Source organism: Mesorhizobium sp. B1-1-5, from assembly GCF_006443065.1.
Taxonomy (GTDB): domain Bacteria; phylum Pseudomonadota; class Alphaproteobacteria; order Rhizobiales; family Rhizobiaceae; genus Mesorhizobium.
This window is the reverse complement of the sequence record NZ_VFWS01000009.1, coordinates 1-101,792: the sequence shown is the minus strand read 5'-3', so window position 1 is coordinate 101,792 and position 101,792 is coordinate 1. Positions and strand designations below refer to the sequence as shown.

Sequence of the window (101,792 nt, the reverse complement as noted above, 5' to 3'; positions counted from 1 at the left end):
CAATGAAGCCTGGGGCAAGAAGCCGCTGGTGACGGTGTTCGTCACGCGGTGACGAACAAGGGAGTAAGGCAGTAGGGGAGTAGGGGAGTAGGGAAGAACGAGCAGTTCTTGTTTTTTTGTTTTTTCCCTACTCCCTTACTGCCCTACTGCCTTACTCCCCTAAAAGCGGAGCGCTTTATGCTTGGACGCCTGAACCATGTCGCGCTTGCCGTGCCGGATCTGGCCGCGGCAATGGCCGCCTATCGCGATACGCTGGGCGCGCGGCTGAGCGAGCCGCAGGCGCTTCCGGAGCATGGTGTGAGCGTGGCGTTCGTCGATGTCGGCAACACCAAGATCGAGTTGCTGGAGCCGCTGGGCGAGGCATCGCCCATCGCCGCGTTCCTCGAGAAGAACCCTTCGGGCGGCATGCATCACGTCTGCTACGAGGTCGACGATATCCTGGCCGCTCGTGATCATTTGAAGCAAAGCGGCGCGCGCGTGCTTGGCGACGGCAATCCGAAGATCGGCGCGCATGGCAAGCCGGTGCTGTTCTTGCATCCCAAGGATTTCTTCGGCACGCTGGTCGAACTGGAGCAGGCATGAACTGGATCCTGTTCGCCGCGCTGTTCTTCGTCACCTGGTGGCTGGTGCTGTTCGTTGTTCTTCCGTTCAGCCTGCGCACCCAGGACGACGACCAGGATGTCACGCTTGGCACCGTTTCCAGCGCACCGCGCGGCCCGCACATGCTGCGCGCCTTCGCCCGCGCGACGATCGTGACGGTGGTCGTGATGGGCATTCTCTACGGCCTGACGATGGGCCTGGGATTCAGCTTCGACGATATCATGCGGATCATGCCGGACTTTAGTCCGAATGCCCATCACTGACGCTGAAGATACAGTTTCCCCAAGTATTAAGCAGCATACGCGCGCCAAGGTTGAATTCGGAAGCCGGCTTCCGAATTCGGCGGCTAACCATGGCTGACGCCGTTTGGCAGATGATCGCGCTAAGCAGATGATTGCACAAAAAAAATGCAAGGCACAAGGCCTTGCAATTTAAACGCGTCCGATCCGTTTCCGGTGTCCGGCGGCAGCGAGTTACCGCGCCTAGATCGCATCCTCCCAAGACTTTGACCGCGTAGGAGAGCAGATTTTTCTCCGCCCTCTCGGTTATCGGCGCACACTAGACCAAGGCAGGTGAAAATGTCACGAAGAATTTTGCCTCGAAACAGGCAATATCGTGCTGCACTGCACAATAGTGCGGCAGGGCTTGCTTGTGAATCGATCAAAAAGCCATTTGCGGCACTTTGCAGCCAAAATCGCCTTTTTGGTAAGGTGCAGAAGGCCCGATACTTTGGGGCACTCGGGTTTCCATTCGGCCATGAAATGGCTATGAAGCCGGGGCAAGCAGCCTCGGTTGCGCCGATTCCCGCGCCGCCATTTTCACTCACGGACAAGTCCATGCGTTTGTCGCGCTATTTCCTGCCCATTCTCAAAGAAAATCCCCGCGAGGCCGAGATCGTCTCGCATCGGCTGATGCTGCGCGCCGGCATGATCCGCCAGCAGGGGCAGGGCAGCTTTTCGTGGCTGCCATTGGGCAAGCGCGTGCTGGACAAGGTCTGCCAGATCATCCGCGAGGAACAGAACCGCGCCGGCGCGCTGGAAATCCTGATGCCGACCATCCAGTCGGCGGATCTGTGGCGCGAAAGTGGCCGTTACAACGACTACGGCAAGGAGATGCTGCGCATCAAGGACCGCCAGGACCGTGACATGCTCTACGGGCCGACCAACGAAGAGATGGTCACCGAGATTTTTCGCGCCTACGTGAAGTCCTACAAGGACCTGCCGCTAAACCTCTACCATATCCAGTGGAAGTTCCGCGACGAGGTGCGCCCGCGCTTCGGCGTCATGCGCAGCAGAGAATTCCTGATGAAGGACGCCTATTCGTTCGACCTCGATTTCGAGGGCGCCAAGGCCGCCTACAACCGTATGTTCGTCTCCTATCTCAGGACCTTCACACGCATGGGCCTGCAGGCCATTCCAATGCGCGCCGACACCGGTCCGATCGGCGGCGATCTCAGCCATGAGTTCATCATCCTGGCCGAAACCGGCGAGAGCCAGGTGTTCTGCGACCGCGCCTATCTGACGCTCGACGTGCCGGGCGCCGGCACGAACTTCTCCAACGACGCCGAGATCGGCGATATCGTGAAGAGGTGGACGACGCCATATGCCGCCACCGACGAGATGCATGACGAGGCGGCCTGGGCGAACGTTCCGCCCAACGAGCAGGTCTCGGCGCGCGGCATCGAGGTCGGCCACATCTTCCACTTCGGCGAGAAATACTCCAAGCCCATGGGCGCCAAGGTGACCGGACCCGACGGCAAGGACCATTACGCCTCGGGCGGCTCCTACGGCATCGGTCCGTCGCGACTGGTCGCGGCGATCATCGAGGCCAGCCATGACGAGAACGGCATCATCTGGCCGGAAGCGGTGGCGCCCTTCGACATCGGCTTGATCAACATGAAGGTCGGCGACGCCGAATGCGACCGCGTCTGCGACGAGCTCTATACGGCTCTGACTTCGGCGGGCAAGGACGTGCTTTATGACGACACCGACCAGCGTCCCGGCGGCAAATTCGCCACCGCCGACCTGATCGGCCTGCCGTGGCAGGTGATCGTCGGCCCGCGCGGCGTGGCCGCCGGCGAGGTCGAGATCAAGAACCGCAAATCGGGCGAGCGCGAGACGCTGCCGATCGCCGAGGCCAAGAAACGCCTGGGTATCGCCGCATGAACGAGGCGGCGGCAGCGGCCAGATCAGCGGCGGGCGCTTTCTCCGGCTTCGAGCGCATGGTGGCGTGGCGCTATCTGCGCTCGCGCCGCAAGGAGACGGTGATCTCGGTCATCGCCTCGATCTCCTTTCTCGGCATCATGCTCGGCGTCGCGACGTTGATCGTCGTCATGGCCGTGATGAACGGTTTCCGCGCCGAATTGCTGACCCGCATCCTCGGCGTCAACGGCCATCTCATCGTGCAGCCGCTCGATTCGCCGCTGGAGGACTACGCCCAGGTGGCGAGCCGCATCAACGGTGTTTCGGGCGTCAAATACGCGATCCCGCTGATCGACGGCCAGGTGCTGGCGCAAGGCAATGTCGGCGGCGGCACGGGCGCCCTGGTGCGCGGCATCCGCGGTGAGGACCTCGGCAAGATTTCGATCGTCGCCAGCAACATCAAGCAGGGCACGCTCGACGGTTTCGACACCGGCGACGGCGTGGCGATCGGCAAGCGCATGGCCGAAAGCCTCGGACTGGTGCTCGGCGACACCATCACGCTGATCTCGCCGGACGGCGACGTGACGCCGCTCGGCACCACACCGCGCATGAAGGGCTACAAGGTGGCGGCGATCTTCGAGGTCGGCATGTCGGAATATGACAACTCGATCGTCTATATGCCGTTCTCGGAAGCGCAGCTCTATTTCAACATGGACGGGCGCGCGCAGACCATCGAGATCTATGTCGACAACCCCGACAATGTCGACGCGTTGAAGCCGCTGGTCGAGCAGGCGGCGCAGCGGCCGGTCGACCTCGTCGACTGGCGCCAGCGCAACGAGACCTTCTTCTCGGCGCTGCAGGTCGAGCGCAACGTCATGTTCATGATCCTGACGCTGATCGTGCTGGTGGCGGCGCTCAACATCATTTCCGGCCTCATCATGCTGGTGAAGGACAAGGGACACGACATCGCCATCCTGCGCACGATGGGCGCCTCGCGCGGCGCGATCCTGCGCATCTTCCTGATGACCGGCGCGGCGATCGGCGTCACCGGCACCGTCGCCGGCGTGCTGCTCGGCGTCATCATCTGCATCAATATCGAATCGATCCGCCAGTTCTTCTCCTGGATGACCGGCCGGATCCTGTTCAACCCCGAGCTCTATTTCCTCAGCCAGCTGCCGGCAAAGATGGATCCGCGCGAGACGACCTATGTCGTCATTATGGCGCTGGCCCTGTCGTTCCTCGCGACGGTGTTCCCGGCTTGGCGGGCCGCCCGGCTCGATCCCGTCGAAGCCTTGAGGTACGAATGATGGCCGAGGCCATTATCGAGTTGAAGGGCGTCGAGCGGCACTATGTCCAGGGGCCGCGCAAGCTCACCATTTTGAACGGCGCCGACTTTTCGCTCAGGCGCGGAGAGATGGTGGCGCTGGTGGCGCCGTCGGGCACCGGCAAGTCGACCCTTTTGCACACGGCCGGTCTGCTGGAGCGGCCCGACGCCGGCGACGTGATCCTCGCCGGCCGTGCGTGCGGCCGGCTGTCGGACGAGGAGCGCACCGCGATCCGCCGCAACGATGTCGGCTTCGTCTATCAATTCCATCATTTGCTGCCGGAGTTCTCCGCGCTCGAGAACATCATGATGCCGCAACTGATCAAGGGGCTCGGCCGCAAGGAAGCATCCGAGCGCGCGGCGCAGCTCCTCGACTATATGCAGATCGGCAAGCGCGCGCAGCACAGGCCGGCCGAGCTTTCCGGCGGCGAGCAGCAGCGCGTCGCCATTGCCCGCGCCGTCGCCAACGCGCCGCTGGTGCTCCTGGCCGACGAGCCGACCGGCAATCTCGATCCGGTCACCGCCTCCTATGTCTTCGATGCGCTGGAGGCGCTGGTCAGGCAGTCGGGCCTCGCGGCGCTGATCGCCACCCACAACCACGAGCTCGCCGGACGCATGGACCGGCGGGTGACGTTGGCCGAGGGCAAGGTCGTGCCGCTGTAGGCGAAACCGACATTCGGATGAGGCTGGCCTGCGGACGGCAGGTTCCTGCGCTTCCGGTACTCACGTACTTTAAGTACGCTCCGTTCCGGCCTTCGCCGGCCGAAGCCCTCATAAGTGTCTTTGCTTTATGAAGGCTACGGCCGGCGTAGGCCGGTTCTCGGAACCTACCGTCCTCGACTCAGCCTGATCCGAATCTCGGCTTGCCCTGGCTCTGCGCAACGAGCCCAATCCGCCGTCAACCCTTCCTTAACCCTGCCCAAACGGACCGCGCGGATTCGCTCCAGCGCGCCCGAGACGACCGTTGACATTCGAACAAAATTAGAACAAATTACGAACATTCCAACAACGGAGAGAGTTATGTCTGATCTGATTCAGGATGTCGTCTCGCTGGTTTGCATGAGCACCTTTCTCGTTTCCATGGCGATCTGGATCGGCGCCATGTGATCGGGCGGCTTCGCCGCTACCGGGACGGGCAATGGCCCGTCCGTTGTTCGGGCGGGCAACAAGGCCCGCCTGTGGGATAAGCAAAGCCCGCCTGGGACGGGCAAGAGCCCACCCATTGCTGTTAAGTCTTTCTTGGCCGCGTCGCCGCTAGGCTGCTCCTTCAAGACAGGGAGCCAAGGCAAGTGTCGGTCATCGTCACGGTCACGCTTGTGGCCGGCAATCTCGGTCTGATCTTTCTTTTGATGACCGTGCCGCTTGGACTGCGCACGGTGACGGTCAGCCGTGTGATCGAGGCCGACCGCAATCGCCTTTGGCAGGCACTGTGGCCGTTCGGCAGCGATGCCGGCTGGTCGGGCGAAATCCTTACCGCCGAGCCCCTGGATAGCGAAGGGGCGGCGCTGATCCGGCTCTCCTGGGAAGGACGGGACGGCCTGCCGATCGACCGCAAGGCGCGGTTGGAGGATGTGAGGGAGGGAAGCTGCTTCTCGATGACGGTCCTCGAGGATACGGCGCTCGATCCCTCGTTCTGGGCGAATTATCGCGAGACCGCCGAACTCGCACCGGAAGGTGATGCCACGCGGGTGACGCTCAGCCAGACAGATCGCTATCGCGGTGTCGCGTTCCTGATCTTCCGCTTCTTCGCCATGCGCCGTGAGCTCCGCAAGCTGGACGTGTGGGCGGCTACCGGCACGTATCGCAGGGGCGGCTGGTTCGAGCATCCGCTGAGCCAAATCGGCTTCGCCGTGCTTTCGGCCCTGATCCTGTGGCCGTTCTTCGGGCTCAATCTTGGCGGCCTGGCGCTGGCGGCGATCCTCACCTCGGTGGTCGCCCTGCACGAGCTTGGCCATATGGCCGCCTTCCGCCTGACGGGGCATCGCCGGGCGCGGATGATCTTCATTCCGCTGCTTGGCGGCATCGCCATCGGCGGCAGACCCTATGACAGCCGCTTCGAGGTCGCCTTCGTGGCGCTTATGGGCGCCGGCTTCTCCGCCTTCCTGGTGCCGGTGCTGATCGCCGCCAGCGGCTTCGCCAATGGCGAAGGACATCGGCTGGCCGCAATGCTTTTGGCCACGCTTGCCGGCTGCGCGTCGCTGTTCAACATCGCCAATCTGGTGCCGGTGTGGAAATTCGACGGCGGCCAGGTGCTGCGCCAGATCTGCCCGGGCCCGGCCGCACTTGCGCTGGCGTCCTTCCTGCTGCTCTTGGCGCTTCTGTCGCTCGGCTGGCGGGCTGGTTTCTCGCCGAGCTTCCTGCTGATCGCCGGCGCGGTATTCGCGATCCTCAGCTTGATCACCGTGGGCAGCGGCGTGAAGCCCCGGCACGAGCTGAAGCCGATCCGGCCGTTCGACCGGCTGGCCATGGCCGGCGCGCTGCTCGCCGTCTTTGCCATCCATGGCTACGGTATGCTGTGGGCGTCCGCGCAGCTCATGTAGGCGGAGCGGCTTAGCTAGCCTTGCGAGCGGGCTCGGCGGCAGAAACTGCGGCAGGTCCGAACACATCCTCGAACGCAGCTTTCAGCGCGAGGTCGAGGTCGGCCATGGTGACCGGCAGCCCAAGATCGACGAGGCTGGTCACGCCATGATCCGAGACGCCGCAGGGCACGATGCCGCTGAAATGGCCGAGGTCCGGTTCGACATTGATGGCGATGCCGTGGAAGCTCACCCAGCGCCGCAGCCGGATGCCGATGGCCGCGATCTTGTCTTCGGCGGGCGTGCCGTCCGGCAGGGCGGGCCGGTTCGGTCGTACCACCCAGACGCCGACGCGGTCCTCGCGCCGCTCGCCGCGCACGTTGAAGGCGGCGAGCGTGGCGATGATCCATTGCTCGAGCGCCGCGACGAAGGCGCGCACATCCTCGCGCCGGCGCTTCAGGTCGAGCATCACATAGGCCACGCGCTGGCCGGGACCGTGATAGGTATATTCGCCGCCGCGCCCGGCGGCAAAGACCGGAAAGCGGTCAGCATCGATCAGGTCTTCAATTCGCGCGCTGGTTCCGGCGGTGTAGAGCGGCGGATGCTCGACCAGCCAGACCATCTCGCCGGCAGCACCGCTGCGGATCGCCTCGGCGCGCGCTTCCATGAAGGCCAGCGCGTCCGGATAAGAGGTGAAGCCAGGTTCGATCACCCATTCCACCGGCGACGAACCAGGCAGGGGAAGGAACGACGTGGCGATCTGGCTGCGTTCGGTCATGGAACTTTCTCGATGCTCCTCTCATATGGCGGCAATCGGCCAAAACGTCCAGTTTCGCCAGTGTGAAGCCGAGCCGCGGCGGCTTGTGCCAGCCGCTTTGCCTGATGCACACCGTCCTCCCAAAACCTCTGCGCAGTTGTGGGCGATACGCATTCGCGAATATTCCGCTCGGCGCACTTGTTTCGCCGGAAACGATTTGCTACAGGCCCCGGGCCGGTCGGTTCCGGCTCCTACCACGTGCGGTCGTGGCGGAATTGGTAGACGCGCAGCGTTGAGGTCGCTGTGGGGCAACCCGTGGAAGTTCGAGTCTTCTCGACCGCACCATTCTCCCCAAAAGCCTGTTGAATTTGGCTTCGGCGAGCGATCGTCGCTGCCGGCGGTTTCCTAGACCAAAGTGAAGCGGCGGCGGGCCATGAGACCACACCGCCGCTGATGCTTGACGCGAGGCGATTCCGGCAACCGGCAAACCGAGCCTATCCCGTCCACCCCAGACCGGCCGAGATGCAGTTGATCGAGACGAGCAGGGCGTCGGTCGCCCGCCTTTGATCTGTGCTTGTGCCTGCCCGAGCTTCGCGCAGCAGATTGACCTGCAGCCGGTGGATGTCGTCCATCTGCCGGCGCAGATTGTCGAAACGCCTTTTGAACATCGGGAAGCGCGCGGAAAGGTCGCCTCCCGTAAGGTCGCCGATCAGGCGCCGCGTCAGCTCGTATTCGGCCGCGATGCGGGCGTGGATTCTTGCCGCCGCATCGCTGTCGGACACCAGGTCGGCATAGAGCCGTGCGATCTCCATGTCGGACTGGTAGAGCGTCTTTTCGGCCTCGTCGACGATCAGGCGGAAGAAGCGCGAATGCTCGAACATGCGGGTCAGAAGCTCGCGCCCGGCCTCGCCGCGCACCGTGACGAACGCGCTCAGCGCGCTGCCGATGCCGTACCAGCCGGTCAACAGATGTCGGTTCTGGCTCCACGCGAACACCCACGGAATGGCGCGCAAGTCGGCAATGCCGCTGGCGCCGAAACGGCGATCCGGCCGTGATCCCATTTTCAAGAGCGCCAGTTCGGCAACCGGGCTCGCCTGGTTGAAATAATCGAGGAAGCCCGGCTCGGCCATCAATCCGGCGTAGGATGCTTGCGACATGCCCGCCAGCGCTTCCAGCGCTTCGTCGAACTCCGGCGATTCCTTCGGCCCGGCATCGCCGGGCGATCCGATCCCGTGCGCCAGCACGGCAGCGGCGAGAACCTCGAGCTGGTTGAGGCCGGTGCCGCGATTGGCGAATTTCGACGACACGACCTCGCCCTGCTCCGTCACCCGCATGGATCCGGCGACGGTGCCTTGCGGCTGCGCCGCGATGGCGCGGCCGGTCGGCGCGCCGCCGCGGCTGACGGAGCCGCCGCGGCCGTGAAAGAAACCGATCCTGACCTTGTGCTTGCGCCCGATGGCGGCGAGGCGCTTCTGCGCCTTTGCCAGTTCCCAATTGGAAGCGAGGAATCCGCCATCCTTGTTGGAGTCCGAATAGCCAAGCATGATTTCCTGGCGCGCGCCGAAATCCCGCACCGTGCGCCGCACAAGGGAAACGTCGAGCAATGCGTTCAGGACGCCGGGTGCAGCCTGCAAGTCGGCGATGGTCTCGAACAAGGGCACGATCCGCAGCCTGATCGTGGCGTCGCCGCCGGGCGCGGTGGAGAGCCCGCAATATTGCGCCAGCAGATAGACCGCGAGCAGGTCGTCGGCCGAGCGGGTCATGCTGAGCACGAAAGAGCCGGTGGCGTCGGCATCCGCGCTGGATAATTGTTCGCGGATGACAGCGAATGTCGACAGCAGTTCACCTGCCTCCGGCGAGAGTTGGCTTGCGTCGATCTGCAGCCGCTCGCCCTGGCTGAGCGCCGCGCGGATGCGCAACGACCATTGCGGCGTGCCGGCGGCGATCGGATCGGTGGCGTCTATCAGCGCAAACAGCTCGGCCAGCACCCGATTGACGACTGTGGAGTTCTGCCGGATGTCGAGCGAGACCGTGCGGAAGCCAAAGCTTCCGACCTGCCAAACGAGCGGCTGGATGAAACGCCTGGCGATCGCGCGGCCGCCGATCGCTTCGAGGACTGACGAGAGGGCGTTGAGATCGGCGCGAAAAGCCTCTGCCGAGCGGTAGGCCGCCTTGCCGCCGTCACGCGTGGCGACCAGCCGGGCCAGCAGGGCCGAAGCGAACTGGCGCAGCGGCTCGTCAGGATTGCGGGCGGCTATCTCTTGCGCCTCTCCACTCTTATCCAGCGCTGTTTGCAGCACCGGCCTGAAGCCGGCCGGCAGGTCGATGACGTTCGAACTGGCGCTGAGCACCGTCACCAGCCGCTGCGCCTGCGCCAGATACCAGCCTATGGCGGTGTTGCGGTATTCGGCCATGGCATGGGCCGTGACCGCAGCCGTCACGTTCGGATTGCCGTCGCGGTCGCCACCGATCCAGGAGGCATAGCGCATGAAGGAAGGAATTTTGATTGGCTCGCCCGGATAGTGACGCTCGAAGGCGTCCTGAAGCTTGCCATAGAGCTGCGGCGTTGCCTCGAAGATAACTTCGCGGAAGAAATGCAGTCCCCAGGCGATCTCACGCTCGACCGTCGGTCGCTCCAGCCGCAGCTCGCCCGTCATCCACAGAAGCTCTATCTCGCTTTCCAGATCGGCGACCAACAGGTCGCGCTCGCGCGGCGCCCAGCGCGGCTGGTCGAGCTCGGTCAGCTTGCGATAAATGCGGCGGTGGATCTCCAGCACCGTGACGCGTTTGGCCTCCGTCGGATGCGCGGTCATGGTCGGGCCGACGCAAAGTTCGTCGAGCATCGCCTGGACGTCGTCCGCCGAGTGGCCGCTCGCCGCCATCTCGGCAATCACGCTGGCGAAGGAGCCGGGCACTTCGTCGGCGCCCGCGCCTTGCTCGAGCTCGCGCCGCGCCCGCATCGCCAGCAACTCGTCGGCAATCGCCAGCAACTGGAACCACACGCCGCTCGCCTGAAGCGCCGGGATGCGCTGCTCCGGGGCCAGCGAGACAAGTGACCTGCGGCCGCTCAGGACCGCGGCGATCTCGGGCTCGCGCGCGCTTGCGACCTGAAGCAGCAGACGTAACAGCAGGCTGCGCTCGTCCTCACGAAACTTGATGGGTTTGCTCTGTTCCAAAGCCGCTTTCCCGATCGTCAGCCGATTTGCCGCTGCGCTGCTAAGCAGTTGTCTTCAGGCAATCCCGGACGGCCGCAGCGCACGTTTCCCGGAATTGCTCTTCATACGGGCAGCGCCGAGCGCACGGGCCGACGACCATCGAGGAGGCCGGCCCGGAACAGGCTTCACATCCTGTCGCGATTCTCGCCTGGTCGGCCGTCAAGCCGCCTTCTTCGTCCGCGCCAGCGTATCGGCCACGACCTCGCCGAAGGAGGCGGGGGTCGGCACGATAACGACGCCGGCTTCCTTGAGGATTTCGACCTTTTCCTGCGCCGACTCGCCGAAGGCGGAGATGATCGCGCCGGCATGGCCCATGCGGCGGCCTTTCGGCGCGGAAAGGCCGGCGATATAGGCGATCAGCGGCTTCCTCATATTGTCGCGCGCCCAGATCGCGGCTTCGGCCTCCTGCGGGCCGCCGATCTCGCCGATCATCACCACGGCGTCGGTGTCGTCGTCGCGTTCGAAGAGCTGCAGGATGTCCTTGAAGGACGAGCCGTTGATCGGATCGCCGCCGATGCCGACGCTGGTCGAGACGCCGATGCCCAGCGCTTTCATCTGCGATGCGGCCTCGTAACCCAGCGTGCCGGAACGGCCGACGATGCCGACGCGTCCGGGCAGATAGATGCTGCCCGGCATGATGCCCATCAGCGCCTGTCCGGGGGTGATGACGCCGGCGCAATTCGGTCCGACCAGCCGCATGCGATCCTCGAAGCGGTAGCGGCGCATGTAGCGCTTGACCTGCATCATGTCCTGCGAGGGGATGCCGTCCGTGATGCAGACGCAAATCTTGATGCCGGCGTCGGCCGCTTCCATGATCGAATCGGCGGCGAAGGGCGGCGGCACGAAGACGATGCTGGCCTCGGCGCGGGTCTCGCGCACGGCGCCTTTGACGGTGTTGAAGATGGGCAGGCCGAGATGCGTCTGGCCGCCCTTGCCGGGGGTGACGCCGCCGACCAGCTTGGTGCCGTAGCGTTTCATGTCGTCGGCGTGGAAGCTGCCGATCTTGCCGGTGAAACCTTGCACGATGACGCGCGTGCTGCGGTTGAGCAGGATTGCCATTTCTCGACCTCCCTCAGGCTGCTTTTTTGTTCTTGGCGGCTGCGCGCCAGGCGGCGACGGCTTTTTCGGCGGCTTCGGCCAGCGTGTCGGCGACGATCACCTTCTCGCCGGAATCGGCCAGGATCTTGCGTCCTTCCTCGACCTTGGTGCCGGACAGGCGCACCACCAGGGGGACGTCGACGCCGACCTCGCGGATCGCCTTGATGACGCCTTCAGCCACCCAGTCGCAGCGGTTGATACCGGCGAAGATGTTGACCAGGATTGCCTCGACATTCTTGTCGCCGAGCACGGCGCGGAAGGACTTTGCTACCCGCTCCGGCGAGGCGCCGCCGCCGATGTCGAGGAAATTGGCCGGCTCGCCGCCGGCGATCTTGATCATGTCCATCGTTGCCATGGCGAGGCCTGCGCCGTTGATGATGCAGCCGATATTGCCGTCGAGCCCGACATAGGAGAGGCCGCGGTCGCTGGCGAAGGTTTCGCGCGGATCTTCCTGGCTCTTGTCGCGCAACTCGGAGATTTCCGGCCGGCGGAACAACGCGTTCTCGTCGAACGACATTTTTGCGTCGAGCGCGACGAGGCTGCCGTCACGCGTCACCACCAGCGGATTGATCTCCAGCATCGAGGCGTCGTAGTCGCGGAACACCTGGTAGCAGCCGAGGATGGTTTCGGTCGCCTTGCCGATCAGGTTGCTCTCAAGCCCGAGGCCGAAGGCGATTTCGCGCGCCTGGAAGCCTTGCATCCCGACGCCCGGATCGACGGTGGCGCGGATGATGGAGTCCGGCTTCTTTTCGGAGATGTCCTCGATCTCCATGCCGCCGGCGGCCGATGCCACGATCATGACGCGCTCTTCCTTGCGGTCGAGCACGAAGCCGAGATAGAGCTCCTGCGCTATATCGACGGCTTCCTCGAGATAGAGGCGCGAGATCAGCTTGCCGCGCGGGCCGGTCTGCTGCGTCACCAGCTTGCGCCCGAGCATGGCTTCTGCCGCGTTGGAAATCTCCTCGTCGTTCGAGCAGAGTTTTATCCCGCCGGCCTTGCCGCGCGCGCCGGAATGGACCTGCGCCTTCAGCACCCATTTGGCGCCGCCGATCTCCCGGGCACGATAGGTCGCCTGCTCGGGGCTGTAGGCGAGGCCGCCGCGCGGCACGTGCACGCCGTGGCGAGCAAGCAGTTCCTTGGCCTGGTATTCGTGGATGTCCATCATGTCCTCCGGGTATGTCTATTGCGCGGCTTGCGGCTTTTGTTCGCTGGCAAGATGGCCTGCGCGTTCGATCGCCTCGTTCACCACCAGCACGTTGCGCGCCATGCGCTCCGACGCCGCGTCGATCATCTTGCCGTCGAGCGCCGCCGCGCCCTTGCCGAGCGCCTCGGCTTCCTTCAGCACTTCGAGGATACGCCTGGCCCGCGTGACTTCTTTCTCCGGCGGCGAGAACACATCGTTGGCCAAGGCGATCTGCGAAGGGTGGATCGCCCATTTGCCTTCGATACCGAGCGCGGCGGCACGCCTCGCGGCCGCCTTGTAGCCTTCGGGATCGGAGAAATCGCCGAACGGCCCGTCGATCGCACGCAGGCCGTAGGCACGGCAGGCGACCGTCATGCGCGACAGCGCGAAGTGCCACTGGTCGCCGGGATAGTCGGGGTTGAGGCCGCCGATGTTGACGGTGCGCGCCTTGTTGCTGGCGGCATAGTCGGCGACGCCGAAATGCATGGCTTCCAGCCGGCCCGGCGTGGCGGCGATCGCCTCGACATTGGCCATGCCCAGCGCCGTCTCGATCAACGCCTCGAGGCCGACACGGGTCTTGAAACCCTTGGCCATCTCGATCTGGTTGACCATGGCCTCGACCATATAGAGGTCGGCCGGCACGCCGACCTTCGGCACCAGGATCGTGTCGAGCCGGTCGCCGGCCTGTTCCATGACGTCGACGACGTCGCGGTACATGTAATGCGTGTCGAGACCGTTGATGCGCACCGAGACGGTCTTGCCCTTGGCGCGCCAGTCGATGTCGTTCAGCGCCTGGATGATGTTCTTGCGGGCGCGCTCCTTGTCGGGCGGCGCCACCGCGTCCTCGATGTCGAGGAAGACGAAGTCGGCGGCGCTGTTGGCCGCCTTGTCGATCATCTCCGGGCTGGAGCCCGGCACGGCGAGCTCGCTGCGCTGCAGCCTCAGCTTCTTCAGGTGGTTGATGGTGTGGCTCATGGTGCGCTCCTCACGCCGCTCTGGCGACCGGCACGTCGGCCGTGCGGCGGAAATGCTCGATCGCCGCCGCCACGCCCGAGCCGGGGGCCAGGCGCACGCCGCAGTCGAGCAGCGCCATTTCGGCGGCCGACAGCGAGGCCAGCACCATCACCTCGTTCAGCCAGCCGAGATGGCCGATGCGGAAGACCTTGCCGGCCACCTTGTTGAGGCCGCCGCCGAGAGAGGTATTGTATTGCTGGTAGGCGCGCTTGACGACATTCGCGCTGTCGATGCCTTCCGGCACCAGGATGGCGCTGACCGTGTCGGAGTGCCACTGCGCTGTCTTGGCGCACAGCTTCAGGCCCCAGGCGTCGACGGCCTTGCGCACGCCCTCGGCCAGGCGATGGTGGCGGACGAAGATGTTCTCCAATCCTTCCTCGGCAATCAGATCGAGCGAGGCGCGCAGGCCGCGCAGCAATTGGGTCGCCGGCGTGTAAGGGAAGTAGCCGGCGTCATTGGCGCGGATCATGTCCTCGAAGGAAAAGTAGCAGTGCCGGTGTGTCGCCACCCGCGAAGCGGCAAGCGCCTTCTTGCTGACCGACAGGAAGCCGAGGCCGGCCGGCAGCATGAAGCCTTTCTGTGAGCCGCTGACGGCGCAGTCGACGCCCCATTCCTCCTGACGGAAGTCGATCGAGCCGATCGAGGAAACGCCGTCGACGAAGAGAAGGGCAGGATGGTGCGCCGCGTCGAGCGCCGCGCGGCAGCCGGCGACGTCGCTGGTGACACCGGTCGCGGTCTCGTTCTGGGTGCAGAAGACAGCCTTGATGCGGTGCGCCTTGTCGGCCCGAAGCTTCTCGGCATAGAGCTCGAGCGGAACGCCGGTGCCCCACTCGCAGTCGATGACGTCGACCTCGAAGCCGAGCCGCTCGGCCATGTCGACCCACAGATGCGAGAACTGGCCGAAGCGCGACATCAGCACCTTGTCGCCGGGGCTGAGCACATTGGTCATCGCCGCTTCCCAGGCGCCGGTGCCGGAAGACGGGTAGATGAAGACGCGGCCGGTCTCGTTCTTGAAGACCCTTTTGATGTCCTCGAACAGCGGCAGCGTCAGGTTGGGGAAGGAGGAGGCGCGCATATCCTCCATCGGCAGGTTCATGGCTTGCCGGACCTGCTCGGGAATGTTGGTGGGCCCCGGGATGAAAAGATGCGTGAACCCAGCCATGCGCGAAACTCCTCCGATCGTTGGATTGTGGAGGCAGTTTCGTTTCGATGACGCCTTGCAACAACACCTTGCCGGGTAAGTTGTTGGCCCTTGCGGGTGGGATGGTCCTACCCGGTTGGCCTACCCGGTGGGCCTAACCTGTAGGTGATTTGGAGGTGCGGCGTTTCTCGCTCGAATAGAGCGCGACGGCCATGGCGCGGTTGCGGACGTCCAGCTTGTCGTAGAGATTCTTCAGGTGATACTTCACCGTGTTCTCGGAAATCCCGGTCCGCGTTGCGATCTGCAAATTGGTCCAGCCGTCGGAAAGCACCGCCAGCAACTCGCGCTCGCGCACGGTGAGCCTGGACAACGGCGTGTCGTTGACCTTGTTGATGTCGATATAGGGAATGCAGATACGCCCGTGGGCGACCGCCAGGATCGTCTCGAAGATCACCGGCGGATCGTCGAACTGGAAGCAGTAGCCTTGCGCGCCGAGGCGCACGCATTGCTTCAGGATGCCGATGTCGTGGTCGTTGGAGAAGATCGCGATGCGCACGCCAAGCTCGCGGCTCTGGACTTCCGCAAGCACATCGGCGCCGTCCATGTCGGCCAGCTTCCAGCCGACGACGGCGACATCGAATTGCGTGGCGGCGGCCAGTTCCAGGAATTGCGCGCCGCTGTGCACGACACCGAGCAAATCGAAGCGGCCGTCGCATTCCAGCATCTCGCGTAAAGCCGAAACGACGAACGGATTGCGTTCGGCGACGACCACGCGAACGCGCCGCTCGGCATTTCCTTCGCTCGTCTTTCCGGACTTGATGTTCAAGGGCAGCGTTTGTCCTCGGAGCATTTGGCGATGCGCTGATCTCTGGATCATGCATCATGACAATTCTGCCTCAATAGGGAAGGGGTGCTCTTTCCCCAGCGACATGCGCTGTCGCGCCCGCTGAAGCGTTATCACACCTGCGACGCGGTAGTCGCACGCTGCTTCCGAGAAGTGCGGGGCGAAGGCGGCCGTCACATTTCCTTGGCTATTCCGCGCGCTAGAGCGACATCTTTCCAAGACGAATCCTATTGCCGCGCTATCTGCCGAACAGGGTTTGGATTTCCCGAAAAGCGGTTTCCCCTTTTCGGGATCATGCACTAGACCTCGTTTGGGGATTCCTCGTTGCGGGAGGCGCTGGTGGAAGGCCAGGACAGACAGACGACCGGCGCCGCGCCCGCCGAGGAGCGCCACGCCGACATCTATGGCGAGGACGGCGCCGTGCGCGCCTCCTTCCTTGCCCAGATCGGCGCGGCGATCGCCGACCGCGACACGATCACCCTCAAGCGCGAGGTCGACGACCTGCACCAGTCGGAGCTCGGCGACGTGCTGGAAGCGCTTCATCCCGAACAGCGCCGGGCTTTGGTCGAACTGCTCGGCTCCGATTTCGACTTCTCCGCGCTGACCGAAGTCGACGAGGCGATCCGCCTCGACATCGTCGACAATCTGCCCAACGCACAGATCGCGCAGGCGGTGCAGGAGCTCGATTCCGACGACGCCGTCTACATCCTCGAGGACCTCGAGAAGGAAGACCAGGACGAGATCCTGTCGCAACTGCCTTTCACCGAGCGCATCAGGCTCAGGCGCGCGCTCGACTATCCGGAAGAGACCGCCGGCCGGCGCATGCAGACGGAGTTTGTCGCCGTGCCGCCGTTCTGGACCATCGGTCAGACCATCGACTACATGCGCGAGGACAGAAACCTGCCCGAGCGCTTCAGCCAGATCTTCGTCATCGACCCTAGCTTCAAGCTGCTCGGCGCCATCGATCTCGACCAGATCCTGCGCAACAAGCGCGCGGTCAAGGTCGAGGACGTCATGCATGAGACCCTGCATGCGATCTCGGCCACGATGGACCAGGAAGAGGCGGCGCGCGAGTTCGAGCAGTACAATTTGCTCTCCGCCGCCGTGGTCGACGAGAACGGGCGGCTGGTCGGCGTGCTGACCATCGACGACGTGGTCGACGTCATCCAGGAAGAGGCGGAAGAGGACCTTTTGCGCATGGGCGGCGTCGGCGACGAAGAACTGTCCGACACGGTGCTCGCCACCTCGCGCTCGCGCGTGCCCTGGCTGCTGGTCAACCTTGTGACCGCCTTCCTTGCTGCCTCGGTCATCGGCCTGTTCGACCGCACGATCGAGCATATCGTGGCGTTGGCGGTGCTGATGCCGATCGTCGCCGGCATGGGCGGCAACGCCGGCTCGCAGACCATGACCGTCACCGTGCGCGCACTGGCGACCAGGGACCTCGATATCTACAACGCCGCCCGCATCATCCGTCGCGAGGTCGGTGTGGGCTTCATCAACGGCATCGTCTTCGCTACGCTGATAGGCATCGTGGCCGCAGTCTGGTTCCGCGATCCCAATCTGGGCGGCATCATCGCGGCGGCGATGATCATCAACATGTTCGCGGCTGCCTTGGCCGGGATTCTCATCCCGCTGCTCCTTGACCGTTTCAAGATCGATCCGGCCGTGGCCTCCGCCGTCTTCGTCACCACCGTCACCGACGTCGTCGGCTTCTTTGCTTTCCTTGGCTTGGCTACCTGGTGGTTCAGCATTCGCTAAAGCAATAAGGCGCCGTTAATTGACTTTTACGTAAATGCCGTGCGAGGTTGCCGCGGGGTCACGTGCCGATTCCGGCGCTGGATGGTATCACCGGAGGGAAGGGCGACGCTTCAAGCGGCGATGCCCTGGCTTGGGAGCGGGAATGCGGGAATATTACACGATCACCGAGCTGACGCGCGAATTCGACGTGTCGACGCGGACATTGCGTTTTTACGAGGACGAGGGGCTGGTGCAGCCGGTAAGGCGCGGCCGCACGCGGCTGTTTCGGCCGTCGGACCGGCATCTCATCCGCCAGATCATGCGGGGAAAAAGGCTCGGCTTCTCGATCAACGAGATCCGCGAGATCATCCAGATGTACAAGGAGCCGCCCGGCGAGGTCGGCCAGCTCAAGCTGATGATCAAGCGCATCGAGGAAAAGCGCGAGGACCTGCGCCAGAAGCGGCGCGACCTGGAAGAGACGCTGGCTGAATTGGACCAGGCGGAAGAGTCCTGCGTGGAGCGGCTGGCCGAGCTGGGTGTGAATACGTAGCCCGCTGACAGGCGAAGACCAACTACCGCAAACGTTCGAGATTAGCCGGTCCCTCTCAGCTTCGTCATCCACGGGCGAAGCGGACGCGGAGACCCGAGGATCCATTCCGTGACCTCGATCGAAGGGCGCGGCGGAGCAGAAGTCTGCACCGTTGCAACGCCTTGATGTCACGGAATGGATTCTATGGTCTGCGCGCGTCGCTTCGCTCCTTGCTTCGCCATAGAATGACGACGGGAGAGGCGCTGCGGCTAGCTAAAGGCGAAACACGCTAGCCCACCCGCTAAGGACGCCTGGCCCGCGACCGATCCAAGCGAAGCAACTTCAAATCCAGCGCCGCACCCTTTTTGCGTAATCGCGGTATTTCTTGCCGAATTTCGCCGCCAGGATCTTTTCTTCCTTCTCGATCGCCAGTTTCTGCGTTGCGAAGCCGGCGAGGAAGGCAAAGAGCAGGAACCAGGCGATGCCGGTGATGAAGGCGACGCCGATCAGAAGCAGCGTGTTGGCGAGATACATCGGGTTGCGCGTGATGCCGAAGGGGCCTGACGTCACCAGATGATCGGGCTCGGCGTTGGGGTCGAATGTCGTCTTGGCCCGCATCATCACGCGGATGGCAGTGACCCAGAGCATGGCGACGCCGAACAGCGCCACCCAACCGACGCCGAACAGGAGATCGCCGAAGATGTCGCCGATCCAGGGCAGCGGGTAGAGCATGCCGAGGACGACGCTCGCCGCAATCGCCGCGACATAGATCACCGGCGGCCAGGGAATGATCCCGTGTCTTGGCTTTGCGATGCCCGTCATTGCTGCCCTCCCTCCATCTGGTCCTGCGTCGCGGCGGTGCAGGTTTCCGCCAGGTCGGCCAGATGCGATTTCCAGACGCTGGACTGATCGTTGGCGTAGAGCTTGTCGAGCGACCCTTCGCCCTTCAGCGTGTCCAGCATGCAGCCACAATAGCTCGTACAGAACTTGCTGTCGCGCTGCTGTTCGCACTGTGCCTGGCAAGCCGGCAGGAAGCCGGCTTCCCTGTCCTGAGGAGCTGCCGGCATGACCTGCGAGAACAGCCACACCGAGCCGAACAGAAGCGGCTGGTGGATGAGGTAGAAGGCGAGGCTGTGCCGGCCGATGAAGGTCAGCGGCTTAGACCAGCGGCCGGGCCGCCATGTTCCCAGCCGGGCGAGAAAGCCAGTGGCGGAAGCGAGCTTCGCCGTGGCGATGCCCGCAAGCACCGCGCCGAACCACGGGAAAAGCGGCACGTAATCGTTGGAACGCGGATTGGTGGCGGAAAGGCCAACCCACCACAGCGCCGGATGGTCGAAGAACTCCGACCGCAGATAGTAAGGGGCGGCAATGACCGCCGCGGCGATGATCGCTGTCACCAGCCAGGGCAGCCTTAGAAAGGCGAGGCCGAGCAGGCTCGCCAGCGCGATCTCATGCAGGATGCCGAAGAAGATGAACCCGTCCGGGGTGACGATGTAGGTGACTGCCGAGATGGCGGCCGCTGCGATGGCCACCATGGCAAAGCGCTTCCAGAAGCCTGGCCAGCGGATCTGACGGCCATGGGCGAGGAAAAGGCTGACGCCAACCAAGAACAGGAAAGTCGAGGCAATGCAGCGCGCGTAGAATTTCCACCAGCCGAAGGCGGTGAGGGCGGGCGCGGTGTAGCCGAAGTTTTCGAGGTCCCAGGTGAAGTGGTAGCTCGCCATCGCGATCAGCGCGATGCCGCGCAGGATGTCGATGGCCTGGATGCGGCCGTGCTTTGGCGCGTCCTGAACAGGGCCGCTCGTCGTTTGAAGGCTCATCATCTCGATCCGATTCAGTCGTGCCAAACGACTATCACGGTTCAAGTGGACGACAGAAGCAGGCGGCCATCAATGCCGTTCATGGCAGCCATGAAATTTCGCTTTAGGCCAGAGCTGGAAAGCCTTTGGCAGGCTTCGCTTTTCGGCCTCTCGGAGTCGGTTTCCTGCTACTGGCCGGCAGCCGGTCCGGCCAGATTCGGGCGCGGGATTCACGTTTCGGAGGGCCGATGTCCACCCATGTGCGCCATCCGATCTGGCTTCCGGCCCTGCGGCCGGCGGACGCGCGCACCTTCGCCTCGCTCTATGCGGTTGAATCCTTCGCCCGCGCCACGATCTCAAGCGTGATCCCGATCCAGGCCTACGAGATCCTGCACAATGAGCGGATCGTCTCGATCCTCTACACGATCGTGTCCCTGATGGGCCTTTCGGTCACGCTGTTCATGCCGGTGCTCATCCGCCGCTTCGCGCGGCGCTGGGTCTACACGGCCGGCTGCGTGCTGCTGGCGCTCGGCTCCGCCTTCTTCGTCACCCACTCGCTGCCCGGCCAGATTGCCGGCATGCTGTGCCGCGTCATGGGGGCGAGCGCGCTGTCGATCACGCTCAACCTCTACATCATGGATCACATCCGCAAGACCGACTTCATGCAGGCAGAATCGCTGCGCATGGCGTGGTCGATGTTCGCCTGGACCGGCGGGCCGACGCTCGGCATCTTCCTCTACACCCATTTCGGCATCTATGCCGCGCATGGCGCGGTCGTCGTGTTTGCGTTCGCCCTGCTTTGCCTGTTCTGGTTCTATCGGCTGAGCGACAACCAGTCGATCCGGCCCGGCAAGTCGCGGCCCGCCAATCCACTTGCCAATATCGGCCGCTTCGTGAAACAGCCAAGGCTCAGGCTTGCCTGGCTGATCGCCTTCGGCCGCTCCTGCTTCTGGACGACGTTCTTCGTCTACGGCCCGCTGTTCATGGTGATCACCGGCCAGGGCGAGCTCGCCGGCGGCTTGCTGGTTTCGGCCGGCAACGCGCTCCTGTTCGCGGCGATCTTCTGGGGCAGGGCCGGCAAGCGCTTCGGCGGGCGCAAGGTCATGACTTTCGCCTATTTCGCCATGTCGGCCATGTTGTTTGCCGCGGGCGGAATCGGCGAGGCGGCGCCGTTGCTTACCGGCGCGCTGCTGCTTTGCGGCGCCTTGTTCACCATCGCGCTCGATGCGCTCGGCTCGACCGTCTTCATGCGCTCGGTGCGCGCTTACGAGAAGGCGCAGATGGCAGCGGTCTACCGCACCTATCTCGATTTCTCCGAGCTGACGCCGCCGCTCGTCTATTCGGTGGTGCTGGCCTTCTTCGGCCTCGGATCGGTGTTCATCACGCTCGGCATCCTGGCCGCCTTCTGCGGCTTCATCACCTGGCGGTATCTGCCGAAGGCGTTCTGAACGCTGCGTGATGGCCGCGCACCCAATCGTGGAAGCGGTGCAGATCGTATTCCTCCGGCATCAGCACGCCGGCTTTGTGGCGCAGCGAGCGAAGCCCCTTCTGGTTGATCTCGCAGATCGCGGCGTCTTCTTCGAGCACCTGGGTGCCGAAGGCGACGATGTTTTCGACATCGGTCTCAGCCAACGCTTCCGGAGCGAACAGCCATTCGGCGGTCAGCTCGGTCTGCTCCGGGCCGAGCGGGGCGAGCCGCACGGTGCGCATATAGTCGACATGGCCGACGATGAACATCGAGGGCAGCGAGGTGGTGTAGGTCTGGCCGGCAGCGCGCTCGGCCGGCGTCAAGCCGGAAAAGACAGGGCCATGGACATGGCCGTCCCTGGACCAGGTTTCGGCGCCGGGGCGCAGCCGGCCGGAGAATTCCGGGGCGTCATTGTCGGCGTGGCGCGCCCATTCGGGATCGTCATGCTTGGCCATCAGGCCGCGGCCATAGATCGGCACCAGTCGCGACAAATCCTTATGCACGCCGGGGCAGTGCAGGCATTCGTTGAAGTTCTCCCAGAAAATCTTCCAATTGCAGTTCATCACTTTGGTGAGCCGGTGGCCGGTGACTAGGCTTTCCAGAGGCCAGCTGGAAAGATCTCCGGAGGCGCGATCGAAGGAGCTTTCCGCCGAGCCGTCGGGATGCTCGGCGAGGTTGACGAAGACGAAACCGCGCCACACCGATAGCGCCACGCGGTAGAGCGGATAGTCGGCCTTGTCGAAGCTCTCGGGCAGCGATTTCGACGGCACGCGCACGAGATCGCCGCGCAGCGAATAGGACCAGGCGTGATAGGGGCAGGTCAGCAGCCTGGCTTTCAGCCGCCCGGCGCTCTCCTGGCAAAGCTGCGAGCCGCGATGCCTGCAGGTGTTGTGGAAGGCGCGCAAGGCGCCGGTCTCGTCGCGCAGCACGACGATCTCCTGGCTGCCGATGCGGAACGCTCGGAAGGCGAGGGGCTCGTCGATATCGGTCTCGCGGCAGACCATCAGCCAGCTTCGGTACCAGATGGCGTCCAGATCGCGACGATACTCGTCGGCGCCCCAATAGGCGGCGGACGGCAAGGTTGGCTGGAGGCTGGTCAGGCCGTTGTAAGGATCGCGTTCGCTCTGATCGGACCGCATCGGATACTCCGTGGCTGCCGACAGCCGACACCCGGGCCAAGGAGTTGTCAATCGCGAGGCGGCCGCATTGTCTCGGTCGCGCGGGAACCTTAAGGTCGCGCGCATGCTGCCAAGAGCCATGTCGCTTACCGAGGAACTGGTCGCCCGCTGCTTCCGCACGGTCGAGGATGTGGGCCCGGATCCCGATGCGGCGCATCTGGATGACAGCGACTATGCGGCGATGCTGGATGCTTTCGAGGCCGAGCTTCCGGCGACGGAACCGCTCTGGCTGTTCGGCTATGGATCGCTCATCTGGAAGCCTGAGATCGAGCACACCGAGGAATGCGTGGCGCTTGCGCGCGGCTGGCACCGCTCGTTCTGCATGAAGATGACGCGCTGGCGCGGCACCAAGGAGCAACCCGGCCTTATGATGGCGCTCGATCGCGGAGGCCAGTGCAAAGGGGTTGCTTTCCGGCTGGTCGAGAACAACCGAAGGCAGGGCCTGGACAAGCTTTTCCGGCGTGAGATGACATTGAAGCCGACAAGCTACTGGCCGCGCCTTCTGCAGCTATCAACCGACAAGGGACCATTGCGTGCGCTGGCTTTCGTCATCAATCGCAACGGTACAACTTTTGCAGGCCCGCTCAGCGAGGACGAGGTGGTCGAGCGGCTGGCGACCTCCTGCGGCCATTGGGGCTCGGGCGCCGACTATCTCTACAACACGGTGAAGAATCTCGAGCAGCGCGGCATCCACGATACGCATTTGTGGCGGTTGCAGCAGCTGGTCGCGGCGCGGATTGCCGGCTCGTAGCACCGCAAGTCGTGCCGCAATCGCGCCGGGCGGTGGCGGAATTGGGTTTGCCGGTGGTCGCGCTTCTGCCTAAGGTTCGCGCACCGTCGGCCTCTGGGCCGCGACACGATTCCAACCTGGAAGGTAAGAATGACCGGCGCGACAGCCGCGAGCGGCAATAGAGCTTCCGATGGGAAGCTGACCTTCATCCTGGGCGGTGCCCGTTCGGGCAAGAGCACGCATGCCGAGGCGCTGACAACCGCCCATCCATCGCCCTGGACCTACATTGCCACGGCGCAGGCCTATGACGACGAGATGCGCGAGCGCATCGCGCTGCATCGGTCGCGGCGCGGCGAAGGCTGGGTCACCGTCGATGCGCCGCTCGATCTGGTGGGCGCAATCGAGGCTTTGCCGACCCACCAACCTGTGCTGATCGATTGCCTGACATTGTGGCTCACCAACCACCTGCTGGCCGAACATGATGTCGAGGCCGAATGCCGGCGGCTCAAGGATGCGCTGTCGCGGCCGCGCGGGCCATGGTTCGTGGTTTCAAACGAAGTCGGCCTGGGCATCGTGCCCGACAATGCGCTGGCGCGCCGGTTCCGCGACGCCGCCGGCCGGCTCAACCAGCAGGTGGCGACCGCTGCCGACAGCGTTCTCATGATGGTGGCGGGATTGCCACTCAAGGTGAAGTGACATGGCCGAAATCGAAGACAAGACCATTGATGACAAGGACGCCGAGCGCCACCGCGCCAAGATGGCCAAGCGCAAGGCGGTGCAGGATGCCGAAGTGGCCGGCAAGACGGTTGAAAAGGGGCTGCTGATCGTCAACACCGGGCCGGGCAAGGGCAAGACCACGGCTGCCTTCGGCCTGGCGCTGAGAATGCTGGGCTATGGCAAGCGCGTCGGCGTCGTGCAGTTCATCAAAGGCAAATGGCATACCGGCGAGAAGGATGCTTTCGCGGCCTTCGGCGACCGTGTCGTCTGGCATGCGATGGGCGAGGGTTTTACCTGGGAGACGCAGGACCTGAAGCGCGACATCGCCGCCGCCGAAGCCGCCTGGGCCAAGGCGTTGGAGCTGATCGCCGATCCGTCGATGAGCCTCGTGGTGCTCGACGAACTCAACATCGCGCTGCGCTACGACTATCTCGATCTGGAAAAGGTGGTCGCGGCGCTGAAGGCGCGCCGGGACGACCTGCATGTGATCGTCACCGGCCGCAACGCCAAGCCGCTCCTTGTCGAGGCGGCCGATCTCGTCACCGAGATGGGGCTGACCAAGCACCATTTCGCCGCGGGCGTGAAGGCGCAGCAGGGAATTGAGTTTTAGCCGCCGATCAAGATGGTCAGGTAGATCACGATCGCGGAGACGACCGCGAACAGGCCGAGCAGCAGCCAGTCGGCTATGCGATAGAGCTTGAGCGCCTGGCGGATGTCGGTGCTTTCGGCCTCGCGGCGGCCGCCTTCGCCCATGAAGGCGTCCTCGACGACTTCGCCGCCATAGCTGCGCGGTCCGGCTAGCGAAAGCCCCAGCGCGCCGGCCATCGCCGCCTCCGGCCAGCCGGCATTGGGCGAACGGTGCTTCCTCGCGTCGCGACGCATGACATGCCAGGCGGAGTGCGGATCGGCGCCCGGGACGAGAAAGGCCGCCAGCACGATGAGCAGCCCGGTAAGCCGCGATGCGGGTAGGTTGACCAGATCGTCGAAACGGGCGGCCGCACGGCCAAAGGCTTCGTATTTCGGCGTGCGGTGGCCGATCATCGAATCGGCGGTGTTGGCGGCCTTGTAGGCAGCACCTCCGCCAAGGCCGCCGATGCCGGTCCAGAAGGCGGGCGCGACAATGCCGTCCGAAAAATTCTCGGCCAGGCTTTCGATCGCGGCACGCGCGACACCGGGCTTGTCGAGCTTTTCCGGATCGCGGCCGACAATGCGCGATACGGCGATGCGGCCGAGCGTCAGGCCGCCGGTCTCCAGCGCGTCGGCGACCTCCTCGACATGCTCTGCGAGGCTTTTCTGCGACAGCAGCGAGGAACCGAGGATGGCGGCGATGACGAGGCCCGTAGGGAACATCATCCAGAGCAGGACATGCAGCGCCAGGCCGATCAGGCCGGGCACCAGCAGAATGACGAGCAAGGCCTGGACGCCGCGTCGGCGACGCAATTCGTCGGAATCCGTAGCGTGGTTGAGCCGGCGATCGAGAAAGGATATCAGCCTGCCGATCCAGGTGACCGGATGGCCGATGGCGCCGAACAGCCAGTCCGGGTAGCCGAGGGCCCGTTCGACGGCGAGTGACAGGAAAGCGATCAGGACGGACATGAAACTTCTAAGCGGAGCGATTGCAGCGGTTGATCATGGCGGCAGCCTTGGCCGGGCAAACGCGCTTTTTCCTCATGCACCAAAACCTTTCGTGGACCTCTCGACAGGTATCAATCCGCACTCCTATCCGCTTTTCGATCTGCCCGCCACAGCGCTGTCCCGATTGCCGGAGGCAGGACAACTGCGCGAATTGGCCGAAATTGCGGCCAGGGCCTATGGCGCGCCGTCGGCGGCGCATGTGGCGGCGGCGCCCGGCACGCAGATTCTCCTGCCGCGCGTCGCTTCGCTGCTACGGCCAGGCAAGGCGCTGGTGCTTGGCCCGACCTATGCCGAACATGCCCGGGCCGCCGCTATCGCGGGGCATGTCGTTGCGGAAGTCAGCGATTTCGGCGCGCTGGCCGAGGCGGACCTTGCGGTGCTGGTCAATCCCAACAATCCGGATGGGCGGCTGGTCGAAAAGGCCCGTCTGCTCGACCTTGCGGCGCGGCTTCGCGCCAAGGGCGGGCTGCTGGTCGTCGACGAGGCCTTCATGGATGTCGGCCCAATCGAGCAAAGCCTCGCCGGCGATGTCGGGCAGGGTGCCATCGTCGTGCTGCGCTCCTTCGGCAAGTTCTTCGGCCTTGCGGGTGTGAGACTCGGCTTCGCGCTGGCGGATCCGCTGACGGGCGAGCGGCTGGATGCGCAGCTCGGGCCTTGGGCGGTCGCCGGCCCGGCGCTCGAATATGGCATCCGCGCCTTGTCGGATGCGGCGTGGCAGGCCGATATGCGGCAACGCCTGGCGCAGGATGCCGGGCGGCTCGACGCGCTGCTTGGCCGATTCGATGTTCCGGTCGCCGGCGGCACCAGCCTGTTCCGCTATCTGTCGTTTCCCGAGGCCGCAGGCGTTTTTTCGGCACTTGGCTCGAGCGGCGTGCTGGTCCGCCATTTTGCCGAGCGGCCTCAAGTGCTGCGTGTCGGTTTGCCGGGCAATGAAGCGGAATGGCAACGCCTCGAAGGCGCCCTTGCCACGTGGGCCGCGCGGCGCAAGGATGCGCCAAAGGAGTTCGGGCAATGATCCACGTCTGTTCGCTGTCGAAGGTCGACGAGGCCGTGGCAAGGACCGGTGCGCAACGGTTGTTGTCGCTGCTCGCCGCAGGCACCGAAGTGGTCCGCCCGGCCTCGATCCTGGCGGAAAACCACCTGCATCTCGTCATGCACGACATCGCTGTCGCGCAGGAAGGCATGACGATGCCCGGCGAGGAGCATGTGCGGGCCTTGCTCGATTTCGCCTATCGCTGGGATCGGGCGAAGCCTCTGGTGGTGCATTGCTATGCCGGCGTCAGCCGCTCGACGGCATCGGCCTACATCATCGCGGCGGCGCTGGCGCCAAAGCGCGACGAGATGGAACTCGCCCGGACGCTGCGCTTCCTCTCGCCGACGGCCACGCCCAATCCGCGGCTGATCGCCGTCGCCGACATGCTGCTTGAGCGTGACGGCCGCATGATCGCGGCGATTGACGCCATCGGACGCGGCGCCGACGCGTTTGAGGGGATCCCCTTCGAATTGGCGATCGAAGCTTAAGTCAAAGCAGACCCGCCGCTACGACAGCCACTCGGCAAGCTTCGCCTTGCGCACATCCCGGACCAGGTTGATAAAACCGTCGGCCTGCATTTCCGCCGTCAGCCGGCCCTTATCGGCCGTGGCGATGGAGGCATCGCCGACCACGCCGTTCGGATTGAGGTCGCTGGCGATCCAGGCGAAGGCATGCGTGCCAGTGTGGCGCAGCAGGGCGAATTCCTTTTCGGCGCGCCCGACATTGGAGACGAAATTCTCCGCCTTGCTCATGTCGACGAGGTCGGGCCGGAAGTGCAGCATCAGCGAGGTCTCGACATCGCCGCCATGGATGCCGTGACGGTCCTCGAACTCGGTGTACATTCCGGCCGGGCGGCCGAAACGCTGCCAGCTCGTCTTCACCGACAGCATTTTGGCGCGCACGCGCAATTCGCGCGAAATGATGCCCATGATCTCTTCATTGCCGCCATGCGAATTGACGACGATCAGCTTTCTCACCCCGGCGCGGGCGACCGACAGGCCAAGCTCGGTCCAGGCGTCGACCAAGGTGGTCGCGGGCAAAGTGAGCGTTCCCGGCGCATGCAGGTGCTCGTTCGACTTGCCGACCGCCTGCACCGGCAGGATGCGGATGTCGAGATCGTCGGGCAGACGCGCGATCACCGTCTCCAGCATGCCCGCCATGATCGAGGTGTCGGTCGAGACCGGAAGGTGCGGGCCGTGCTGCTCGATCGCCGCCACCGGCAGCACGGCGATGGTCGCTTCGGCGTCGATCGAGGCGTATTCGGTCGTCCGGTAATCGCCCCACCACACGCGTCTTGTCGTCACTTTTCGTCTCCCGATTGGTCTGCTGTCCGGCCTGAGGTCTAGAGACTATCCCCGGAAACAGCTAGCCCGCTGCCAGAACTTCGACCTCGACCTTGAATTCCGGGCGGGCGAAGCCGGAGACGATCATCAGCGTGGAGGCCGGCGCCGGATCGGAAAAGAGCCGGTTGCGGACATCCATATAGGCTTGCAGGTGCTCGCGGCCGATGACGAAGGCGTTGATGCGCACGATGTCGTTCAAGGTCAGCCCGGCCTCGCTCAGAATCGCGGCGATGTTCTTGAAGCAGAGCTCGGCCTGCGCGCCGGCATCCTCCGGCACGGCATCGTCGGGGCCGATGCCCAATTGACCCGAGCACAGCACCAGGCGCTTTCCGGCCGGTATTTCGACGCCGTGGCTGTAGCGGGCGAAAGGCGGCTTGATCGACTTGGGGGCGAGGTATTTGAGCATGGCATTCTCCTGTCGGCCGACAGCCTAGTGGCGGATTCATGAAACATTCAAGATGCCGTGGACGCCGCCGGGAGCGATTATGGACAGGCGTCCAAAAAATAGGCACGATGCCTCGCGTACGGCATGACCCGTCCGGTCTCGGCAATGACTGCCGCACGAGCAGGCGGCGCTGGCGGTGGCATGTGTCTTGCTTCTTGAATCAATGGTGTCGAGCCCAGCGCGTTGCGCGCCGGAGCTAAGAGAGGGTGAGTTTATGATCGGACAAGGAAAGATGCTGGCGGGCGCCGTCGTCCTGCTGGCTGCGGGCACGCTGACTGCTGCCGCGAACGAGAAGGTGACGTTCGGCACCAATTGGCTGGCCGAGCCGGAGCATGGCGGCTACTACCAGGCGATCGCCGACGGCACCTATGCCGCCTGCGGCCTCGATGTGACCGTCATGCAGGGTGGCCCGCAGGTCAGCGGCCGGCCGATGCTGCTTGCCGGCAAGATCGATTTCTACATGGGCGGCAATCTGCTGTCGGCCTTCGATGCCGTGCAGCAGGGCATTCCGATGCGTGTCGTCGCGTCCGACTTCCAGAAGGATCCGCAGGTCATCATGTCCCATCCGGGAGAGGGGCTGGACAAGTGGGAGGACCTCAAGAACGCCGACCAGTACATCATGGGCGACGAAGGCGCGCAGACCTTCTTCCAATGGATGGTCACCGATCTTGGCTTCGACGCCGCCAAGCGCGTGCCCTACACGTTCAATCCGGCGCCCTTCATCGCCAACAAGAAGTCGATCCAGCAGGGCTATGTGACGTCCGAGCCGTTTGCCGTGCAGAAGCAGGGCGGCTTCACGCCGAACCAGTTCCTGCTAGCCGACTATGGCTGGGATACCTATGCGACCACCATCGAGGTGATGCAGGACACGATCGACAAGCGCCCGGAGGTGGTGCAATGCTTCGTCGATGGCTCGGCCAAGGGCTGGTACAAATACCTCTATGGCGACAACAAGGCCGCCAACGAGATGATCAAGAAGGACAATCCGGACATGACGGATGAGCAGATCGCCTTCTCGATCGAGCAGATGAAGAAGTTCGGCGTGGTCGATTCGGGCGATTCGGAAAAGCTCGGCATCGGCGCGATGACCGAAGCCCGCATCCGAAGTTTTTACGACAAGATGGTCAAGGCCAAGGTCGCGCAGCCGGGCCTCGACATCAAGAAAGCCTATACGCTGGCCTTCATCAACAAGGGTGTCGGGCTGGAGCTGAAGAAGTAGGGCGGCCGGCCTGAGATGATCCAGGAGAAAGTGGCTGAGACGCCGGCGGCATCGGGGGAGGCCCCGATGCTGCTGGCGTTGCGCAGTGTCGGCAAGGTCTTTTCCAACGGCGTGACGGCGCTGAGCAAGGTCGACCTGGCGATCCGCGAGGGCGATTTCGTGAGCCTGCTCGGCCCCTCGGGCTGCGGCAAGTCGACGGCGCTTCGGCTGATCGCCGGCCTGTCGACGCCGACGTCCGGCCACCTCGACTGGCGCGGCTCAATCGACCGCTCGAATATCGGCTTCGTCTTCCAGGAGCCGACGCTGCTGCCTTGGGCCAGCGTCTTCGACAATGTCTGGCTTCCGCTGAGGCTGAAAGGGGTGTCGCGCGCCAAGGCGGAGCCGGCGGTGATGGAGATGCTGTCGCGCGTCCACCTCAGCGGCTTCGAGAACGCCGTGCCGCGCGAGCTTTCCGGCGGCATGAAGATGCGCGTCTCGATCGCGCGGGCCATGGTGACCAAGCCGCGCATCCTTCTGATGGACGAGCCTTTCGCGGCGCTCGACGAGATCACCCGCTTCAAGCTCAACAACGACCTTCTGGAACTTTGGCAGGACGAGCGCTTCACCGTCATCTTCGTCACCCACAGCGTCTTCGAGAGCGTGTTCCTGTCCAGCCGCGTCGTCGTCATGGCCGCGCGCCCGGGTCGCGTTTTCGGCGAACTCCCCATCCATGCGCCCTATCCCCGCGACGAAGCGTTCCGCACCTCACCGGGCTATGCTGCGCTTTGCCGGCAGGCCTCGGGCGTGCTGGTCGACGCCATCAACTCAACCGCCGGATCACAAAATGACGGCCATTGAAGACAATGTCCTGACGCTCGATCCGGAAGAGGCACGCCGCGCCCGCCAGGAGCGGCTGGAGCGGATCGGCAAATGGGTGCTGCCGCTGGCGATCATGGTGCTGGCGATCGTGCTGTGGGACCGCATCTGCGTCTGGAACGAGATCCCGCAATATATCCTGCCGCGGCCGGGCGTGGTGCTGCAGACGCTGCACAACGATGCGGGGCTGTTGTTCTCGTCACTGCTGGTGACGCTCAGGATCACCTTTTTCAGCCTGTTGCTCGCCGTGATCGGCGGCGTCGGACTGGCGGTGCTGTTCGCGCAGTCGAAATGGGTGGAGATGTCGTTCTTCCCCTTCGCCATCGTGCTGCAGGTGACGCCGATCGTCGCCATCTTCCCCTTGATCAACATCTATGTGGACAACCAGACCGTCAAACTGCTGCTCTGCGCCTGGATCGTCGCCTTCTTTCCGATCCTGTCCAACACCACGCTCGGCCTGAACTCGGTCGACCGCAATCTGCGGGACCTGTTCAAGCTCAACGGCGCGACGCGCTGGCAGCAATTGCGCTATCTGCGCCTGCCGGCAGCGATGCCTTATTTCCTCGGCGGGCTGAAGATCGCCGGCGGCCTGTCGCTGATCGGCGCGGTGGTGGCGGAATTCGTCGCCGGCGCGCAGGGGCAGTCGTCGGGGCTCGCGTCGCGTATCATCGAGGCCGGTTACCGGCTCAATGCTCCGCGCTTGTTCGCGGCGCTGATCCTGATCTCGCTCACCGGCATATTGATCTTCCTGGTGCTGTCGCTGGTGTCGCATCTCATCTTGCGCCGCTGGCACGAGAGCGCGCTGAAACAGGAGCGGTAAGGTGCGCGACGCGATTGAGAATAGTGAGGCGTCCATTTGGGGACCAGTTCTGCATAAGACAGCGGGGGCCAGGCCTTGATACCACCCTCTGGTTCTTATCGCCTGGCTAACATTCGGCTTCATCGATCGCTCACGCCGGGTCTTGCCGCCGCTTTCGACCCGGATGGGTTTGCGCTTGCCGACATATCTGTCGCCGACGGTAAGATCGCGAGCATTGTCGCCCGTGCCAAGTCGAAAGCAGAAGCCGACGCGATCGACCTTGCCGGCCGCATCGTGCTGCCGTGCTTCGTCGATTGCCACACCCATATCGACAAGGGCCATATCTGGCCGCGAAAGCCCAATCCGGACGGCACTTTCATGGGCGCGCTCAATGCCACCGGCGCCGACCGTACCACGCGCTGGAACGCCGAGGATGTCGCGCGCCGCATGGATTTCTCGCTGCGCTCAGCCTATGCGCACGGCACCAAGGCTATGCGCACGCATCTCGACAGCGTGCCGCCGCAGGAGGAGATCTCCTGGCCGGTGTTCGAGGCGATGCGGGAAAAATGGCGTGGGCGCATCGACCTGCAGGCAGCCTGCCTGCTCGGCATCGAAGGCGTGCGCGACAAGGCCTGGTTCGAACGGTTGGCGAAACGCGTCGCCGCGGCCAAGGGTGTGCTCGGCGTCGTCACCTATATGGTGCCCGACCTCGAGGAACTGCTCGACCAGGTGTTCGCCCAGGCGATCAAGCATGGGCTCGATCTCGATTTCCATGCCGACGAGACCGACGATGTCGCGGCCATGTCGCTGAAGAAGATCGCCGAGGCTTCGCTGTGGAATGGCTTCGAGGGCAACATCCTGGTCGGCCATTGCTGCTCGCTGGCACGCCAGCCGGACCTCGAGGTGCTCGATACGCTGGACAAGGTGGCGAAGGCGCGGCTTGCCGTGGTGTCGCTGCCGATGTGCAATCTCTATCTGCAGGACCGCCGCAACAACCACACCACCCCGCGCTGGCGCGGCGTGACGCTGCTGCATGAGATGAAGGCGCGCGGCATCAAAGTGGCGGTGGCCTCCGACAACACGCGCGATCCGTTCTACGCCTATGGCGATCTCGACATGCTTGAGGTCTACCGGATGGCGACGCGCATCCTGCATTTCGACCACCCGGTCGGCGACTGGCCTAAGGCGGTTGCGGCAACGCCGGCCGAGGTGATGCGGCTCGACGGCGCCGGCATCCTTGCCGCTGGAAGCAGCGCAGACTTCATCATCTTCAAGGGACGCAGCTGGACGGAATTGCTGTCGCGGCCCGAATCGGATCGCATCGTGGTGCGCGAGGGCAGGGCGATCGAATGCCAATTGCCCGACTATGCCGAACTCGACGAACTGATGGTGTGATAATGGATATCGCAGCGCTGAAGCGCGATCTCGACGGGATCAAGCTCGACGACCATCCGGCCATCGTCCAGCAGAAGAGCCGCGACTTCTACTGGTACAGCCCGGTGCTGAAGGCGCAGCTCGACCACATCAAGGGCGACCTGATCGTCACGCCGAAGAACGAGGACGAGGTGATCCGTGTGCTTGCCGCGTGCCACAAGCACGGCGTCCCGGTGACGCCGCGCGGCAGCGGCACCGGCAATTATGGGCAGGCGATGCCGCTGTCGGGCGGCGTGGTGCTGAACCTCACCGAGATGAACCAGATCAAGACGATCGCGCCGGGGCGGGTGGTGACCGGGCCCGGCGCGGTGCTGGCAGAGATCGACAAGGCGACGCGGGCGCATTCCGGACAGGAGCTGAGGCTCTCGCCCTCGACCTACAACACCGCCTCGATCGGCGGCTTCATCGCCGGCGGCTCCGGCGGCGTCGGCTCGATCAATTTCGGCGGCTTGCGCGATTTCGGCAATGTGCTGCGGCTGCGCGTCGTCACCATGGAGGCCGAGCCCAAGGCGCTCGAGCTTACCGGCGAGGACCTGCACAAGGTGACCCATGCGTACGGCACCAACGGCATCATCACCGAGGTCGAGATGCCGCTGACCGCCGCCTATGACTGGATCGACGTCATCGTCGGCTTCGACAATTTCATGGGCGCTGCCCGCTACGGCAACGCGCTTGCTTGCCAGGACGGCATCCTGACCAAGCTGATCACGCCGATCGCCGCACCCGTGCCGCAGCTCTATTTCAAGCGGCACCAGAAATTCCTGAGCGAGGGGCAAAGCATCTGCGTCGTCATGGTCGCGAAGCATGGGCTCGACGCCTTCCTGGCCTTCACCCGGCGCGCCGGCGGCGAGGTCATCTTCAATGCGGCGACCGCGACGGACGAGGACAAGAAGGGCCTGCCGCCGGCCTATGAGCTTGCCTGGAACCACACGACCCTGCGCGCACTGCGCGTCGACCCGTCGATCACCTATCTGCAGTCGCTCTATCCGTTCCCTAACCAGCTGGCTCTGGTCGAGAAGATGGACGCGATGTTCCCGGGCGAGGTGTTCTCGCATCTCGAATTCGTGCGGCTCGACGGCAACATCACCTGCTTCGGCCTGCCGCTGGTCAAGTTCACCAGCGAGGCACGGCTCAACGAGATCATCCGCCTGCATGAGGAGAATGGCTGCCCGATCTTCAACCCGCACCGCTACACGCTGGAAGAAGGCGGCATGAAGCAGACCGACGAGATCCAGCTCGCCTTCAAGCGCGAGACCGATCCGCAAGGGCTGCTCAACCCCGGCAAGATGATCGCCTGGGAAAACCCGGACTATGATTATCGCTCCGGCCGCACGTTCCTGTTCAAGGGATTGCAGAAGGCGGGTTGATGAAAATCCTCGTGCTTTACGCTCATCCGGTGGAGACCAGCTTCAACGCCGGCCTGCACGAGACGATCGTCGAACGGCTCGCCGCGGCCGGGCATGCGGTCGACGATTGCGATCTCTACGCCGAGGATTTCGATCCGCGGATGACGCGCGCCGAGCGGCTCGGCTACCACGATCCGCGCGGGCCGGACGATGCGGTCGCCGGCTATGTCGAAAGGCTGCAAAATGCCGAAGCGCTGGTGCTGTCGTTTCCGGTCTGGAACTATGGCTATCCGGCGATCCTGAAAGGTTTCTTCGACCGCGTCTTTCTGCCCGGCGTGTCGTTCAAGCTGGTCGACGGCAAGGTGCGGCCGACGCTGCACAACATCCGCAAGCTCGCAGCCATCACCACCTATGGCGGCAGCCGCCTTCGCGCCATGCTGATGGGCGATCCGCCGCGCAAGATCGTCAAGCGCATGCTGCGGGCGACCATCAAGCCAGGCGCTCCCGTCTCCTATCTCGCGCATTATTCAATGAACCTCTCCACCGACGAGACGCGCAAAGTCTTCATGGCGAAGGTCGCGGCGACGATGGACGCCTTCTGATGCGCGTGCTGGTGGTCTATTGCCATCCGGTGCCGGAAAGCTATTGCGCGGCGATCCGCGACATGGCGGTGGAGGTGCTGAAAGGGCGAGGCTGGGACGTGCGGCTGCTCGACCTCTATGCCGAGAATTTCGACCCTGTGATGAGTTGCGAGGAGCGGCGCCTCTACAACGACCGGGCGCCGCAAGACCCTGCGCTGACGCCGCATTTCGAACATCTGCAATGGGCGCAGGCGATCCTCTTCATCTATCCGACCTGGTGGTACGGGTTGCCGGCGATGCTGAAGGGCTGGTTCGACCGCGTGTGGGCGACCGACATCGCCTTCAAGCTGCCATCCGGCAAGGGGCGGATCACGTCGCTGATGCGGCATGTAACCAAGGTCGGCGTCATCACCACCTGCGGCGCGCCGACCTGGTGGAGCGTCGTCGTCGGCCAGCCGGGACGCAAGACGATTTTACGCGGCATGCGGGCGCTATGCGCCACGCGCTGCAAGACTTTTTTCCTGGCGCACTATTTGATGGATTCGTCGACACCGAAGAGCAGGGCGGGGTTTCTGGTCAAAGTCCGCAGGATGCTCGAGCGGTTTTAGGGGACTTCAGCTATCCTGCGGGATTGTGGCGAACGCCTTTTTTTATGCGGAAATGAAGTGCATAATAGAGGCATGACCAAGCTTTTCGAGCATGCAGTCCAACGTGTTCGCACCTTGCCTCCTGAATTGCAGGACGAGTACGCACGTGTCCTCTTGCGCCTCGCGGGTGATGTGGGGGACGAACCTGTTCACCAACTGAGCCGAGAGGAAAAAGCCTCGCTCGCAATGTCCCGAGCGCAGGCTGCGCGTGGTGAATTTGCAACCGACGAAGAAGTCCGTGCTGTTTGGGCGAAGCACGGCCTGTGAAGCTTCGTTACACGCCGGCGGCGTTAGCCGAGTTGGACGAGGTTCTTCGGCAGTATCGCGTTGCAGTCACCCAAAGGGACGAAGCGGATCCAAGCCAGACTCCACGCAGTCATCAATCTATTGCTCGAACATCCCCTGGCCGGCGTTGCTACAGACGAAAGGCCGATGCGCCGGATCGTCGTGCGGTCTTATCCCTACCTGATCTACTATGAGCCTTCCGCCGCCGAAATTGTGATTGTCGGTGTTCGACACGGTGCTCGCGATCCGTCAACCATGCCGGACAAGTAATAGCGACTCCTGGTCACGCCTGCGGGCAATCCTGCCCGAAGCCGCGAGAGGAAAGGTTACATCCTCACCCGTTCCGCCTTCGGATCATACATCGGCTTCAGCGATGCCTCCGCGGCGAAGCGCTCGCCGGCGATTTCCACCTCGTAGGATGAGCCCAGCACATCCGTCTCGCTCTCGCCCTGGCAAGGCACATAGCCAAGCCCGATCGCGCCGCCGAGATGGTGGCCGTAATTGCCTGATGTGATCGGACCGACGATCTTGCCGTCGCGCAGGATGGCCTCGTTGTGGAAGAGCAGCGGCTGCGGGTCCTTCAGGCGGAACTGCACCAGCCGGCGTGACAGGCCGGCTTCCTTCTTCCTGAGCACAGCGTCGCGGCCGATGAAGCCGGCTTTGCTCGTCTTGACGGCAAAGCCGAGGCCCGCCTCCAGCACATTGTCCTCGTCGGTGATGTCGTGGCCGAAATGGCGGAAGGCCTTTTCGATGCGGCAGGAATCAAGCGTATGCAGGCCGCAGAGTTTCAGGTCGACATCTGCGCCGGCTTCGGTGATCGCCTCGAAGACATGGGCCGCCTGTTCGGTCGAGACGTAGAGTTCCCAGCCGAGCTCGCCGACATAGGTGACGCGGTGGGCGCGGGCGAGACCCATGCCGATCTCGATCTCCTGGAAAGTGCCGAACGGATGGGCCTCATTGGAGAAATCGTTCGGGCTGACCTTCCGGATCAGTTTTCGCGCCTCCGGACCCATGACGCAGATCACGGCTTCGGCGGCGGTCACGTCGGTGATGACGACGAACTCGTCGGCGACGTGCTTTCTCAGCCAGGCGAGGTCGCGCTGCAGCGTGGCGCCAGGCACGACCAGGAAATAGGCCGTCTCCGACAGCCGCGTCACGGTGAGGTCGCTCTCGATGCCGCCGCGCTGGTTGAGCATCTGCGTGTAGACGATCTTGCTCGGCGCGACGTCCATGTCATTGGCGCAGAGCCGCTGCAGGAAGGCGCAGGCATCGCGACCCTCGACGCGGATCTTGCCGAACGAGGTCATGTCGAACAGGCCGACGCCGTTGCGCACCGCGAGATGTTCCTCGCGCTGGTTGTCGAACCAGTTCTGCCGCTTCCAGGAATAGCGGTATTCGCGCTCCTGGCCTTCGCGCGCGAACCAGTTGGCGCGCTCCCAGCCCGCCACCTCGCCGAAGACCGCGCCGCGCGCCTTCAAATGCTCGTGCAAAGGCGAGCGGCGCACGCCGCGCGAGGTCGCCATCTGGCGGTAGGGGAAATGGTCGGCATAGAGTAGGCCGAGCGTTTCGGAGACGCGCTCCTTGAGGTAGCGGCGGTTCTTCTGGAAGGGCTGGGCGCGGCGGATATCGACCTCCCACAAGTCGAAGGGCGCCTCACCGTCATTGATCCACTGCGCCAGCGCCATGCCGGCGCCGCCGGAGGAGACGATGCCGATCGAGTTATAGCCGGTCGCCATCCAGTAGCCGGAAAGCTCCGGCGCCTCGCCGAGATAGTAGCGGTCGTCGGGCGTGAAACTCTCGGGACCGTTGAAGAAGGTGTGGATGCCGGCGGTGCCCAGCATCGGCATGCGGTTGACTCCCATTTCCAGGATCGGCTCGAAATGGTCCATGTCCTCGGGCAACTGGTCGAAGCAGAAATCCTCACGGATGCCGTCCATGCCCCAGGGCTTCGCCACCGGCTCGAAGGCGCCAAGCATCATCTTGCCGGCGTCCTCCTTGTAGTAGGCGCACTCGTCCGGCACGCGCAGCACCGGCAGGCGGGAGAGGCCGGGGATCGGCTCGGTGACCAGATAGAAATGCTCGCAGGCATGCAGCGGGATGGTGACGCCGTTCTGCCGGCCAAGCTCGCGCGCCCACATGCCGGCGCAGTTGACGACGATGTCGGTCTCGATCGTGCCTTGCTCTTCGCCCTGCGCCCAGGAGACGCCGCAGACTCGACCGTTCTTGGTATGGATCTTGGTGACCTTGACGTTCTCGATAATCGCACCACCCCGCTGGCGCGCGCCCTTGGCCAGCGCCATGGCGATATTGGCGGGATCGCACTGGCCGTCGAGCGGCAGATGTACCGCGCCGACCACATCCGAGACGTTGAGATGCGGGTACATCTCCTTGACCTCGCGCGGCGAAATCTCGCGCACATCGACATCGAAGGCGCGGGCCAGCGAAGCCTGCCGGTAGATCTCGTGCTTGCGCTCCTCGGTCAGCGCGACGGTGATCGAACCGACCTGGCGCATGCCGGTGCCGACGTCGGTCTCGGCCTCGAGCTTGACGTAAAGGTCGGCCGAATATTTCGCCAGCCGCGTCATGTTCTGCGAGCCGCGCAACTGGCCGATCAGCCCGGCCGCATGCCAGGTGGTGCCTGAGGTGAGCTGCTTGCGTTCGAGCAGCACGATGTCGGTCCAGCCGAGCTTGGCCAGGTGATAGGCGACCGAGCAGCCGGAGACGCCGCCGCCGATGATCACGGCCCTCGCCTTGTTGGGAATCGTCTTGGCCGGGATGGTCTTGGTCATGCGGCCTCGCGGCGATAGTTGGAAGCGAAGCGGCGAACGCGAAGCGCTGCTTCCTTGAGGACGGGTTCGGGCTGGCAGAGGCTGATGCGGATGTGGCCGGCGGCAGCCTCGCCGAAGCTCGATCCGGGCATCACGCCGACCTTTTCCTTGTCGAGCAGCGCCCAGGCGAATTTCTCGTCGTCGGGTTCGACCGCGGAGACATCGAGCATGATGTACATGCCGCCGTCGGAACCGCGCACGGTGACTTCGTTGGCTCCGCGTATGGCATCGAGGAAGATCGTGCGCCGTGCGGCGTAACGCTCGGCGATATCCTTCACGCCATAATGATTTTCGAGCGCCTCGGCGCAGGCGATGGAGATGAAGGCCGGCAGGCCGTAGGTCGTGACCAGATTGAGGTCGGTCATCAGCGCGATCATCGCTTTCGGCCCGGTCAGCCAGCCCATGCGCCAGCCGGTCATGCCGTGGCTCTTCGACATGGAGTTGATGACCAGCGTGCGCTCGGCCATGCCGGGCAACGAGCGCGGCGAGATATGCTCGCCGCCGCCGAGCGTCCAGTAAACCTCGTCCGACAGCAGCCAGAGATCGTGTTCCTTGCAGATTTCGGCCAGCTGTTCGAGCCGTTCGCGCGAATAGACGGCGCCGGTCGGGTTGTTCGGCGTGTTGATCAGTATGGCGCGGGTGTTGGGCTTGAGCGCAGCGCGGATCATCTCCGCGCGAGGTTGAAACCCATCTTCGGCCGGCGTCTCGACCACGGTGAAGCTGGCGCCCGCGGCGCTGAATGTGTTGGGATAGGTGGCGTAATAGGGCGCGACGACGATGGCGTGGTCGCCAGGGTCGAGCACGCCCTGCACGGCGGCGTAAAGCGCTGCCTGGCCGCCAGGCGTGGCGATGACCTCGTCGGGTTCGGTGAGGATGCCGGCGCAAGCGGTCGCGGCGGCGGCCATTGCCTTACGCAGGCGCGGCAGGCCGGGCAGCGGCGTGTAATGATGGTTGCTGCCGCGCACGGCGGCCACGCAAGCCTCAATCGTTTCAGACGGCGTGTCGAAATCATGGTCGCCGACCGAGAGCACGATGATGTCTTCGCCGGCCTGCTTGCGGGTCCAGGCGGCGAAGTGGACTTCCCAGCCATCCTTGCCTGAAGGCACGATACTGGTAATGCGCTTTGACGGTTTTGGCATCAGGAGACTCCCGAAATCTGGTGACCGGCCCGCGTGAGCTTGTCGCGCAGGGCGGCGATATGAGCAGGGCCGACTTCGCAACAGCCGCCGACGATGCCGGCGCCGGCATCGACCCAGCCGATGGCCTGGTCCGCATAGGCTTGCGGATCGAGATCATGGCGGGCGTGCAGCACGTCCACCGTCCCGCCATGCTTCAATGCCTCGACCGAACTGAAGCCGTTGGCATAGGCACCCACCGGTCCACCCAGGGTAACGAGTTCGGGCAAGGCGGCGGCGATGGCTTCGGGCCGGCAGCAGTTGAGCAGCCGGGCCGCGACCGGCAGGCCGTCGAGCGCGTTGGCGGCGGCAGCAATGGTTTCGCCGCTGCGCAGGCGCGGCGTGCCATGATCGGCGAGCGTCCAGGACACCCATACGGGCTTGCCGCTTTCCGAGGCCGCGGTGACCGCCGCGCGCGCCTCCTCGGCGGAGGCCATCGTCTCGCACAGGAACAAATCGACGCCGTCGGTCTGCTCGGCGACGATACGGCGATAGATATCGAGCGTGTCCTCAAAGGAGATGGTCAGCGCCGGCGCGTAGCTGCCGAAGAGAGGCGACAGGCAACCGGCAATAGCAGCGTCGCCTGCCTCGTCGCGAGCCTGGCGCGCCAGCTCGATGCCGCGCTTCTGCAACGGCTTGAACAAATCTTCGGCGCCCTCGCGCGCCAGGCGCTCCGGCGTTGCCGAATAGGTGTTTACGGTGATGACGCGGGCGCCGGCACGGATGAATTCCGCGTGCAGGTCGCGCACAAGGTCCGGCTCCTCGATCAGCACCCTGGCCGACCACAGCGGCGTCGGCTCGGATTTGCTGCGCCGGACCAGTTCCTGTCCCATGCCGCCGTCGGTGAGGATGACGGAGGTCATGCCCGCAACCTCTCATTCTTCGGATCCCACAGCGGCTCGTCGTTCTGGACGATGGCCTTGAAGCGGTCGCCGAAAATCTCGACCTCGATCGCGGTGCCCGGTTGCGTGAGATCGGCGCGCAGCATGCCGAGCGCAATCGACTTGCCGACGCGGTGGCCCCACCCCCCCGACGTCGTCTCGCCGACGATCGTGCCGTCATGCCAGAGCGTCGACATATAGGGCGCGTCGCAGTCGCCGGGGTTCTCGACGACCAGCGTGACGAAGCGCTTCTTCACGCCCTGCTGCTTCTCATTGAGCAAAGCCGCCTTGCCGCGAAATTCCGGCTTGTCCCATTTGACGAAGCGCTCCAGTCCGCCCTGCAGGATCGAATAGTCGGTCGACAGATCGCCCTTCCAGGCGCGGTAGCCTTTTTCGAGACGCAGCGAATCCAGCGCATACATGCCGAAGGGTTTCAAACCGTGCTTCCGGCCGGCGGCCCAGACGGCGTCGAAGACGGTCGCCGTGTCCGCGACCTTGGTGTGGATTTCCCAGCCGAGCTCGCCGGCGAAGGAGACGCGCACCAGCTTCGCCCGGCGCCCGGCAATGGTTGTTTCCTGATGCGTCAGCCAGGGCAGCGTCAGGTCGGCGTCGCAGACTTCGGCCAGGATTTTTCGCGAGTTCGGGCCGGCGAGGATCTGCGTCGAAAATTCCTCCGTCCGGTCGGTGAGCGTGAAGGCCGCATCGGCGGGCATGCGCGACTTCAGCCATTCGAAATCGTGCCACTGCGCGACAGCCGCTGTGATCAGCGTCATCTGGTCCTCGCCATGGCGCACTACCGACATTTCGGTGACGATGCGGCCCTTGTCGTCGGCGAAATAGACGAGGCCGATGCGGCCGGGCTTCGGCACAAGGCCGGTGACCTGCAAGGCCAGCCAATCGGCCGCGCCCGGACCTTCGAGGTTGAAGCGCGAGAAGCCGGGCAGGTCGAGGATGCCGGCGGCGTCGCGCACGGCAAGGCATTCCTCGCGCACGCGCTGCTGCCAGGGGCCGTCGCGTCGGAAGGTGAGGGTGGACTCCTCGGAGGTATCGTCGCCGGGCTCCGCATACCAGGTGGCGCGCTCCCAGCCATTATAGGCGTCGAACTGGCCGCCCAGCACCTTGATGCGCTCATGTAGCGGTGACAGTTTGCGGTTGCGTCCCTCGGGCCAGGCATGGCGCGGGAACTGTATGGCGTATTCGTTGCCGTAGATCTCCATGCCCTTGGCGACGCAGTAATCGGGCGCCGAGGCGAAGCTGGTGAAACGGCGCGGATCGCAGGACCACATGTCCCATTCCGTCTGGCCCTCCGTCACCCATTCGGCCAGCACCTTGCCGGCGCCGCCGCCCTGGGCAATGCCGAAAGTGAAGACGCAGGCCTCGAAGGCGTTCGGCACGCCGGGCATCGGCCCGATCAGTGGATTGCCGTCCGGCGCGTAAGGGATCGGGCCGTTGATCACCTTGGAGAGGCCGGCGGTGCCGAGGATCGGCACGCGGGCAACGGCGTCGGCCAGGTAATGCTCGAGGCGGTCGAGATCGTCGGGGAAAAGCTGGAAGGAGAAATCCTCCGGCATCGGATCGTTGTGGGTCGCCCAATGCGCGCGGCAATTGCGCTCATAGGGGCCGAGATTCATGCCGCTCTTTTCCTGGCGCAAGTAGTAAGACGTGTCGACGTCGCGCAGCAGCGGCAGCTTATGACCTTGCTCCTTCGTCCAGGCGGCAAGCTCGGGGATCTCCTCGAACAATATGTACTGATGACTCATCACCATCATCGGCACGTCGCGCCCGAACATCTTGCCGACTTCGGCGGCGCGGTAGCCCGCCGCATTGATGACGATCTCGCAGCGGATCTCGCCTTGCGGGGTGGCGATCACCCATTCGCCGTTCTCGCGGCGCACGCCGGTGACCGGGCAGAAGCGGATGATCTTGGCGCCCATGTCACGCGCGCCTTTGGCCAGCGCCTGGGTCAGCTGAGCCGGGTCGATGTCGCCGTCGCTCGGGTCATAGAGCGCGCCTTTCAACTCATGCGTCTCGATGAAAGGATAGCGGCGCTTGATCTCGTCGAGGCCGACGACGTCGATGTCCATGCCCTGGTAGCGGCCCATGCCCTTGGCGCGCTGGAATTCCTGCATGCGCTCCTTGGTATGGGCGAGCCGGAGTGAGCCTGTGACATGGTAGTTCATCGGATAGTCGACAGCTTCGGCCAGACCCCGATAGAGCTCGGTCGAGTAGCGCTGCATGTTCATCAGCGACCAGGACGAGGAGAAGGTCGGCACGTTGCCGGCGGCATGCCAGGTCGAGCCGGAAGTCAGCTCGTTCTTTTCCAGAAGCACGCAGTCGGTCCAGCCCGCCTTGCAGAGGTGATAGAGCGAGGAGCAGCCGACGACACCGCCTCCGATGATCACCACGCGTGCCGTGGTCGGCAAACCGGCCATTTCTTCCTCCAGAGTCTCAGCGCTTCGCGCTTCGATTTTTGTTCTTGATGCATGTCGTTATCCCAAAACCGCTGCGCAATTTTGGGTGACATGCATTGTCAGTATACCGGTGGCGAAACCACCCAGATGACCACCGCCGGCTCGGCGCCGGGATTGCGCCAGCGGAACGGCTTGCCCTCGAAGCGGAACGAATCGCCTTCGCCGAGACGATGCCAGACGCCGCCGATCTCGATCTCGAAAGTGCCCGACGCGACATAGCCTGCTTCTTCCGTCGGGCGGCGCGTTTCTGTTTCCAGTTCCGAGCCCGGCGCGAACACCGAGCGCAGCATCTCGAAGCTACCGCCGAGATCGGGCGACAGAAGCTCCTCCACCAGGCCGGATTCACTTGTGCCAAGCGAACGGCGGCTGCCGGCGCGCACGACCACGCCGCGTTCCTGCTCGACAGGCACGTCATGGCTGAAGAACAGGCTGATCGGAACATCGAAGAGGCTGGCGAATGCCCGCAAGTCACCCAACGAGGGAACCGAGAGGCCGCGCTCGACCTGGCTAACCCAGCCGACCGACCGGCCGAGCTTGAGGGCGATCTCGGCCAGCGTGAGGCCGCGCGCCTTGCGAAGCGCACGGATGTCGCCGGCCAGCAGCCGATCGCCATTATCCTGCTCCGATCTGGCTGTAGTCGAGCTCAAGCGTATCTCGTGAAAAAATCTGAATAAATTTCATGAGAAGGCAAAGTCATGAAAAAATCAAGGGGATTTTCATAACCCGCAAGATTTACTTGCGCGATTTTTGAGGTTGAGGCAAAGCCACGATCACGAACGGCGAGTGGGGACGTCCGGTCGGGGACCAATACAGTTTTAGTGTCTGCGGATGGTCGCCATGGAACCGGTTGCAGTTCCGGCCATGCGCGAAGGGACGGCCCATGCTGGAGAAGAATAGCCGAATCGCCATGGACGCGGCGATCGTCGACGATGCGATCCTGTCGCGCCGGTCGGTGCGCGCGTTTCTGCCCGATATGGTCGATGACGACACGATCCGCGCGATCCTGGCGGTCGCCGCGCGCGCGCCGTCGGGCACCAACATGCAGCCCTGGCGCGTCTATGTGACCAAGGGCGAGGTCAAGCAGCGCATAAGCGACGCCATCCTCAATTCCGGCATCCGTGCCGAAAAGGCCGAGTGGGACGAATACCGCTACTATCCCGACCAGTTCTTCGAACCATATCTCACCCGCCGCCGCGCCAACGGCTTCGGACTCTACGGCGTGCTGGGCATCGGACGCCGCGAGGTCGACAGGATGCGCGCCCAGCACGACCGCAATTTCATTTTCTTCGACGCTCCGGTCGGCATGATCTTCACGATCGACCGGAGGCTGAACCAAGGGTCGTGGATCGACTACGGCATGTTCCTGCAGAACATCATGGTCGCGGCGCGGGGCAGGGGGCTGCATACCTGTCCCCAGGCGGCCTTCGCGCCCTACCATCGCCAGATCAGGCCGGTGCTCGATATTCCCGACGAAGAGATCGTCGTCTGCGGCATGGCGCTCGGCTACGAGGACACGTCCAAGCCGGAGAACGAGTTCCGCACCGACCGCGCGCCGCTCGAGGACTGGGTGACGTTCGCGAAGTAGCGTCGGCGGAGGCGTCAGTCGGTGCTCATATGCGCGCCATGGCCGCTGACATGGGCGCCATCCTGCGGCGTCAGCCTCAGATAGGCAGTCAGCGCGCAAAGCGTGATCAATCCTTCGATGACGAATAGGATGCGGTAGTCGTTGATGCTGGCCTTGCCGCCGCCGGCAACCAGCGACAGCAATGCTGCCGCGAGGCCGACGCTGATCGCCACCGCCAGCTGCCACAGGATGTAATAGAGCGCGCTGAAGCGCGCGAGCTGCTCCGGCGCGATGTCCGAATAGGAGAGGTTGCCGGTCGAAGCCCATTGCACCGAGCGGAAGACGCCGAAGGCGAAAATATAGACAAGCACGATCCAGGCCGGCAGGCTCTCCTGCATCAGGGCGAAGCCCGCGACCAGCAAAGCGACGATCGGCGTGTTGGTGACCAGCACGCGCTTGAAGCCGAAACGGTTCAAAAGACGCGGCATGAAGAAGCGCATGATCAACGACCCGATCGCGGCGACGAAGGTCAGCGATCCTGCCTGCACGGCGCTCATGCCGAAGCCAAGCTGGAACATCAGCGGCAAGAGGAAGACCACCGAGCTCAGGCCGATCGTGTCGAGGCCGCCGCCCGTCAGGAAGGAGATGCGGAAGGTGCGGATGCGCAAGAGATTGAGGTCGAGCAGCGGATTGCGCGCGCGCAGGCAGTAGAAGGCGGCAACCGTCAGGATGACGATCGCCAAGCCAAGTTCCAGCGCCATGCCGCTGGCGGCCGCATCTTTCGCAGCGACCGAATCCATGCCGAAGACCAGCAGCGTCATGCCGCAGCCGACGAGCAGGAAACCAGGCAAATCGAATGGCGTGCGCACCGGCTTGGTCGTCGTCGGAAACAGGGAGGCGGCCAGCAGCGCCGCGGTCAGCGCGATCGGGATGTTGATATAGAAGATCCAGCGCCAGGAGACGTAGGTGGTGAGGGCGCCGCCGACGAGCGGCCCGACCAGCGGCCCGGATTGGCCGGCGAGCGAAATATACATGTTGATCTTTAGCGTCCGGTCGCGCGGGAAGCTCGACAGGATCACGATCTGACCAAGCGTGCCCATCAGCGCGCCGCCGCAGCCTTGCAGGGCGCGCGAGCCGACCAGCATCCAGATGTTTTCCGAAAGGCCGCACAAGGCCGAGGCGCCGGCGAAGACGAGCAGCGCGAAGCAATAGACGTTGCGCAGGCCGAAGCGGTCGGCCAGCCAGCCGCCGAGCGGCATGGTGACGATGAGGCTGGCGACATAGACGGTGATCAAAAGGCCGAGCTGGCTTGGCGGGCGGTCGAGGCTCTCGCCGATGCCGGGCAGCGCGGTCACCACGACATTCTGGTCGAGGCTGGTCATGAACACGCCGCAAGCGACGGTCGCAGGCAACAGCATCGACGGACCCTCCGCCGGAGCAAAGCGGGTCGTGGCCGTCGCCGAAGTCTCAACAGTCATGGAAGGATATAGTCGAACTGGTTGCCTGAGCGGACGTTTGCCCTGGCAAACGCCCGTGATTCCTTACCTATCGCGCCTGCTGGCCCAGCGCTCAAGCAGCAGTTGTAGCCGTCGATAATGCCAGATGCCGTCTGGACCAATGTTAAGCCAACAACGCCGAGCGGGCTATTGCACCTCGTAACCGACCTCCTCCGAGGCGTGGCACAAGGCCTTCCAGAAGGAGCGCGCGAAGGAGCGGAAGACGTAGATGTCGAACTGGTCTGGGCCGCTGCGCTGGATCTGGGCGAAGATGTCGTGATGGTTGGTCGAACGTCCAGCGCCGAGCGGGAAGGCCGGCAAGGCGAAGTCGATAGCGAAGAACTTCGCCATCACCCATTCAGCCTTCGGACCAGCGATGCGGATCGCGGTGCGGCCATGCGAAAGGTCCGTCAGCGTGCCGATGGCCGGCGTGACGGCGCCGGCGAAGGCCGCGGCCAGGCCTTCGGCCTCATCCACCACGGTGAATTTTCCCGGCGCGAAGCCGAAGGCGGCGCGGGCGCCGCTGCTCACGCCGCCGCCGGCGCCGTCGGGCAGAGCGAGACCGGTGACCTTGCCGATAATTTCGATCAGCTGCTTCTCTTCACCCGGCCAGGCGGCGAGCTGCAAGATCGAGCCCGGCCGCGTCTCGGACAAGATGACGTCGACGCCATGTTCGAAATTGCCGTGCGAACCCGGATGGTACTCCGGCTCGAGCGGCGATTGGCGTTCGGGCAACTCGTGTTCAGCCATGCATGCGGCTCCCGTCCGGATCGTAGAAATGGTTTGAGACGATCTCGATCGGTCCGAACCGGTTGCGCAGCGGGTCGGAGACGAAGGCGCGGGTCCCATGCCTTGCTTTGCCGCCCTTGACCAAGGCCAGCGCGATATATTTGCCGAGCGCCGGCGAATAGCAGCAGGCGGTGATGTGACCGAGCGAGTCGTGCGGATTGTCCTCGTCCAGTTCCTCGACGATATGGCCGCCGCCGTTGAGCGGCCGGTTGTCGAGGGCGATCAGCCCGACCAGCTCGAGCCGGTCAGGCGCGATCAGGCCTTCGCGGTCCATCATGGCCGAGCCGATGAACGGCTTCTTCTTCGACAGCATCCAGTCGAGATGCAGATCGCGCGCCGTGGTGCGGCCGTCGATCTCGGCGCCGGTGACATGGCCTTTCTCGATCCGCATCGTGCCCAGCGCCTCGAGCCCGTAGGTGACAAGGCCGAGAGGCTTGCCGGCCTCGATCAGGGCTTCCCAGACACGGGTGCCGTAGCCGGCGCCGGAATAGACTTCGAACGCCATTTCGCCGGAGAAGGACAGGCGGCAGATCATCACCGGCACGCCAGCGATGCGGCCATGAACGATGCCCATGAAGGGCAGGGTGGCGTTGTCGACTGCGGTGCCGGTGACGCAGGAAGCGAGGATGGCCCGCGCGTTCGGTCCGCCGATCGCCGCACCCGCCCATTCGTCGGTGACGGAGGTCACGGTGACCTTCAGCTCCGGCCAGATGACGTCGAGGAAATATTCCAGATGCTGCATCACCTTGCCGGCATTGGCGGTGGTGGTGGTCATCAGGAATTCCTGCTCGCCAAGCCTCCAGGTGGTGCCGTCGTCGAAGGCAAGCCCATCCTCACGCAGCATCAAGCCGTAACGGGCCTTGCCGACCGCGAGGGTAGAAAACATGTTGGTGTAGACGCGGTCGAGGAAGTCGGCCGCGTCCGGTCCCTGCACCGCGATCTTGCCCAGCGTCGAGACATCGACGATGCCGGCGCTTTCGCGCGTCGCCCTGGCCTCGCGGACATAGGCCTGCTCGACCGTCTCGCCGGGAAGGCCGTAGATCATCGGCCGGTACCAAAGGCCGGCCGAATACATCGTCGCGCCATTGGCAAGGTGCCAGTCATGCATTGGCGTCAGCCGCTCGGGCTTGAGGTCGCCGAAGCGCTCGGCAGCAAGGGAACCGATCGAGACCGCCGTGTAAGGCGGGCGAAAGCGCGTCGTACCGACTTCGGGGATCGGCTTGCCGAGCGCCTCGGCCATGATCGCAAGGCCAGGCACATTGGAGTTCTTGCCCTGGTCGGTCGCCATGCCGAGCGTGGTGTAGCGCTTCAGGTGCTCGACCGATACGAAACCCTCGCGGTGCGCAAGCCGCACGTCCTCGGCAGTCACATCGTGCTGGAAGTCGACAAAGCTCTTGCCCTTGGCCTTGATCTCGAAGACGGGCGCCGGATCTGGATCGCCGGGGGCGGCTTCGACGATCGGCAGGGCTGCGGGAGCCGCCGTTCCGCCGGCAGCCGAAACGCCGGCCGCGCGGCCCTCGGCGATGGCTTCGGCGGTGGAGAAGCTGCCGGTGAAGGCGCCGGCGCCGATCCAGCGCTGCGTTGGCCTGGGCGGCAGGAAGGCCTGCCTGGCCGGGTCCCATTCAGCCTTGGCGCCCGCCTGGCTGGCCAGATGAATGGTCGGCGACCAGCCGCCCGACATCAGAAGGCTGTCGGCATGGATGCTGCGCTCGTCGCCACTCAGCGTGCCGCCCGTGGCATCGAAGCGCTGCACCTTGAGACCGGTGAGGGCCTTGCCGCCTTCGGTCGCAACCACGGCATGGCCGTCCAGAAGCTCGGCCTCGGCCTCGCCGGCGAGCCGGCGCATGTCGTTCGAGACGTCGGCGCGGACATCGACGATGGCAACGATGGCCGCGCCGGCCTTCTTCAAGGCAACGGCCGAGCGGTAGGCGCTGTCGTTATTGGTGAAGAGCGCGACGCGCTGTCCCGGCAGCACGCCATATTCATTGACGTAACGTTCCGCCGCATGCGCCAGCATGACGCCGGGACGGTCGTTGCCCGGAAACACCAGCGGCCGCTCGAAGGAACCGGTGGCGAGGACCACCGTGCTGGCGCGGATCGCCCAGTAGCGCTGGCGCGGCTCGCCCTTGGCTGGCGTTTCCTTATGATCGGTCACCCGTTCGAGGGCGGCCAGCGTGTTGCCGTCGTAATAGCCCCACACCGTCGTGCGCGGCAAAAGCCGCACATTGTCGTTGCCTCCGAGCTGCGCGACCGTGCGCTGGGCCCATTCTGCGGCAGGCATGCCGTCGATGATTTCGCCCGACCAGTTGGCGGAGCCGCCAAAATGGGCTTCGAGATCGGCGAGGATGACGCGGGCGCCCTGGTCGGTGGCGGCTTTCGCCGCCATCAGGCCGGCGGGGCCGGAGCCGACGACCAGCACGTCGCAAAAGGCGTTCATGCGCTCGTAGCGAGACGGATCGGGAGCGGCGCCAGCCTTGCCAAGGCCGGCGGCGCGACGGATGAAATGCTCGCAGAACATCCAGAAGCGCGTGCCCTTCAGCGGGCCGATCACCGGCCCCATGAAGGTCTTGTAGTAGAAGCCGGCCGACAGGAGCTTGCCGCCGAGCTGGTTGAGGGCGCCGATATCCCAGGCGAGCGAGGGGGTACGGTTCTGGCTGACGGCGACGAGCCCGTCGTAGATTTCGACCATGGTGGCCGCGATGTTGGGCTCGCGCACCTCGCCGCGCAGCACCGTCACCAGCGCGTTTGGCTCCTCGACGCCGGCGGCGAGCAGGCCGCGCGGGCGATGGTATTTGAACGAGCGGCCGAACAGCGTCACGCCGTTGGCGAGCAGCGCCGAAGCCAGCGTGTCGCCGGCGTGACCGGTATAAGGCGCGCCGTCGAAGGTGAAGCGGATGGTGCGCAGCCGGTCGATCCGGCCGCCGGTCTCTGTGCGGCGGGGGCTCACGAACGCCCCTCCGCCTTGTGGCCGCCGCGAGCGAAGGCGGTGCTCAGTATCTCATGCGTGAGCGTGTTGCGCACGACCCTGAGATGCGCGCGGCAACCGCCGGAATGCTGCCAGATCTCGTTGTGGTCGCCGGCCGGATTCAGCCGGTCGTAGACATAGGCGTTCCAGGCGTCGAGGTCCTGCGAGGCGGGCTGCGGCCGCTCGCGATTGCCGTCGCCCTGGTAGGTGAATTCGATGACGTCGCGCGGGCCGCAATAGGGACAGGTGATCAGCATTTTTCAATCCAAACCCTAGTGCAATCTGGGCGTCGCGCCCTGGCCTTTGTCGTCGATGACGAGGCCGCGGTAGAAACGGTCGAGCGTGAAGGGCGCGTTGAACTCGTGCGGCTCGTCCTTGGCAATGGTGTAGGCAAAGCACCAGCCGGAGGCTGGCGTCGCCTTGAAGCCGCCATAGCACCAGCCGCAATTGAGATACATGCCCGGCAGCGGACCGGCGGCGATGATCGGCGAGCCGTCCATCGTCATATCGCACAGCCCGCCCCAGGAGCGCAGCATGCGCACGCGCCCCAAGCCGGGAAACAGCGCCACCATTTCGCTCATCACCTCATCGACGATCGGCAGGCTGCCGCGCTGGGCGTAGCTGTTGTAGCCGTCGAGGTCGCCGCCATAGACCAAGCCGCCCTTGTCGGATTGCGAGATGTAGAAATGGCCCATGCCGAAGGTGAGAACGGTGTCGACGACAGGCTTCAGCGATTCCGAGACGAAGGCCTGCAGCACGTGGCTTTCGATCGGCATGTGCGAGATGCCGGCAAGCTGCATGACGCGGCCGGTGCTGCCGGCGACCGCAAGCGCGACCTTCTTGGCGCGGATCTCGCCGCGCGTCGTCGAGACGCCGGTGATGCGGTCGCCCTCGCGCAGAAAGCCGGTGACCTCGCAATTCTCGATAATATCGACGCCGCGCCGGTCGGCGCCGCGCGCATAGCCCCAGGCGACCGCGTCGTGCCGGGCCGTGCCGGCGCGCGGCTGCATCAGCCCGCCAAGGACGGGAAAGCGTGCTGACCCTGAGACATCCAGCGCCGGGACAAGCCGCTTGATCCGGTCGACGCTCATCAGCTCGGCGTCGACGCCGAGATGGCGCATGGCGTTGCCGCGCCTGGCATAGTCGTCGAGCTGGGCTGGCGTGTGCGCGAGGTTCAGGCAACCGCGCTGCGAGAACATGACGTTGTAATTGAGGTCGTGCGAGAGATTCTCCCACAGCTTCATCGAATGTTCGTAGAAGCGGGTGTTCTGCGGCAAGAGATAGTTGGAGCGCACCGCCGTGGTGTTGCGGCCGACATTGCCGGAGCCGAGCCAGCCCTTTTCCAGCACCGCGACATTGGTGATGCCGTGTTCCTTGGCGAGATAATAGGCGGTCGAAAGACCGTGGCCGCCGCCGCCGATGACGATCACGTCATAGGAAGCCTTGGGGTCCGGCTTACGCCAGGCGGGCTTCCAATCCTTGTTGCCGGTCAGCGCGTTCTTGAGCAGCGAGAAGGCTGAATATTCCGCCATTCTTCCTATCGTCCTTATGATGCGAGGCGGCAGACTATAGAGCAGGCGGGAAGCGCAAAGCCAAGATTGCGCCATCGCTTTTCGACAGGCCGACTATCGCCGACACGATCGGGACGGCTTGCCGCCCGATATGCCGGTCTTTATCAAGGGCGGAAATTTCGAGAATTTTTCGGCCGCGAGTCGCCAACAACGCCATGTTCCTCCGCTTGCTACGCCTGGTTCTGGTCGTCATCGTCGCTGTCTTCGCGCAGCCGGCGCTGGACGCGTCGGCGCAGGCGATCGGCCATGGCTCGTCACAACTCATCGCCGACCAGACCAAGGTCATCCAGGACCTGACGGCCCGGACCGACGGCCTGGAAAAGAAACTGAGCGACCCCGACCAGGACGATCCGGGGCTCGTCGACATCCGGTTGCAGCTCGAGGATATTTCGCGCGCGGCGCTGAACAGCGCCCTGGCATTCCGGCAGCGCCTCACCGACATCAACAATCGCGCGGAGGTTCTCGGCCCGCCGCCGGCGCAGGGGCAACCTGCCGAGCCGGTGATCGTCAGCAGCGAGCGCGGTGCGCTCGCCACGGAAAAAGCTCAGATCAACGCGGTCGTCGCCAGCGCGCAAAACCTGTCGATCCGCGTCAACGGGCTGGTCGACAAGATCGCCGTCATGCGCAGCGAGCTTTTCCGCAGCGTCATCACCAAGCACTATGACCTGACCGACGCGTTGAGCCCGCAGGCCTTTTCCGACGCGCATGACCAGTTCACGGGCCTCTACAAGGCGGTGTCGTCCTGGGCGAGCTTCGCCGTCAGGTTCAAGTTCCAGGCGATCCTTGCGGCGACGCTGATGGCGCTGGCTTTGGCGGCCGTGCTGTTGATCGGCGGCAGACGCCTTTTCGGCCGCATCTTCGAGGCCGACCCGACCGTCGAGGATCCGTCCTATCTCAGCAGGCTGTCGGTGGCCTTCTGGTCGACGCTGCTGCCGACCCTCGCGCTCGGCGTCTTCTTCGCCTCGGCCGTATTCTTCTTCAATTATTACAATGTGCTGCGTGGCGATATCGGCACATTCCTCAATGCCTTGCTGACGGTGATCGCCATGGTGTTCTGCGTCAACCGGCTGACCAACGCGGCGCTCGAACCGCGCCTGCCCAACTGGCGCCTGATCCCGGTCGCGACCGGCCGGGCGCGTTGGCTGGTTGGCCTGACGACCGCCATGGCGCTGGTGCTCGGATTCAACTACTTCCTGTCGGTCGTCAACGAGAAGATGGGATCGCCGCTTTCGCTGACGATCGCCAGGGGCTTTGTCGCCGCTATCATCGTCGGCGTCATCCTGATCCTGATGGGACTGTTGCGGCCTTTCAGGACGGCTGACGGCTCATGGCGGCCCTGGCCGGCATGGCTTCGCTTCATGGCCATCGCTCTCGGCCTGTTCACCATTGCGGCGGCGCTGCTCGGCTATATCGGCCTGGCGCTTTTCGTCTCGTTCCAGGTCGTGGTGACCGGCACGGTGCTGGTGACGGCCTATATCGGCTTCTTGTCGGCACGCGCGATCGGGGAGGAGGGCGGCTTCGCCGACACGTCGGTCGGGCGATGGCTTTCGGAAAACTCCAGCTACGAGGATACCGCCCTCGACCAGCTCGGCCTGGTCGTCAGCATCGCTATCAACCTGATGATCGTGGCGGTGTTCCTGCCGCTGATCCTTTTGATGTGGGGCTTCCAGCCCGGCGATATCGAGGCCTGGGCCTACAAGCTGGCGACCGGCGTCACGATCGGTTCGGTGACCATCTCCTTCCTAGGCATCCTCAGCGGCATCGTCGTCTTCGCTATCGGCTATTTCCTGACGCGCTGGTTCCAGGGCTGGCTGGACGGCTCGGTGATGGCGCGCGGCAAAGTCGATGCCGGCGTGCGCAACTCGATCCGGCTCGGCGTCGGCTATGCCGGCGTGGCGGTCGCCGGCCTGGTCGGCATCTCGGCGGCGGGCATCGATCTTTCTAATCTGGCGCTGGTTGCCGGCGCGCTTTCGCTGGGTATCGGCTTCGGCCTGCAGAACGTCGTCTCGAATTTCGTTTCGGGCCTGATCCTGCTTGCCGAGCGGCCGTTCAAGGTCGGCGACTGGATCGTGGCGGGCGACGTCAGCGGCACGGTGCGGAAGATCAGCGTGCGCGCCACGGAGATAGAGACCTTCCAGCGGCAGGCGGTGATCCTGCCCAACTCGAACCTCATCAACAATGCGGTCGGCAACTGGACGCATCGCAACAAGCTCGGGCGCATCGACATCAAGATCGGCGTCGCCTATGGCAGCGACGTCAAACGCGTCCATGCCGTCCTGATGGATATTGCGCGCGCCCATCCGATGGTGCTGAAGAATCCCGAGCCATTCGTTCTCTTCGCCAATTTCGGGGCGGCCGCGCTCGAATTCGAGATCCGCGTGTTCGTCGCCGACATCATGAACGGCAGCGTCGTGCAGAACGACATCCGCTTCGCCATCTTCGATATCTTCGAGGGGGAGCGGATCGAGATACCCTCGACGCCGCGCGCCGTGGTCGAAACGAAGAAGCACGAGGCTTGGCCGATCGACGACGACAAGATCGAAGCCGAATTCGCGGAGCGCGAGAGGCTGGAGGCGGAAGCCGCGGCCGAGCGGGAACGCCTGGCCAAGATGAAGCGCAGGGGCCGCAAGCCGGACCCCGGCTGAGGTGCAATCGATATTCAGGTGAGGCCGGCCTGCAAATGGCCACACGCTACGTTCATCCGACACCGAAACCGATTGTGGCATGAATGCGGCATTCAGTTGCGGTTCAGGTAATATCTCATATAAGCTTCGATGCAAAGGGCGAGAATGCCTTGCAAATTTGAACAGAGGCGGTGTGCGAAACACCGGAATTGCAATGTGGAAGTCTGTCGTTGCCGCCATCGCTTTGCTGGCCCTGGGCGGTTCGGCTTTCGCCGCCAGCGCGATCAACAGGGACGCTCAGACGCGGACCCTGGTCGTGACCGAAGGCGGCGCCAAGAGCGAGCTGACGCTTGCCGCCGGCGAGACGGTGGAGTTCTGCTCGAACGGCTGCTTCGTCACCTTGCCCAATGGTGACCTCGAAGCCCTGACCGGCTCGGAAACGGTCGAAATCTCGGGTGGCGCGGCCCGCATCAAGTAACCGCTCCCGCAAGATTGGCGGGGCAAGATTTGGCAAAGGCCGGACCGATGTCCGGCCTTTTATCGTTTCCGGTATCCGACGCTTAACGATGACGGCGAAAAACCGGTAGGACAATGCTCTGCAACCGGACGTTTTAACGTTCGCTGCGTCATGACCCGCTATATCCGACCCGAGGACGCCGGCATACGGCGTGGGTTGAGTTGGCGCGTGATCTTTCCGTGATCGGAGTTTCGGGATCCTGCGCTCTATCGGGGCAGGACCATGGACGCGAGGTCGGACAGGAACGCAATTCCGCTTGCGGTCGATCTCGACGGTACGCTGATCGCAACGGACCTTCTGTGGGAAGGCCTGTTCATCCTGCTCAAGAAAAACCCGCTCTATTTCTTTCTCCTGCCACTCTGGCTGATCGGCGGGCCGGCCCGGCTGAAGCAGGAAATCGCCGGCCGCGTCGACATTGACCCAGCCTCGCTGCCTTACCGCCAGGATCTGCTTGACCGGCTGCGCGCCGAGCACCGGGAGGGTCGCAAGATCGTGCTGGCGACGGGAACGCCGCGCAAATTCGCGGAGGCGATCGCGGCGCATCTCGGCATTTTCGATCATGTGCTGGCGACCGACGGTCCGCACAACATGACCTCCGACAGGAAATGCGCAGCACTTGTCGCCGCCTATGGCGATGCAGGCTTCGACTATGCCGGCAACAGCCGGCACGACCTCAAAGTGTTCGATGCAGCGCGCAACGCGCTCGTGGTGGCGCCCGACCGCAGCGCCCGGCGCTGGCAGGCGGCGCATCAAGCCGATGCCATGCCCGCACCGAGGCCGGCGCTGAGGACCTACGTCAAGATGCTGCGCATGCATCAGTGGCTGAAGAACGCGCTGATCGCCGTGCCGATGGTGCTGTCGCACGAATATTTCAACCCAAACATGATCTGGGAATGCCTGCTGGCGTTCGTCTCCTTCAGCGCCGCGGCGTCCGCCATCTATATCCTCAACGATTTCTTCGACCTCGCGCTCGACCGCAAGCATCCGACCAAGCGCAACCGGCCTTTCGCCAGCGGCGCATTGTCCATTCCGTTCGGCCTCGGCGCGATCGTCGCGCTGCTTGCGATCGGCATCGCCGCCGGCCTGTTCCTTCCGATCGAATTCCTTGGCGTTCTTGCCGGCTATTTGGTCGTCACCACCGCCTATTCGCTGTCGTTCAAGCGCATGCTTCTGATCGATGTGCTGACGCTTGCGGGCCTCTACACGATCCGCGTGCTGGCGGGCGCGGCCGCCACTGGCGTCGACGTCTCCTTCTGGCTGCTTGCCTTCTCGATCTTCTTCTTCCTGTCGCTGGCGCTGGTGAAGCGCTTCGTCGAGTTGCGCACCACGGCCATCCCGCCCGGCGAGCGCATCGCCGGCCGCGGCTATCGCACCGAGGACCAGGAGATCGTCGCCCAGGCCGGCATGGCGTCAGCTTTCTCCTCGGCGCTGGTCCTGGCGCTCTATATGGACAGCCCGGCGGTGCGCGAGCTCTACCCGCATCCCTGGCTGATATGGCCGCTGGCGCCGATCGTGCTTTATCTCACGATGCGCGTCTGGATCCTTGCCCGCCGCGACGAGATGCATGACGACCCGGTCGTCTTCATCATCCGAGACTGGCGCAGCCAGATCGTCGTCGCCATCGGCGCGGTCTTCCTCGTCGCCGGAGGCTGGTGATGCGGCAGGAGCGCTTCGGCAGCTTCGGACTGGCGACGCCGCCGGCGCGCAAGGCCATCCCGGCGGACGAGGCGATCGCCTTGCTTAAGCGCGGCGAGGCGAAGACCGGATCGCTGCTCGGATACGGCAATGGCCGCTCCTATGGCGACAGTTGCCAGAACGATGCCGGCATGGTGGTCGACATGCGACCGCTCAACCGCATCCGTTCCTTCAACGCCGAGACCGGCGTGCTCGAGGCCGATGCCGGCACGCTGCTTTGCGATATCATCGCTCATGCCGCGCCCTACGGCTTCTTTCCGGCCGTGGTTCCAGGCACGCAATTCGTGACGCTGGGCGGCGCGATCGCCAATGATGTCCATGGCAAGAACCATCATCGGCGCGGCACCTTCGGCTGCCATGCCGAGGCTTTGACGCTGCTTCGGTCCGACGGCCGGACCTATCGCTGCTCGCAGACCGACAATGTCCGACTGTTCGGGGCGACGATCGGCGGCATGGGGCTGACCGGGCTTATCCTTTCGGCATCGGTCAAGCTGATGCGGGTGCCGTCGCTCGACATCACGGAAAAGGCGACGCGGTTTCGCGATCTCGGCGAATTCTTCGATCTTGCCGAGGCTGCCGACCAAGCCAACGAATATGCCGTCGCCTGGATCGATCAGCTTGCCAGCGGCCACGGACGCGGACGCGGCCTGTTGTTCACCGGCAACCATGCCGAACACGGCTCGCACGCGGCGGCGCGCGCCGGCAGCCGGTTCTCCGTGCCGGTGCAGCCACCGTTCAACGTCCTCAATCGGCCCTTCCTCACCGTCTTCAACGCGGCCTACCGCTGGAAAAAGGGCAAGTCCCAGGCTCCGCACCAGGTAGGCCATCAGGGATTTTTCTTTCCGCTCGACGGGGTCCGCGACTGGAACCGGCTCTACGGGCCGCGCGGACTTTTCCAACACCAGAGCGTGGTGCCGGAGGCGAATGCGCGCCGCATCGTGGCTGTGCTGCTCGACGCCGCACGGCGGGCAGGGCAGGGATCGTTCCTGACCGTGCTCAAGCGCTTCGGCGACGTCCGCTCGCCGGCGCTGCTGTCGTTCCCGCGGCCCGGCTATACGCTGACGCTCGATTTCCCCAACCGTGGCGAAGGGACGTTGCGGCTGCTCGCCGAGCTCGACCGCGTCGCCGTCGAGGCGGGCGGCGCGGTGAACCCCTACAAGGACGCCCGGATGGGGCCTGAGACATTCGCCGCATCGTTCCCGCAATGGCAGCGGCTGGAGGCGCTTCGCGATCCGGCTTTTATATCGAGCTTCTGGGCGCGCACCGCCAAGAGATTGGAAATCACAGAAGGGAGAACTGAAGCTGCGGAATAGATAAAACTCGAATAAATCATGGTAAATAAAGAATTACTCCACGGTTTACTCAGAACAATATCGCGGCTTCACGAAATATTTGTGGGTTTGTAATAAGACTGCCAAGGGGCGGGGTGGCAACAATGAAATACATAACCTTCATTCTCTTCACGGTCATGACCAATGCCGCGGCGCAGCTGATGCTGAAGCAAGGCATGATGTCGATGGGGCCGCTCTCCTTCGAAGGCGTCAATCCGCTCGTCAAGCTGTTGCAGATCTTGTTCAGCCCCTGGGTGTTCCTTGGCCTGTGCACCTTCGTCATCTCGATGGCATCGCATCTTTATGTGCTGTCCAAGGTCGAGCTCAGCTTCGCCTATCCGTTCCTCAGCCTCGCCTATGTCGCCGTGGCGATCTTTGCCTATTTCGTCTTCCGCGAGGACCTCAATGGCTGGCGCATCGCCGGCATCGCCTGCATCTGCGTCGGCACGGTGCTGATCGCGCAAAGTGGCCGGGAAATGGGTGGGCGCGGGCATGAGGGCCAAACCGCCTCCATCAATCCCGGCAAAATCGGGACAAGCGAGATCGTTCGATGAGACATGTGATTTTCGGCGGCGACGGTTTCGTCGGCCGTCACCTTGCCCCTAAGCTCGTCGCCGACGGCGAGACCGTCGTCGTCGCCGACATCGTCAAGAGCGACCTGCCGCATTACCGCTCGGTGCGCTTCATCACCTGTGATGTCACCGATCCGGCCTCGGTCGCGGCGGTCGGGCTCAGGGCCGACGACATGGTCTATAATCTGTCGGCGAAGATGCTGTCGCCGATTCAGGTGCGCGCCAAGCGGCACGACTTCTTCTTCCCGGTGAATTTACACGGCACCGAGCACATCATCCAGGCGATGGACAAGGCCGGCGCCTCGAAGCTGGTCCACTATACGACCGACATGATCTACGGCCACACGGTCGTGCTGCCGATGACAGAGGACCATCCGGTCGCGCCGCTCGGCGAGTACGGGCTGTCGAAGCTGAAGACCGAGGAGCTTGCCGCCGAATGGCGCAAGCGCGGCATGTCGATCTCGCTGTTTAGGCCGCGCCTGATCATCGGTCCCGGCCGCCTCGGCATCCTGGAAAAGCTGTTCAAGCTGATCGACTGGAATCTTCCGGTGCCGATGATCGGTTCGGGCAGGAACCCTTACCAGTTCATCTCGGTGTTCGACTGCGCCGAAGCCGCCCGCGCGGCCTGGAAAGCCGGCGTGCCGGACGAGGCCTACAATCTGGGCTCCCTCAATCCGCCGCCGGTCAAAAAACTGCTCGGCGACCTGATCAAGCATGCCGGCTCCAAGTCGATCCTAGTGCCGACGCCCGGCTGGGCGGTCAAGCGCACGCTCGACCTGCTCGACTGGTTGAACATGCCGATCATGGATCCGGAGCAGTATCTGATCGCCGACGAGGAATGCGTGCTCGACGTGTCCAAAGCCGAGCGCCAGCTCGGCTGGGTGCCGCAATATCGCGACGAGGACATGCTTATCGCCGCCTACAACGAATATCGCGCCAAGATGGACGGCCACGCCGTCGCCACCAGACAGGTTCCCGCCGAATAGAGCGCGAAGGGGAGATTTTTCAGATGACCGTCATGGCCAAGCCGGAACATACCGGAACGCGCACGCTGGTCGACGCGCCGGCGCTCTCGCCCGCGGCAATCGCCAAGCCCGACCTGATCAGCGTCGAGCAGGCCAAGGCGCTGGACGTCGCCCGCATCACCGACCTGTTCAAGGCGCATCTCAACCCTGGACAGCTGCATTTCATGAAGCTGCTCGGCTTTCACAAGGTCAAGATCGAGCGCGCCGAGGGCATGTTCTATATCGACCAGAACGGCCGCAAGATCCTCGACTTCTTCGGCGGCTTCGGCTCGCTGGCTTTCGGCCACAATCATCCCCGCATTTTGGAAGCCCGGAAGAAATTCCAGGAGGAGAAGCGCCAGGAGATCGCCATCGCCTTCATGTCGCAATATGCGGCAGCTCTCGCGCACAACATCGCCAAATGCTCGCCCGGCGATCTCGACATGGTGTTCCTGGGCTCGTCGGGTTCTGAGGCCATGGAAGCGGCGGTGAAGCTCGCCGAGCGCGCCGCGGGCGCGAAGCGGCCGAAAATCGTCTATGCCGAGAATTCCTTCCACGGCAAGACCAAGGGCGTGCTGGCGATCACCGACGGCCAGCTCTACCGCGCCGATTTCAAGATCGCAGACAATGTCGTGCGCGTTCCCTTCGCCGACATCGACGCCGTCGAGCGCCTGTTCAAGAGCGATCCGGAGATCGGCGTCATCGTGCTGGAAACCATCCAGGGCGGCGGCGGCATCATCCAGGCGCCCACGGAATACTGGCAGAAGCTGCGCGCGCTTTGCGACCGCTATGCCGTGCTGTGGGTCGCCGACGAGGTGCAGTGCGGCTATGGCCGCTCGGGCCGTTTCTATGCCTTCGAGCATTATGGCGTGGTGCCGGATGTGACGGCGCTGGCGAAATCGCTCGGCGCCGGCAAGGCGGCGGTCGGCGCGATGATCGCCAGGCGCGACGTCTACATGAAGGCCTATGGCACGCCGAAGACGGCGATGATCCATGCCATGGCCACTTTCGGCGGCATGGGCGAGGCCTGCGTCACCGCGATCGAGGGCATCAACGTGCTCTATGATGAGGGGCTGATCGACAACGCCGCCTCGACGGGCGACTACCTTCTGCAGCGGCTGCAGGCGCTGAAGGAAAAATATCCGAAAATCATCAAGGACGTGCGGGGCAAGGGTCTCATGATCGGGCTCGAGTTCCACGATTTCTCGCAGACCCTGCCGATGGTGCTCAGACCGGTGGTGAGCGTGCTCGACGACAAGCTTAAGGGCTCGCTGTCGGGCTTCGTCGGCGCGCTGCTGCTGCGCGACTACGACGTGCTCGTCGCCTTCACCGAATACAACCGCAACGTCATCCGACTCGAGCCGCCGCTGATCTGCCGGCCCGAGCATGTCGATCGTTTCGTCGACGCCTTCGACAGCCTGTTGTCGCGCGGCATCGTGGCGATCGTGAAGGATTTCGTGAAAAGCCAGGTCGGTAAATAGAGGCCGCTGAGTATGCTGACCAGGCCGTCCGCCCCAACCAATCCGCTGGAACGCTTGACCGGCGCCGGCCTGGCGTGGGGCGAGGGAACTTATGCGAAATGGGCCGCGTCGATCGGGGCGGTCGCCTTCGCGCTCTATATCCTGCTGACCGCCGCGACCGCCTGGTTCATGCCCGACGCCAACTGGGACATGCTGCCCTATCTGGCGATCGCAGAGGAAAGCGCCTATCCCGATCCGCAAGCGTTGCACGACTATGCCTACGGCACGGTCAAGGCGGGCGTGGCGGCCGGCGATTACAAGGCGCTGAGCGACGACGGCGGCGGGTTCCGGAGCCACATGGCGGAGAATGCCGCCGACTTCCATTCGCTGCTTGGCATGTACCGGATCAAGTTCCTCTATGCCGAGATCCTGGCCGGCCTCAGCCATGTCGTCTCGCCGGTCGAGGCGATGCGGCTGGTGCAGGTGTTTTCCGTGCTTCTGTTCGGCGCCATAACGCTCGCCTGGCTGCGCGCGGAAGGCGTGCTGGCGCTGGCGCCTGTCGTCGGCGCGGTGCTGATCATGGCCGATCTCGGCGATGCCGCGCGCGCCTCGACACCGGACCTTCTATGCTCGGCGCTGTTCCTAGGCGGCACCTTTGCCTATGTGCGCAAGCGCGAGGCGGCGACGGCGGTCCTGCTGTTCCTTGCTTTCATGGCTCGACCCGACAACATCGTCTTCCTCGCCATTTTTGCGGTGCTGCTCGCCACTTTCCGCGAGAGGGCGTGGGGTGCTTTGGCAGGCTTCGCGGCCTCCTTCATCGCCTATTTCGTCATCTCGCACTGGGCGCAGCATCCCGGCTGGTGGCCGCATCTTTGGTTCTCCAGCATCGAGCAGCACTACAATATGGACGGGTTCGACCCGCCGTTTTCGGTGACGGCCTATCTCAAGGCCTTCGCCGCCTCGGTGGTGCGCGCCATCAACGTCAATAGCTGGGTCGGCGTATCGGTCCTGGCACTGGCCGGATGGTACAGCTTGAGCCGCGCCGGCTTCCGACTCGACCGCCGCGCCGGCATCCTGCTTGCGGCGCTTGTGCTCGGCGTGCTGGCGAAGTTCACCGTCTTCCCAATCCACGACACCCGCATCTATTTCCCCAATCTTCTGCCGCCCTTCCTGCTGCTGGCCGCGCCGCTGATGGCACTGTGGGCATCGGCAAGCCAAGGCAGGCACCGCGCCGCGCTGCAGGTCATTCCCGGAGACAAGTCATGAGCTCGCTTTCTAGTCTCGCGCGCACTCTGTTGTCGCTCGGCCTTCCGGCCGGCCTGCTCGATCGCGGCCCCTCCCTGCACGGCACGAAATTCCTCGCCAAGGCGGCGCTCAAGGCACGTTTCGGCGGCAATGGCCGGCCATTCCAGATGGTCAATGTCGGCGCCTGCGACGGTGCGCTGTTCGACGACGTGACGCCTTGGCTGCATAGCATTCGGGGCGCACGCGCGATGCTAGTCGAGCCGATCCCTTACAATCAAAAGCGGCTTCGCGCCAATTACCCGGATACCAGCCGCTTTGTCATAGAGCCGGTGGCGGTGACCAGGACCAAGGGCACGATCACGGTTCATACATTCGATGCCGCGGCGCTTGAAGCCGGCACGCTGCCGATCGAGTTCATCGGCTGCTCGTCGGTCACCGACACCAATCTGATGTCGGGCAAGAACGCCTGGGGCGAGGCCGACGCCAATTTCAACAAGTTCGCGCCGCACCTGAAGGACATCGAAGTGCCGTCGGAGACCTTGCAGACGCTGCTCGACCGCAACGGCATCCGCCATATCGACGCGTTCCTGGTCGACTGCGAAGGCGCCGACTGGATGGTGTTCGAGCAACTCGACTTTGAGCGCTATCGTCCGAGCATGATCAAGATCGAGGTCGGCGCGCTGCCTGCGGCCGAGATTGGCCAGGTCGTGGTCAAGCTCAAGACCGCCGGCTACCTGGTCGGCTTCCAGGCAGAGGACGTCTGGGCATTCGCCTGAGCTTAACCGCATCCAGTGCCACGCTTGCGCGCGGGGTCGCGCCGTACCTGCGGCGTGTCGCAAACAGGCGGTAGCTCAATCCGCGAGCTCTGCATATTGTGCGCCATTCGAAGGGCGCAAATGCGCCGGTCCATCATTCCGGAGTCGCGGGCAATGGCAGAGTTTCCGAAAAAGGCGAAGGTTGTCATCGTCGGCCTGGGCGGTATCGTCGGCGCTTCGGTCGCGCATCACCTTATCGAGCGCGGCTGGGACGACATCGTCGGCATCGACAAGTCGGGCATCCCGACCGATATCGGCTCGACGGCGCACGCCTCGGACTTCTGCTACACGACCAGCCACGACTTCCTGTCTTGTTGGACGACGCTCTACTCGATCGATTTCTACGAGAAGATGGGCCACTACGCCCGCGTTGGCGGCCTCGAAGTGGCGCGTGTCGGCGACGACGCCCGCATGGACGAGATCAAGCGCAAGATCGCCTCGGCAAAATCCTTCGGCACCCGCGCGCGGCTGATCGAACCGGCGGAGATCAAGGAAAAATTCCCGCTGATCGAGGAGCATCTGGTGCAAGGCGGCCTGTGGGATCCGGATGCCGGCCTCGTCATCCCACGCTCGCAGACGGTTGCCGGCAAGCTTGTCGATCAAGGTGTCGCCGCCGGCAAGCTCCAGGCTTTCGCGAACACCTCGGCCAAGGAGCTGATCGTCGAGAACGGCCGCATCAAGGGTGTGGTGACCGAGCGCGGCACGATCGAGGCCGACTATGTCGTGGTCTGCACCGGCATCTGGGGCCGGCTCACCGCCGCGCTGGTCGGCGAGGACCTGCCGGTCATGCCGATCGACCATCCGCTGACATTCTTCGGCCCCTACAACGAGTTCGCCGGAACCGGCAAGGAGATCGGCTGGCCGCTGCTGCGCGACCAGGGAAACTCGGCCTATATGCGCGACACAGGCGACCCGAAGACCGCCGAGGGCGGGCAGATCGAATGGGGTTATTACGAGGAGACCAATCCGCGTCTGTGCCACCCGCGCGATCTTCTCGAAAAAGACCAGGCGCGGCTTTCGCCGTCGCAGCGCGACCTCGATATGGAGCAGATCATGGCGCCGCTGGAGCGCGCCATGGAGCTCACGCCGATCCTCGGTGAGCTCGGATATAACGAAGGCCATTCCTTCAACGGCCTGCTGCAGGTGACCACCGATGGCGGTCCGTCGATGGGCGAAAGCCAGAAGGTGAGGGGGCTGTGGTATGCCGTCGCCATCTGGGTCAAGGACGGCCCGGGCATGGGCAAGCTGATCGCCGACTGGATGACCGACGGCCGCACCTCGATCGACCATCACGCGATCGACTATTCGCGCTTCTACCCGCACCAGACCAAGGAACAGTTCATCTGGGATCGCTGCACCGAAACGGCGATGAAGGTCTACAATCCGGCGGTGCATCCGCGCGAGCCCTTCTCCAAGGGCCGCAACATCCGCCGCTCGCCGTTCTATGAGCGGGAGAAGGAACTCGGCGGCTATTTCATGGAGCTGGGCGGCTGGGAGCGCGCCCACGGCTACGCGGCCAACGAGCATCTCCTGGAGAAGTACGGCAACCGCGTGCCGGTGCGTGAGAACGAATGGGACAATCGCCACTTCTGGCGCGTCTCGAACGCCGAGCACCTGGCGATGAGCGAGGATTGCGGCATCGTCAACCTGTCGCATTTCTCGATGTATGACATCGAAGGGCCCGACCATGTCGCGCTGCTGGAATGGCTGTGCGCGGCCAAGATCGGCGGCGACAACAATATCGGCAAGGGCATCTACACCCACTTCCTCGACGAGGAAGGCATGGTGCGCGCCGACTTCACCGTCATCCGCATGGCCGATCGGTGCCGGCTGATCGACGGCGCCGACGCCGGCCCGCGCGACTTCCGCTACATGCAGCGCACCGCGCAGGACAAAGGCTTCGACGTCACCGTCACCGACGTGACCGAGAAATACGTCACCATCGGCATCTGGGGGCCGAATGCGCGCACGACCCTGCAGAAGGTGGTCGAGGATCCGAACGGGCTGACGCCGGAGAATTTCGCATTCGCGGCGATCAAGCCGATCCGCATCGGCGGCAAGGACGTCACCGCCTTCCGCATCTCCTATGTCGGCGAACAGGGCTGGGAACTGCATATGCGCTACGAGGATGGGCTCGCCGTCTGGGACGCGCTGCGCTCCACCGGCGTCATGCCGTTCGGCGTCGAGACCTATGCCAACACGCGCCGCATGGAAAAGAGCCTCAGGCTGCAAAACGCCGATCTCTTGACCGAATACAATCTGCTCGAGGCCGACCTTGCGCGCCCGAAGGTCAAGGAGAACGACTTCTGCGGCAAGGCCAAGCATCTGGAGTATCGCGCCCGCGAGCATCAGCCGGCGATCCTGTGCACGTTGGTAATGACCGACAACAAGGATGCCAAGGGCGTCGCGCGGTATCCGGTCGGCACCATGCCGGTGCTGGATCCCGCGACGGGCGAGACGCTGGTCGACGAGCTCGGCCGCCGCTCCTTCACCACTTCGGTCGCCTACGGTCCGACCATCGGCAAGAACATCGCGCTTGCCTATCTGCCCTGGGCCTATTGCCAGGAAGGGCGCAAGCTGCAGGTCGAGTATTTTAGCGAGACCTATCCGGTCGAGGTGGCCGGCGTCGGCTACAAGCCGCTCTACGACCCGGAGAACCTCAAGCCGCGGAGCTGACAACCGGCGCAGTAGCGGCAACGGGTCGGAAAGGCCCTGGCCATCCTCGGAAAGCCTTCAGGCTTGGCTTGATGTGCTGGGGGCCAACGGCTTATGTGGCTCATCAGCAGCCCGCGAAAGCAACACGCACCATGCGCATCCTGTCCGAAGCCTTCATTCCCGAACTGCCCAACCGCTACAACGGCAAGGTGCGCGAGAACTATGATCTGCCGGACGGGCGCCGCATCATCATCGCCACCGATCGTCTAAGCGCGTTCGACACGATCCTGGCCTCGATCCCATTCAAGGGGCAGGTCCTCACCCAGACGGCGCGCTACTGGTTCGAGGAAACCGCCGACATCTGTCCCAATCACGTGCTGGAGTATCCCGATCCCAATGTCGTGGTCGGCACGCGGCTCGACATGCTGCCGGTCGAGATCGTGGTGCGCGGCTATCTGGCGGGGACCACCAGCACCTCGATCCTGACCAAATACAGGAAGGGCGAACGGAGCTTCTACGGGCACAATTTCCCGGATGGGCTGCGCGACAATGAAAAGCTGCCGCAAGCGATCATCACGCCGACCAGCAAGGCCGCCAGCGGCGGCCATGACCAGCCGCTGTCGGAAGCCGAGATCATCGAACAGCGGCTGCTCACGCAGGCGCAGTGGGACACCGTATCGGGCTATGCGCTGCAACTGTTCGCCCGCGGCCAGCAGCGCGCCGCCGAACGCGGCCTGATCCTGGCCGACACGAAATATGAATTCGGCACCGCGCCGGACGGCGCCGTCGTGCTGGCGGACGAAATCCACACGCCCGACAGCAGCCGCTACTGGATCGCGGCGAGCTACGACGAGGCGTTCGAAAGCGGCGGGCGGCCGCAGAGTTTCGACAAGGATTTCATCCGGTCGTGGGTCGCGGCGCGCTGCGATCCCTACAAGGATCCGATCCCCAAAATTCCGGACGAGATCGTCAACCAGGCCTCGGCGGTCTATATCCAGGCCTACGAGGCGATCACGGGCGCGAAATTCATGCCCGACCTTTCCAGTGACAGCGTATTGGAACGTATCCGTTCGAATCTCGCGCGGTATTTTTGAGCGATTCCGCGGCGGCGGAATCCGATGCCCGGATTCCCAGCTTTTGCGCGCGGCGATTTTCGCCTAACTTTGCTCCATGTCTGCTTATGCCCGCGCAAGGCATATCCTTTCAGGCAGTGCCGCGCTGGCGCTGGCGCTCTGGCTGACGCCGGCAGCTTCTCCCGCCGAACCCGTCGATGTCGAGCTGGTACTGGCGGTCGATGTTTCGCTCTCCATGTCGCCGGCCGAGCTTGAGATCCAGCGTCATGGTTATGCCGCGGCGCTGACGCATGACAATGTGCTGAAGGCCATCGCCGACGGCGCCTACGGCAAGATCGCGGTAACCTATGTCGAGTGGGCAGGCACGACCTGGCAGCGCGTCATCGTGCCGTGGACGGTGATCGCCAACCGCGGCGATGCCGAGAAGGTGGTGGCGCAACTCAATGCCAGCCCGCCGGACAGCGCCCGGCGGACCTCGATCTCCGGCGCGCTGAGCTTCGGCAGCGACCTGTTCGCCGAGAGCGGATTCCAGGGGACCAAGCGTGTCATCGACATCTCCGGCGACGGGCCCAACAATCAGGGCGCGCCGGTTGACCTCACGCGCGACGAGGTGGTCAAGCAAGGCATCACCATCAACGGGCTGCCGTTGATGACGCGCGGCGGTTTCAGCGGCGCCTTCGACGTCGAAAATCTCGATCGCTATTACAGCGACTGCGTCATCGGTGGACCGGGCGCCTTCATGATCCCGGTCAATGACTGGACGCAGTTTCCCGAAGCGATCCGCCGCAAGCTGGTGCTCGAACTTGCCGGTCCCGCTTCGCTGCAATGGGCGGCGCAAGAGGCCGCGCATCCGCCGGTCGTGCTCGCCGACGATGGGCCGGCGGCGGACTGCCTGACGGGCGAGAAGATGTGGCGCAACCGCGGCTGGGGCACGCCGTGAGCAATCGAGAAGCCCCTCAAGGTCCGCCGGCGTGCGCCGGATTGGACCATCGTCCAGTGCGGCTTCTGCTTCATTGACAAGCCTTTTGGGGTCTGTGAGACAATTCGAGCTCACCACAAAAAGGGGAACCACAATGAAAAGAACCTCCATCTTCGCGGCGGCGCTGACGGCGGCCGCGGTGCTTAGCGCGCCGGCGATGGCCGCGACGTCGCTCACCATCGGCATCAGCGGCTGGACCGGCTTCGCGCCTCTGACCTTGGCCAAGCAGGCCGGGCTTTTCGAAAAGCACGGGCTGGACGTCACCCTCAAGAAAGTGCCGCAGGCGAGCCGCCCGCTGGCCATTGCCAGCGGCGACCTGCAATGCGCGGCAACCACGGTCGAGACCTGGATGGTGTGGAACGCCAGCGGCGTCACCACTAAGCAGATCTTCCAGCTCGACAAATCCTATGGCGCCGACGGCATCGTCGTGCGCAACGACATCAAGACCGTCGCCGATCTCAAGGGCAAGAATGTCGCCTCGTCCGCGCCCGGAACCTCGCCCTATTTCCTGCTCGCCTGGGTGCTCAACAAGAACGGCATGTCGACCAAGGACGTCACCGTCGTCAACCTGGAGCCGGACGCGGCGGCGCAAGCCTTCCTCGCCGGCCAGAACGATGCCGCCGTCACCTACGAGCCCTTCATCTCAGCCGTGCGCGACAAGGCGGACCAGGGCCATATCCTGGCGACCACGCTAGATTATCCGATGGTGATGGACACGGTCGGCTGCACGCCGGACTTCCTCAAGGCCAATCCCGATGCCGCCAAGGCGCTCGCCGACAGCTATTTCGACGCGCTCGACATGATCAAAAAGGATCCGCAGAAATCCTACGAGATCATGGGAGCCGACGTGAAGCAGTCGGCCAAGGAGTTCGAGGACTCGGCCAAGTACCTGAAATGGGCCGACAAGGCGGAGAACAAGCAGTTCTTCACCAAGGATTTTCAGGACTTTTCCAAGACCGCGGCAGAGCTGCTGCTGCAGATGGGGCTGATCAAGGAAGCGCCGGATGTGTCGACGCTTGCAGACACCAGCGCGATCGCCGACTGATCGCGTATCGCCCGATCGGCGGTGTCACGCCGCCGATCCCTCCTCTCAAGGACTTCCTGATGCTGCGCCCCTTGCACCCCGTTGCGCCGGGCACGCGAACCGTGCTCGGCGTCGCCTTCTTTGTCCTGTTCGTTGCGTTCTGGGCGTGGATCACGCTCGGCGGCCACGTGAACCGGATCTTTCTCGCCGATCCGCTGTCGATGCTGAAGGATGGCTGGCGACTGCTTACCGAGGATCGTTTCTGGCTGGATATACTGATCACCATCTGGCGTGTCTTCGGCGGCTTCGTGCTGGCGTCGATCGTCGCGGTGCCGATCGGCATCGCCATGGGTGCCTGGAAGCCGGTCGAAGCCTTCCTCGAACCGTTCGTATCCTTTGCGCGCTACCTGCCGGCGTCGGCCTTCATCCCGCTGCTCATCCTGTGGGCCGGCATCGGCGAGCTCGAAAAGCTCCTGGTGATCTTCGTCGGCTCGGTGTTCCAGATCATTCTGATCATCGCGGTCAAGGTCGGCGGCACGAGGCGGGACCTTGTCGAAGCTGCCTACACGCTGGGAGCGACCGAAAATGGCATCGTCAAGCGCGTCATCATGCCGGCCAATGCGCCGGAGATCGCCGAGACGCTGCGGCTGGTGCTCGGCTGGGCCTGGACCTATGTCATCGTCGCCGAGCTGATCGGCTCCTCGTCGGGCATCGGCTACATGATCATCAACAGCCAGTCGCGGCTGGCGACGGGGCAGATCATCTTCGGGATCATCGTCATCGGGCTGATCGGGCTTCTGTCCGATTTCGCCTTCAAGGCGCTCAACCGCTGGCTCTATCCATGGAGCCTGGCGTGAGCAAGCTTCTGATCGAAGGCGTTTCGCGGACCTTTGCCGGGGTCAGGGGCGGGGAGCCGGTGCGAGCGCTGCAGCCGGTTGAGCTGTCCGTCTCGGCGAATGATTTCATCACCATCCTGGGACCGTCCGGCTGCGGGAAGTCGACGCTGCTGAGGATCGTCGCCGGGCTGGAGGCGCCGAGCACCGGCCGCGTGCTGCTCGACGGCAAGGCGGTCACAAGGCCGGGGCCGGACCGGGGCATGGTGTTCCAGTCTTACACGCTGTTTCCCTGGCTGACGGTTGCCGAGAACATCGGTTTCGGCCTGCGCGAGCAAGGCAGGCCCGAGCGAGAGCGCAACGAGATCGTCGCTTCCTATGTCGATCTCGTCGGGCTGAGGGGTTTCGAGAACCATTGGCCGAAGCAGCTGTCGGGCGGCATGCAACAGCGCACGGCGATCGCGCGCGCTTTGGCCAACGACCCCGCGATCCTGCTGCTCGACGAGCCGTTCGGCGCGCTGGACAACCAGACGCGCGGACTGATGCAGGAACTGCTGCTCGGTATCTGGGAGCGGCGCAAGAAGACGGTGCTGTTCGTCACCCACGACATCGAGGAGGCGATCTTCATGGCGTCGCGGGTGATCGTGATGAGCGCCCGGCCCGGCCGCATCAAATCGGACGTGCCGGTCGACCTGCCGCATCCGCGCCACTATACGCTGAAGACCAGCCCGGAATTTTCCGCGCTCAAGGCGCAGCTTACCGAAGACATCCGCATCGAGGCAATGCGGACCGCGCAGGAGCAGTCCGCCTAGACGACTGCGCCTTTGCCCGCTCAAGCCGCCAGCAACTGCTTGCGGTCGACGCGCTCCTGCTGCGGCGAGCGGGCGTAGAGCTCGCGGTAGCATTTGGAGAAATGCGAAGCGGAGACGAAGCCGCAGGCCACCGCCACTTCCACCACCGGCATGGATGACTGGATGAGCAGGTGCCTGGCGCGGTCGAGCCGGATCTCCAGATAGTAGCGGGCAGGCGAGCGGCCCATTTCGGTGCGGAACAGGCGCTCGATCTGCCGGCGGGACAGATCGACATGGTCGGCGATCTCGATCAGCGACAGCGGCTCGGAAAGGTTGGCCTCCATCAGCTCGATGATGGTCAGCACCTTGGAGTTCTGCACGCCAAGGCGGGCGCGCAGCGGCAGGCGCTGGCGGTCGGTCGGGCTGCGCACGCGGTCGGTCAACACCTGCTCGCAGACGCGGTTGACGAGGCTTTCGTCGAAATCGTCGCCGATCAGCTTCAGCATCATGTCGAGCGCGGCGGTGCCGCCGGCGCAGGTGTAGACGTTCTGGTCGACCTCGAAGAGGTCGGCAAAGACATTGGCCTTCGGGAATGCCTCGGAAAAGCCCGGCAGATTTTCCCAATGGATGGCGCAACGCTTGTTGGACAAGAGGCCGGCGGCGGCCAGGATATGCGCGCCGGTGCACAGGCCGCCGACGGCGACGCCGCGGTTATATTCCTCGCGCAGCCAGGCGAAGGCCGACTTGTTGTGGTAGCGCTCGACATTGATGCCGCTGCAAACGATCGCCATGTTCGGCCGATCGGGCCCAGCCATCTTCTTGCGCTCTTCCTCAAGCGAGGTGTTGACGGCGCATTCAACGCCGTTCGAAGCGCGCACCGGCTTGCCGTCGATGCTGGCCAGCCGCCAGCGATAGGCTTCGTAGCCGAGCATCCGGTTGGCCGAGCGCAGCGGATCGAGCGCCGTCGCAAAGGCGATCATGGTGAAATCGGGAATGAGGAAGAATACAAACGATCTCTTGATCGGATGCTTTACGGCATTCACGGGGAAACCTCACGCAGCCATGACGCGAACAGGATGTCGCGAACAGCATAGCGACAACAGGAAAAAGCATTCCTGTCAATCGGGTAGGCGGCTAAGTGAAGATTAAATTTGCGACATGGGTCGCAAATGGGCAATTCAGCGAGGCATAAAGCTCGATCGCCCGGGCAATGCAACGTCAATGCACATGAAAACGCCGCCTCGGTTAAACCGGGCGGCGTTGAATTCAGCTTTGGATGCCGATTGCCTCAGGCGACGAAGCCGAGACGGGCAGCATTCATGGCGCCGGTCTGGCCGGGCATTGTCTTGGCGAGACGCTGACGCTCGAGAGCGGTCGTCAGGTTCATTTCGCGGCGGGCGAACAGGCGGGCAAAAAGCTTCATCATCATCTCCATTCGGTTGCTCAGACGGGTCGCCTTCGCTTGATGGAGTGGGGCAGCTCGTTTGCTGGCGTCGATATAGGCTCGCTTCAGCAAAAACTAAATCGCAAAAGCGAAGCGCTTGTTATGAAAAGCGACATCATCTGCGGCGTTTTTAGGCAGCACGCTCAAAATTTCCGATTTTTTACAATGACTTAATTCGCAAATTAACTTGCTATGTGGCTTGTTCATATGCGTCATGCGGCTGCTGCATGGCTGGAAAGCCGTTTGAATGCAAACAAAAAGGCTCTAAACAAACGAAAGGTCTGTCGAGCTGATCCGACAGGCCTTCAGAACTCCATACACACTTGATTACTTCGCTCCGGCCCAGCTTCCGACGCCGAAGCGCATGCCGGTCTTGGCGTCGGCGGCTTCCGGCCAGCCGATATCCTTCTGCAGTTCGATCGGCAGGGCATGGATGGCGCGTTCGGTCTGGTAGCGGGCGCGGGCCGCGCTGAATTCGGTCGCAAGCCGACCGATGGACGACAGGATAGACATTTCTTTCTCCTCTATGCGGGCAGGGAGGCGCCCGTCACTGCGTTAAGTCAGGTCTGTTTCAGCTTCATTTCACGTCGATTGCAGGGGTGTTCAATCAAACGAAATGGAATGATGGATTGCATCAGAAAAATTGAAGGCAAGCTGCCATGAACGCCCCGCTCAATCATCCCTTGCCGCTGCTTGACCTCGATGTGCTGCGCACCTTTGTGGCGATCGCCGAGACCGGCAGCTTCACCACCGCCGCCAATGCGGTGTTCCGCACGCCGTCGGCCGTCTCCATGCAGATCAAGAAGCTGGAGGACATCCTCGGCCGTTCCGTCTTCGCGCGCGACGCGCGTTCGGTGACGCTGACCACGGATGGCGAGATGCTGCTCGGCTATGCGCGCCGGCTTTTGTCGATCAACCGCGAGGTGGTGTCGAAATTCATCATCCCCGACATTGTCGGCGTGGTGCGGCTCGGTTCCCCGGACGACTATGGCGAGCGCGTGCTGCCGCATGTGCTGAAGCGTTTTGCCCAGTCGCATCCCTCGATCGCCGTCGACGTCACCATCGACCAGAGCATCAATCTGCGGCGCCGCATGGACGACCGTGCGCTCGACATCACGCTGCTCACCAATTCCTACAAGACCAGCGCGATCGGCGCGGAGGTGCTTTTGACCGAGCCGATCGTGTGGGCGGGCGCCAAGGGCGGCTGCGCGCATCTGCGTGAACCGTTGCCGGTGTCGCTGTGGGAAGAAGGCTGCGCCTGGCGGGCCGGCGCTCTCGAAGCGCTTGGACGCGAGGGTCGCAACTACCGCATCGCCTATATGAGCGCACACACGGCCGGCCAGCGCGCCGCGATCATGGCCGATCTCGCGGTAGCGCCGCTGCCGAAGTCCTTCCTCGGCGACGATATGGTCTCGCTCGGCGCCAAGGACGGCATGCCCGAGATCGGCACTTACAATCTTGCCATGGTGGTGGCGCCCGATGCGAGCGCGCCGGTGAAGGCCGTGGCCGACCACATCCGGGCGACGTTCGAAGTGTTCCGGGAAACCGGCAAGTTCTGAACTATTCGGCCGCGGGCGCGGAGCGGGCTGCGAAAGCAGCTTTCGTCCTGCGTCGAGCGCGGGCTCGGGCTGGCGCCGGAACGCTGAGGAAATCGACGATGGAATCGCGAGCGCGGCGCGCCTCGGGCATCTCGATCAGCGGCCAGACGTGGAACATGCCTTCCTCGTAGACCAGGTCGACCTCGACGCCGGCAGCGCGTGCGCGTTCGGCGAAGATGAGATTATCCGGTGTCAGCATGTCGCGTGAACCGGTCAGCAGCAGCGTCTTGGGCAGCACGGACAGGTTGCCGTAAAGCGGGCTGATGTGCCAGTCGGTGCGATCGAAACCGGCGCTGTAGAGCCGCACCGCTTCCAGCCCACCCGCAATACCCAGCCACGGATCCTGCCGCTCGGCCTCGAAGACTTCGGGATTTGCAAGCGAGACGTCGAGACCGGGCGAGATCAGCACATGCCGCGACGGTGCCGGCAAGCTTTCCTCGGCCGCCATCATGGTCAGCACGACCGCCATGTTGCCGCCGGCGGAATCGCCCATGAAGACGATGTCCTCGGCGTCGGTCTCTTCGAGCATGCGCCGGTAGACGTTGCCGACCATGCCGAACATGTCATGGAAGTCGTGCTCCGGCGCGATGGGGTAGACCGGCACGGTGATGCCGAAGCCGAGACGCTCGGCCATCTCGGCGATCAGCCCCCAATGGTAGGACGTGATCTGAAAGACGAAGGCGCCGCCGTGCATGTAGAGGATGCGCCGGCTTTCGCCCGCCTTCGGCGCGATCTCATAGACGGGAAAGCCGTTGATCTCGGTCTCGGTGATGTCCAGCCGTGCCCTGAGCACGGCCGGCGGATGATAGTCCTCGGTCTTGCGGGCGTAGGCGATCCAGCGCTGCAGGTTCTCGGGACTGGAAAACGCCTTCTTGCGGCTGTGCCTGAGAACGAACGAAACGAGATGGCTTTTCAAACTGGGCATGCAGATACACGCACTTCGGCAGAGCCGACTAAGAGAATTCCCCCCGCTCTGCGAAGATTGTACCTCAGTTAAAAATGTCAAGGATCACGCTGGCACATCGGCGTGATCGGATGGTGCCGGTTCTTTGTTTGCGCGATTTCGGGCGGAAGGCTACGGCGAATTGCCGAGCCCAACCGCCGCGCACTTTCCTGGAATTGCTCTAGCGCCGCTTCGGCAGTAGCGCCGCGCGCAATTTGTTGTCGACGTTCGCCGAGGCCGCGTCGCGGCCCAGGCGCTTGCCGAGCAACTTGCATTTGTCGGCGAAGGTCATCAGCGCGGCGTGCCCAGAAGCAGCGCATGAAGGGCTGCCTGCGGGTCGCTCGGCGGCGAGGCCGGCCAGCCGATATCCTTCTGGACATGCGCCGGCAGATCGTTGAGCGCGCGGATCGCCTTGTTCCTGGCATGAGCCTGCCTGATGGTCACACCGAAGCGGCTGAGATTATCGTACATCGACATTTTCATCTCCCTTGAAGACCAGCGGCAGCCGAGGATCTACTTTCACGCATGTCGTTTCCCAAAAGACACTTTTGGGCGACATGCATGGTCGGCCGCCGTTCGATGCGCGCTAAATGCGTCACGCATGTATCGGATCGATTTCGCGAAAACAGCGTTTCGGTTTCCGGATCGCGCGAATCCGGAAACATTTGCATGCAAACGAATTTAGAGGGGCTGCTATGCCGGTTTCTATCTGGATAGCTGCCATCAGCGGTTGACAGCAGCAAGCGACTGCATTGTTATTGTGCAATGCGGCGTGGGGCGTGTGCATCGCAACATGATGCGATCGGATCGAGGCATCGTGACGAGCATCCATAGTGTTCAATATCTGCGCGGCCTCGCCGCGTGCGCGGTGGTATGCTTTCACGTCAGCGAGCAGTTCGGCGGTCCGTTCGACGTCGGGGCAGCCGGCGTCGACATCTTCTTCGTCATCAGCGGCTTCATCATGTGGGTGACGACGGCCGGCAGGCCGGCTGATCCTTGGCGCTTCATGGGGCGCCGGATCACCCGCATCGTGCCTCTCTATTGGATCGTCACGCTGCTGACCGCGGCCGGCATCCTGATCAAGCCGCAGTTCTTCTACGGCCATTTCTTCAGCGTCCCGAATTTCGTTGGGTCACTGTTCTTCCTGCCGATTCTGCAGGAGAACGCGCTGCATCCCATCGTCATACAAGGTTGGACGCTCTGCTATGAAATGATGTTCTATCTCGTTTTCACGCTGGTGCTGTTCCTCGGGGAGCGCTGGCGGTTCGGCGTCCTCGTGGGCGCCCTTGTTGCCATCGTCGCGCTGCATTTTGTTTTTGCCGCTGGATATGCGCGCGCCTTCACCGATCCAATCGTGCTCGAGTTCGCCGCCGGCGTCGTGGTTGGGCGCTTCTGGCTCCAGGGCTATCGGCTCCCGCTTGCGGTGGGGTTGGCCATGGCCGGCGCAGGATTCCTTCTGCTTGCGGCAAGTCCGCTGTTCGACGCCGGCATGGCTCGCGCCTTGCGCTGGGGGCTTCCGGCCGCGCTGATCGTGGCGGGCGCGGTTTTTGCCGAGCGGGCGAGGCCGTTCAAGCCGGCTGCGTTGCCCACATTTCTCGGCGATGCGTCCTATTCGATCTATCTGTGGCATGTCGTGGTCGGCGTCCTGGCGACGGGCGTCATCCTGAGGACCGGCCTGCCGGCAGCGTTGCAGCCGGCGACGATCCTGGTCGCCACGCTTGCGCTCTCGGCGATGCTTTATCTGATCGTCGAAAAACCATTGATCGGGCTGCTGCATCCGCACCGTCCCAAGGGCGCCGTGAAGGCAGCCAATGCCGCGGCCGCAGGGGCCGCGGAATGAGCTGAAGCGTTAGTCCCGACCGCGCCGTGCAGCGCGCTCCTCGCGTGAACGCCGGCGTGGGGTAGCGTCGCCGGCGGTGCCGTCCTCGCTCATCGCCTTGCGCGGCGGCAGCTTCACCGCGGCCGCCAGCTTGGGAAAGGGGTCGACCTTGTTCGGCAGCGCCATGGCGTAGACGAAGTGCTCCTGGAATTTCGGCTCAAGCGCCGTCTCGATCTTCTCGATCCTGCTCACCGTCTCCTCGATCTCGCGCCGGTAGCCGCGATTGAGCAGCGCCATGCGCGCGCCGGCGCCGGCGGCGTTGCCGACGGCCTGGACCTTGTCCAAGTCGCAATCCGGGATCAGGCCGAGCACCATGGCGTATTTCGGATCGATGAAGGAGCCGAACGCACCGGCGAAATGGATGCGGTCGACATGATCGGTGTGCTGCTTCTCCATCAGAAGCTTGGTGCCGGCATAGAGTGCCGCCTTGGCAAGCTGGATGGCGCGCACGTCGTTCTGGGTGATGGTGATCTTGGGCTCGCCCTCCTTCAGCACGTAGGAGAAGGTGCGGCCGTTGGGCACGATGCGCGGCGAGCGCATGCCGAGCGATCCGTCGACGACGCCATCCTCCGAGATGATGCCGGCGAGATACATCTCCGCCACCACTTCGATGATGCCTGAGCCGCAGATGCCGGTGACGCCGGTCGCCTGCACGCTGTCCGTGAAGCCCGGCTGATCGGACCACAGCTCCGAGCCGATGACCCGATATTTCGGTTCCAGCGTTTCGGGGTCGATGCGAACGCGCTCGATGGCACCAGGCGCCGCGCGCTGGCCGCCGGAGATCTCCGCGCCTTCGAAGGCCGGGCCGGTTGGGGAGGAGGCCGCCACGACGCGCGTGGAGTTGCCGAGCACGATCTCGGCGTTAGTTCCGACGTCGACGATCAGCATCATCTCGTCCTGGCGATGCGGGCCTTCCGACAGGGTGACGGCGGCCGCATCGGCGCCGACATGGCCGGCAATGCAGGGCAGCATATAAAGGCGCGCGCCCTGGTTGAGCTTCAGGCCGATGTCGGAGGCCTTGATGCGCACCGCGCCGGAGACGGCAAGCGCGAAAGGCGCGCCGCCGAGCTCGGTCGGATCGATGCCGAGGAACAGATGATGCATGATCGGATTGCCGACGAAGACGGAATCCAGGATGTCGTTGCGCTGGACATTGCCTTCCGCGCAGACCTTGTCGACGAGGCCGGAGATCGCCTCGCGCACGGCGACCGTCATGCCTTCGCGGCCGTCCGGGTTCATCATCACGTAGGAGACGCGGCTCATCAGATCCTCGCCGAAGCGGATCTGCGGATTGGACGTGCCGGAGGACGCAGCGACGCGGCCCGACAGCAGCGACACCAGATGCATGGCAATGGTGGTCGAGCCGATGTCGCAGGCGAGGCCGTATGCCTCGTTCTTGAGGCCGGGCCATAGCGCGATGACGCGCGCGATGTCGCTGTCGGCGTCCTTGTGGATGGCGGCGGTGGCGGTCCAGTTGCCCTTGCGCAGGATGCCCTGCACCTGCGGCATGAGATAGAAGTCGAATTCGAGGTTCCTGAAACCCCAGTCCTTCATCAGGGCGATCTTCAACCGGTCGAGGTCGCCGAGCGGCTTGTGCATGTCGGGCTCTTCGATCTCGACATAGCACATGCGGATCGCCGTATCGCGGGCGATCACCCTGGTATCGGCGTCTTTGCGGATGGTCTGGGCATTGATGACCGTGTCCTGCGGCACGTCGATGACGAGGTCGCCGAGGATCTGCGTCGAGCAGGAGAGGCGGCGCCGCTCGGGCAGCCCGCGCACGCGCTCATAGCGCTCTTCCTTGGCGCCCTTGGGCGAGATGTGGTCGTTGGACGAGACGATCTTGTGCTTGGCGAAATTGCCTTCCTGCACTTCGATCTGGCAGCGGCCGCAGGTGGCGCGGCCGCCGCAAACGCTTTCGACATAGACGCCGAGCTGGCGCGCGGCATCGAGCACTGGCGTTCCGATCGGGAACCGGCCGCGCTTGCCGGACGGCATGAACAGCACGAGCGGATCGGTGATGTTGGGTGGAGGATTCATGCTGGCACGTGTCTCGATGGCAATCGCCGATGCCGTTTAACGGATCGTTTTACTATTGGGCGGAGAGTCCGTTGGTCCAGGGGCCAACAATGTCGGATCTGCTGCTCTCCGCCATCTTCACCGCGTTCACCATGGTGCGCGTGATAAAGGGCTCGTGGCTGCGCAATCCGCAATATCTCGCCACCGGGATCCTCGGCGCGATCGTCGGCGCGCTGCTGCTGCACGCGTTCTGGCCCGCCTATGATGATGATTTTATCGTCGGCGGCGTGACAGGCATCTTCGGATCGTGGGCGGGCATGGCACTCTTCGACGCCATATTGGGCGTGGCCTGAACGCAAAGCAGAGCTGTCCGGCCGCATCCACGATGCGATCGGACCAGCCTTGTTTGCGGTGCGGCTCACGATTGCGCGCTTATCCTCTGGCCATGCGGGCTTCGCGGCCGCCGCGGCGACGGCCGCCATTGCCGTTGCCTTCGCCCGGCGCATTGACGGCTGTTGGAGCCGCAACCGCTTGACCGCCTTCGGCCGGCTTATAGTCCTTGTAGGTGCGGATCCAGTTGGTGCAGTTCTCGTCGGTGCCGTTCAGCACATTGGCGCCGCGCACGGCTTCCATTTCCTGCGGACGGACCGGGTTCATGATTGCCGAGGTCATGCCGGCGCCGATCACCATCGGGATGAAAGCGGCGTTGATGCCATGGCGATGCGGCAGGCCGAAGGAGATGTTGGAGAGGCCGCAAGTGGTGTTGACCTTGAGCTCTTCGCGCAATCGGCGCAGCAGCGCGAACACCTGGCGGCCGGCATCGCCCAGCGCGCCGATCGGCATCACCAGCGGGTCGACGACGACGTCATGCGCCGGGATGCCGAAATCGGCGCAGCGCTCGACGATCTTCTTGGCGACGGCGAAGCGGACGTCCGGGTCCATCGAGATGCCGGTCTCGTCGTTGGAGATGGCGACGACCGGAACGTTGTATTTCTTGATCAGCGGCAGGATGGCCTCGAGCTTTTCTTCCTCGCCGGTGACCGAGTTGACCAGCGGACGGCCCTTGGCGACCTTAAGCGCGGCCTCGATCGCGGCGGTGACCGAGCTATCGATCGACAGCGGCAGGTCGACTAGGCCCTGCACGATCTCCAGCGTCTGCACCAGAAGCGCCGGCTCGGTCGCATTGGGATCGACCGCGGTGACGCCGGCATTGACATCGAGCATAGTGGCGCCGCAGGCGGCCTGTTCCAGCGCGTCCTTGATGACGGTCTCGAAGTTGCCGGCCACCATTTCCGCGGCGAGCTTCTTGCGGCCGGTCGGATTGATGCGTTCGCCGATCACGCAGAAGGGCTGATCGAAGCCGATGACGATTTCTCGGGTCGCCGAGGCGACGATGGTGCGGGTCATGAAATCTCTCCGTCGGGATATAAAGACTTCTTTATATCGTTATCTGATTTGGTTCAAGTGAATGCGTGCCGTCCGCGCTCTTAGATTCTAAGTTCATATGTGTCGTTGCCCAAACCGGTTCCCATTTTGGGGCGACATACATCAATGCGCGGTCTTCACCATATCCACCTGGGTTTCGGTAATCTCGTCATGCAGCAGGTGGTCGAGCCGGTCGGCGACCAGCTGGTCGTCGCGGCGGATCTCCCGCTTCCAAGGCTGGCGGCCTTTCAGCACGCCGGATTCATCGACGATCTCGGCGACATATTCTTCCTGGCGATAGGCCATCACATGGATGCCGGCGACGCCCGGGATTTCCTTCACCTCGTTGATGATGTCGATGCAGAGCTGCTTGCCTTCCTTCTTCTGATCCTGCGCGCCCTCCAGCCGCTTGATAACCGCATCGGGGATGTGGATGCCCGGCACGTTGGAGCGGATCCATTTCGCGGTCTTGGCGGAGGCGAGCGGGCCGACGCCGCAGAGCAGGAACAGCTTTTCGGTGTGGCCGAGGTCGCGCGCCTTCTGCATGAAGGTTCTGAACATCGGCACGTCGAAGCAATACTGCGTCTGCGCGAACTGCGCGCCGGCGGCGATCTTCTTGCCGAGATGGATCGGGCGGAAGTCGTAAGGCGGCGCAAAGGGGTTGACGGCAGCACCCAGGAAGACCTGCGGCGGCGTCGTCAGCTTGCGGCCGGACAGGAATTTGCCGTTGTCGCGCATGATGCGGATGGTTTCGAGCAGCGACATGGAATCGAGGTCGAATACCGGCTTGGCACCCGGCTGGTCGCCGGCCTGCACGCCGTCGCCGGTGAGGCACAGCATATTGGCGACGCCCATGGCGGCGCCGCCCAGCACGTCGCCCTGGATAGCGATGCGGTTCTTGTCGCGGCAGGCGATCTGCATGATCGGCGCATAGCCCATGCGGGTGAGCAGCGCGCAGATGCCGACCGAGGACATGTGGCAGTTGGCGCCCGAGGCGTCGACCGCATTGATGGCGTCGACCCAGCCGTCGAAGATCTTGGCGCGGTTGTAGACATCTTCCGGATCGGCGCTGTCGGGCGGATTGAGCTCGGTCGTTACAGCAAACTCGCCGCGGCGCAGCACGCGCTCCAGCCGGCCGCGCGACGTGTGGCCTGGCAGGGGCTCGAGCGGCAGGTGGATGCCGGCCGGGTTCTCGTCGATCTGGCGGACGGTCATGCCGAAGCTCCGGGATTCTTGGCCGCTTCGCGCGCGGCGGCGGCCTGCGCGGTCACGCGGAGCCAGGCCGAGGTTTCGCGCAGCGACTGATCGACCGGCTTCTGCACGGTGAGGATCTTGTCGCCGTGGACCATGTTGCGCGAGCCTTCCCAAGCCTTGACCCAGACGCAGGGCATGTCCGGCTCGACCTCGCAATTGCCGTTGGCGCGCACGCCGCCGCAAGGGCCGTTGCGCAGTTGCTTGGGGCAGTTCATCGGGCACGACATGCCGGTGGAGGAGAGCACGCATTGGCCGCACATGCGGCAGTCGAACATGAAGCCCTTGACCCGCTTCTCGACGAATTTCACCGGGGCTTCGACGTGGCCGTAGCCGATGCCTTTCCACAGAGGGTGCAACAGCAGGAAGACGTCGGCGAACCTGCTGTAGAACCATTCCAGCAGTCGCGAGTGCCGGATCGACCAAAGCCGCACGGCAAATGTGCGCTGGACGCGCCGCTGCGGCGACACATCGGCCGGCTTGTAATCGGATTTCGGCGCTGCCTTCTTGACCAAGGTGGCCTGGGTAACCGCCGGCTGTTGCTCAGACATTTTCTTTCCCGCCAGCCTTGACCAGAGCGACCAGCCGCTCGCGGTCATATTTCGTGTCGAGTTCCCGATAGGCCTTCTCGACCTCGGCCTCGATGTCGTCGCCGACCGGAACCGGGTCGGCCTTGCGCCACTCCGCCAGATAGTCGTCGGTGCCGCCGGCGCCGGTGCGCATGGCGCACATGTCGATCGCCTCGGTGAAGCGCAGCGGCAATTCCCTCTTGGCGTTCTGCCGGCCCTTCTTGACGATGACCTGGGCAGGGATATCGCGCCAGTAGACGACGATCAGATCGGCCATGAATTCTCAACTCCTCGAAGTCTTGGAGCATTGCCGCATGCGTGGTTGAGCCGCTTGTTATGGGACGACGCGCGCGCCTTCAAAAGCGACGCTGCCGGAGGTCGCAAAAAGAAAGGTCATGAGCGCGGATTGAGAGACGGGGTTTCCGTCGTCGTTGGCAAGGGGCCGAGGAGGTGTCAGACCTGCCATACAGGCCGCGACGCAGCGAGCCTTTGCAAACCGGCGCGCCCCCGCGCCGGCGACTTTGCCCAAGCCTCGAACTTTTCCCAATCGGCAGCCGGGATCGTCACCACAAGCCCATCCAGCACCTGCATTTCGGCTGCTTCAACGGCCTTATGCCGGATGAAATCGCTGAGACTGGTGTGTGCTTGACGGGCAGCAGCTTCAAGAAGCTCACGTTCGTCAGAGGTGACGCGAATATTGATAAGGGCCATGTTGGACATCGGCAGAACTCACTCTCCTGTAGACAATAGCATACAGGGCGACCAATTGACCGGCCTACCAGACGCGTTTGGTCAGGCCGGTCCGTAGATAGAACCAGATCGTCGGGTGATACCATTGCTTCGACGGTAGGCCCGGATCGATTGTTTCCAGTCTGCCGGCCAGCGCATTGCCGACCGCCTCGACGCAGATATCGCGCGAAAAGGCTGCCTGGCGCAGCGCGTAGCTGGCGATGGTGTCGCCGGTCCTGGGCCTGCCGCGCGCCTGTTTCAGCACGCCGCCGGTGTCGACGCCGGCATCGACCAGATGCACGGTGGTGCCGAAATTCCCTTGATCGCCGCAGGCCAGCGCCCAGTAGCCGCCATTCATGCCGCGATATTTCGGCGCGATCCCGGCATGGTAGTTGAGCACTGGGCAAGGCATTCTTGCCAGCGTTTGCTTCGACAACAGCCTGCAGCCGGCAAGCAGCACCACGCCCGGATTGATCCTGGCGATCGCCTCGAGGCATTCCGGCCCGTTGGCGGATGGCATATGGATGATCGCCTGACCTTGCCGCGGTTCGGTGTCGAGCTTCTCCTCGGCGATCAGTCTCTCGGCATGGGCAGCCAGAAAGCGCTTGCCGAGCCTGGTCAGCACCATGGTGCCGAGCTGGCCGATGGCCGAGATCCAGCCCTGGCGTCGCGCGCGGCGGGTGAGCAGGCGCTTTTTGGATTCAGCGGATTCGAGGATGACGCTGACGGGACCGACGCGGTCGGCAAGCGCATTGACGATGGCCCAGATATGCGGGCCACCTTCGGTGACGACCACGATCGGTCGCGTATTCTGGTCCGACGCTTCCACGGCACCCACCCGCTTGAATCGCGCGCATGCTATGCAGAGCAGGTTAATCCTTGGTGTGCCGGCGCCGTTTCAACGAGGCAGCAGAGGACGGGCTCAGCGCTTGAATTCCATGATGTCGAGTTTCGATTCGTAATAGGGCGCCGGGAATTCGATCCGCCATTCGGTGGCGCTGTTGCGGAAAGCGTAGCCGACCTGGTCGCTTTCGGGGCCGCTGCCATAGGGCTTGGCCTTGTCATCATTGACCGAGAACGAGCCGAGATAGATGGAGCGTTTCTCGCCGTCGTCGAAGAACCGGCCGGCGGTGTGCTGCGAGCCGCTGATCTTGGCGAGCCGCCAACCGGAGCCGTCGTCGGTCACCTTGCACTTGAACCAGCCATAGATGATGAGCGGGCTCAGGCCGCCCGCCTTGATGGTGCGGCACTTCCAGTTGCCGGTGAGATCCTTGTCGGAGAAGGCGACGAGAGGTCTGGCGAGCAGTTCGTCCAACTGCTTGGCCTCGGACGGATCGCCGGCTTTTGCCTCCTCGAGAGCCGCCTTGCGCGTCTCGCCGTATTTGTCCAATCGCGCCTTGTCGGCAGCCGTGATCAGCTTCTGCACCTCGCCGTCGGCAAGGGACGGCAAAGTGAGGGCGACGAGACCGAGGGCGGCAAGGAGCAGGCGAGGCATCATGAACGTGTTTCCTCAAATCAATGGCTGGAACAAAGTTCTTCCTATCGCTGGCGCACAACTTACCGGTTCGCGATCGTCTGTCATCCGTGCTTAACAACAGCAGTTCGGAAAAATGGTGGTTCGATCGAATGCGGATCCTGCTCACGGGGTCGTCCGGCTGGCTGGGCGGCGCGCTCAAGCCGAGGCTCGAAGCGCTCGGCCATCACGTCATCGGATTTGATCCGGTTCTCTCGGCGCGCACAAAGGTCGTCGGCTCGATCGCGGATCGCGATCTTGTCCTGAAGACCGTCCGCGAGAACAGCATCGAGGCCATCATTCACAGTGGGGCGCTGCACAAGCCGAATATCGAGCATCATGAGAACACGGCCTTTGTCGCCACGAATGTGCAAGGCACGCTCAATCTGCTCGATGCGGCCGTGACCTGCGGCGTGCAACGCTTCGTCTTCACCTCGACGACGTCGCTCATGATCTCGCAGGCAATCCGCGCCGGGTTCCAGGGCGGCGCGCGCAAGGCCGCCTGGCTGACGGAAGAGATGTCGCCTGAGCCGCGCAACATCTACGGCGTGACGAAACTCTCGGCCGAGCATCTCTGTCGCCTCTACCATATCGAGCATGGACTGCCGGTGGTGGTATTGCGCACGGCGCGCTTCTTTCCCGAGGCGGACGACATGGCGCATGCCATCGAACAGTCCGATGCCAACACCAAGGCCAACGAGTTGCTGTTTCGGCGGCTGACGGTGGAGGATGCGGCGGAAGCCCATGTGGCCGCCCTGGAGAAGGCGCCGAGCCTTGGCTTCGACATCTTCATCATCTCGGCGCCGACGCCGTTCCGGCCGCAGGATTGCGCCGAGCTGATCGCCGACGCGCCATCCGTCGTCGCGCGCTATTTCCCGGGTTATTCGAGGCTCTATGCGAGGAAGGGCTGGACCATGTTTTCCTCGATCGACCGCGTCTACGATCCCTTGCGGGCGCGAGAGCGGCTCGGCTTCGTCTGCAAGACCAGCTTCGCCGATGTGCTTGCCGCGCTGGAAGAGGCGTGACGACTAGGCGTCTCGGGCAGCGCCCTGTGCCGTCCGCGCCAGCTCGCCTGTCAGGTCGCCATAGCCGGTCGAGCGGCGCTCATAGACGAGGCCGAGCATGGCGGCGGCTTTTTCGGCGACCTTGTCGAGTTCCGGATCGTCGGTCTGGGCGAGATAGATCAGCTTCTCGTAGTTGCCGAAATAATCCTTGGTCAGCTCGGGATGCCGGTCGAGACCGAGCGGCTTGATGAAGAAGGCGTCGAACTGGCGGCAGAGAAAGTCGGTCATGTAGAACGACATCATGTCGTCATCGGCGACCTTCGCGTAGGCGTCCATGCCCTGGTAGAAAGCAAAGCAATGCGGCCCGGCCATGCGCTCGACGCCATGCTTCTCGATGACGCGGTCGAGCAGGCCGCCGGTGCCGCAATCGGCATAGCCGACGAAGATGTGCCGGTAGCCTTCCGCCTTGGCTTTCTCGATCGCCTTGTCCATCGCCGGCGCGATGCGGTCCGGGTAGAAATGAAACTCGGCCGGCAGGCAGGTCAGATCGAGATGGTCGAGCTTTAGCTGTTGCTTGACGGCCAAAACTTCGCGCGCAATCATCCCGCAGGCGATGACGAGCAGCCTGTCTGTTTGATTCGGTTCCGGTTTTTGCGTCTTGACCAAGTCGGGCCGGCTTTCGCTGCGGGGCTTAATATCTGTCGAGGGAGACACCGTCCATGAAACTGCTACGCATCGCGCCGATCGCCATCCTGGCCTGCGCGCTTGCACTCACGGCCTGCGCCAACACCATCCGGGGCGTCGGCAAGGACGTCAAATCGACGGCAAGGGCGGTCAAAGACACCATCAACTGATCTGCAGCCTCGTCCATAATCTGGGTACAAAAAAGCCGCGCTGCAAGGCGCGGCTTTTCTTGTCGATCCATCCTGATGCCTTGGGTCAGGCGGAAGCGCGAACGTTGTGCTTGCGCTTCATGTAGTCCTTGGCGGTCTCGACCGCCACCGCCGCGTCGCGGCAATAGGCATCGGCGCCGACGGCCTTGCCGAATTCCTCATTGAGCGGCGCGCCGCCGACCAGCACGACATAATCGTCGCGGATACCCTTTTCCTTCATCGTGTCGATCACGACCTTCATGTAGGGCATGGTGGTGGTGAGCAGCGCCGACATGCCGATGATGTCGGGCTGGTGCTGTTCGATGGCGTCCAGGTATTTCTCGACGGCGTTGTTGATGCCGAGGTCGATGACGTCGAAGCCGGCGCCTTCCATCATCATGCCGACGAGGTTCTTGCCGATGTCATGGATGTCACCCTTGACGGTGCCGATCACCATCTTGCCCTGCTTGGGCGCCCCGGTGGCGGCGAGCAGCGGACGCAGGATGAACATGCCGGCCTTCATCGCGTTGGCCGACAACAGCACTTCCGGGACGAACAGGATGCCGTCGCGAAAATCCTCGCCGACGATGCGCATGCCTTCGACCAGAGCCTCGGTCAGCACCTTGTAAGGCGCCCAGCCGCGCTCGAGCAGGATGCGCGTGCCTTCCTCGATCTCTTCCTTCAGGCCGTCATACAGGTCGTCGTGCATCTGCTGCACGAGCTCGTCGTCGGAAAGCTCGGAAAGGATGATCTCGTCGTCGGACATTTTCTCGGGCTCCTTGCTGCTCGGAATGACTGCGGCAGCCTAAAAATCGATGCGCCAATACCTAACCCGCGAGGGCAAGCTAGCCATAGCTGATTTGCGACTTCCCGCAAAAGGAAAGCGACTGGAAAGTTGGCGCTTTTCTTGTCGATTTTGCGACAGGCGTTGGCGCTGGCGGGCCGTTTCCAATAGGGTGCATGGTTACGATCCGGCGAGAAGCGGCGGTTACGGGCCGCGAGCCAATCCAGACCAGGTTTTTATAGGAAGCACGATCATGAGCGAGAACGCGGCAGTCGACCAGGAAGCGTCAAACGCACGGCGCGGGCGCGGTGCCAGCGGCGGCGCGGCGGCCCGGCGCGCGGCGCGCTCGGGCGGCGGTCCGGGCACGCAGCTCACCTATATCAAGCGCAAGATCAACGTTTACGAGGTCCTCAACGAGGAAGGCCTGGCGCTGATCGAGAAGAATACCGACACGGTGCTGGAAGAGATCGGCATCATCTTCCGCGACGATGCCGAGGCCCTGGCGCTTTGGAAGGAAGCGGGCGCCGACGTCAAGGGCGAGCGCGTGCATTTTCCGAAAGGTCTTTGCCGCTCGCTGTTGAAGACCGCGCCTTCGATCTACACCCAGCATGCGCGCAACCCGGAGCGCTCGGTGCAGATCGGCGGCAACGCGACCGTGTTCGCGCCGGTCTACGGCCCGCCCTTCGTGCGCGACCTCGACGGCAACCGGCGCTACGCGACGATCGAGGATTTCCAGAATTTCGTGAAGCTCGCCTACATGGCGCCGTCGATCCATCATTCGGGCGGCACGGTGTGCGAGCCGGTGGACGTGCCGGTCAACAAGCGCCACCTCGACATGATCTACTCGCATATCCGGTATTCGGATAAGCCGTTCATGGGCTCGGTGACGGCGCCGGAACGGGCCGAGGACACGGTGGCGATGGCCAAGCTCGTGTTCGGCGACGACTTCGTCGAGAACAACACGGTGCTGACCAGCCTGATCAACGCCAACTCGCCGATGGTGTTCGACGAGACCATGCTAGGGGCGTTGAAAGTCTATTCGCGCCACAACCAGGCCTGCATCGTCACGCCCTTCATCCTGGCCGGCGCGATGAGCCCGGTGACGGTTGCCGGCACGCTGACGCAGGTGCTGGCCGAAGTGCTCGCCGGCGCTTCGTTCACCCAGCTGATCAGGCCCGGCGCGCCGGTGCTGTTCGGCACCTTCGCCTCGTCGATCTCGATGCAGTCCGGCGCGCCGACCTTCGGCACGCCCGAGCCGTCGCTGGTCTCTTATGGTGCGGCGCAGCTGGCGCGACGGCTCGGCCTGCCGTTCCGCACCGGCGGCTCGCTCTGCGCCTCGAAGGTCCCGGACGCGCAGGCAGCCTATGAGAGCGCCAACACGCTCAACTCGACGATCCTTGCCGGCACCAATTTCGTCCTGCATTCGGCTGGCTGGCTCGAGGGTGGTCTCGCCTCCTGCTACGAAAAATTCATGATGGATATCGACCAGCTCGGCATGCAGCAGAAGTTTGCCGAAGGCGTCGACCTGTCGGAAAACGGCCAGGCGATGGACGCGATCCGCCAGGTCGGTCCGGGCAGCCACTATCTCGGCTGCGACCACACGCAAGCGAATTTCCAGACCGCCTTCTACCGTTCCAATATCGCCGACAACAATTCCTACGAGCAGTGGCTGGCCGAAGGCGAGAAGACCGCCCCGCAGCGCGCCAACGAGCTCGCCCGCCGCTGGCTGGAAAGCTACGAGGCGCCGCATCTCGATCCGGCCATCGACGAGGCGCTGAAGGATTTCATCGCCAGGAAGAAGGGCTCGATGGCCGACGCCTTCACGTGAAAGGAGCCCGAGTCAGGCGGGGCTAAAGTCGCCAACATCATCCACAAGGAAGTCTGGCGGAGCGCGTTCTCCGATCCGGACCGGAAAGGATGATTTTTGCGCGCGGCACGGTCGGGGAGATTGCGGCCGCGCTCGCGGCCGACGGCTTGATCGTCCGTGGCGGTTTCAGCTTTGGCGACGATGACACGGCGCCAGCCGGACTTTCGGGCGCTCCAGCCAAATCTGCGCTGCTCGTCGGACAGGCCGGCGCGGCGCCCTGGCAACATTTTCAGCGCTGGCTGGAACGACAGGCGAGGGACATCGCCAACCCGCTCGACAGCTGGTCGTGCGAGGTGATCGGTACAGTGGCGGAAGAATTCGGCGCCCGCGCGGTTTCGCCCTCCGACCGGCCCTATCTGCCGTTCCAGCAATGGGCGATGCAGGCGGAAGGGCTGAAGCCGTCGCCGCTCGGCATCCTCATGCATCCGACCTATGGACTTTGGCATGCCTATCGCGGCGCATTGCTGTTCGAGGACGAGATTTCTCTTCCCGAAGCTCATGAGATGAATCATCTTTGCGACGCATGCGTCGAAAAACCCTGCCTGAAATCCTGTCCGGTCGGTGCCTATTCGGTGGATGGCTTTGCGCACGAGGCGTGCCTGGTGCATGTGCGTGGCGGGGATGGTGCGCCCTGCCGCGCCGGCGGCTGTCTCGACCGCAACGCCTGTCCCTATGGCATTGAGTATCGCTATCCGGCCGATGTCCAGGCTTTCCATATGGCGGCGTTCGCCGGACTGTAGGCATTCTTCTGAACCGCACGGAAACTTGACCGCGATCGAGAGGTTGCGGCTTGCCCTGGCGGGCAGTGCGGATATCTAGCGCCTAGCAACCGGCGGAGCGCGCAATGACGAAGCAGGACATCAAGATCAAGACCCAGGACGGCACGGCGAAGGCACGGCTGTTTCGTCCAGCCGCGCCGGCCAAGGCTGGCGTCATCCTCTATACGGATGTTTTCGGTCCGCGCCCGGCGCTCGACCAGATGGCCGAGCGCCTCGCGGAGCATGGCTATGCCGTGCTGGTGCCCGATCTCTTCTACCGCTATGCGCCCTATGGGCCGTTCGATCCCAAAACCGCCTTTGCCGAGGAAAAGACCAAGGCCCTGCTGTTGATGCTGAGCGGCGGCACGACGCAGGGCATGACCATCCGCGACGGCAGCGCCTTCCTCGATGCTCTGGCCGCCGAGGGGATCGCCGGACCGATTGGCGTCGTCGGCTACTGCATGGGCGGCGCGCGGGCGCTAAACGCGGCGGCGAGCTATCCCGACCGTATCGCCGCCGCGGCAAGCTTCCATGGCGGCAATCTCGCCAGCGACGCGGCCGACAGCCCGCATCGCAAGGCGGCCTCGATCAAAGCGCGCGTCTATGTCGGCGTCGCCGGCGTCGACCGCAGCTTTCCGCCAGAGCAGTCGGCGCGGCTGGCGGAGGCGCTCAGGGCAGCAGAGGTTGACCACGTCATCGAAAACTATGTCGGCGTCGGCCACGGCTGGTGCGTCAAGGACCACAGCGTCTATGACGAGGCGGGCGCCGAGAGGCATTGGAAGCGGCTGACGACGTTCTTCAAAGAGACGCTGGGATAAGGTGTGCCGATATTCGGGTGAGGCCGGCCTACGAATGGCGGCTTCCTGCGCTTCCGGTGCTCACGTACTTTAAGTACGCTCCGCTCCGGTTCTCGGAAACCACCATTTTCGGCTCGGCCTGACCCGAATCTCGACACACCTCGTCCATCGCGCCTAATTGCCTTCGCAAAAAAATCTTTCCATCGCCCCAAGGATTGGCCATTAGCCTTCGTCCAACAGGCAAATGATGGCGATGATGCTGGACGACGGCGAAGCCTCCGATGCCGAATTGATCGGGCGGGCGAGGGGCGGAGACAGCGGTGCTTTCGGCAGATTGCTCGAAAGGCACTATGGTTTCGTTTATCGCGCCGCCTATCGCTGGTGCGGCCGCAAAGCCGACGCCGAGGACATCGCCCAGGACGTCTGCGTGCGGCTCGGCCGCGCGATCCGCAACTATCAGGGCAGCGGCGCCTTTACGACATGGCTCTATGCCATGACGCTGAACGCTTCGCGCGACATGATGCGCAAGCGCGCCCGCGACACCGCCAAGACCGATGCCTACGGCGCCTATGCGCTGATCGCGGCCGAAGCGTCGGCGGAGGTCGACGATCCGGCCGAGGCGCTGTGGGCGGCGGTGCGGATGCTGCCCGACAAGCAACGCGACGCAGTGCTGCTGGTCTATGGCGAAGGTCTCAACCACGCGGCGGCCGCCGAGGTGATGGCGATCTCGGAGACGACGGTGTCCTGGCACATCCATGAAGCGAAGAAACGGCTGAAGCTGCTGATGCGCTCAGCCGGGGAAGTGTGACCATGGTCGACGACAACGAACTCGAAAGGCTACGCGACATCGCGGTACCGGCGCCGGGCGGCGAGGCGAAGGCGCGCGCGTTCGCCGCCGCGATGCAGGCTTTCGACCTCGACGAAAAAATTTCGCCTGTTCGCCAAGGAACGTCCGCAGGCCTTCGTCTCACGGAGCGAGCAAGAATGCTCTGGAGAGACATCATGCAACGGAAACTCATCGCCACGCCGGCCATCACCGCGCTGGTCGCGCTGCCTATCGCCGGCTATGCTGCTTTCGAGATGCTGAAGGACCAGCCGCCCGTCGTGGGCGGCAACGGCACGGTCACCGAGACCTTGGCCGACAAACCGGCGGCGCAGAAGCCGGCGCCGGAACAGCCCGCGGTCAACGAGCCGCTGGCAGCGGCGCCCGCCAAGGAGAAGAAGACCGACGCGGACGCCGAGACCCAGGCCAATTCACAAATGGTGCCGGCAACGCCGCCCAAGCCGGCGGCCGAGGTCGACAGCCTGCTCAAGCAGGAGGCGGCGCCCGAGGCCGAGCGCGCCCTGCAGTCTGCGCCGGCGGAGAGTGGCCAGCTCGCGGCCGGCGGCAAAGCCGGGGTCGGGGTAATTGCGGGCTATTCCCCGAAGCGGAGAGCCGACCAGTTGGAGCGGGCCGACAAGGCGCCGGCAGGAGCAACTGCCGCGACACCGGCGTCTCCGCCGCCGGTCGCCGATTCCAAGCTGATGGTGCAGCCCGCGCCCATGCCCGCCGACCAAATGCAGCCGCGGGAGGAAAACCGCGACCGCGTCGAGACTTTCAAGACCAATCCGGTGCATGAGACGGCGCAGGATCCGGTCTCGACCTTCTCGATCGATGTCGATACCGCCTCCTATTCCTTCGTGCGGCGCTCGCTGAAGGAAGGCAGTCTGCCCGACCCGGACACGGTGCGCGTCGAGGAGATGATCAACTACTTCCCCTATGACTGGAAGGGACCGGATTCGGCCAAGACGCCGTTCAACTCGACCGTCACCGTCATGCCGACGCCGTGGAACGAGCACACCAAGCTCATGCATGTCGCGATCAAGGGTTTCGACGTGAAGCCGGCCGAGCAGCCGAAGGCCAATCTGGTTTTCCTGATCGACGTCTCGGGTTCGATGGACGAGCCGGACAAGCTGCCGCTGCTCAAATCCGCCTTCCGCCTGCTGGTCAGCAGGCTGAAGCCCGACGATACCGTTTCGATCGTCACCTATGCCGGCAATGCCGGCACGGTGCTGATGCCGACCAAGGCGGCGGAAAAGCAGAAGATCCTTGCGGCCATCGACCATCTGGCGCCCGGCGGCTCGACGGCCGGCGAGGAAGGCATCCGCGAGGCCTACAAGCTTGCACAGCAATCCTTCGTCAAGGACGGCGTCAACCGCGTGATGCTTGCCACCGACGGCGACTTCAATGTCGGCCAGACCGACGACGACGACCTCAAGCGACTGATCGAGAGGGAGCGCAAGACGGGCGTGTTTCTCTCGGTGTTCGGCTTCGGCCGCGGCAATCTGAACGATCAGTTGATGCAGACCATCGCCCAGAACGGCAACGGCACGGCGGCCTATATCGACACGCTGGCCGAAGCCGAGAAGGTGCTGGTCGAGGATGCCTCCTCGACCCTGTTCACCATTGCCAAGGACGTCAAGATCCAGGTCGAGTTCAATCCGGCCACGGTCTCGGAATACCGTCTCGTCGGTTATGAGACCCGCGCCCTGAAGCGCGAGGATTTCAACAATGACCGCGTCGATGCCGGCGATATCGGCTCCGGCCATTCGGTGACGGCGGTCTATGAGATCACGCCGAAAGGCAGCGGCCGCGAGCAGGTCGATCCGCTGCGCTACGGCCAGGCCAAGGTCGACAATGGCGGCGTCGCCAATGCGGGCGAATATGCCTTCGTCAAGATCCGCTACAAGCTGCCGGACGAGAACGTCTCGAAGCTCATCACCGCGCCGGTGACCGCCGCCAACGAGGTCTCGTCCTTCGATGCGGCCGGCGCCGACCAGCGTTTTTCGGTCGCCGTCGCGGCCTTCGGGCAGAAGCTGCGCGACGAGGACCAGACCGCGAATTTCAGCTACGACCGCATCGCGGAGATCGCCAATGCCGCGCGCGGCGCCGATCCATTCGGCTATCGGGCGGAGTTCCTGTCGCTGGTGCGGCTGGCCTCGTCGCTGGACGGCAACAAGTAGGCCATTGCGATTGACTGAAGAGCCGGCGGGACAATCCTGCCGGCTCTTTTTTCGATCGTTAAATTGCACGGCTTTTCCGGAACCTGGCCGCAACGAGCTTCTGTTAGTGGTGCCGATAGGGTTTGAGGGATCAGCAGTGCATATCACGACAATCGGGAACGCGAATTCGACGGCGGTCAATGCCACGGAGCGCGGACCGTCCGCTGCTTCAGCTGAATCCGCGCGCATCAGGAATGATGTCGACGCGGCGCGCAACACAGCGCTTTCGGCCCTCAACAACGACCGTTTTCGTTCGATGCTCGAGCAGATCAGCGACCCCGGCGCATCGGGCGCCCTGATGACGATGGGCGCCGACAACCAGGGCAGTGCCGGCACCGATCTGAATACCGCGCTGTCGCGCTACGCCGAAAACAGCAAGTAGAAGCGTATCAGGCGCGGCTGCGCCGGCGTTCGCGGCGGGCTTCGCTGGTCTCGGCGGTGTTTGCCGTCGCCGCCTTGTTGCGCATCGGGCCGATGCGCTCGACGATCGTCTCGACGGTCGGGCGGGTCGACTTGGTGTGCGCATCCAGCGCCTTGCGCATGGCGGCAAGGTGCGCGAACGAGGTGCCGCAGCAGCCGCCGACAATCTTGGCGCCGGCATCGACCGCCAGCCGCACATATTCGGACATCAACTCCGGCGTGCCGGAATAATGGATCTCTGCGCCGCGGAATTCCGGAATGCCGCAATTGCCCTTGACGATCACGGTCGCATCGGGCTTCGCCTCGGTCATGTCGAGCAGCGACGCCAGGATATCGGAAGCGCCGACGCCGCAATTGGCGCCGACACCGAGAGGGGCCTGCGACAGGCCATCGGCGACGGCGTGGATATCCTTCGGCAGCAGGCCCATCATGGTGCGGCCGGCAGTGTCGAAGGAACCGGTGTAGGTATAGGGCAGGCCGACACGGATGGCGGCCTCAGCCGCGGCGCGGATCTCGTCCGGCGCCGACATGGTCTCGATCCAGGCGACCTCGGCGCCGCCGGCCTTCAAGCCCTCGATCTGTTCGGCGAAGGCCTCGACCGCCTCGTCATAGGTCATGGCGCCGAGCGGCACCAGCAATTCGCCGGTCGGGCCGACGGAGCCGGCGACGATCACCGTGCGGCCGGCCTTGTCGGCGACGGAGCGGGCAATCTCGGCGGCGCGCTTGTTCAGCTCGTGGACGCGATCCTGCGCATGATGCAGCTTCAGCCTGTGGCGAGTGCCGCCGAAGGAGTTGGTGAGAATGATATCGGCGCCGGCGTCGACGAAGTTGCGATGCAGGGTGGCGATGGTCTCGGGCGCCGTCTCATTGAGCAGCTCAGGCGCTTCGCCGGCCTCAAGACCCATCGCGAACAGATTGGTGCCGGTGGCGCCATCGGCCAAAAGCACGCCTTTTTCGGCAAGCAGTGCGTCAATCGGGTTGGTCGCGGTCATGGCCCTGGATTTCCTGCCTGGAATGGCTTTCGCGTTCAAATTCAAATAACGATATAAAGAAGTCTTTATGTCCAGTCAACGAATTTGCGGCCGCGAAAGGCCAATGGGTTTCCCTGGAACGATGAGGGGCGGCCAAGATGATATCGATGCGCGCGATCAGGCAGAGCCTGATGGGAAGGACATTGCGGCCAGCTTTTGCGCAAAGCTCGCGGCCTCGTGCGCGTTGATGTCGGCGGCCCGGATCAGGTTGTCGAAATGGCTGGTGAGCGTGCGGATCGGCTGAGTGGCGCTCAGCACGATATACATGTCGCCGACATAGATCGCGGCGCGATAGGGGCCGAAGATCGTATAGGGGATCGAATAGCGAATGCGGCCGTCATAGAGGAACAGGCGAAAGGTCGGATAAAGGTCGTCAAGCAGCGCCGCCATGTGCAGCAATTGCTTGCGCCGTTCGGCCTCCGGGAAACGATCCCAGACACCGAGGCCGCGCGCGAAGATCTCCAGCGTGTGGCGCGGCATGCAGACTTCCATGTCGGTCTCCGGCCGACGGTTGTAGTCGATGCGATATTGCGTTTCGCCTGCCTGCGCCTCACGGCTCTTGTTGGCGATGCCGGCCTCATATTCCACCAATGCCTCGGTCCGCAGAAGGTCGGGAATGCCGGCGGGTACATAGCGGATCTTGGTACCGGCCGCCTCGGCATGCCATTTGGCCAAAAGCGTGCGGTCGAAGCCGTCGGGTGCCTCCTCGATCTCCAGGCTTTCTCTAATTTCGCCGGTGACACCTTCGTCCTGGCTCAGGCCCAGCAGCCAGTCGAGCGATACTTTGAACTCGGCGGCGATGTTGAGGAGGGTCTCGGCGCGCGGCAGGCGGGTCGAGGCGCCGGAGAGCAGCTGCGACAGCGCCGAACGGTCGATGCCGACCGCCGTCGCGAAGGCCGACTGGTTCAGGTCGGACCGTGTCAAGAGCAATTTCAGGCGCTCCCGAAAGGTCGTCGACAGATCGCGCTTGTCCATCACGCTGCTCCAGCATTGGAGAGGAAAAATTTGCGCCGGGGCCGTTCTGAACGTGGCTCAGGCGGAAATGAATCCCCATGTCTGTTTACAATGTATAACATATGCCGCCAAAAATGCGCATTCGCAACGGGTTGTGCGCATTGTCGCGTTGATGTCACGGCAGGCTCCTGACACAATGTTGTCAGGAATCGAGTTGGTTCCGGCGACTGGGGGGCAGTGGTCGAGAGCATGGCAAGCGTGAATACCGGCACGAAAAAGAGACGTAGCAGCACACCGGCTGTCGAATGGCCGACAGTCTTCCTCACACTCTTCTGCTACGGCGCATGGCTCGCTACCGGCTTCCTTGTCTGGCCATCCCATCCGCTTCTGGCGCTTGCCGTCCTGCCCTTTATCCTGGCTCTGCAATCCTCGATCATGCACGAAGTGCTGCACGGCCACCCGACCCGCAACGCCAGGATCAATGAAGCCTTCGTCTTCCTGCCCATCGGCATGGTCTGGCCGTTCCGCCGCTTCAAGACCATCCACCTTCGCCATCATGCAGACGAGCGCCTGACCGATCCGCTCGACGATCCCGAGAGCTACTACCAGGCGCTCTGGATGCATGAGGATCTGCCGCCGACAATGAAGCTTCTGCTCAAAATCAACAACACCATGGTCGGCCGCCTCGTCCTCGGTCCGTGGTTGTCCTCGGTCGGTTTCTTCATCGACGATGCCAAGCAGATCCTTGCCGGCGACAAAGCGACCCGCAAGGCCTGGCTGCTGCATGCCTTCGGTCTCGCGGCTGTCGCGCCGATCGTCACGTTCGGTTTCGGCATCCCGCTGTGGCTCTATATCCTGGTGCCGGTGTGGCTCGGCCAGTCGCTGATCTCGATCCGTACCTATGCCGAGCACCAGTGGTCGGAGCATCCGGAGGGGCGAACGGTGATCGTCGAGCGCTCGCCGCTCTCCTTCCTGTTCCTGAACAACAATCTGCATTTCGTTCATCACAAGAGCCCGACCATTGCCTGGTACCGGCTGCCGAAGCTCTTTCGCGAGCGCCGCGAGGAATGGCTGCGGATGAACAACGGTTATGCCTATCCGAACTATTTTGCGATGCTGAAAGCCCATGCGTTCAGGGCCAAGGAGCCGATCGTCCATCCGGTGCTGCGGCGCACGCCGGAACCGGGCCGCGCCTTCAAGCCGCGCGTCAGGGCGCGCAATGTCAGCGGACTTGGCACGGCGCCTGTTCCGGCCGAGCCGCCGAAGGAGTAATTTCGACTTTCCGCTACGCTTTTTTTGCGGCGGAACGCAGGCGCCGAAGGCCGCTTGTCTTTGAAAGCTATTCGACATGAGCAAGTTCGTTGCGGCCCTGCCTATGTATGATTGGTCCGAAGCGCGTGGCCAGGTCGACGCGCAATGGGCGCGGCTCCGTGACGCTTTCCGGCAAAGGGGCATCGATGCGCCGGAGGCGGTCGTGCGCAGCAATCGCGAACTGCCAGGGGTTCCCGGCGGCATACTCGACGGCGCCGGCAAGCCGATCGCGCCCGACCCGGCGACGCTGCCCCCGGAAGAGTTGGACTTTCTCCCGCTCTGGCTAAGCCCGGCGCTGCTCTTCGGACAAACCTGCTGGGGGCCGATGGAACTCGGCCTTGCTCGGCATGTGCAGGTGGTTGCGCAGCCGAGCTACGATGCGTTCGAGGGCGGGCAGGGAGAGCTCTATTCCAGCGCGCTGGTGATGCCGGCGGATGGCGGACCGGGGATTGCCTCGCCGGCGGACGGCAAGGCCCTCATCCCGATCGATCTTCTCCGCGGCAAGCGCCTCACCTTCAACAATCCGGATTCGATGTCCGGGCTGATCGGCCTGCAGCGCGACCTGGAGGCGATGGGCGAAAGCCTGGACATCTTCGCCTCGCGCGGCGAAAGCGGCGGCCACCGGTCGTCGATCGTGGCCGTGGCGGAAGGCAGGGCCGAGGTCGCGGCCATCGACTGCGGAAGCTGGGCGCTGGCGCAACGTTTCGAGCCGGCGGCGAGGGGCGTGAAGGTGGTCGGCTGGACGGCGCGGCGCAAGGGCCTGCCCTATATCACCGCCAGAACGACGCCGGAAAAAATCATTGCCGCGATGCGCGACGCCGTCGCGGCTGTCGAAAGCGGATCAGAGCAGCCGCTCATCCAGCTTGTAGGCTGAAAGCTTCTCGTTGCCGGTCTCGGTGATCAGGATCTGCTCCTCGATCTTGACGCCTTCGCGCCCGCCAAGCCTGCCGATATAGCTTTCGACGCAAAGCACCATGCCGGGTTCGAGCGCGCCGTCGGGCGTGTCGCCGGTCCAGTCGCTTGCATGCGGCAGCGTCGGATATTCGTCCGCCAGGCCGACCCCGTGATAGAGCACGCCGTAGCGTGTCGGATAGCAGTCGTCCGGCGGCACCGCCGAGCGCTCGACGAGATCGCGAAAGGAGATGCCCGGCCGCATCAGATCGGTGTTATGAGCGATCTGATCGGCGGCAATGCGGAAGAGGTCGCGCTGCGCGTTCGACGGCTTTCCGTCGCCGCAAAGCCATGTGCGCGAAAGATCGGCGCAGAACCCGTAGGGGCCGATCAGGTCCGTGTCGAAGGCGACGAGGTCGCCATCCTCGATGACGCGCGAGGAGCATTCCTGGAACCAGGGATTGGTGCGCGGTCCTGATGACAAGAGACGCGTTTCGATCCATTCGCCGCCGCGCGCGATGTTGCCGCGATGCAGTTCCGCCCAGAGCTCGTTTTCGGAGATGCCGGGCTTCAGCGCTGTCTCCATCTCGCCAATCGCCGCCTCGCAGGCGACGATGGCGCGGCGCATGGCGAGGATCTCGTCCGGCGATTTGATGAGACGCGCATTCTCCATCACCGCCTCGCCATTGCCTATCGCGATGCCGCGGCGGGCGAGTTCCTCAACGCCTTCCGGGTTGATGCGGTCGACGGCAATGCGGCGGTTGCCGCCGCCATGCTCGGCAACGAGCTCGGCGATACCGGCACCCCAGCGCCGGACTTTCTGCTCGGTGAGCTCGCCGCTGTAGAGATATATCCACGACACCGCGGGGCGTACCTCGTCGACGACGCCCGAATGGTCGGACAGGTGCTCGCAGGAGAAATAGTCGAACAGCACCACCGGCCCTTCCGTGGCGACGAAACAATGGCGTGTCGAATTGTGCGCGACCCAGAGCTGCATGTTGGTCGAATCCGTCGCGTAGCGGATGTTGACCGGGTCGTAGAGCAGGGCGCCGGCATAGTCGCGACGCTTCAGCTCGGCGCGAATGCGCTCCAGCCGGTATCTGCGCATGGCGGGCAGATCGGGCGCGGCGATGCCCGCCGTCGCCCACTCGGCTTCGGCAGTCGCGCCATAGCCCAGCAGATGCTGGTTGAGGGAGGCCGCCTTTTCGCGCGAGGCCTCGCGCAACGCTTCGACTGAGCCGGGTTCGAAGGGCATGATCTTGCGATGGCGGCCGAAGCCTAGCTTGTCCATTCGTCCCACCTGAAGCTTACTGCGCGGGCTTCTTGTGCAGTTTAGTAATCGTGACCTTGCGGGGCGGAAAGCCGAGTGCCTGCGGCACTTCAATCGTGCGGTGGATGGTGTCCATCACGTAGCCGGCCTTCGCCAACTCTTCGAAAACATCCGAGGACGATTCCCTGTCATCGGTAAGCACGAGCACCGCCGGCTCGCGGATCGACCTGGCGAAGTCCGGCGTCTCGTCATCGAGCGCGATGAGGTCGGCATCGACCAGGCGCAGATTGCCGACCCAGAACCAGCTCGAGACCACGGTCTTGACCGGTCCGTCGGCGTTGATCTGGTCGTAAAGCGAGCGGTAATTCATGCGCACGATGCTGCCGCGGCTGTCGCCGCCGTGCAGATGCATGTACCAGCTCAGCGGCAGCACCAATATGGCAAGCAGAGCGCCGACGAAGACAATGGTGGCTTGCGTCTTTCGGCCTTTCTGGCCCATGGCGTCGAAGCGCATGGCGAGCGCCGCGGGCAAGAGGATGAAGATCGGTAGCATCCAGCGGTCGCGAAACTGGGTGATGCCGGCCGCCAATACGACTGTGACCATGACCACAAGACCAAGTACGATCGCCCGCCACAACAGCTTTTCCGGCCACCGTACCGGCTGAGGCGGACCGGTCCGTTTTCTTGTCGACAGGACGTAGGCGACGGCAAAAATCGCGACCGGCAGTCCAGCGAAATTGACGATCGCGTTGACCAGTCTGCGGATGCCGAGAAGCGCCGTTTTTGCAACGCTGCCGCCTTCGGCGACGCCCAGGCCCCCTTGGTGCGCGAGCAGATCTTCCAGATGTGTCAGGCTCCAATAAAGCGTCGGCAGGCAGGCAAGGACCGCCACCGCCACACTGATTGCGAAACGGCGGTCGAAGATCGCGTCACGCGTTTCGCGAACCGAGAGAGATGCCAGGAACAGGGCGGCAAGGAAGATGACGATGTTGTACTTCGACAGCATCGCGGCCGCAGTCGCCAGGCCGAAAAACGCATAGGCGATGGCCGATCGCCGCTTCTCCACCTCGACCAGCGCCAGAAGCAGCAGCGAGGTGAAACAGAATATGGCGACCGAGTGGGTGAGGGCGTGCTGCATCTCCCAGAAGATCTGGGGAAACAGCAGCAATCCGAACATGCCGGCCGCCGCGGCCCGGTTCGAGTAGCCGAGGCGGCGTATGGCGGCGAAATAGGCGACCAGCCCCGCGGCCAGCAGGCCGTATTTGACGATCTTGAGGGCAAGGACGCTGGTTCCGACCAGCGAGGCTGCAAGCGTCGCCAGCCAGGTGTATAGAGGCGGCTGCGAGCTGCCGTAGCCGGCGGCCAGGAACCGCATTTCCGTCAATTGCTCTGCATCGTCGACACCGACGCCCGTCCCCGCAACATGGGACAGCAGGGCCATCATGATGATCTGGGTCAGGCAGTAGAGGAGGACCGACGCGACCGCCGCGCTGAATGGACCGACCCGTTCATCGCAGAGCCAATCGGTCCATTTCTCTAGTTGCCGCAAGGGGACGGTCTTCTCATGCTGATGCGCCGGTAGTGGGCTCGGACCATGCCATAGCTACCGACGCAATCCAACAATTCGCGGGGCTTCAGGTCCGCATCTTCTCGCCGCTCGGGTCGAAAGGCGGCTCGACATTGATGCGGGCCGGGCGGCGGTGGCCAAGAATCTCGATCTCGAACAGGCCGGCGCTTTCGTCCTCGGCAAGAGCGGCCGGCACATAGCCCTGCGCCATCGACTTCTGCACGTAATGCGCGTAGCCGCCCGAAGTCACCCAACCAACGACGCGCCAGTCTCCATCGACGATGCCGCGCACGGCCGAAGCGCCTTCGGCGGCCTTCGAGCCACGCACTTCCTTGCCTGATGTGTCGAAGCGCGGCGCGCCGTAGCCATGCGGCTTCTCGACCGTGCCGTAGTCCTTGCCGACCTTGGCCCAGATCGGCTCGTCGCCCATCACGTCGGCATCGGCCGCATCGACGATGAAGGAGACCCGGCGCAGCTTCGGCCCTTCGGCATGCTCCTTGGCGGACGCCTCGCGGCCAATGAAGTCGTTCTTCTCCAGCTTGATGAAGCGGTCCATCGAGCCTTCGAACGGTCCGTAGATCGGACGCAATTCACGGAACCAGGTCGGAAAATTCTTTTCCAGGCGCATTGAGAGCAGCGCGCGCATGCCGAAATCGACGATGCCGAATTCCGCGCCGGCTTCCTTGATCGCCTTGTAGACCAGGCGCTGATAGGCGGGCGCCATCCAGATCTCGTAGCCGAGGTCGCCGGTATAGGTGATGCGGTTGACCATGCAGGGCGCGCCGCCTACCGCCATCTCGCGGAAGTCCATGAAGCGGAAGGCCTTTGTCGAGACGTCGACATCGACGAGCTTCTGCAGCAGGTCGCGCGATTTCGGCCCCGCGATGGAGAGACCGACCAGCGTCTGGTCGAAGCGGTGGATGCGCACCGACCCGTCCTTCGGCAGGTGCTTCTCGAACCAGCGCATGTGATATTTCTGCGCTGCGGACGAGCCCCAGATCATGAAGCGGTCTTCTCCATTTCTTGCGCCGGCCTTGGCGATGGTGAAGTCGCCGATCAGCTTGCCGAATTCGTTGACCATCGGGGTCAGCACGATGCGGCCGACCTTCGGCATGCGGTTGGTCATCAACCGGTTGAGGAAATCCTCGGCACCCGGTCCCGAGACCTCGTATTTGGCGAAGTTGGCGATCTCGGTGACGCCGACCCTGTCGCGCGTGGCGCGCACTTCCTCGCCGATCGGGCCGAAATCGTTGGAGCGGTGGAAGGAGACGATGTCCTTCGGCTCCGTGCCCTTCGGTGCGAACCAGAGCGGCGTTTCCAGGCCCCACGAATCGCCCATGACGGCGTTGTTGGCGAGCATGGTGTCGTAGAGTGGCGTCGTCTGCGCCGGACGGGCGGCGGGCAGTTCTTCGTTCGGGAAGCGGATCGAGAAGCGGCGCGAATAGTTCTCGCGCACCTTGGCGTTGGTGTAGCGCAAGCTCGCCCATTCGCCGAAGCGAGCGACATCCATGCCCCAAACGTCGAAGCCCGGATCGCCATGCACCATCCAGTTGGAGAGCGCGAGGCCGACGCCGCCGCCCTGGCTGAACCCGGCCATGACGGCGCAGGCGCACCAGAAATTGGTCAGGCCCTGTACCGGGCCGACCAGCGGATTGCCGTCGAGCGCGAAGGTGAAGGGGCCGTTGATGATCTGCTTGATGCCGGCCTTCTCGATGCCGGGGAAATGCTTGAAGCCGATCTCCAGCGATGGAGCGATGCGGTCGATGTCGGGCTGCAGCAGCTCATGGCCGAAATCCCATGGCGTGTTGACCGGCGGCGTCATGATGGCCGATACGCCCGAGCGCATGGACTTCCTGCGGCTGGCTCACGCCAAGGGCCGCTAT

General features: G+C 63.9%; 94 protein-coding genes, 1 tRNA gene and 1 pseudogene. 54 read left to right on the top strand and 42 right to left on the bottom strand.

The window, feature by feature from the left end:
• Nucleotides 1–177: 177 nt before the first annotated feature.
• The 6 genes from mce to FJ980_RS05965 all read left to right on the top strand — a co-directional run bounded on the left by mce (nt 178) and on the right by FJ980_RS05965 (nt 6,605).
• Nucleotides 178–582, top strand: a complete 405-nt coding sequence (gene mce, locus FJ980_RS05990) for a methylmalonyl-CoA epimerase (RefSeq protein ID WP_140542006.1) — start codon at nt 178–180, stop codon at nt 580–582.
• On the top strand, nt 579–863 hold the full coding sequence (locus tag FJ980_RS05985; RefSeq protein WP_095764873.1) for a DUF1467 family protein: 285 nt from the start codon (nt 579–581) through the stop codon (nt 861–863). The genes mce and FJ980_RS05985 overlap by 4 nt, the downstream gene beginning before the upstream one ends.
• Before the next feature lie 573 nt (nt 864–1,436).
• Entirely contained in the window at nt 1,437–2,765 is a 1,329-nt protein-coding gene (gene proS / locus FJ980_RS05980) for a proline--tRNA ligase (protein ID WP_140542005.1), read from the top strand.
• Entirely contained in the window at nt 2,762–4,048 is a 1,287-nt protein-coding gene (locus FJ980_RS05975) for a lipoprotein-releasing ABC transporter permease subunit (RefSeq protein WP_140542004.1), read from the top strand. Before proS ends, FJ980_RS05975 begins: the two co-directional genes overlap by 4 nt.
• Entirely contained in the window at nt 4,045–4,728 is a 684-nt protein-coding gene (locus FJ980_RS05970; RefSeq protein WP_181164814.1) for an ABC transporter ATP-binding protein, read from the top strand. The genes FJ980_RS05975 and FJ980_RS05970 overlap by 4 nt, the downstream gene beginning before the upstream one ends.
• A 626-nt stretch (nt 4,729–5,354) precedes the next feature.
• Nucleotides 5,355–6,605, top strand: a complete 1,251-nt coding sequence (locus FJ980_RS05965; protein WP_140542003.1) for a site-2 protease family protein — start codon at nt 5,355–5,357, stop codon at nt 6,603–6,605.
• A gap of 10 nt (nt 6,606–6,615) precedes the next feature.
• On the opposite strand, the gene lipB is transcribed toward FJ980_RS05965, so the two are convergent.
• Nucleotides 6,616–7,359: a lipoyl(octanoyl) transferase LipB gene (lipB, locus tag FJ980_RS05960; protein ID WP_140542002.1), complete on the bottom strand. Its 744-nt coding sequence runs from the start codon at nt 7,357–7,359 to the stop codon at nt 6,616–6,618.
• Nucleotides 7,360–7,598: 239 nt separating this feature from the next.
• Here lipB and FJ980_RS05955 point away from each other — a divergent pair.
• Nucleotides 7,599–7,683, top strand: a tRNA-Leu gene (locus FJ980_RS05955).
• 149 nt (nt 7,684–7,832) lie between these two features.
• Here the strand turns inward: FJ980_RS05955 and FJ980_RS05950 are convergent.
• The 6 genes from FJ980_RS05950 to FJ980_RS05925 form a co-directional block, all read right to left on the bottom strand.
• On the bottom strand, nt 7,833–10,514 hold the full coding sequence (locus FJ980_RS05950; protein WP_140542001.1) for a phosphoenolpyruvate carboxylase: 2,682 nt from the start codon (nt 10,512–10,514) through the stop codon (nt 7,833–7,835).
• A gap of 198 nt (nt 10,515–10,712) precedes the next feature.
• Nucleotides 10,713–11,612, bottom strand: coding sequence for a succinate--CoA ligase subunit alpha (gene sucD / locus FJ980_RS05945; RefSeq protein WP_140542000.1), 900 nt, complete (start codon nt 11,610–11,612; stop codon nt 10,713–10,715).
• A 13-nt stretch (nt 11,613–11,625) separates the two neighbouring features.
• Nucleotides 11,626–12,813 carry a malate--CoA ligase subunit beta gene (locus FJ980_RS05940; protein ID WP_140542015.1) on the bottom strand — a complete coding sequence of 396 codons (1,188 nt, stop codon included), beginning with the start codon at nt 12,811–12,813 and terminating at the stop codon, nt 11,626–11,628.
• An 18-nt stretch (nt 12,814–12,831) separates the two neighbouring features.
• Nucleotides 12,832–13,809: a CoA ester lyase gene (locus FJ980_RS05935; protein ID WP_140541999.1), complete on the bottom strand. Its 978-nt coding sequence runs from the start codon at nt 13,807–13,809 to the stop codon at nt 12,832–12,834.
• Between the two features lie 10 nt (nt 13,810–13,819).
• A complete protein-coding gene (locus FJ980_RS05930) occupies nt 13,820–15,010 on the bottom strand; it encodes an aminotransferase class V-fold PLP-dependent enzyme (protein WP_140541998.1) in 1,191 nt (396 codons plus the stop codon).
• A gap of 133 nt (nt 15,011–15,143) precedes the next feature.
• The gene (locus FJ980_RS05925) at nt 15,144–15,815 is read right to left on the bottom strand and encodes a response regulator transcription factor (protein WP_246676323.1); all 672 of its coding nucleotides are present in this window, start codon (nt 15,813–15,815) and stop codon (nt 15,144–15,146) included.
• A 357-nt stretch (nt 15,816–16,172) separates the two neighbouring features.
• Here FJ980_RS05925 and mgtE point away from each other — a divergent pair, with 357 nt between their 5' ends.
• Together mgtE and FJ980_RS05915 are read left to right on the top strand one after the other, a co-directional pair.
• Nucleotides 16,173–17,591 (top strand): magnesium transporter, encoded by a 1,419-nt coding sequence (gene mgtE, locus FJ980_RS05920; RefSeq protein WP_140541996.1) that lies wholly within the window; start codon nt 16,173–16,175, stop codon nt 17,589–17,591.
• Nucleotides 17,592–17,733: 142 nt separating this feature from the next.
• Nucleotides 17,734–18,120: a MerR family DNA-binding transcriptional regulator gene (locus FJ980_RS05915; protein ID WP_027168973.1), complete on the top strand. Its 387-nt coding sequence runs from the start codon at nt 17,734–17,736 to the stop codon at nt 18,118–18,120.
• 321 nt (nt 18,121–18,441) lie between these two features.
• Here the strand turns inward: FJ980_RS05915 and FJ980_RS05910 are convergent, their stop codons facing one another.
• Both FJ980_RS05910 and FJ980_RS05905 read right to left on the bottom strand, forming a co-directional pair.
• Nucleotides 18,442–18,921, bottom strand: a complete 480-nt coding sequence (locus FJ980_RS05910; RefSeq protein WP_140541995.1) for an isoprenylcysteine carboxylmethyltransferase family protein — start codon at nt 18,919–18,921, stop codon at nt 18,442–18,444.
• Complete coding sequence (locus FJ980_RS05905) at nt 18,918–19,919, bottom strand: DUF1624 domain-containing protein (RefSeq protein WP_140542014.1); 1,002 nt, start codon at nt 19,917–19,919, stop codon at nt 18,918–18,920. The genes FJ980_RS05910 and FJ980_RS05905 overlap by 4 nt, the downstream gene beginning before the upstream one ends.
• A 227-nt stretch (nt 19,920–20,146) precedes the next feature.
• Here FJ980_RS05905 and FJ980_RS05900 point away from each other — a divergent pair, with 227 nt between their 5' ends.
• Nucleotides 20,147–21,346 carry an MFS transporter gene (locus tag FJ980_RS05900; protein WP_140541994.1) on the top strand — a complete coding sequence of 400 codons (1,200 nt, stop codon included), beginning with the start codon at nt 20,147–20,149 and terminating at the stop codon, nt 21,344–21,346.
• Here FJ980_RS05900 and FJ980_RS05895 read toward each other — a convergent pair.
• Nucleotides 21,315–22,505: an aromatic ring-hydroxylating dioxygenase subunit alpha gene (locus FJ980_RS05895; protein WP_140541993.1), complete on the bottom strand. Its 1,191-nt coding sequence runs from the start codon at nt 22,503–22,505 to the stop codon at nt 21,315–21,317. The two genes, FJ980_RS05900 and FJ980_RS05895, sit on opposite strands and share 32 nt — an antisense overlap.
• A 103-nt stretch (nt 22,506–22,608) precedes the next feature.
• Between FJ980_RS05895 and FJ980_RS05890 the strand changes: the two genes are divergently transcribed.
• The 3 genes from FJ980_RS05890 to cobO all read left to right on the top strand — a co-directional run bounded on the left by FJ980_RS05890 (nt 22,609) and on the right by cobO (nt 24,601).
• Nucleotides 22,609–23,295 (top strand): gamma-glutamylcyclotransferase, encoded by a 687-nt coding sequence (locus tag FJ980_RS05890; RefSeq protein ID WP_140541992.1) that lies wholly within the window; start codon nt 22,609–22,611, stop codon nt 23,293–23,295.
• 129 nt (nt 23,296–23,424) lie between these two features.
• Nucleotides 23,425–23,970: a bifunctional adenosylcobinamide kinase/adenosylcobinamide-phosphate guanylyltransferase gene (cobU, locus tag FJ980_RS05885; protein WP_140541991.1), complete on the top strand. Its 546-nt coding sequence runs from the start codon at nt 23,425–23,427 to the stop codon at nt 23,968–23,970.
• 1 nt (nt 23,971) lies between these two features.
• Nucleotides 23,972–24,601: a cob(I)yrinic acid a,c-diamide adenosyltransferase gene (gene cobO, locus FJ980_RS05880; protein WP_140541990.1), complete on the top strand. Its 630-nt coding sequence runs from the start codon at nt 23,972–23,974 to the stop codon at nt 24,599–24,601.
• Here cobO and cbiB read toward each other — a convergent pair.
• On the bottom strand, nt 24,598–25,587 hold the full coding sequence (gene cbiB, locus FJ980_RS05875; RefSeq protein WP_140541989.1) for an adenosylcobinamide-phosphate synthase CbiB: 990 nt from the start codon (nt 25,585–25,587) through the stop codon (nt 24,598–24,600). The genes cobO and cbiB overlap by 4 nt on opposite strands.
• Here cbiB and cobD point away from each other — a divergent pair.
• Complete coding sequence (gene cobD, locus FJ980_RS05870; RefSeq protein ID WP_140541988.1) at nt 25,586–26,641, top strand: threonine-phosphate decarboxylase CobD; 1,056 nt, start codon at nt 25,586–25,588, stop codon at nt 26,639–26,641. The two genes, cbiB and cobD, sit on opposite strands and share 2 nt — an antisense overlap.
• Nucleotides 26,638–27,147, top strand: coding sequence for a tyrosine phosphatase family protein (locus tag FJ980_RS05865; protein ID WP_140541987.1), 510 nt, complete (start codon nt 26,638–26,640; stop codon nt 27,145–27,147). The genes cobD and FJ980_RS05865 overlap by 4 nt, the downstream gene beginning before the upstream one ends.
• Before the next feature lie 18 nt (nt 27,148–27,165).
• Here the strand turns inward: FJ980_RS05865 and FJ980_RS05860 are convergent, their stop codons facing one another.
• Together FJ980_RS05860 and FJ980_RS05855 are read right to left on the bottom strand one after the other, a co-directional pair.
• A complete protein-coding gene (locus tag FJ980_RS05860; protein ID WP_140541986.1) occupies nt 27,166–27,963 on the bottom strand; it encodes a creatininase family protein in 798 nt (265 codons plus the stop codon).
• 61 nt (nt 27,964–28,024) lie between these two features.
• On the bottom strand, nt 28,025–28,408 hold the full coding sequence (locus tag FJ980_RS05855) for a RidA family protein (RefSeq protein WP_140541985.1): 384 nt from the start codon (nt 28,406–28,408) through the stop codon (nt 28,025–28,027).
• A gap of 253 nt (nt 28,409–28,661) precedes the next feature.
• On the opposite strand from FJ980_RS05855, the gene FJ980_RS05850 reads away from it, so the two are divergent.
• From FJ980_RS05850 to FJ980_RS05810, 9 genes are all read left to right on the top strand, one after another.
• Complete coding sequence (locus FJ980_RS05850) at nt 28,662–29,666, top strand: ABC transporter substrate-binding protein (RefSeq protein ID WP_140541984.1); 1,005 nt, start codon at nt 28,662–28,664, stop codon at nt 29,664–29,666.
• A 15-nt stretch (nt 29,667–29,681) separates the two neighbouring features.
• Entirely contained in the window at nt 29,682–30,503 is an 822-nt protein-coding gene (locus FJ980_RS05845) for an ABC transporter ATP-binding protein (protein WP_140541983.1), read from the top strand.
• The gene (locus tag FJ980_RS05840) at nt 30,490–31,341 is read left to right on the top strand and encodes an ABC transporter permease (protein ID WP_140541982.1); all 852 of its coding nucleotides are present in this window, start codon (nt 30,490–30,492) and stop codon (nt 31,339–31,341) included. Before FJ980_RS05845 ends, FJ980_RS05840 begins: the two co-directional genes overlap by 14 nt.
• Before the next feature lie 75 nt (nt 31,342–31,416).
• Nucleotides 31,417–32,715 (top strand): cytosine deaminase, encoded by a 1,299-nt coding sequence (locus FJ980_RS05835; RefSeq protein WP_140541981.1) that lies wholly within the window; start codon nt 31,417–31,419, stop codon nt 32,713–32,715.
• Between the two features lie 2 nt (nt 32,716–32,717).
• Complete coding sequence (locus FJ980_RS05830; RefSeq protein WP_140541980.1) at nt 32,718–34,121, top strand: FAD-binding oxidoreductase; 1,404 nt, start codon at nt 32,718–32,720, stop codon at nt 34,119–34,121.
• On the top strand, nt 34,121–34,702 hold the full coding sequence (locus FJ980_RS05825) for an NAD(P)H-dependent oxidoreductase (protein WP_181181114.1): 582 nt from the start codon (nt 34,121–34,123) through the stop codon (nt 34,700–34,702). The genes FJ980_RS05830 and FJ980_RS05825 overlap by 1 nt, the downstream gene beginning before the upstream one ends.
• Nucleotides 34,702–35,289 (top strand): NAD(P)H-dependent oxidoreductase, encoded by a 588-nt coding sequence (locus FJ980_RS05820; RefSeq protein WP_140541978.1) that lies wholly within the window; start codon nt 34,702–34,704, stop codon nt 35,287–35,289. Before FJ980_RS05825 ends, FJ980_RS05820 begins: the two co-directional genes overlap by 1 nt.
• Before the next feature lie 72 nt (nt 35,290–35,361).
• Nucleotides 35,362–35,595, top strand: a complete 234-nt coding sequence (locus FJ980_RS05815; RefSeq protein WP_140541977.1) for a hypothetical protein — start codon at nt 35,362–35,364, stop codon at nt 35,593–35,595.
• A gap of 60 nt (nt 35,596–35,655) precedes the next feature.
• Nucleotides 35,656–35,883: a type II toxin-antitoxin system RelE/ParE family toxin gene (locus FJ980_RS05810; protein WP_246676322.1), complete on the top strand. Its 228-nt coding sequence runs from the start codon at nt 35,656–35,658 to the stop codon at nt 35,881–35,883.
• Between the two features lie 56 nt (nt 35,884–35,939).
• Here the strand turns inward: FJ980_RS05810 and FJ980_RS05805 are convergent, their stop codons facing one another.
• The 5 genes from FJ980_RS05805 to FJ980_RS05785 all read right to left on the bottom strand — a co-directional run bounded on the left by FJ980_RS05805 (nt 35,940) and on the right by FJ980_RS05785 (nt 43,615).
• Entirely contained in the window at nt 35,940–38,402 is a 2,463-nt protein-coding gene (locus FJ980_RS05805; RefSeq protein ID WP_181181113.1) for an FAD-dependent oxidoreductase, read from the bottom strand.
• Nucleotides 38,399–39,580, bottom strand: a complete 1,182-nt coding sequence (locus FJ980_RS05800; RefSeq protein WP_140541976.1) for a pyridoxal phosphate-dependent aminotransferase — start codon at nt 39,578–39,580, stop codon at nt 38,399–38,401. The genes FJ980_RS05805 and FJ980_RS05800 overlap by 4 nt, the downstream gene beginning before the upstream one ends.
• Nucleotides 39,580–40,479, bottom strand: coding sequence for a homocysteine S-methyltransferase family protein (locus FJ980_RS05795; protein WP_140541975.1), 900 nt, complete (start codon nt 40,477–40,479; stop codon nt 39,580–39,582). The genes FJ980_RS05800 and FJ980_RS05795 overlap by 1 nt, the downstream gene beginning before the upstream one ends.
• Entirely contained in the window at nt 40,476–42,929 is a 2,454-nt protein-coding gene (locus FJ980_RS05790; RefSeq protein WP_140541974.1) for an FAD-dependent oxidoreductase, read from the bottom strand. The genes FJ980_RS05795 and FJ980_RS05790 overlap by 4 nt, the downstream gene beginning before the upstream one ends.
• A gap of 98 nt (nt 42,930–43,027) precedes the next feature.
• Entirely contained in the window at nt 43,028–43,615 is a 588-nt protein-coding gene (locus FJ980_RS05785) for an XRE family transcriptional regulator (protein WP_246676321.1), read from the bottom strand.
• Nucleotides 43,616–43,848: 233 nt separating this feature from the next.
• Here FJ980_RS05785 and FJ980_RS05780 point away from each other — a divergent pair, with 233 nt between their 5' ends.
• The gene (locus FJ980_RS05780) at nt 43,849–44,553 is read left to right on the top strand and encodes a nitroreductase (RefSeq protein ID WP_095764905.1); all 705 of its coding nucleotides are present in this window, start codon (nt 43,849–43,851) and stop codon (nt 44,551–44,553) included.
• Nucleotides 44,554–44,567: 14 nt separating this feature from the next.
• Here FJ980_RS05780 and FJ980_RS05775 read toward each other — a convergent pair whose 3' ends face one another.
• The 5 genes from FJ980_RS05775 to FJ980_RS05755 all read right to left on the bottom strand — a co-directional run bounded on the left by FJ980_RS05775 (nt 44,568) and on the right by FJ980_RS05755 (nt 51,314).
• Nucleotides 44,568–45,950, bottom strand: a complete 1,383-nt coding sequence (locus FJ980_RS05775) for an MFS transporter (protein ID WP_246676320.1) — start codon at nt 45,948–45,950, stop codon at nt 44,568–44,570.
• Nucleotides 45,951–46,175: 225 nt separating this feature from the next.
• Complete coding sequence (locus FJ980_RS05770) at nt 46,176–46,763, bottom strand: sarcosine oxidase subunit gamma (protein ID WP_140542011.1); 588 nt, start codon at nt 46,761–46,763, stop codon at nt 46,176–46,178.
• Between the two features lie 7 nt (nt 46,764–46,770).
• Entirely contained in the window at nt 46,771–49,764 is a 2,994-nt protein-coding gene (locus FJ980_RS05765; RefSeq protein WP_140541972.1) for a sarcosine oxidase subunit alpha, read from the bottom strand.
• Nucleotides 49,761–50,039: a sarcosine oxidase subunit delta gene (locus FJ980_RS05760; protein ID WP_140541971.1), complete on the bottom strand. Its 279-nt coding sequence runs from the start codon at nt 50,037–50,039 to the stop codon at nt 49,761–49,763. Before FJ980_RS05760 ends, FJ980_RS05765 begins: the two co-directional genes overlap by 4 nt.
• A 15-nt stretch (nt 50,040–50,054) precedes the next feature.
• Nucleotides 50,055–51,314 carry a sarcosine oxidase subunit beta gene (locus FJ980_RS05755; RefSeq protein WP_140541970.1) on the bottom strand — a complete coding sequence of 420 codons (1,260 nt, stop codon included), beginning with the start codon at nt 51,312–51,314 and terminating at the stop codon, nt 50,055–50,057.
• Between the two features lie 194 nt (nt 51,315–51,508).
• Between FJ980_RS05755 and FJ980_RS05750 the strand changes: the two genes are divergently transcribed.
• The 15 genes from FJ980_RS05750 to FJ980_RS05680 all read left to right on the top strand — a co-directional run bounded on the left by FJ980_RS05750 (nt 51,509) and on the right by FJ980_RS05680 (nt 69,992).
• Nucleotides 51,509–53,998 carry a mechanosensitive ion channel family protein gene (locus FJ980_RS05750; RefSeq protein ID WP_140541969.1) on the top strand — a complete coding sequence of 830 codons (2,490 nt, stop codon included), beginning with the start codon at nt 51,509–51,511 and terminating at the stop codon, nt 53,996–53,998.
• 193 nt (nt 53,999–54,191) lie between these two features.
• Nucleotides 54,192–54,455, top strand: coding sequence for a hypothetical protein (locus tag FJ980_RS05745; protein ID WP_027167119.1), 264 nt, complete (start codon nt 54,192–54,194; stop codon nt 54,453–54,455).
• Nucleotides 54,456–54,716: 261 nt separating this feature from the next.
• Nucleotides 54,717–56,150 (top strand): UbiA family prenyltransferase, encoded by a 1,434-nt coding sequence (locus FJ980_RS05740; RefSeq protein WP_140541968.1) that lies wholly within the window; start codon nt 54,717–54,719, stop codon nt 56,148–56,150.
• Nucleotides 56,150–57,502 carry an FAD-binding oxidoreductase gene (locus tag FJ980_RS05735; RefSeq protein ID WP_140541967.1) on the top strand — a complete coding sequence of 451 codons (1,353 nt, stop codon included), beginning with the start codon at nt 56,150–56,152 and terminating at the stop codon, nt 57,500–57,502. The genes FJ980_RS05740 and FJ980_RS05735 overlap by 1 nt, the downstream gene beginning before the upstream one ends.
• A 122-nt stretch (nt 57,503–57,624) precedes the next feature.
• Nucleotides 57,625–58,074 carry an EamA family transporter gene (locus tag FJ980_RS05730; RefSeq protein WP_140541966.1) on the top strand — a complete coding sequence of 150 codons (450 nt, stop codon included), beginning with the start codon at nt 57,625–57,627 and terminating at the stop codon, nt 58,072–58,074.
• Nucleotides 58,071–59,078 carry an NAD(P)-dependent oxidoreductase gene (locus FJ980_RS05725; protein WP_140541965.1) on the top strand — a complete coding sequence of 336 codons (1,008 nt, stop codon included), beginning with the start codon at nt 58,071–58,073 and terminating at the stop codon, nt 59,076–59,078. The genes FJ980_RS05730 and FJ980_RS05725 overlap by 4 nt, the downstream gene beginning before the upstream one ends.
• 32 nt (nt 59,079–59,110) lie before the next feature.
• A complete protein-coding gene (locus tag FJ980_RS05720; RefSeq protein WP_181181115.1) occupies nt 59,111–60,577 on the top strand; it encodes an aspartate aminotransferase family protein in 1,467 nt (488 codons plus the stop codon).
• Between the two features lie 12 nt (nt 60,578–60,589).
• Nucleotides 60,590–61,822, top strand: a complete 1,233-nt coding sequence (locus FJ980_RS05715; protein WP_140541963.1) for a hypothetical protein — start codon at nt 60,590–60,592, stop codon at nt 61,820–61,822.
• Nucleotides 61,819–62,577 carry an FkbM family methyltransferase gene (locus FJ980_RS05710; protein ID WP_140541962.1) on the top strand — a complete coding sequence of 253 codons (759 nt, stop codon included), beginning with the start codon at nt 61,819–61,821 and terminating at the stop codon, nt 62,575–62,577. The genes FJ980_RS05715 and FJ980_RS05710 overlap by 4 nt, the downstream gene beginning before the upstream one ends.
• A 153-nt stretch (nt 62,578–62,730) precedes the next feature.
• On the top strand, nt 62,731–65,292 hold the full coding sequence (locus tag FJ980_RS05705; protein ID WP_140541961.1) for an FAD-dependent oxidoreductase: 2,562 nt from the start codon (nt 62,731–62,733) through the stop codon (nt 65,290–65,292).
• A gap of 131 nt (nt 65,293–65,423) precedes the next feature.
• Nucleotides 65,424–66,365: a phosphoribosylaminoimidazolesuccinocarboxamide synthase gene (locus tag FJ980_RS05700; RefSeq protein WP_140541960.1), complete on the top strand. Its 942-nt coding sequence runs from the start codon at nt 65,424–65,426 to the stop codon at nt 66,363–66,365.
• Nucleotides 66,366–66,441: 76 nt separating this feature from the next.
• Nucleotides 66,442–67,284, top strand: a complete 843-nt coding sequence (locus FJ980_RS05695; RefSeq protein WP_140541959.1) for a DUF1194 domain-containing protein — start codon at nt 66,442–66,444, stop codon at nt 67,282–67,284.
• Nucleotides 67,285–67,417: 133 nt separating this feature from the next.
• Nucleotides 67,418–68,368, top strand: coding sequence for an ABC transporter substrate-binding protein (locus FJ980_RS05690; RefSeq protein WP_140541958.1), 951 nt, complete (start codon nt 67,418–67,420; stop codon nt 68,366–68,368).
• Between the two features lie 62 nt (nt 68,369–68,430).
• Nucleotides 68,431–69,204: an ABC transporter permease gene (locus FJ980_RS05685; RefSeq protein ID WP_140542010.1), complete on the top strand. Its 774-nt coding sequence runs from the start codon at nt 68,431–68,433 to the stop codon at nt 69,202–69,204.
• Nucleotides 69,201–69,992, top strand: a complete 792-nt coding sequence (locus FJ980_RS05680; protein WP_140541957.1) for an ABC transporter ATP-binding protein — start codon at nt 69,201–69,203, stop codon at nt 69,990–69,992. The genes FJ980_RS05685 and FJ980_RS05680 overlap by 4 nt, the downstream gene beginning before the upstream one ends.
• Before the next feature lie 20 nt (nt 69,993–70,012).
• Here FJ980_RS05680 and FJ980_RS05675 read toward each other — a convergent pair whose 3' ends face one another.
• Nucleotides 70,013–70,951 (bottom strand): GlxA family transcriptional regulator, encoded by a 939-nt coding sequence (locus tag FJ980_RS05675; RefSeq protein ID WP_254633786.1) that lies wholly within the window; start codon nt 70,949–70,951, stop codon nt 70,013–70,015.
• 296 nt (nt 70,952–71,247) lie between these two features.
• Here FJ980_RS05675 and FJ980_RS34595 point away from each other — a divergent pair, with 296 nt between their 5' ends.
• Nucleotides 71,248–71,589 (top strand): hypothetical protein, encoded by a 342-nt coding sequence (locus tag FJ980_RS34595; RefSeq protein ID WP_181181112.1) that lies wholly within the window; start codon nt 71,248–71,250, stop codon nt 71,587–71,589.
• Between the two features lie 153 nt (nt 71,590–71,742).
• Here the strand turns inward: FJ980_RS34595 and FJ980_RS05665 are convergent, their stop codons facing one another.
• Entirely contained in the window at nt 71,743–71,928 is a 186-nt protein-coding gene (locus FJ980_RS05665; protein WP_140541955.1) for a hypothetical protein, read from the bottom strand.
• Nucleotides 71,929–72,074: 146 nt separating this feature from the next.
• Between FJ980_RS05665 and FJ980_RS05660 the strand changes: the two genes are divergently transcribed.
• Nucleotides 72,075–72,974: a LysR substrate-binding domain-containing protein gene (locus FJ980_RS05660; RefSeq protein ID WP_095764924.1), complete on the top strand. Its 900-nt coding sequence runs from the start codon at nt 72,075–72,077 to the stop codon at nt 72,972–72,974.
• A 1-nt stretch (nt 72,975) separates the two neighbouring features.
• Here FJ980_RS05660 and FJ980_RS05655 read toward each other — a convergent pair whose 3' ends face one another.
• Both FJ980_RS05655 and FJ980_RS05650 read right to left on the bottom strand, forming a co-directional pair.
• The gene (locus FJ980_RS05655; RefSeq protein ID WP_140541954.1) at nt 72,976–73,938 is read right to left on the bottom strand and encodes an alpha/beta hydrolase; all 963 of its coding nucleotides are present in this window, start codon (nt 73,936–73,938) and stop codon (nt 72,976–72,978) included.
• A gap of 309 nt (nt 73,939–74,247) precedes the next feature.
• Nucleotides 74,248–74,433, bottom strand: coding sequence for a hypothetical protein (locus tag FJ980_RS05650; RefSeq protein WP_140541953.1), 186 nt, complete (start codon nt 74,431–74,433; stop codon nt 74,248–74,250).
• A gap of 340 nt (nt 74,434–74,773) precedes the next feature.
• Here FJ980_RS05650 and FJ980_RS05645 point away from each other — a divergent pair, with 340 nt between their 5' ends.
• Nucleotides 74,774–75,796: an acyltransferase gene (locus tag FJ980_RS05645; RefSeq protein ID WP_246676319.1), complete on the top strand. Its 1,023-nt coding sequence runs from the start codon at nt 74,774–74,776 to the stop codon at nt 75,794–75,796.
• A 9-nt stretch (nt 75,797–75,805) separates the two neighbouring features.
• Here the strand turns inward: FJ980_RS05645 and FJ980_RS05640 are convergent, their stop codons facing one another.
• The gene (locus tag FJ980_RS05640; protein ID WP_140541952.1) at nt 75,806–77,875 is read right to left on the bottom strand and encodes an ASKHA domain-containing protein; all 2,070 of its coding nucleotides are present in this window, start codon (nt 77,873–77,875) and stop codon (nt 75,806–75,808) included.
• A gap of 89 nt (nt 77,876–77,964) precedes the next feature.
• Between FJ980_RS05640 and FJ980_RS05635 the strand changes: the two genes are divergently transcribed.
• On the top strand, nt 77,965–78,207 hold the full coding sequence (locus tag FJ980_RS05635; protein ID WP_224626007.1) for a hypothetical protein: 243 nt from the start codon (nt 77,965–77,967) through the stop codon (nt 78,205–78,207).
• 79 nt (nt 78,208–78,286) lie between these two features.
• On the opposite strand, the gene FJ980_RS05630 is transcribed toward FJ980_RS05635, so the two are convergent.
• The 7 genes from FJ980_RS05630 to FJ980_RS05600 all read right to left on the bottom strand — a co-directional run bounded on the left by FJ980_RS05630 (nt 78,287) and on the right by FJ980_RS05600 (nt 83,326).
• Nucleotides 78,287–79,261 (bottom strand): methyltetrahydrofolate cobalamin methyltransferase, encoded by a 975-nt coding sequence (locus FJ980_RS05630; RefSeq protein WP_140541950.1) that lies wholly within the window; start codon nt 79,259–79,261, stop codon nt 78,287–78,289.
• Between the two features lie 141 nt (nt 79,262–79,402).
• Nucleotides 79,403–80,494 (bottom strand): methylenetetrahydrofolate reductase, encoded by a 1,092-nt coding sequence (locus FJ980_RS05625; protein ID WP_140541949.1) that lies wholly within the window; start codon nt 80,492–80,494, stop codon nt 79,403–79,405.
• Complete coding sequence (locus FJ980_RS05620; protein ID WP_140541948.1) at nt 80,491–81,081, bottom strand: methylenetetrahydrofolate reductase C-terminal domain-containing protein; 591 nt, start codon at nt 81,079–81,081, stop codon at nt 80,491–80,493. The genes FJ980_RS05625 and FJ980_RS05620 overlap by 4 nt, the downstream gene beginning before the upstream one ends.
• Nucleotides 81,074–81,376, bottom strand: coding sequence for a virulence factor (locus FJ980_RS05615; protein WP_140541947.1), 303 nt, complete (start codon nt 81,374–81,376; stop codon nt 81,074–81,076). Before FJ980_RS05615 ends, FJ980_RS05620 begins: the two co-directional genes overlap by 8 nt.
• A 176-nt stretch (nt 81,377–81,552) precedes the next feature.
• Nucleotides 81,553–81,819 (bottom strand): DUF6290 family protein, encoded by a 267-nt coding sequence (locus tag FJ980_RS05610; RefSeq protein ID WP_140541946.1) that lies wholly within the window; start codon nt 81,817–81,819, stop codon nt 81,553–81,555.
• A gap of 55 nt (nt 81,820–81,874) precedes the next feature.
• Complete coding sequence (locus FJ980_RS05605) at nt 81,875–82,657, bottom strand: formyl transferase (RefSeq protein ID WP_140541945.1); 783 nt, start codon at nt 82,655–82,657, stop codon at nt 81,875–81,877.
• Nucleotides 82,658–82,750: 93 nt separating this feature from the next.
• Complete coding sequence (locus FJ980_RS05600) at nt 82,751–83,326, bottom strand: DUF4893 domain-containing protein (protein WP_140541944.1); 576 nt, start codon at nt 83,324–83,326, stop codon at nt 82,751–82,753.
• Between the two features lie 128 nt (nt 83,327–83,454).
• On the opposite strand from FJ980_RS05600, the gene FJ980_RS05595 reads away from it, so the two are divergent.
• On the top strand, nt 83,455–84,366 hold the full coding sequence (locus FJ980_RS05595; protein WP_140541943.1) for an NAD(P)-dependent oxidoreductase: 912 nt from the start codon (nt 83,455–83,457) through the stop codon (nt 84,364–84,366).
• Between the two features lie 3 nt (nt 84,367–84,369).
• Here the strand turns inward: FJ980_RS05595 and FJ980_RS05590 are convergent, their stop codons facing one another.
• On the bottom strand, nt 84,370–85,011 hold the full coding sequence (locus FJ980_RS05590; RefSeq protein ID WP_140541942.1) for a DUF1638 domain-containing protein: 642 nt from the start codon (nt 85,009–85,011) through the stop codon (nt 84,370–84,372).
• Nucleotides 85,012–85,064: 53 nt separating this feature from the next.
• On the opposite strand from FJ980_RS05590, the gene FJ980_RS05585 reads away from it, so the two are divergent.
• A complete protein-coding gene (locus FJ980_RS05585) occupies nt 85,065–85,199 on the top strand; it encodes an entericidin A/B family lipoprotein (protein ID WP_140541941.1) in 135 nt (44 codons plus the stop codon).
• An 85-nt stretch (nt 85,200–85,284) separates the two neighbouring features.
• On the opposite strand, the gene FJ980_RS05580 is transcribed toward FJ980_RS05585, so the two are convergent.
• Complete coding sequence (locus tag FJ980_RS05580) at nt 85,285–85,983, bottom strand: B12-binding domain-containing protein (protein WP_140495658.1); 699 nt, start codon at nt 85,981–85,983, stop codon at nt 85,285–85,287.
• Between the two features lie 271 nt (nt 85,984–86,254).
• Between FJ980_RS05580 and FJ980_RS05575 the strand changes: the two genes are divergently transcribed.
• From FJ980_RS05575 to FJ980_RS05550, 6 genes are all read left to right on the top strand, one after another.
• The gene (locus tag FJ980_RS05575; protein WP_140541940.1) at nt 86,255–87,829 is read left to right on the top strand and encodes a trimethylamine methyltransferase family protein; all 1,575 of its coding nucleotides are present in this window, start codon (nt 86,255–86,257) and stop codon (nt 87,827–87,829) included.
• A gap of 89 nt (nt 87,830–87,918) precedes the next feature.
• The gene (locus FJ980_RS05570) at nt 87,919–88,608 is read left to right on the top strand and encodes a 4Fe-4S dicluster domain-containing protein (protein ID WP_140541939.1); all 690 of its coding nucleotides are present in this window, start codon (nt 87,919–87,921) and stop codon (nt 88,606–88,608) included.
• 104 nt (nt 88,609–88,712) lie between these two features.
• Entirely contained in the window at nt 88,713–89,444 is a 732-nt protein-coding gene (locus tag FJ980_RS05565) for a dienelactone hydrolase family protein (RefSeq protein ID WP_140541938.1), read from the top strand.
• A gap of 226 nt (nt 89,445–89,670) precedes the next feature.
• The gene (locus tag FJ980_RS05560; protein ID WP_140542008.1) at nt 89,671–90,231 is read left to right on the top strand and encodes an RNA polymerase sigma factor; all 561 of its coding nucleotides are present in this window, start codon (nt 89,671–89,673) and stop codon (nt 90,229–90,231) included.
• Between the two features lie 2 nt (nt 90,232–90,233).
• A complete protein-coding gene (locus tag FJ980_RS05555) occupies nt 90,234–92,426 on the top strand; it encodes a VWA domain-containing protein (RefSeq protein ID WP_140541937.1) in 2,193 nt (730 codons plus the stop codon).
• Nucleotides 92,427–92,436: 10 nt separating this feature from the next.
• A complete protein-coding gene (locus tag FJ980_RS05550; RefSeq protein WP_246676318.1) occupies nt 92,437–92,847 on the top strand; it encodes a hypothetical protein in 411 nt (136 codons plus the stop codon).
• A 7-nt stretch (nt 92,848–92,854) separates the two neighbouring features.
• On the opposite strand, the gene bmt is transcribed toward FJ980_RS05550, so the two are convergent.
• Both bmt and FJ980_RS05540 read right to left on the bottom strand, forming a co-directional pair.
• The gene (gene bmt / locus FJ980_RS05545; RefSeq protein ID WP_140541936.1) at nt 92,855–93,877 is read right to left on the bottom strand and encodes a betaine--homocysteine S-methyltransferase; all 1,023 of its coding nucleotides are present in this window, start codon (nt 93,875–93,877) and stop codon (nt 92,855–92,857) included.
• A 156-nt stretch (nt 93,878–94,033) separates the two neighbouring features.
• Nucleotides 94,034–94,891: a helix-turn-helix transcriptional regulator gene (locus FJ980_RS05540; protein ID WP_140541935.1), complete on the bottom strand. Its 858-nt coding sequence runs from the start codon at nt 94,889–94,891 to the stop codon at nt 94,034–94,036.
• Between the two features lie 228 nt (nt 94,892–95,119).
• On the opposite strand from FJ980_RS05540, the gene FJ980_RS05535 reads away from it, so the two are divergent.
• Together FJ980_RS05535 and FJ980_RS05530 are read left to right on the top strand one after the other, a co-directional pair.
• Nucleotides 95,120–96,142, top strand: coding sequence for a fatty acid desaturase (locus FJ980_RS05535; protein ID WP_140541934.1), 1,023 nt, complete (start codon nt 95,120–95,122; stop codon nt 96,140–96,142).
• 76 nt (nt 96,143–96,218) lie between these two features.
• Nucleotides 96,219–97,055 (top strand): PhnD/SsuA/transferrin family substrate-binding protein, encoded by an 837-nt coding sequence (locus FJ980_RS05530; RefSeq protein ID WP_140541933.1) that lies wholly within the window; start codon nt 96,219–96,221, stop codon nt 97,053–97,055.
• On the opposite strand, the gene FJ980_RS05525 is transcribed toward FJ980_RS05530, so the two are convergent.
• The 3 genes and pseudogenes from FJ980_RS05525 to FJ980_RS05515 form a co-directional block, all read right to left on the bottom strand.
• Nucleotides 97,023–98,363, bottom strand: a complete 1,341-nt coding sequence (locus tag FJ980_RS05525; protein ID WP_140541932.1) for a Xaa-Pro peptidase family protein — start codon at nt 98,361–98,363, stop codon at nt 97,023–97,025. The two genes, FJ980_RS05530 and FJ980_RS05525, sit on opposite strands and share 33 nt — an antisense overlap.
• Nucleotides 98,364–98,379: 16 nt before the next feature.
• A complete protein-coding gene (locus FJ980_RS05520) occupies nt 98,380–99,891 on the bottom strand; it encodes a glycosyltransferase family 39 protein (RefSeq protein WP_140541931.1) in 1,512 nt (503 codons plus the stop codon).
• Nucleotides 99,892–99,976: 85 nt separating this feature from the next.
• Nucleotides 99,977–101,722, bottom strand: a pseudogene (locus FJ980_RS05515) (FAD-dependent oxidoreductase); the annotation flags it as partial.
• Nucleotides 101,723–101,792: the final 70 nt, after the last annotated feature.

Excerpts from the sequence above, each read along its gene's own strand:
- mce (WP_140542006.1), top strand. The coding sequence starts at position 178 with ATGCTTGGACGCCTGAACCATGTCGCGCTTGCCGTGCCGGATCTGGCC.
- FJ980_RS05985 (WP_095764873.1), top strand. The coding sequence starts at position 579 with ATGAACTGGATCCTGTTCGCCGCGCTGTTCTTCGTCACCTGGTGGCTG.
- proS (WP_140542005.1), top strand. The coding sequence starts at position 1,437 with ATGCGTTTGTCGCGCTATTTCCTGCCCATTCTCAAAGAAAATCCCCGC.
- FJ980_RS05975 (WP_140542004.1), top strand. The coding sequence starts at position 2,762 with ATGAACGAGGCGGCGGCAGCGGCCAGATCAGCGGCGGGCGCTTTCTCC.
- FJ980_RS05970 (WP_181164814.1), top strand. The coding sequence starts at position 4,045 with ATGATGGCCGAGGCCATTATCGAGTTGAAGGGCGTCGAGCGGCACTAT.
- lipB (WP_140542002.1), bottom strand. The coding sequence starts at position 7,359 with ATGACCGAACGCAGCCAGATCGCCACGTCGTTCCTTCCCCTGCCTGGT.
- sucD (WP_140542000.1), bottom strand. The coding sequence starts at position 11,612 with ATGGCAATCCTGCTCAACCGCAGCACGCGCGTCATCGTGCAAGGTTTC.
- FJ980_RS05940 (WP_140542015.1), bottom strand. The coding sequence starts at position 12,813 with ATGGACATCCACGAATACCAGGCCAAGGAACTGCTTGCTCGCCACGGC.
- FJ980_RS05935 (WP_140541999.1), bottom strand. The coding sequence starts at position 13,809 with ATGAGCCACACCATCAACCACCTGAAGAAGCTGAGGCTGCAGCGCAGC.
- FJ980_RS05930 (WP_140541998.1), bottom strand. The coding sequence starts at position 15,010 with ATGGCTGGGTTCACGCATCTTTTCATCCCGGGGCCCACCAACATTCCC.
- FJ980_RS05915 (WP_027168973.1), top strand. The coding sequence starts at position 17,734 with ATGCGGGAATATTACACGATCACCGAGCTGACGCGCGAATTCGACGTG.
- FJ980_RS05910 (WP_140541995.1), bottom strand. The coding sequence starts at position 18,921 with ATGACGGGCATCGCAAAGCCAAGACACGGGATCATTCCCTGGCCGCCG.
- FJ980_RS05905 (WP_140542014.1), bottom strand. The coding sequence starts at position 19,919 with ATGAGCCTTCAAACGACGAGCGGCCCTGTTCAGGACGCGCCAAAGCAC.
- FJ980_RS05900 (WP_140541994.1), top strand. The coding sequence starts at position 20,147 with ATGTCCACCCATGTGCGCCATCCGATCTGGCTTCCGGCCCTGCGGCCG.
- FJ980_RS05895 (WP_140541993.1), bottom strand. The coding sequence starts at position 22,505 with ATGCGGTCCGATCAGAGCGAACGCGATCCTTACAACGGCCTGACCAGC.
- FJ980_RS05890 (WP_140541992.1), top strand. The coding sequence starts at position 22,609 with ATGCTGCCAAGAGCCATGTCGCTTACCGAGGAACTGGTCGCCCGCTGC.
- cobU (WP_140541991.1), top strand. The coding sequence starts at position 23,425 with ATGACCGGCGCGACAGCCGCGAGCGGCAATAGAGCTTCCGATGGGAAG.
- cobO (WP_140541990.1), top strand. The coding sequence starts at position 23,972 with ATGGCCGAAATCGAAGACAAGACCATTGATGACAAGGACGCCGAGCGC.
- cobD (WP_140541988.1), top strand. The coding sequence starts at position 25,586 with ATGAAACTTCTAAGCGGAGCGATTGCAGCGGTTGATCATGGCGGCAGC.
- cbiB (WP_140541989.1), bottom strand. The coding sequence starts at position 25,587 with ATGTCCGTCCTGATCGCTTTCCTGTCACTCGCCGTCGAACGGGCCCTC.
- FJ980_RS05865 (WP_140541987.1), top strand. The coding sequence starts at position 26,638 with ATGATCCACGTCTGTTCGCTGTCGAAGGTCGACGAGGCCGTGGCAAGG.
- FJ980_RS05855 (WP_140541985.1), bottom strand. The coding sequence starts at position 28,408 with ATGCTCAAATACCTCGCCCCCAAGTCGATCAAGCCGCCTTTCGCCCGC.
- FJ980_RS05850 (WP_140541984.1), top strand. The coding sequence starts at position 28,662 with ATGATCGGACAAGGAAAGATGCTGGCGGGCGCCGTCGTCCTGCTGGCT.
- FJ980_RS05845 (WP_140541983.1), top strand. The coding sequence starts at position 29,682 with ATGATCCAGGAGAAAGTGGCTGAGACGCCGGCGGCATCGGGGGAGGCC.
- FJ980_RS05840 (WP_140541982.1), top strand. The coding sequence starts at position 30,490 with ATGACGGCCATTGAAGACAATGTCCTGACGCTCGATCCGGAAGAGGCA.
- FJ980_RS05830 (WP_140541980.1), top strand. The coding sequence starts at position 32,718 with ATGGATATCGCAGCGCTGAAGCGCGATCTCGACGGGATCAAGCTCGAC.
- FJ980_RS05825 (WP_181181114.1), top strand. The coding sequence starts at position 34,121 with ATGAAAATCCTCGTGCTTTACGCTCATCCGGTGGAGACCAGCTTCAAC.
- FJ980_RS05820 (WP_140541978.1), top strand. The coding sequence starts at position 34,702 with ATGCGCGTGCTGGTGGTCTATTGCCATCCGGTGCCGGAAAGCTATTGC.
- FJ980_RS05815 (WP_140541977.1), top strand. The coding sequence starts at position 35,362 with ATGACCAAGCTTTTCGAGCATGCAGTCCAACGTGTTCGCACCTTGCCT.
- FJ980_RS05805 (WP_181181113.1), bottom strand. The coding sequence starts at position 38,402 with ATGACCAAGACCATCCCGGCCAAGACGATTCCCAACAAGGCGAGGGCC.
- FJ980_RS05800 (WP_140541976.1), bottom strand. The coding sequence starts at position 39,580 with ATGCCAAAACCGTCAAAGCGCATTACCAGTATCGTGCCTTCAGGCAAG.
- FJ980_RS05795 (WP_140541975.1), bottom strand. The coding sequence starts at position 40,479 with ATGACCTCCGTCATCCTCACCGACGGCGGCATGGGACAGGAACTGGTC.
- FJ980_RS05790 (WP_140541974.1), bottom strand. The coding sequence starts at position 42,929 with ATGGCCGGTTTGCCGACCACGGCACGCGTGGTGATCATCGGAGGCGGT.
- FJ980_RS05780 (WP_095764905.1), top strand. The coding sequence starts at position 43,849 with ATGCTGGAGAAGAATAGCCGAATCGCCATGGACGCGGCGATCGTCGAC.
- FJ980_RS05775 (WP_246676320.1), bottom strand. The coding sequence starts at position 45,950 with ATGCTGTTGCCTGCGACCGTCGCTTGCGGCGTGTTCATGACCAGCCTC.
- FJ980_RS05760 (WP_140541971.1), bottom strand. The coding sequence starts at position 50,039 with ATGCTGATCACCTGTCCCTATTGCGGCCCGCGCGACGTCATCGAATTC.
- FJ980_RS05755 (WP_140541970.1), bottom strand. The coding sequence starts at position 51,314 with ATGGCGGAATATTCAGCCTTCTCGCTGCTCAAGAACGCGCTGACCGGC.
- FJ980_RS05750 (WP_140541969.1), top strand. The coding sequence starts at position 51,509 with ATGTTCCTCCGCTTGCTACGCCTGGTTCTGGTCGTCATCGTCGCTGTC.
- FJ980_RS05745 (WP_027167119.1), top strand. The coding sequence starts at position 54,192 with ATGTGGAAGTCTGTCGTTGCCGCCATCGCTTTGCTGGCCCTGGGCGGT.
- FJ980_RS05740 (WP_140541968.1), top strand. The coding sequence starts at position 54,717 with ATGGACGCGAGGTCGGACAGGAACGCAATTCCGCTTGCGGTCGATCTC.
- FJ980_RS05735 (WP_140541967.1), top strand. The coding sequence starts at position 56,150 with ATGCGGCAGGAGCGCTTCGGCAGCTTCGGACTGGCGACGCCGCCGGCG.
- FJ980_RS05730 (WP_140541966.1), top strand. The coding sequence starts at position 57,625 with ATGAAATACATAACCTTCATTCTCTTCACGGTCATGACCAATGCCGCG.
- FJ980_RS05725 (WP_140541965.1), top strand. The coding sequence starts at position 58,071 with ATGAGACATGTGATTTTCGGCGGCGACGGTTTCGTCGGCCGTCACCTT.
- FJ980_RS05720 (WP_181181115.1), top strand. The coding sequence starts at position 59,111 with ATGGCCAAGCCGGAACATACCGGAACGCGCACGCTGGTCGACGCGCCG.
- FJ980_RS05715 (WP_140541963.1), top strand. The coding sequence starts at position 60,590 with ATGCTGACCAGGCCGTCCGCCCCAACCAATCCGCTGGAACGCTTGACC.
- FJ980_RS05710 (WP_140541962.1), top strand. The coding sequence starts at position 61,819 with ATGAGCTCGCTTTCTAGTCTCGCGCGCACTCTGTTGTCGCTCGGCCTT.
- FJ980_RS05705 (WP_140541961.1), top strand. The coding sequence starts at position 62,731 with ATGGCAGAGTTTCCGAAAAAGGCGAAGGTTGTCATCGTCGGCCTGGGC.
- FJ980_RS05700 (WP_140541960.1), top strand. The coding sequence starts at position 65,424 with ATGCGCATCCTGTCCGAAGCCTTCATTCCCGAACTGCCCAACCGCTAC.
- FJ980_RS05695 (WP_140541959.1), top strand. The coding sequence starts at position 66,442 with ATGTCTGCTTATGCCCGCGCAAGGCATATCCTTTCAGGCAGTGCCGCG.
- FJ980_RS05690 (WP_140541958.1), top strand. The coding sequence starts at position 67,418 with ATGAAAAGAACCTCCATCTTCGCGGCGGCGCTGACGGCGGCCGCGGTG.
- FJ980_RS05675 (WP_254633786.1), bottom strand. The coding sequence starts at position 70,951 with ATGATCGCCTTTGCGACGGCGCTCGATCCGCTGCGCTCGGCCAACCGG.
- FJ980_RS34595 (WP_181181112.1), top strand. The coding sequence starts at position 71,248 with ATGCCGATTGCCTCAGGCGACGAAGCCGAGACGGGCAGCATTCATGGC.
- FJ980_RS05665 (WP_140541955.1), bottom strand. The coding sequence starts at position 71,928 with ATGTCTATCCTGTCGTCCATCGGTCGGCTTGCGACCGAATTCAGCGCG.
- FJ980_RS05660 (WP_095764924.1), top strand. The coding sequence starts at position 72,075 with ATGAACGCCCCGCTCAATCATCCCTTGCCGCTGCTTGACCTCGATGTG.
- FJ980_RS05655 (WP_140541954.1), bottom strand. The coding sequence starts at position 73,938 with ATGCCCAGTTTGAAAAGCCATCTCGTTTCGTTCGTTCTCAGGCACAGC.
- FJ980_RS05650 (WP_140541953.1), bottom strand. The coding sequence starts at position 74,433 with ATGTCGATGTACGATAATCTCAGCCGCTTCGGTGTGACCATCAGGCAG.
- FJ980_RS05640 (WP_140541952.1), bottom strand. The coding sequence starts at position 77,875 with ATGAATCCTCCACCCAACATCACCGATCCGCTCGTGCTGTTCATGCCG.
- FJ980_RS05635 (WP_224626007.1), top strand. The coding sequence starts at position 77,965 with ATGTCGGATCTGCTGCTCTCCGCCATCTTCACCGCGTTCACCATGGTG.
- FJ980_RS05630 (WP_140541950.1), bottom strand. The coding sequence starts at position 79,261 with ATGACCCGCACCATCGTCGCCTCGGCGACCCGAGAAATCGTCATCGGC.
- FJ980_RS05625 (WP_140541949.1), bottom strand. The coding sequence starts at position 80,494 with ATGACCGTCCGCCAGATCGACGAGAACCCGGCCGGCATCCACCTGCCG.
- FJ980_RS05620 (WP_140541948.1), bottom strand. The coding sequence starts at position 81,081 with ATGTCTGAGCAACAGCCGGCGGTTACCCAGGCCACCTTGGTCAAGAAG.
- FJ980_RS05615 (WP_140541947.1), bottom strand. The coding sequence starts at position 81,376 with ATGGCCGATCTGATCGTCGTCTACTGGCGCGATATCCCTGCCCAGGTC.
- FJ980_RS05610 (WP_140541946.1), bottom strand. The coding sequence starts at position 81,819 with ATGTCCAACATGGCCCTTATCAATATTCGCGTCACCTCTGACGAACGT.
- FJ980_RS05600 (WP_140541944.1), bottom strand. The coding sequence starts at position 83,326 with ATGATGCCTCGCCTGCTCCTTGCCGCCCTCGGTCTCGTCGCCCTCACT.
- FJ980_RS05595 (WP_140541943.1), top strand. The coding sequence starts at position 83,455 with ATGCGGATCCTGCTCACGGGGTCGTCCGGCTGGCTGGGCGGCGCGCTC.
- FJ980_RS05585 (WP_140541941.1), top strand. The coding sequence starts at position 85,065 with ATGAAACTGCTACGCATCGCGCCGATCGCCATCCTGGCCTGCGCGCTT.
- FJ980_RS05580 (WP_140495658.1), bottom strand. The coding sequence starts at position 85,983 with ATGTCCGACGACGAGATCATCCTTTCCGAGCTTTCCGACGACGAGCTC.
- FJ980_RS05575 (WP_140541940.1), top strand. The coding sequence starts at position 86,255 with ATGAGCGAGAACGCGGCAGTCGACCAGGAAGCGTCAAACGCACGGCGC.
- FJ980_RS05570 (WP_140541939.1), top strand. The coding sequence starts at position 87,919 with ATGATTTTTGCGCGCGGCACGGTCGGGGAGATTGCGGCCGCGCTCGCG.
- FJ980_RS05565 (WP_140541938.1), top strand. The coding sequence starts at position 88,713 with ATGACGAAGCAGGACATCAAGATCAAGACCCAGGACGGCACGGCGAAG.
- FJ980_RS05560 (WP_140542008.1), top strand. The coding sequence starts at position 89,671 with ATGGCGATGATGCTGGACGACGGCGAAGCCTCCGATGCCGAATTGATC.
- FJ980_RS05555 (WP_140541937.1), top strand. The coding sequence starts at position 90,234 with ATGGTCGACGACAACGAACTCGAAAGGCTACGCGACATCGCGGTACCG.
- bmt (WP_140541936.1), bottom strand. The coding sequence starts at position 93,877 with ATGACCGCGACCAACCCGATTGACGCACTGCTTGCCGAAAAAGGCGTG.
- FJ980_RS05540 (WP_140541935.1), bottom strand. The coding sequence starts at position 94,891 with ATGGACAAGCGCGATCTGTCGACGACCTTTCGGGAGCGCCTGAAATTG.
- FJ980_RS05535 (WP_140541934.1), top strand. The coding sequence starts at position 95,120 with ATGGCAAGCGTGAATACCGGCACGAAAAAGAGACGTAGCAGCACACCG.
- FJ980_RS05530 (WP_140541933.1), top strand. The coding sequence starts at position 96,219 with ATGAGCAAGTTCGTTGCGGCCCTGCCTATGTATGATTGGTCCGAAGCG.
- FJ980_RS05525 (WP_140541932.1), bottom strand. The coding sequence starts at position 98,363 with ATGGACAAGCTAGGCTTCGGCCGCCATCGCAAGATCATGCCCTTCGAA.